Source organism: Pseudoalteromonas sp. A3 (assembly GCF_025942345.1).
In the GTDB taxonomy this organism is placed as follows: Bacteria; Pseudomonadota; Gammaproteobacteria; order Enterobacterales; family Alteromonadaceae; genus Pseudoalteromonas; species Pseudoalteromonas atlantica.
Genome location: NZ_JAPCKL010000003.1, coordinates 173,015 through 288,357 on the forward strand (window position 1 = coordinate 173,015; position 115,343 = coordinate 288,357).

General features: G+C 41.3%; 104 protein-coding genes and 4 tRNA genes (2 of these 108 running past the window's edge). 35 read left to right on the forward strand and 73 right to left on the reverse strand.

Annotation, left to right across the window (positions count from 1 at the left end):
- The 6 genes from gluQRS to OIZ54_RS06890 form a co-directional block, all read left to right on the forward strand.
- A protein-coding gene (gene gluQRS / locus OIZ54_RS06865; RefSeq protein WP_264390034.1) for a tRNA glutamyl-Q(34) synthetase GluQRS crosses the window boundary here: on the forward strand, nt 1-468 show its end. 477 nt of this gene lie to the left of the window's left edge; 468 of the gene's 945 nt are visible here — the last part of the coding sequence; the start codon falls outside the window, past its left edge; the stop codon is at nt 466-468.
- Nucleotides 469-702: 234 nt separating this feature from the next.
- Nucleotides 703-2,034: a polynucleotide adenylyltransferase PcnB gene (pcnB, locus tag OIZ54_RS06870; protein ID WP_004586090.1), complete on the forward strand. Its 1,332-nt coding sequence runs from the start codon at nt 703-705 to the stop codon at nt 2,032-2,034.
- A gap of 4 nt (nt 2,035-2,038) precedes the next feature.
- Nucleotides 2,039-2,524, forward strand: a complete 486-nt coding sequence (gene folK, locus OIZ54_RS06875) for a 2-amino-4-hydroxy-6-hydroxymethyldihydropteridine diphosphokinase (protein ID WP_264390035.1) — start codon at nt 2,039-2,041, stop codon at nt 2,522-2,524.
- A gap of 30 nt (nt 2,525-2,554) precedes the next feature.
- Nucleotides 2,555-3,349, forward strand: coding sequence for a 3-methyl-2-oxobutanoate hydroxymethyltransferase (gene panB / locus OIZ54_RS06880; RefSeq protein ID WP_004586088.1), 795 nt, complete (start codon nt 2,555-2,557; stop codon nt 3,347-3,349).
- Nucleotides 3,349-4,197: a pantoate--beta-alanine ligase gene (gene panC, locus OIZ54_RS06885; RefSeq protein ID WP_264390036.1), complete on the forward strand. Its 849-nt coding sequence runs from the start codon at nt 3,349-3,351 to the stop codon at nt 4,195-4,197. Before panB ends, panC begins: the two co-directional genes overlap by 1 nt.
- Before the next feature lie 30 nt (nt 4,198-4,227).
- Nucleotides 4,228-4,464 carry a hypothetical protein gene (locus OIZ54_RS06890; protein WP_024033192.1) on the forward strand — a complete coding sequence of 79 codons (237 nt, stop codon included), beginning with the start codon at nt 4,228-4,230 and terminating at the stop codon, nt 4,462-4,464.
- Between the two features lie 93 nt (nt 4,465-4,557).
- On the opposite strand, the gene OIZ54_RS06895 is transcribed toward OIZ54_RS06890, so the two are convergent.
- The 13 genes from OIZ54_RS06895 to OIZ54_RS06955 form a co-directional block, all read right to left on the reverse strand.
- Nucleotides 4,558-5,523, reverse strand: coding sequence for a PstS family phosphate ABC transporter substrate-binding protein (locus OIZ54_RS06895; protein ID WP_004586085.1), 966 nt, complete (start codon nt 5,521-5,523; stop codon nt 4,558-4,560).
- Nucleotides 5,524-5,638: 115 nt separating this feature from the next.
- A complete protein-coding gene (phoR, locus tag OIZ54_RS06900) occupies nt 5,639-6,946 on the reverse strand; it encodes a phosphate regulon sensor histidine kinase PhoR (protein WP_004586084.1) in 1,308 nt (435 codons plus the stop codon).
- Between the two features lie 58 nt (nt 6,947-7,004).
- Nucleotides 7,005-7,694 (reverse strand): phosphate regulon transcriptional regulator PhoB, encoded by a 690-nt coding sequence (phoB, locus tag OIZ54_RS06905; RefSeq protein ID WP_004586083.1) that lies wholly within the window; start codon nt 7,692-7,694, stop codon nt 7,005-7,007.
- Nucleotides 7,695-8,329: 635 nt separating this feature from the next.
- The gene (fba, locus tag OIZ54_RS06910; RefSeq protein ID WP_004586082.1) at nt 8,330-9,394 is read right to left on the reverse strand and encodes a class II fructose-bisphosphate aldolase; all 1,065 of its coding nucleotides are present in this window, start codon (nt 9,392-9,394) and stop codon (nt 8,330-8,332) included.
- A gap of 203 nt (nt 9,395-9,597) precedes the next feature.
- Nucleotides 9,598-10,773 carry a phosphoglycerate kinase gene (locus OIZ54_RS06915; protein ID WP_004586081.1) on the reverse strand — a complete coding sequence of 392 codons (1,176 nt, stop codon included), beginning with the start codon at nt 10,771-10,773 and terminating at the stop codon, nt 9,598-9,600.
- A 63-nt stretch (nt 10,774-10,836) separates the two neighbouring features.
- Nucleotides 10,837-11,847 carry an erythrose-4-phosphate dehydrogenase gene (epd, locus tag OIZ54_RS06920; protein WP_004586080.1) on the reverse strand — a complete coding sequence of 337 codons (1,011 nt, stop codon included), beginning with the start codon at nt 11,845-11,847 and terminating at the stop codon, nt 10,837-10,839.
- 178 nt (nt 11,848-12,025) lie between these two features.
- Complete coding sequence (locus tag OIZ54_RS06925; protein ID WP_264390037.1) at nt 12,026-12,688, reverse strand: peroxiredoxin-like family protein; 663 nt, start codon at nt 12,686-12,688, stop codon at nt 12,026-12,028.
- Nucleotides 12,689-12,767: 79 nt separating this feature from the next.
- A complete protein-coding gene (locus OIZ54_RS06930; RefSeq protein WP_055252796.1) occupies nt 12,768-13,496 on the reverse strand; it encodes an SIMPL domain-containing protein in 729 nt (242 codons plus the stop codon).
- An 82-nt stretch (nt 13,497-13,578) separates the two neighbouring features.
- Nucleotides 13,579-14,271, reverse strand: a complete 693-nt coding sequence (locus OIZ54_RS06935) for a hypothetical protein (RefSeq protein ID WP_029773917.1) — start codon at nt 14,269-14,271, stop codon at nt 13,579-13,581.
- A 58-nt stretch (nt 14,272-14,329) separates the two neighbouring features.
- Nucleotides 14,330-14,953 carry a 3'-5' exonuclease gene (locus OIZ54_RS06940; RefSeq protein WP_055252795.1) on the reverse strand — a complete coding sequence of 208 codons (624 nt, stop codon included), beginning with the start codon at nt 14,951-14,953 and terminating at the stop codon, nt 14,330-14,332.
- Nucleotides 14,954-14,968: 15 nt separating this feature from the next.
- On the reverse strand, nt 14,969-16,807 hold the full coding sequence (locus tag OIZ54_RS06945) for a DUF294 nucleotidyltransferase-like domain-containing protein (RefSeq protein WP_055252794.1): 1,839 nt from the start codon (nt 16,805-16,807) through the stop codon (nt 14,969-14,971).
- 113 nt (nt 16,808-16,920) lie between these two features.
- Nucleotides 16,921-18,645 (reverse strand): sodium:solute symporter family protein, encoded by a 1,725-nt coding sequence (locus OIZ54_RS06950; protein WP_004586075.1) that lies wholly within the window; start codon nt 18,643-18,645, stop codon nt 16,921-16,923.
- A 10-nt stretch (nt 18,646-18,655) separates the two neighbouring features.
- Nucleotides 18,656-18,919, reverse strand: coding sequence for a DUF4212 domain-containing protein (locus OIZ54_RS06955; protein ID WP_004586074.1), 264 nt, complete (start codon nt 18,917-18,919; stop codon nt 18,656-18,658).
- A gap of 392 nt (nt 18,920-19,311) precedes the next feature.
- On the opposite strand from OIZ54_RS06955, the gene OIZ54_RS06960 reads away from it, so the two are divergent.
- Complete coding sequence (locus tag OIZ54_RS06960) at nt 19,312-22,752, forward strand: PAS-domain containing protein (protein ID WP_264390038.1); 3,441 nt, start codon at nt 19,312-19,314, stop codon at nt 22,750-22,752.
- Nucleotides 22,753-22,833: 81 nt separating this feature from the next.
- Here OIZ54_RS06960 and OIZ54_RS06965 read toward each other — a convergent pair whose 3' ends face one another.
- From OIZ54_RS06965 to OIZ54_RS06980, 4 genes are all read right to left on the reverse strand, one after another.
- Entirely contained in the window at nt 22,834-25,551 is a 2,718-nt protein-coding gene (locus OIZ54_RS06965) for a DUF2339 domain-containing protein (RefSeq protein WP_264390039.1), read from the reverse strand.
- Nucleotides 25,552-25,727: 176 nt separating this feature from the next.
- On the reverse strand, nt 25,728-27,089 hold the full coding sequence (locus tag OIZ54_RS06970) for a DUF4397 domain-containing protein (RefSeq protein WP_024033201.1): 1,362 nt from the start codon (nt 27,087-27,089) through the stop codon (nt 25,728-25,730).
- A gap of 153 nt (nt 27,090-27,242) precedes the next feature.
- Nucleotides 27,243-28,148 (reverse strand): GGDEF domain-containing protein, encoded by a 906-nt coding sequence (locus OIZ54_RS06975; protein WP_264390040.1) that lies wholly within the window; start codon nt 28,146-28,148, stop codon nt 27,243-27,245.
- Between the two features lie 231 nt (nt 28,149-28,379).
- Nucleotides 28,380-28,964 carry a YqaA family protein gene (locus OIZ54_RS06980; protein WP_264390041.1) on the reverse strand — a complete coding sequence of 195 codons (585 nt, stop codon included), beginning with the start codon at nt 28,962-28,964 and terminating at the stop codon, nt 28,380-28,382.
- Between the two features lie 189 nt (nt 28,965-29,153).
- On the opposite strand from OIZ54_RS06980, the gene OIZ54_RS06985 reads away from it, so the two are divergent.
- On the forward strand, nt 29,154-30,389 hold the full coding sequence (locus OIZ54_RS06985) for a TMEM143 family protein (protein WP_264390042.1): 1,236 nt from the start codon (nt 29,154-29,156) through the stop codon (nt 30,387-30,389).
- A gap of 284 nt (nt 30,390-30,673) precedes the next feature.
- On the opposite strand, the gene csrA is transcribed toward OIZ54_RS06985, so the two are convergent.
- The 6 genes from csrA to OIZ54_RS07015 form a co-directional block, all read right to left on the reverse strand.
- Entirely contained in the window at nt 30,674-30,865 is a 192-nt protein-coding gene (gene csrA, locus OIZ54_RS06990) for a carbon storage regulator CsrA (protein WP_004587515.1), read from the reverse strand.
- Between the two features lie 89 nt (nt 30,866-30,954).
- Nucleotides 30,955-32,172, reverse strand: coding sequence for an aspartate kinase (locus OIZ54_RS06995; RefSeq protein ID WP_054983851.1), 1,218 nt, complete (start codon nt 32,170-32,172; stop codon nt 30,955-30,957).
- Between the two features lie 6 nt (nt 32,173-32,178).
- Nucleotides 32,179-34,779 (reverse strand): alanine--tRNA ligase, encoded by a 2,601-nt coding sequence (gene alaS, locus OIZ54_RS07000; protein ID WP_055254821.1) that lies wholly within the window; start codon nt 34,777-34,779, stop codon nt 32,179-32,181.
- 19 nt (nt 34,780-34,798) lie between these two features.
- The gene (locus tag OIZ54_RS07005; protein ID WP_004587512.1) at nt 34,799-35,251 is read right to left on the reverse strand and encodes a regulatory protein RecX; all 453 of its coding nucleotides are present in this window, start codon (nt 35,249-35,251) and stop codon (nt 34,799-34,801) included.
- Nucleotides 35,251-36,039, reverse strand: a complete 789-nt coding sequence (locus tag OIZ54_RS07010; RefSeq protein ID WP_004587511.1) for a BPSS1780 family membrane protein — start codon at nt 36,037-36,039, stop codon at nt 35,251-35,253. Before OIZ54_RS07010 ends, OIZ54_RS07005 begins: the two co-directional genes overlap by 1 nt.
- 80 nt (nt 36,040-36,119) lie before the next feature.
- Nucleotides 36,120-36,743 carry a GTP cyclohydrolase II gene (locus OIZ54_RS07015; RefSeq protein ID WP_024031598.1) on the reverse strand — a complete coding sequence of 208 codons (624 nt, stop codon included), beginning with the start codon at nt 36,741-36,743 and terminating at the stop codon, nt 36,120-36,122.
- 455 nt (nt 36,744-37,198) lie between these two features.
- Here OIZ54_RS07015 and OIZ54_RS07020 point away from each other — a divergent pair, with 455 nt between their 5' ends.
- Complete coding sequence (locus OIZ54_RS07020; RefSeq protein ID WP_264390043.1) at nt 37,199-38,311, forward strand: energy transducer TonB; 1,113 nt, start codon at nt 37,199-37,201, stop codon at nt 38,309-38,311.
- Nucleotides 38,312-38,353: 42 nt separating this feature from the next.
- On the opposite strand, the gene OIZ54_RS07025 is transcribed toward OIZ54_RS07020, so the two are convergent.
- On the reverse strand, nt 38,354-38,803 hold the full coding sequence (locus tag OIZ54_RS07025) for a low molecular weight protein-tyrosine-phosphatase (RefSeq protein ID WP_264390044.1): 450 nt from the start codon (nt 38,801-38,803) through the stop codon (nt 38,354-38,356).
- A gap of 34 nt (nt 38,804-38,837) precedes the next feature.
- Complete coding sequence (locus OIZ54_RS07030; RefSeq protein WP_054983855.1) at nt 38,838-39,344, reverse strand: DUF3087 domain-containing protein; 507 nt, start codon at nt 39,342-39,344, stop codon at nt 38,838-38,840.
- Nucleotides 39,345-39,489: 145 nt separating this feature from the next.
- On the opposite strand from OIZ54_RS07030, the gene OIZ54_RS07035 reads away from it, so the two are divergent.
- The 4 genes from OIZ54_RS07035 to OIZ54_RS07050 all read left to right on the forward strand — a co-directional run bounded on the left by OIZ54_RS07035 (nt 39,490) and on the right by OIZ54_RS07050 (nt 42,301).
- Nucleotides 39,490-40,125: an energy transducer TonB gene (locus OIZ54_RS07035; protein WP_264390045.1), complete on the forward strand. Its 636-nt coding sequence runs from the start codon at nt 39,490-39,492 to the stop codon at nt 40,123-40,125.
- Between the two features lie 14 nt (nt 40,126-40,139).
- Complete coding sequence (locus tag OIZ54_RS07040; RefSeq protein WP_024031593.1) at nt 40,140-40,712, forward strand: sigma-70 family RNA polymerase sigma factor; 573 nt, start codon at nt 40,140-40,142, stop codon at nt 40,710-40,712.
- Nucleotides 40,699-41,322: a hypothetical protein gene (locus tag OIZ54_RS07045; protein ID WP_264390046.1), complete on the forward strand. Its 624-nt coding sequence runs from the start codon at nt 40,699-40,701 to the stop codon at nt 41,320-41,322. Before OIZ54_RS07040 ends, OIZ54_RS07045 begins: the two co-directional genes overlap by 14 nt.
- A 133-nt stretch (nt 41,323-41,455) precedes the next feature.
- Nucleotides 41,456-42,301, forward strand: coding sequence for a hypothetical protein (locus tag OIZ54_RS07050; protein WP_264390047.1), 846 nt, complete (start codon nt 41,456-41,458; stop codon nt 42,299-42,301).
- 312 nt (nt 42,302-42,613) lie between these two features.
- On the opposite strand, the gene OIZ54_RS07055 is transcribed toward OIZ54_RS07050, so the two are convergent.
- From OIZ54_RS07055 to xerD, 17 genes are all read right to left on the reverse strand, one after another.
- The gene (locus tag OIZ54_RS07055; RefSeq protein WP_004587502.1) at nt 42,614-44,356 is read right to left on the reverse strand and encodes a potassium/proton antiporter; all 1,743 of its coding nucleotides are present in this window, start codon (nt 44,354-44,356) and stop codon (nt 42,614-42,616) included.
- Between the two features lie 210 nt (nt 44,357-44,566).
- A complete protein-coding gene (locus OIZ54_RS07060; RefSeq protein WP_104643284.1) occupies nt 44,567-45,277 on the reverse strand; it encodes a hypothetical protein in 711 nt (236 codons plus the stop codon).
- A gap of 201 nt (nt 45,278-45,478) precedes the next feature.
- A complete protein-coding gene (locus OIZ54_RS07065; protein WP_264390048.1) occupies nt 45,479-46,336 on the reverse strand; it encodes a hypothetical protein in 858 nt (285 codons plus the stop codon).
- Nucleotides 46,337-46,350: 14 nt separating this feature from the next.
- Complete coding sequence (locus tag OIZ54_RS07070) at nt 46,351-47,373, reverse strand: LysM peptidoglycan-binding domain-containing protein (RefSeq protein ID WP_138576925.1); 1,023 nt, start codon at nt 47,371-47,373, stop codon at nt 46,351-46,353.
- Nucleotides 47,374-47,593: 220 nt separating this feature from the next.
- On the reverse strand, nt 47,594-48,970 hold the full coding sequence (locus OIZ54_RS07075) for a Na+/H+ antiporter NhaC family protein (RefSeq protein WP_029773935.1): 1,377 nt from the start codon (nt 48,968-48,970) through the stop codon (nt 47,594-47,596).
- Nucleotides 48,971-49,157: 187 nt separating this feature from the next.
- Nucleotides 49,158-50,822, reverse strand: a complete 1,665-nt coding sequence (gene pbp4b, locus OIZ54_RS07080) for a penicillin binding protein PBP4B (protein ID WP_264390049.1) — start codon at nt 50,820-50,822, stop codon at nt 49,158-49,160.
- 9 nt (nt 50,823-50,831) lie between these two features.
- Nucleotides 50,832-52,010, reverse strand: a complete 1,179-nt coding sequence (locus tag OIZ54_RS07085) for a DUF1343 domain-containing protein (RefSeq protein ID WP_264390050.1) — start codon at nt 52,008-52,010, stop codon at nt 50,832-50,834.
- A 545-nt stretch (nt 52,011-52,555) separates the two neighbouring features.
- Nucleotides 52,556-52,632: transfer RNA gene (locus OIZ54_RS07090), tRNA-Arg, on the reverse strand.
- A gap of 138 nt (nt 52,633-52,770) precedes the next feature.
- Nucleotides 52,771-52,847: transfer RNA gene (locus tag OIZ54_RS07095), tRNA-Arg, on the reverse strand.
- Nucleotides 52,848-52,985: 138 nt separating this feature from the next.
- Nucleotides 52,986-53,062: transfer RNA gene (locus OIZ54_RS07100), tRNA-Arg, on the reverse strand.
- Nucleotides 53,063-53,096: 34 nt separating this feature from the next.
- Nucleotides 53,097-53,189 (reverse strand) — tRNA-Ser (locus OIZ54_RS07105).
- Nucleotides 53,190-53,317: 128 nt separating this feature from the next.
- Complete coding sequence (locus tag OIZ54_RS07110; RefSeq protein WP_024031585.1) at nt 53,318-53,500, reverse strand: hypothetical protein; 183 nt, start codon at nt 53,498-53,500, stop codon at nt 53,318-53,320.
- 396 nt (nt 53,501-53,896) lie between these two features.
- Complete coding sequence (gene lysS / locus OIZ54_RS07115) at nt 53,897-55,432, reverse strand: lysine--tRNA ligase (protein WP_096739134.1); 1,536 nt, start codon at nt 55,430-55,432, stop codon at nt 53,897-53,899.
- Between the two features lie 26 nt (nt 55,433-55,458).
- A protein-coding gene (gene prfB, locus OIZ54_RS07120; RefSeq protein WP_096041210.1) for a peptide chain release factor 2 occupies nt 55,459-56,557 on the reverse strand; the annotation gives its coding sequence in 2 pieces (ribosomal slippage) (nt 55,459-56,481 and nt 56,483-56,557; 1,098 coding nt in all).
- Between the two features lie 144 nt (nt 56,558-56,701).
- A complete protein-coding gene (recJ, locus tag OIZ54_RS07125; protein WP_054983767.1) occupies nt 56,702-58,423 on the reverse strand; it encodes a single-stranded-DNA-specific exonuclease RecJ in 1,722 nt (573 codons plus the stop codon).
- Nucleotides 58,424-58,717: 294 nt separating this feature from the next.
- The gene (gene dsbC, locus OIZ54_RS07130; RefSeq protein WP_264390051.1) at nt 58,718-59,446 is read right to left on the reverse strand and encodes a bifunctional protein-disulfide isomerase/oxidoreductase DsbC; all 729 of its coding nucleotides are present in this window, start codon (nt 59,444-59,446) and stop codon (nt 58,718-58,720) included.
- A gap of 60 nt (nt 59,447-59,506) precedes the next feature.
- Nucleotides 59,507-60,433, reverse strand: a complete 927-nt coding sequence (gene xerD, locus OIZ54_RS07135) for a site-specific tyrosine recombinase XerD (RefSeq protein WP_055254835.1) — start codon at nt 60,431-60,433, stop codon at nt 59,507-59,509.
- Nucleotides 60,434-60,539: 106 nt separating this feature from the next.
- Here xerD and fldB point away from each other — a divergent pair, with 106 nt between their 5' ends.
- Nucleotides 60,540-61,061, forward strand: a complete 522-nt coding sequence (gene fldB, locus OIZ54_RS07140; RefSeq protein ID WP_004588002.1) for a flavodoxin FldB — start codon at nt 60,540-60,542, stop codon at nt 61,059-61,061.
- Between the two features lie 34 nt (nt 61,062-61,095).
- Here the strand turns inward: fldB and OIZ54_RS07145 are convergent, their stop codons facing one another.
- Nucleotides 61,096-62,043, reverse strand: a complete 948-nt coding sequence (locus OIZ54_RS07145) for a DMT family transporter (protein ID WP_264390052.1) — start codon at nt 62,041-62,043, stop codon at nt 61,096-61,098.
- 192 nt (nt 62,044-62,235) lie between these two features.
- Here OIZ54_RS07145 and OIZ54_RS07150 point away from each other — a divergent pair, with 192 nt between their 5' ends.
- On the forward strand, nt 62,236-63,150 hold the full coding sequence (locus OIZ54_RS07150) for a LysR substrate-binding domain-containing protein (RefSeq protein WP_054983746.1): 915 nt from the start codon (nt 62,236-62,238) through the stop codon (nt 63,148-63,150).
- A 2-nt stretch (nt 63,151-63,152) separates the two neighbouring features.
- Here OIZ54_RS07150 and OIZ54_RS07155 read toward each other — a convergent pair whose 3' ends face one another.
- The 3 genes from OIZ54_RS07155 to OIZ54_RS07165 form a co-directional block, all read right to left on the reverse strand.
- Nucleotides 63,153-63,599 carry a DUF2147 domain-containing protein gene (locus OIZ54_RS07155; protein WP_054983747.1) on the reverse strand — a complete coding sequence of 149 codons (447 nt, stop codon included), beginning with the start codon at nt 63,597-63,599 and terminating at the stop codon, nt 63,153-63,155.
- 177 nt (nt 63,600-63,776) lie between these two features.
- Nucleotides 63,777-65,783, reverse strand: a complete 2,007-nt coding sequence (locus tag OIZ54_RS07160) for an alpha-amylase (protein ID WP_264390053.1) — start codon at nt 65,781-65,783, stop codon at nt 63,777-63,779.
- Between the two features lie 155 nt (nt 65,784-65,938).
- Nucleotides 65,939-66,637: a tRNA1(Val) (adenine(37)-N6)-methyltransferase gene (locus tag OIZ54_RS07165; RefSeq protein ID WP_264390054.1), complete on the reverse strand. Its 699-nt coding sequence runs from the start codon at nt 66,635-66,637 to the stop codon at nt 65,939-65,941.
- Between the two features lie 76 nt (nt 66,638-66,713).
- Here OIZ54_RS07165 and srmB point away from each other — a divergent pair, with 76 nt between their 5' ends.
- Entirely contained in the window at nt 66,714-67,943 is a 1,230-nt protein-coding gene (gene srmB / locus OIZ54_RS07170; RefSeq protein ID WP_004587997.1) for an ATP-dependent RNA helicase SrmB, read from the forward strand.
- A gap of 229 nt (nt 67,944-68,172) precedes the next feature.
- Nucleotides 68,173-68,493, forward strand: coding sequence for a BON domain-containing protein (locus OIZ54_RS07175; protein ID WP_054983750.1), 321 nt, complete (start codon nt 68,173-68,175; stop codon nt 68,491-68,493).
- A gap of 754 nt (nt 68,494-69,247) precedes the next feature.
- Here the strand turns inward: OIZ54_RS07175 and OIZ54_RS07180 are convergent.
- Together OIZ54_RS07180 and yaaA are read right to left on the reverse strand one after the other, a co-directional pair.
- A complete protein-coding gene (locus OIZ54_RS07180; RefSeq protein ID WP_029774207.1) occupies nt 69,248-70,204 on the reverse strand; it encodes a mechanosensitive ion channel family protein in 957 nt (318 codons plus the stop codon).
- Between the two features lie 123 nt (nt 70,205-70,327).
- A complete protein-coding gene (yaaA, locus tag OIZ54_RS07185) occupies nt 70,328-71,107 on the reverse strand; it encodes a peroxide stress protein YaaA (RefSeq protein ID WP_264390055.1) in 780 nt (259 codons plus the stop codon).
- A 254-nt stretch (nt 71,108-71,361) separates the two neighbouring features.
- On the opposite strand from yaaA, the gene tal reads away from it, so the two are divergent.
- Nucleotides 71,362-72,312, forward strand: a complete 951-nt coding sequence (tal, locus tag OIZ54_RS07190; protein ID WP_004587993.1) for a transaldolase — start codon at nt 71,362-71,364, stop codon at nt 72,310-72,312.
- Between the two features lie 293 nt (nt 72,313-72,605).
- On the forward strand, nt 72,606-72,794 hold the full coding sequence (locus tag OIZ54_RS07195) for a DUF3545 family protein (protein ID WP_004587992.1): 189 nt from the start codon (nt 72,606-72,608) through the stop codon (nt 72,792-72,794).
- Nucleotides 72,795-72,974: 180 nt separating this feature from the next.
- On the opposite strand, the gene ung is transcribed toward OIZ54_RS07195, so the two are convergent.
- From ung to OIZ54_RS07235, 8 genes are all read right to left on the reverse strand, one after another.
- Nucleotides 72,975-73,637, reverse strand: a complete 663-nt coding sequence (gene ung / locus OIZ54_RS07200; protein WP_264390056.1) for a uracil-DNA glycosylase — start codon at nt 73,635-73,637, stop codon at nt 72,975-72,977.
- Complete coding sequence (locus OIZ54_RS07205; RefSeq protein ID WP_264390057.1) at nt 73,634-74,494, reverse strand: cobalamin-binding protein; 861 nt, start codon at nt 74,492-74,494, stop codon at nt 73,634-73,636. The genes ung and OIZ54_RS07205 overlap by 4 nt, the downstream gene beginning before the upstream one ends.
- Nucleotides 74,494-75,093 (reverse strand): cob(I)yrinic acid a,c-diamide adenosyltransferase, encoded by a 600-nt coding sequence (cobO, locus tag OIZ54_RS07210; RefSeq protein ID WP_004587989.1) that lies wholly within the window; start codon nt 75,091-75,093, stop codon nt 74,494-74,496. Before cobO ends, OIZ54_RS07205 begins: the two co-directional genes overlap by 1 nt.
- Nucleotides 75,077-76,567, reverse strand: a complete 1,491-nt coding sequence (locus OIZ54_RS07215) for a cobyric acid synthase (protein ID WP_264390058.1) — start codon at nt 76,565-76,567, stop codon at nt 75,077-75,079. The genes cobO and OIZ54_RS07215 overlap by 17 nt, the downstream gene beginning before the upstream one ends.
- A gap of 5 nt (nt 76,568-76,572) precedes the next feature.
- Nucleotides 76,573-77,577, reverse strand: a complete 1,005-nt coding sequence (locus tag OIZ54_RS07220) for a FecCD family ABC transporter permease (protein ID WP_264390059.1) — start codon at nt 77,575-77,577, stop codon at nt 76,573-76,575.
- Between the two features lie 4 nt (nt 77,578-77,581).
- Entirely contained in the window at nt 77,582-78,391 is an 810-nt protein-coding gene (locus OIZ54_RS07225) for an ABC transporter ATP-binding protein (RefSeq protein ID WP_024031566.1), read from the reverse strand.
- A 298-nt stretch (nt 78,392-78,689) separates the two neighbouring features.
- On the reverse strand, nt 78,690-79,622 hold the full coding sequence (locus OIZ54_RS07230) for a porin (protein WP_054983757.1): 933 nt from the start codon (nt 79,620-79,622) through the stop codon (nt 78,690-78,692).
- A gap of 198 nt (nt 79,623-79,820) precedes the next feature.
- Nucleotides 79,821-80,690 (reverse strand): LysR family transcriptional regulator, encoded by an 870-nt coding sequence (locus OIZ54_RS07235; protein WP_004587984.1) that lies wholly within the window; start codon nt 80,688-80,690, stop codon nt 79,821-79,823.
- A 90-nt stretch (nt 80,691-80,780) separates the two neighbouring features.
- Here OIZ54_RS07235 and OIZ54_RS07240 point away from each other — a divergent pair, with 90 nt between their 5' ends.
- Entirely contained in the window at nt 80,781-81,155 is a 375-nt protein-coding gene (locus tag OIZ54_RS07240) for a DUF413 domain-containing protein (protein WP_004587983.1), read from the forward strand.
- 87 nt (nt 81,156-81,242) lie between these two features.
- Nucleotides 81,243-82,478: a response regulator gene (locus OIZ54_RS07245; RefSeq protein ID WP_264390060.1), complete on the forward strand. Its 1,236-nt coding sequence runs from the start codon at nt 81,243-81,245 to the stop codon at nt 82,476-82,478.
- A gap of 52 nt (nt 82,479-82,530) precedes the next feature.
- On the opposite strand, the gene rarD is transcribed toward OIZ54_RS07245, so the two are convergent.
- Both rarD and OIZ54_RS07255 read right to left on the reverse strand, forming a co-directional pair.
- Nucleotides 82,531-83,448, reverse strand: a complete 918-nt coding sequence (gene rarD / locus OIZ54_RS07250; RefSeq protein WP_004587981.1) for an EamA family transporter RarD — start codon at nt 83,446-83,448, stop codon at nt 82,531-82,533.
- Nucleotides 83,449-83,578: 130 nt separating this feature from the next.
- Nucleotides 83,579-84,034: a thioesterase family protein gene (locus OIZ54_RS07255; protein ID WP_264390061.1), complete on the reverse strand. Its 456-nt coding sequence runs from the start codon at nt 84,032-84,034 to the stop codon at nt 83,579-83,581.
- A 134-nt stretch (nt 84,035-84,168) separates the two neighbouring features.
- Between OIZ54_RS07255 and recQ the strand changes: the two genes are divergently transcribed.
- From recQ to OIZ54_RS07275, 4 genes are all read left to right on the forward strand, one after another.
- The gene (gene recQ / locus OIZ54_RS07260) at nt 84,169-85,992 is read left to right on the forward strand and encodes a DNA helicase RecQ (protein ID WP_004587979.1); all 1,824 of its coding nucleotides are present in this window, start codon (nt 84,169-84,171) and stop codon (nt 85,990-85,992) included.
- A 7-nt stretch (nt 85,993-85,999) separates the two neighbouring features.
- Entirely contained in the window at nt 86,000-86,284 is a 285-nt protein-coding gene (locus OIZ54_RS07265) for a DUF3630 family protein (RefSeq protein ID WP_264390062.1), read from the forward strand.
- 146 nt (nt 86,285-86,430) lie between these two features.
- Nucleotides 86,431-88,140, forward strand: coding sequence for a POTRA domain-containing protein (locus OIZ54_RS07270; RefSeq protein ID WP_264390063.1), 1,710 nt, complete (start codon nt 86,431-86,433; stop codon nt 88,138-88,140).
- Nucleotides 88,141-88,210: 70 nt separating this feature from the next.
- Nucleotides 88,211-88,783 (forward strand): mechanosensitive ion channel domain-containing protein, encoded by a 573-nt coding sequence (locus tag OIZ54_RS07275; RefSeq protein ID WP_029772372.1) that lies wholly within the window; start codon nt 88,211-88,213, stop codon nt 88,781-88,783.
- Nucleotides 88,784-88,857: 74 nt separating this feature from the next.
- On the opposite strand, the gene OIZ54_RS07280 is transcribed toward OIZ54_RS07275, so the two are convergent.
- Genes OIZ54_RS07280 through OIZ54_RS07290 form a run of 3 tightly spaced genes read right to left on the reverse strand, consistent with a single transcriptional unit; the run spans nt 88,858 to nt 91,247 of the window.
- Nucleotides 88,858-89,916 carry a succinylglutamate desuccinylase/aspartoacylase family protein gene (locus tag OIZ54_RS07280; RefSeq protein WP_264390064.1) on the reverse strand — a complete coding sequence of 353 codons (1,059 nt, stop codon included), beginning with the start codon at nt 89,914-89,916 and terminating at the stop codon, nt 88,858-88,860.
- On the reverse strand, nt 89,903-90,808 hold the full coding sequence (rimK, locus tag OIZ54_RS07285) for a 30S ribosomal protein S6--L-glutamate ligase (protein WP_004587974.1): 906 nt from the start codon (nt 90,806-90,808) through the stop codon (nt 89,903-89,905). The genes OIZ54_RS07280 and rimK overlap by 14 nt, the downstream gene beginning before the upstream one ends.
- Nucleotides 90,809-90,818: 10 nt before the next feature.
- Nucleotides 90,819-91,247 (reverse strand): ATP-dependent zinc protease, encoded by a 429-nt coding sequence (locus OIZ54_RS07290; protein ID WP_264390065.1) that lies wholly within the window; start codon nt 91,245-91,247, stop codon nt 90,819-90,821.
- A 278-nt stretch (nt 91,248-91,525) separates the two neighbouring features.
- On the opposite strand from OIZ54_RS07290, the gene OIZ54_RS07295 reads away from it, so the two are divergent.
- Nucleotides 91,526-92,497 (forward strand): zinc transporter ZntB, encoded by a 972-nt coding sequence (locus OIZ54_RS07295; protein WP_264390066.1) that lies wholly within the window; start codon nt 91,526-91,528, stop codon nt 92,495-92,497.
- A 54-nt stretch (nt 92,498-92,551) separates the two neighbouring features.
- Here OIZ54_RS07295 and OIZ54_RS07300 read toward each other — a convergent pair whose 3' ends face one another.
- The 10 genes from OIZ54_RS07300 to OIZ54_RS07345 form a co-directional block, all read right to left on the reverse strand.
- Nucleotides 92,552-93,727 carry a polysaccharide lyase family 7 protein gene (locus OIZ54_RS07300; protein WP_004587971.1) on the reverse strand — a complete coding sequence of 392 codons (1,176 nt, stop codon included), beginning with the start codon at nt 93,725-93,727 and terminating at the stop codon, nt 92,552-92,554.
- 682 nt (nt 93,728-94,409) lie between these two features.
- Nucleotides 94,410-94,745: a ribonuclease E inhibitor RraB gene (gene rraB, locus OIZ54_RS07305; protein WP_004587970.1), complete on the reverse strand. Its 336-nt coding sequence runs from the start codon at nt 94,743-94,745 to the stop codon at nt 94,410-94,412.
- A complete protein-coding gene (locus OIZ54_RS07310) occupies nt 94,745-95,458 on the reverse strand; it encodes a 1-acylglycerol-3-phosphate O-acyltransferase (protein WP_154945547.1) in 714 nt (237 codons plus the stop codon). The genes rraB and OIZ54_RS07310 overlap by 1 nt, the downstream gene beginning before the upstream one ends.
- A gap of 169 nt (nt 95,459-95,627) precedes the next feature.
- Complete coding sequence (parC, locus tag OIZ54_RS07315) at nt 95,628-97,922, reverse strand: DNA topoisomerase IV subunit A (protein WP_096041195.1); 2,295 nt, start codon at nt 97,920-97,922, stop codon at nt 95,628-95,630.
- A gap of 10 nt (nt 97,923-97,932) precedes the next feature.
- Nucleotides 97,933-99,027, reverse strand: coding sequence for a PQQ-dependent sugar dehydrogenase (locus OIZ54_RS07320; RefSeq protein ID WP_024031553.1), 1,095 nt, complete (start codon nt 99,025-99,027; stop codon nt 97,933-97,935).
- Nucleotides 99,028-99,057: 30 nt separating this feature from the next.
- Entirely contained in the window at nt 99,058-100,947 is a 1,890-nt protein-coding gene (parE, locus tag OIZ54_RS07325) for a DNA topoisomerase IV subunit B (protein ID WP_055254871.1), read from the reverse strand.
- 26 nt (nt 100,948-100,973) lie between these two features.
- Nucleotides 100,974-101,543 carry a YqiA/YcfP family alpha/beta fold hydrolase gene (locus OIZ54_RS07330; RefSeq protein ID WP_264390067.1) on the reverse strand — a complete coding sequence of 190 codons (570 nt, stop codon included), beginning with the start codon at nt 101,541-101,543 and terminating at the stop codon, nt 100,974-100,976.
- On the reverse strand, nt 101,528-102,313 hold the full coding sequence (locus OIZ54_RS07335; RefSeq protein ID WP_248463094.1) for a metallophosphoesterase: 786 nt from the start codon (nt 102,311-102,313) through the stop codon (nt 101,528-101,530). The genes OIZ54_RS07330 and OIZ54_RS07335 overlap by 16 nt, the downstream gene beginning before the upstream one ends.
- Nucleotides 102,300-102,758, reverse strand: coding sequence for a DUF1249 domain-containing protein (locus OIZ54_RS07340; protein ID WP_024031550.1), 459 nt, complete (start codon nt 102,756-102,758; stop codon nt 102,300-102,302). Before OIZ54_RS07340 ends, OIZ54_RS07335 begins: the two co-directional genes overlap by 14 nt.
- Before the next feature lie 26 nt (nt 102,759-102,784).
- The gene (locus OIZ54_RS07345; protein ID WP_248532585.1) at nt 102,785-103,411 is read right to left on the reverse strand and encodes an NUDIX domain-containing protein; all 627 of its coding nucleotides are present in this window, start codon (nt 103,409-103,411) and stop codon (nt 102,785-102,787) included.
- A 150-nt stretch (nt 103,412-103,561) separates the two neighbouring features.
- On the opposite strand from OIZ54_RS07345, the gene tolC reads away from it, so the two are divergent.
- The 3 genes from tolC (at nt 103,562) to OIZ54_RS07360 (ending at nt 106,555) form a co-directional block, all read left to right on the forward strand.
- Complete coding sequence (tolC, locus tag OIZ54_RS07350) at nt 103,562-104,917, forward strand: outer membrane channel protein TolC (RefSeq protein ID WP_029772380.1); 1,356 nt, start codon at nt 103,562-103,564, stop codon at nt 104,915-104,917.
- Between the two features lie 97 nt (nt 104,918-105,014).
- Nucleotides 105,015-105,944, forward strand: coding sequence for an LpxL/LpxP family Kdo(2)-lipid IV(A) lauroyl/palmitoleoyl acyltransferase (lpxL, locus tag OIZ54_RS07355; protein WP_264390068.1), 930 nt, complete (start codon nt 105,015-105,017; stop codon nt 105,942-105,944).
- Nucleotides 105,945-105,982: 38 nt separating this feature from the next.
- Nucleotides 105,983-106,555: a toxin co-regulated pilus biosynthesis Q family protein gene (locus tag OIZ54_RS07360; protein WP_024031547.1), complete on the forward strand. Its 573-nt coding sequence runs from the start codon at nt 105,983-105,985 to the stop codon at nt 106,553-106,555.
- Between the two features lie 327 nt (nt 106,556-106,882).
- Here OIZ54_RS07360 and glnE read toward each other — a convergent pair whose 3' ends face one another.
- Entirely contained in the window at nt 106,883-109,723 is a 2,841-nt protein-coding gene (gene glnE / locus OIZ54_RS07365; protein ID WP_264390069.1) for a bifunctional [glutamate--ammonia ligase]-adenylyl-L-tyrosine phosphorylase/[glutamate--ammonia-ligase] adenylyltransferase, read from the reverse strand.
- 78 nt (nt 109,724-109,801) lie between these two features.
- Between glnE and OIZ54_RS07370 the strand changes: the two genes are divergently transcribed.
- From OIZ54_RS07370 to ruvX, 6 genes are all read left to right on the forward strand, one after another.
- Nucleotides 109,802-110,695, forward strand: coding sequence for a hypothetical protein (locus tag OIZ54_RS07370; protein ID WP_004586847.1), 894 nt, complete (start codon nt 109,802-109,804; stop codon nt 110,693-110,695).
- An 81-nt stretch (nt 110,696-110,776) separates the two neighbouring features.
- Nucleotides 110,777-111,253 carry a hypothetical protein gene (locus tag OIZ54_RS07375; RefSeq protein WP_004586846.1) on the forward strand — a complete coding sequence of 159 codons (477 nt, stop codon included), beginning with the start codon at nt 110,777-110,779 and terminating at the stop codon, nt 111,251-111,253.
- Between the two features lie 72 nt (nt 111,254-111,325).
- Complete coding sequence (rsmE, locus tag OIZ54_RS07380; protein WP_024031543.1) at nt 111,326-112,060, forward strand: 16S rRNA (uracil(1498)-N(3))-methyltransferase; 735 nt, start codon at nt 111,326-111,328, stop codon at nt 112,058-112,060.
- Between the two features lie 75 nt (nt 112,061-112,135).
- Nucleotides 112,136-113,086: a glutathione synthase gene (gene gshB, locus OIZ54_RS07385; protein ID WP_096041191.1), complete on the forward strand. Its 951-nt coding sequence runs from the start codon at nt 112,136-112,138 to the stop codon at nt 113,084-113,086.
- A gap of 124 nt (nt 113,087-113,210) precedes the next feature.
- Complete coding sequence (locus OIZ54_RS07390) at nt 113,211-113,768, forward strand: YqgE/AlgH family protein (RefSeq protein ID WP_004586843.1); 558 nt, start codon at nt 113,211-113,213, stop codon at nt 113,766-113,768.
- A 9-nt stretch (nt 113,769-113,777) separates the two neighbouring features.
- Nucleotides 113,778-114,227 carry a Holliday junction resolvase RuvX gene (gene ruvX, locus OIZ54_RS07395; protein ID WP_004586842.1) on the forward strand — a complete coding sequence of 150 codons (450 nt, stop codon included), beginning with the start codon at nt 113,778-113,780 and terminating at the stop codon, nt 114,225-114,227.
- Nucleotides 114,228-114,360: 133 nt separating this feature from the next.
- Here ruvX and OIZ54_RS07400 read toward each other — a convergent pair whose 3' ends face one another.
- On the reverse strand, nt 114,361-115,343 hold the 3' portion of the coding sequence (locus OIZ54_RS07400; protein WP_029772387.1) for a PilT/PilU family type 4a pilus ATPase. The gene runs 151 nt beyond the window's last position; the window shows 983 of its 1,134 coding nt (coding positions 152-1,134); its start codon lies off the right edge, out of view — the gene reads right to left on this strand; it ends in the stop codon at nt 114,361-114,363.

Genomic DNA, 115,343 nt, shown 5'->3' on the forward strand with positions numbered 1-115,343 from the left:
AATAGTGCATTAGCCCATGAAGATTACATAATAAAGCGCAGCGACGGATTATTTGCCTACCAGCTAGTGGTCGTTATTGATGACATTGAGCAAGGTATTAATCGTGTGGTACGTGGCGCCGATTTAATCGAGCCTACAGCACGGCAAATAAGTTTATTTAAACAGCTTAATGCGCCCATTCCCCAATACGCACATTTACCCCTTGCGGTGGCCGAGCCTGGTTTTAAACTCTCTAAACAAAATTATGCGCCCGCTATTAGCACAGACAACCCAAAGCCCGCGCTTATTGATGCGTTTGAATTTTTAAACTTACCTGTACATAGCCAATTGAATGATTTGTCTGTGGAGCAATTAATGGCGTGGGCTATTAACGAATTTAGCTTAACAGCGGTGCCAAACATACCCGAAATTCAAATTTCGCAAGGTCAGCATCCAAACAGCACTAAATTTACGCATTTAAGCAAATAAAAAACTTAAAAACGGCTTAATTTCAGTCCATCAACTTAATTTTTATACCGCGCTGGTATATGATAGCCGCCTAAATAGAGGCTATTTACAATAAATACAAAGCACCGCACTATAATACCTAATTTATGTGCTTTTTGATTGCGATGACCAGCCAATCATCATTTCTGTAGGAGACAGATTATTATTTCCAAGCTTTTTCAATTTTGCAGGCAAATAATCGGCCCGAATGCCGATGTGCAAAGCACTCAAACAAGTGATGAACCGGTTGTTGTAACACGCGGCGAACATGGTATTTCACGTAAACAATTTAGCCCAAATGCAATCAAAGTACTTTACCGTTTAAAAGACGGTGGTTACGACGCTTACCTTGTAGGTGGTTGTATTCGCGATATATTGTTAGGTCAACAACCAAAAGACTTTGACGTTGTTACCAATGCCACCCCAGAGCAAGTAAAAAAACTATTTAGAAATTGCCGCCTAATTGGCCGTCGTTTTCGCTTAGCACATATTGTTTTTGGTCGCGAAATTATAGAAGTAGCCACCATGCGCGGGCACCACGAAGCGCAAGAAGACAAAAACCAAATTAGCCAATCAAGCGAGCACGGGCAGTTACTGCGCGATAACGTGTTTGGTAGCATTGAAGAAGACGCCGAGCGCCGTGATTTTTCTATCAACGCGTTGTATTACTCTATTAACGATTTTTGTATATACGATTACGCCAATGGCTTAGCGGCCATACAAGCAAAACAAATTGAGTTAATTGGCGACCCAGAAACACGCTACCGCGAAGACCCTGTACGTATGCTACGTGCGGTACGCTTTGCAACCAAGCTTGATATGAGCATAGCACCAAAAAGCGAAAAGCCAATTACTGCGCTTGCCAGCCTACTTGATAACATACCGCCAGCGCGTTTATTTGAAGAAGTTCTAAAGCTGTTTTTAAACGGTAAAGCCGAAGCTAACTATTTAATGCTACGCCAATACGGCTTATTTAAGTCGTTATTTCCGGTGCTTGATAAAATTTTAGATAAAAACCCTGACGGCTTAGAAGCGGCGTTTATTCAGCAAATGTTTCAAAACACCGATAAACGCATTAATGCAGATAAAAAAGTAACGCCTGCGTTTATATTTGCTGCTTTAATGTGGTTTCCGCTGCTTGAGCGCACAACTAAAATTAAACAACAAGAACAGCTATCTTACTTTGATGCCTTTGCTCAAGCCATGAATAAAGTACTGAGCGAAAATGCCCAGCATATAGCAGTACCAAAACGCTTTACCTTAGGCGCACGCGACATTTGGCATATACAGCAACGTTTAGATAAACGTGCCGGCCAACGCGCTTACAGACTTACCCAGCAGCCACGATTTAAAGCCGCTTATGACTTTTTATTGTTACGTGTTGATGCCGGTGAGCACCAACATAGTGAGCTTGCCCAGTGGTGGACACAATACTTGAGCCTAGATATTAATGGCCAAAAAGAAATGGTAAAAAATCTAGGCCACCAAGGTGGGCCAAAACCACGTAAACGTCCGCGCCGCCGCACCACTAAAAAGCCAGCCGAGTAATTGCATGCAGTGTGTATATTTGGGTTTAGGTGCCAACCTAAACTCACCCAAAGAGCAGCTTGATAACGCCGTTTGTGCGCTTAAAAAGCTGCCTCATTGTGAATTTATAAGTGTATCGCATTACTATGCAAGCAAACCAATGGGCCCACAAGATCAACCCGACTATGTAAATGCCGTAGCGTGTATTAAAACCGCGCTTGAACCTGAGCAATTACTTGAGTTAACTCAAGCCATAGAGCTTGAACATGGGCGGGTAAGAAAAGCCGAACGTTGGGGGCCGCGTACGCTCGATATAGATACCTTACTGTTTGGTCAGCAAGTGATTAAGACCCAGCGCTTAACTGTGCCACATTATGGCCTGTGCGAACGTGAGTTTGTAGTTTACCCTTTACTTGAGCTTGCCCCAGAACTGATTTTACCAAGCGGCATTGCATTAAAAACCATTGCGCAAGACTTACCGCTCAACGACTTACAGCAATTACCTCTGTAATTAACCAAGGCTTATGCCTGCGAGGATATTATGTCTAAAATAACCGTTTCTACTTTAAATAAAATGAAAGCAGAAAATAACAAAATCACCGCATTAACCGCTTACGATGCCAGTTTTGCGAAGTTATTTCATGATAACGGTGTGGACGTTATTTTAGTTGGCGATTCTTTGGGCATGGTGCTGCAAGGTGGCGACGATACCCTAGGCGTAACCAATCAAGATATAGCCTATCATACCCGCTGTGTACGCGGTGGCAGCCGTGAGCTTTTTGTAATAGCCGATATGCCCTTTATGAGCTATTCAAACGTTAGCGACACCTGTAAAAATGCAGCAGAGTTAATGCGTGCAGGCGCTAATATGGTAAAACTTGAAGGCGGTGAATGGCTTTACGACAGCATTAAAAGTTTAACGCAGCAAGGGATTCCCGTTTGTGGCCATTTAGGATTAACGCCGCAATCAGTACACGTATTTGGTGGCTTTAAAATTCAAGGCCGCGAAGACGACAAAGCGCAAAAAATGATTGATGATGCAAAAGCCCTAGAAGCCGCAGGTGCTCAATTATTAGTGCTTGAGTGTATCCCAAGTGTTCTCGCTAAACGCATTACCGATGCCGTCACCATTCCTACCATAGGTATTGGCGCAGGTAATGTAACGGATGGCCAAATACTGGTAATGCACGACTTAGTCGGTATTTCGGCAGGATACATTCCTAAATTTTCTAAAAACTTTTTACTGGAAACTGGCAACATGCCAGATGCAGTTAAAAAATATTGTACAGACGTTAAAAGTGGCGCATTTCCAAGCGCCGAACATGAGTTTAAATAATGCAGTCAATTACTGAAATTAAATCATTACGTAGTCAAATTAAAGCTTGGCGCCAAGCAGGTTTAAGCGTGGCTTTAGTGCCAACCATGGGCAACTTACACCGCGGCCACTTTTCATTGGTTGAAAAGGCAAAAACAATGACCGATAAGGTGGTTGTGAGTATTTTTGTCAACCCAATGCAATTTGGTGCCAACGAAGACTTAGATAGCTACCCGCGTACATTAAACGAAGACAAACAAGGCTTAGCCGACTTAAACACTGATATTGTGTTTACCCCAAGCGTAGACACCATTTACCCAAATGGGCTTGGTGAGCAAAGCTTTGTAGATGTACCAGGCGTATCTATGGGGTATTGTGGCGGCACGCGCCCAGGACACTTTAGAGGCGTAGCCACGGTAGTGACTAAGTTATTTAATTTAGTACAACCAGATTATGCATGCTTTGGCGAAAAAGACTTTCAGCAGCTGCAAGTGATTAAAACCATGGTACGCGATTTATCAATTCCGGTTGAAATTGTTGGTGTACCGACCATGCGTGAAGTTTCAGGCCTAGCTATGAGCTCGCGAAATGGCTATTTATCTGCAGAGCAAAAAGCCACGGCTACCGCATTATTTAAAACACTAAACAGCTGCGCTGAGCAGCTCAAAGCAGGTAATACCGATTACAAAGCACTTGAGCAAAGCGCACAGCTTAGTTTAGAGCAAGCCGGCTTAAAGCCAGATTATTTTGAGATAGCTCAACGAGATACATTAAAAGCTGCTACACTTGATGATACACAACTTGTTATTTTAGCTGCCGCCTTTTTAGACAATGTTAGATTAATCGACAACTTACAAGTTGAGATTTAACAAAAGCGCAGTTCAACGTTAAGGATAAGCATGCAAACATTTATTAAAACGAGTGCCCTCGCCCTTTCATTTTCATTGTTAGCAGCTTGCCAAAATCAAGTGAAAAACCCTGAGTTAAACCAATGCGCACAACAAAACTATCAGTGCGAAAATAGTTGCGATCAGCAATCGATTGACAAAGGTTTAAAACAGCAAGTGTGCTCTGCCAAATGTGTAGAGAGCTATAATCAGTGTAAAGCACAAGCGCAAAAGCTGACTGATCTGTAATCGCTTTTTAGTAACTTAGTCTGTTTTACGCTTTAAAATTTTACACACAAAAAAACCGCTCATTGAGCGGTTTTTTTATTGGTTGGGTTTAAATTATAAACCTAACTTTTTAAGCTCTGCTTCTACTAACTTAGCAGATAGTGGTACGTAACCATCTTTTTCAACGATTTTTTGACCGTCTTTAGAAAGTACCATTTTTAAGAACTCAGCTTCAATTGGAGAAAGCGGCTTATTAGGGTGCTTGTTCACGTAAACGTATAAGAAACGAGAAAGTGGGTATTTACCTTTAGCAACATTATCAAGCGTTGCATCTACGTAGTTAGTGCCTTTTTTAGATAAAGGAACCGTACGTACACCCGACGTTTTGTAACCAATGCCTGAGTAACCAATCGCGTTTAATGACGATGAGATTGATTGTACAACAGAGGCTGAACCTGGTTGCTCATTTACGTTGTTACGGAAGTCTCCTTTACACAGTGCTTTCTTTTTAAAGTAACCGTAAGTACCTGATACAGAGTTACGTCCGTATAATTGAATGTCTTTTGCAGCCCAGTCGCCCGTTAGGCCAACATCGCTCCAGCGGTTAACTTGCTCAGACGCACCACATTTACGAGTAGATGAAAAAATAGCATCTACTTGGTCAATACGTAAGCCTTCAATTGGGTTATCTTTGTGTACAAATACCGCTAATGCATCAATCGCTACACGCACTTCTGTAGGCTTGTAACCATAGCGTTTTTCAAACGCTTCGATTTCTTTTGATTTCATTTTACGGCTCATAGGACCCATGTTAGAGGTGCCTTCAGTAAGCGCTGGTGGAGCAGTAGACGAACCTGCCGCTTGAATTTGAATATTTACATTTGGGTAAATACGTTTGTACTCTTCAGCCCAAAAAGTCATCATGTTAGCTAAAGTATCAGAGCCTACAGATGAAAAGTTACCTGAAACGCCGTTAATTTTTTGATATTCAGGAATTGCGTCGTCAAGAGCAACAGCCTGTGCAGATACTAATGTTGTAACAGCCACACCCATTGCGGCAACTAAGTTTTTAAATTTCATGCGGGGTTCTCCGATTTGTTCGTCCCATTTCCTAACTGTCGTCTACTGTAAAGTGAGTAGATGACAGTTACATTACTCTTAAATGACACTTTTATGACTTTGCTTTTTATTGCTTTTAACTTGCTAAGTTAACAAGCTTATCCTTTGAAAAGTCGAAAGAAAAACACGAGCCTTTACCAAGCTCACTGCTTATATTTAATTTACTATCGTGACGTGTAAGCACATGTTTAGTAATTGCTAAGCCTAAACCTGAGCCACCGGTTGTGCGACTCCTTGCTTTATCTACGCGGTAAAAGCGCTCAGTTAAACGATTTATATGCTCTGGTGCAATACCATCGCCATTATCATTTACACTAAAGTGCGCAAGTCCCTCTTTACGCTGCCAGGTAACAACAATTTTTCCGCCCGCTTTAGTGTAATGTATAGCGTTAAACACTAAATTAGAAAACGCACTGCGTAGCTCATCTTCAGAGCCTTTAATATCAAGCTCATTATCTATATCAAAAATAAGCTCATGGCCTTTATCTTGGTTTATAGACTGCGCTTCGGTTTTAATGTAATTGAGCATTTGCGGCACATTAATGGCTTTGTCGTTGTCTTGCCTGCGCGCCCCCTCAATACGCGAAAGAGATAAAAGCTGATTAACTAAGCTGTCCATACGCTTACATTGCTCAAGCATGGTATTTTGCGCTTTATTCCACATTGCAGGCGGTGGCATCATATCGCCATCCATCATCTCAAGGTAGCCAGTAACAACCGTAAGCGGCGTACGCAGCTCATGCGATACATTGGCAACAAAGTCTTTGCGCATTTGCTCTAGCTGCTTTAGGCGTGTTACATCACGTACTACCACCATAAGCTGCGTGTTGGCATACGGCATTACCCTAAATTCAAGCACTTGGTCAACAATATGCCCGTTATCAAGCTCTAATGGCTCTTCAAATTCACCGCGCAGCATGTACTTGGCAAATTTAGGTTCGCGTATTAGGTTATCTAGGCGCTGGCCATGATCGGTCGGCCATTGTAGCCCCAATACTTTAAGTGCAAGTTGGTTACACCACACAATGCTTAAATCACTTTGCAACACCACTACGGCATCGGGTACGGCTTCGGCTCCATCGCGAAAGCGACGAATTAAATCGGCCAGTTCATTGCGTTTTTTACGATTACGATGCTGTAAATGATAAATGCCTTCAAATACTTGTTCCCACGCACCCTCGCCCTCTGGTGGGTTAAAGCTACGTTGATTTAAAAGCCAATCGCTTAAGCGATAAAGTTGATGATAATGCCAGACTAAAAGAGAAGAAGTGCCTAAAAATAAAAGCAAAAAAGGTGCACCAATAAGCACACCAACTAATAACAGGGGTAAAAAATAGATAAACAGACGTTTTACTAACGCCTGTTTATTAATAACTCGATACATACACTCACTTTACCTTTGAGTAGTAATTTATGCGTACTCACACCCTAGCTGCGGTACCTTATAATTTACTAGAAAAACGATAACCTGCACCACGTACTGTTTGTACTAAGCGATCATGCCCCAGCGGTGCAATCGCTTTGCGTAAACGACGTATGTGCACATCAACTGTACGGTCTTCTACGTACACATTAGTTCCCCAAACATGATCAAGCAGTTGCTCACGGCTATAAACACGCTCTGGGTGAGTCATAAAAAAATGTAATAATCTAAATTCGGTTGGGCCCATATCAAGCTCGCTCCCCTCAGAGGTAACGCGGTGCGATATTGGGTCTAAACGCAAGCCATGTACTTCTATGGCTTCTTCTAATGAGGTAGGCGATACACGGCGAATAACCGCTTTAATACGAGCCATTAACTCTTTAGGAGAAAAAGGTTTAGTGACGTAGTCATCTGCCCCTACTTCTAGGCCGCGTACTTTGTCTTCTTCTTCGCCGCGGGCTGTAAGCATAATAATTGGAATTTGGCGTGTGTATTCACTTTGCTTAAATTGCTTAGCAATTTGAATACCGCTACCACCTGGTAACATCCAATCGAGTAAAACCATATCTGGGTATGGTTCAACCATAGCTGCAATTGCAGAATCGTAATCTTCTGCTTCAATTGCTTGAAATCCATTTTGCTCTAAAACAAAAACTAACATCTCTCTGATAGGAGCTTCATCATCTACGACTAGTACTTTACGTGACATTCCAAATTATCTCTTACGCTATCGAATTAGTTTTCATTATTATGACTAAGTATGACATTTTTATGAAAGTGTAACGTGTAAATTAAAATCCTGGTAAAAAAAACACAAAATAGTGACAAAAAACCTCATTAACGTCATATTTTTAAAACTATTTTGCAAATTACGGTTAATCAAAACATATTTACAAAAAGATGACAGTTTTATTTCTGAGTAGATATTCATGGCGGGATCATTGTTTTACTAACACAGTAAAAAAACCAGGTACGAAACTGAGTTTGCACTGGAAGATGTCATTACGTGGTTAAAAATAGATCTGTTTTTTACTAAGCAGCCTATAAAAAGATCAGATTTTTACTAAGCCGATCGGGTTTGGGATCACGGTTATACTTAGTCAAACAACTAAGCATCTGATCTATTGTACAAATAAAAAACGATCTGATTGATTTAGCGCCTAACGTGGCGTAAATTTATGCGCTAGTTGGTAAATAAATGATCCAAATGCGGGGCGGTTAGTAAATCAGTGATCCCATTTTATTAAGTTGGTACAACAGTGATCCCAGTGCTTTGCGGTATAAAAAAACCAGCTGGATTACGCCAGCTGGTTTTTATAACGGTATTTTTTTAATTAAAGATCATTATTTAATTTGTGGGTCTAACTCACCACTTAAATATTTAAGGTGCATGTCATCAAGTGAAATTGGCTTAATTTTACCTGCTTGACCAGCCGTACCAAACGCGTTGTAACGCGCAACACAAATCTCTGTCATTGCTTTAGTTGCTTCTGCTAGGTATTTACGCGGATCGAAGTTAGATGGGTTAAGCGCCATATGACGGCGAATAGCACCGGTAGAGGCCAGGCGTAAATCGGTATCAATATTTACTTTACGTACACCGTATTTGATCCCTTCTACAATTTGCTCAACAGGTACGCCATACGTTTCAGGAATTTCGCCACCGTATTGATTTATGATCTCTAACCATTCTTGTGGTACAGACGACGATCCGTGCATTACTAAGTGCGTGTTCGGGATACGTGCGTGAATTTCTTTAATACGATCAATCGCTAAAATGTCATCTGTGGGTGGGCGCGTAAATTTGTACGCACCGTGCGATGTTCCACAAGCAATTGCCAAGGCATCAACATGGGTTTTATTTACAAAATCAGCGGCTTCTTCTGGGTCGGTAAGCATTTGATCAGTAGTTAGTTTACCTTCTGCGCCTACACCATCTTCTTCGCCCGCTTCACCGGTTTCAAGTGAGCCAAGTACACCTAGCTCGCCCTCTACCGATACGCCACAAGCATGTGCCATAGCCACGGTTTCGCGTGTTACTTCTACATTATATTCGTAGCTTGATGGGGTTTTTCCGTCAGTCATTAATGAGCCATCCATCATAACTGATGAAAAGCCAAGTTGAATTGAGCGTTGGCAAACACCGGGTGAGGTACCGTGATCTTGGTGCATTACTACTGGAATGTGCGGCCATTCTTCAACGGCTGCTAAAATCATGTGGCGGATAAATGGAGCACCAGCATAAGCACGTGCGCCTGCTGATCCTTGAACAATTACTGGGCTGTTTGTTTTATCAGCCGCTTCCATTATTGCGCGCATTTGCTCTTGGTTATTCACGTTAAAGGCTGGAACGCCGTAACCGTGTTCAGCTGCATGATCTAAAAGTTGTCGCATACTGATTAAAGCCATTGGGTATTCTCCAATTTATCGACAGCAGTCTCCTGCCATCTAGTTTGAACGGATATGTTAGTTTGACGCAATCACTGCGCCACAAAATAAAGCAATTTACACTGCTTAGTTTTGTCTTAATTAACTATTAAATAAGGGTGAGAGGTATTTAATAATTAATCGTTGGTGAGGGTTTCCCCTCACCTAATGCGGCTAAAAATTTATTATTTAGCGCGCGACTCTAGCATTTCTACTGCTGGAAGTTTTTTGCCTTCTAAAAACTCTAAGAACGCACCACCACCGGTAGAAATGTAAGATACTTTATCGGCAATGCCGTATTTATCAATTGCCGCTAAAGTGTCACCACCGCCTGCAATCGAAAACGCATTAGAGTTAGCAATTGCCTGAGCAATAGCACGTGTACCATTACCAAACTGATCAAACTCAAATACGCCAACTGGGCCATTCCATACAACAGTACCGGCGTTTGCAATAATTTTTGCAAGCTGGCTGGCTGTATCAGGGCCAATATCAAAAATCATGTCATCGCTTGTTACTTCGCTTACATCTTTAAGCGTAGCGACTGCAGAGTCTGAAAATTCATTACCTACTACAACATCAGTCGGTACCGGAATTTCACCATCGTTTGCTTTAGCTGCTGCACATAAACGATTTGCTTCATCCATTAAATCAGCTTCATAAAGTGATTTACCAACCGGATGACCCGCAGCAGCAATAAAGGTATTAGCAATACCGCCACCTGTTACAAGCTGATCTACAATCGTTGAAAGCGAGTCTAAAACAGTTAATTTAGTTGATACTTTAGAACCACCTACAATGGCCACTAATGGGCGTGCTGGGTTATCTAGTGCTTTACCAAGTGCTTCAAGTTCTGCTGATAATAACGGGCCAGCACAGGCAACATCTGCAAATAAGCCAACGCCATGAGTAGACGCTTGTGCGCGGTGAGCGGTGCCAAATGCATCCATTACATACACATCACACAGTGCAGCAAGTTGTTTTGATAAGGCTTCGTCGTTTTTCTTTTCGCCTTTATTAAATCGTACGTTTTCAAATACAACTACTTCGTTATCGGCAACTTCAACGCCGTTTAAGTAGTCTTTTTCAAGGCGTACATTTTGCTCAAGTGCATCGTTTAGGTAATCGGCTACAGGGGCAAGTGAAAATTCGTCATCGTACTCGCCTTCCGTAGGGCGGCCAAGGTGCGACATAACCATTACTTTAGCGCCTTTTTCAAGAGCTAGCTTAATAGTAGGTAGTGCAGCACGAATACGTGCATCTGAGGTCACTTTACCTGCTTTAACTGGTACATTTAAATCTTCACGAATTAATACGCGCTTGCCGTTTAAATCTAAATCTGCCATTTTTATGACCGACATAACATCTCCTTAGTTAACGATACTTGAACCTGAAAAATAAATTTTAAAATTATTATAAAATGCTTACTTAGCCATCATCGCACGTGCTGTATCTAGCATGCGATTGGCAAAACCCCATTCGTTATCACACCAAACAAGTAACTTTATCAGGCGTTTGTGACTAACACGTGTCTGCGTGCCATCAATAATACAAGAATGTGGGTCGTGATTAAAATCAACCGATACCAATGGCTCTTCGGTGTAACTTAAAATACCTTCTAAGCGGTCTTTTGCTTGGGCTTTAAGTGCCGTATTTACCGCCTTTAAATCTACATCAGCATTTACTGTAACACTTAAATCCATTGCCGTTACGTTAATTGTCGGCACGCGAACCGCAATGGCTTCAAAGCGCCCTTCAAATTTGGGTAAAATGCGGTCTATTCCTCGTGCTAATTTTGTATCAACCGGAATAATAGACTGACTCGCAGCGCGGGTACGACGTAAATCATGATGGTACGCATCAATCACTTGTTGATCGTTCATCGACGCGTGAATAGTGGTAATAGCACCCGATTCAATACCAAACGCATCATCTAGCACTTTAATAACAGGCACCACACAGTTTGTAGTACACGAGCCGTTAGATACAATAGTGTGCTCGCGTTTGAGCTCATCATCGTTAATGCCATACACAATGGTGGCATCTACATCGTTATCAGCTGGGTGCGAAAACAACACCTTTTTAGCACCCGCGGTAATGTGTAATTGTGCATGCTCGCGCGAGTGATAAACACCGGTACATTCAAGCACTACATCTACATCAAGGGTTTGCCAAGGCAATTCTACTGGGTTTTCTTCACAAAATAGTGCAATGGTATCGCCTGCAACGCTAATGGTGTCTTCACCAAGTTTTACAGGAAAAGAAAAACGACCGTGGGACGTGTCGTATTTTAATAAATGAGCAATAGCTTCAGGGTCAGCAAGTTCGTTAATCGCAACAATTTTTATCTCGTCGCTCAAACCTGACTCGTACAACGCGCGGACAATATTTCGACCAATACGACCAAAACCATTAATTGCAAGTTTGATTGCCATGAAATATAAAATCCACTCTCTTTACGTGCAGACAAAGGCATCGATGCCTTTTAGATGGCTGTATTGTAATCGACCTTGAACATTATTATAAGAGGGAGCGATTAGAAACTTTAAATTAACCCAAAAGTAGCTAATTTACTTGGCTACTTTTAGGCATAAAGCGACCTTGCTTGAGTGCTTACTGTAGTGCTTTTAAAGCATTAATTATATCTTGTGGCTCTGAGCGGGTGCGGTAATCAACATCAACATAGCGCCACGTCACTTTACCTTCGCTATCTAAAACAAACGTGGCAGGGATAGGTAAAATACTGCCGTTGCCGTTATTAAGCGACTCTAAATCAAGGCCGCGGTCTTCGCGCATATGATCTAATAAAAATGCAGGTACTTGCCACGCTACGCCATAGCTTGCTGCTACATCTGCATTTTGGTCACTCAGCACAACAAAATCCATATTACGTATGTCGTTTTCGCTCATTGAGCCATCGGGCGCTTGCGGGCTAATAGCCACCAGCTGTGCGCCTAATGCGTGAATTTCAGCTAGGCGTGACTGCAATGCTTTTAGCTGTAAATTACAATAAGGGCACCAACTACCACGATAAAAAGTTATAACCACAGGCCCTTTTGCAAGTAGCTCATCTAATAAAACTTGCTCACCGTGCTGGTTCGGCAGTTCAAAGCGTGGGGCATTTTGATCTAAATTAAGTGCATTTGCCCCTTCTTGAAACGCTTTTGCCTGAGCAATGGTTTCATCAACGCCTTTCATAAAATCAGGGTTACCTTTTCGCCCTGCTGCTACTTTTGCCTCGGTTTGTGCTTTTAACGTGTTGCTTTCATCGCTCATAATACTGCTACCTTCAAATTAATCAAAAACATAAAACTAGCTTACAGTACGAACATGTATTTGAAATGAAATTATTAATTTAATCAGTTATCTCTAAATCAAACACCACGTTTATGGATGATTTAAAGCTTATTGTTGCCTGTAAATCGTTACTAAGTATTTGAGGAAAAGAGTTATTATCATACTGCGCCCTGTGCATCTTGGTTATAGCTGTACTAAAACCACTGTCATAGTTGTTTTTAGTTGAGCGAATAGTGCGTACTTCACCTACTTTTGCATTGAATGAATCAGCAAGTAAATCCGCTTTTATTTTTGCATCTTCAATTGCTAACTGTGTGGCTTGCGCTTGTAATTGCTCAAATTTTGAAGATAAAAACGCAATATTTTGAATCGCATTTACTTCTTGGTTCAATAAAAAATCGGTTAAATCGCTCACACGCTCAATACTGTTTAGCGTTACTTCAAACGTTCTTATCGCTGCGTATTCGCTAAGTGCCTGATGCCCTGTTTCAATATAATCCATTCCTGTTTTTTCAATTTTAACGTTTGAGGCAACTACGTCATCGGCGCTTATTTCAAATTGATTGAGCCCATCTATTAATAACTTCACTTTATTCTCAAGCGCGTTATTGGCGGCATTCGGCTCATTTTTAACACTATTCACCTTAAATAGTATTTTAGCCATGTCAGGCTCAACTAATACCTCAGCAGTGCCTTGCACTGAGATATGACGATTGGCAGGTAAGCTCGAATTAGCACAAGCGATCACAGGGAATAAGGTTAGAAGAATAGTGGTAATGAGTCTCATAATTTGTCCTGAATAAGTGCCATGCTTGGTTATGCGTCCATACTAATAAATAGCAGCCAATCGTGTTTCAGCGAATGTTTAATTACTGTGTGCTTGATGCAGCTTTTGACTTTGGCTTAATCGTTTTTTCTTGGTGTAGATTAGGTATCAAAGCTGAAATATTTTCTTGTGAAATAATAAGTAACTCATCTTGTTTATTATCATAAACAAATAAATTCCGCATTGTTGAGGCTACTATTTGAACATTTTGAAGTTGAGTTACTTTACTCTGAGCAATTGGATAATTTAATGACAAGTGATAATTCATTGTTCTTTCATTTATTATATCTTTACTGTGTGAATGCGCCAACATAGTAGGGTATGTAGATATTATAAGTGCTAAAAATAACATTAATGAGTAACTAGGTTTTAATAAATAGAACGGGTAACCAAAGCCATAATATAGTTTTTTTAACACGGTTGTTTTACTAGGATCTGGCATGTGTCCTGAGCGCCAATTTAAATAAATAGCTGTTAAAACGATGATCGTAGTATAAAGAGTAATAAGTAAAAAATTTGAAATCAGTGCCAGTAAAAAGTCACTTATTTCAATGAAATTGAATATATCAACCGAGAAGTTATTAAGTAAAACGTAAAGATACACAACGCCTGATAAACTACCCAGTAAGTAAAGAATAGTAAGAAACACACCAAAATTATTGTGAATGTACTTTTTAACTGCTTTAAGGTCATTGTTTAACTGGTTGTAATACTTACTGGCGGCTTCAATTACCATAATAAATCCTTTTAAAATTCTTATCTTAACAAAATAATTAGTAAATGCTGTAGCTTTGTTAAATTATTGACCTCAACTGCAACTCCTTCCCACGGTTTATTTGGTAGCACTGGGCTAGTAATAATTCGGCGGTGGCCTGTGCGTCTGTAAGTGCGTTATGACAATGATAGCTTGGTAACTCATAACGTTTGCGACACGCACTTAGGGTTAAATCATCTTGTTTTATTTCTGCACCTTGGCAAATAAGGCGCTTTTTTTCTATGTGGAGGGTGTCGAGTATCAACTTAGGTTGTGCGTTTATATTGGAACCTTTAAGGGCTGCTTTTAAAAACCCCCAATCCAGTATGGCGTTATGAAAAACCAAAATATGGTCACTAAAATCACGGCTTAGCTGCGTTAATATAGTGTGCAGGCTTTGTCCTTTAGCCACTGTGTCGTCAATAATGCCGTGAAAAACAGGGCTTTGCTCTAGGCTTTTTACATCCTTGTTTATTAAATGCTGCGACTCGCTCATTTTTATACATTGGTTGTCTATTTTAACCCAGGCTACTGAGACAATTTCATGCTGGTTTACATCAAGCCCAGTAAGCTCTAAATCAATCACTAAATAGCGTTGCGTTAACGCATTTTGACTTAATAAATTACGCCTTTTTATATACTTACTGAGCCATTTTTTTACCACAGCGCTTACCTCTTATTACAAACTGCCACGGGCAAATTTAAACGCCGCGGCTTGCTGCGCTTGTTTTACTAAATAAAAAGCCTCTTTAAGCTGATGGCGCTCTAATGAACTTAATTTATCGGGGTTTATACAGTTACTTGGCAAACCTTCTTCGTTTATTTGCGTACTAAAACGTAACTGAGTTAAAAATCGCCAGCAATCTTTTAAATTATAAATATCGTCTTTATTTAGCAGTGAATGCTTAAGTAAAGCATCTAAGCGCTCTTGGGTATTGGCGCGTTTTATTCCGGCTTTTAACGCATATAAACGCACTATGTCGTTAATGATCACCACACCGCGTTTTTTTAAATCTATGTACTTATGGTTGTTGTCGCTTTTTTGCGTTTTAAGCTTATTAAATAAACCTATAGGCACTGAGCTGGCTCTTATATCGGTTGCCATAGCAGCATAAAATAACTCATCGCGCGATATCCTGTTTAACTGCTCGCAAAAGCCGCTGTATAGAGCATTGGAGCCTTCTATAAAGCGCAAATCAAAAAATATTTTGCAGTTAAGCATGGCGCTTGGGGTTGGGCTTTTTATCCATTTAAAAAAGCGCTCGCACCACTGGCTTACACTCATTCTGCATTCATCGCTGCTGGCCATAATATTCCCCGGGCAACGCCTAATGCCACATTCTACTAACTGCTCACATACAAACTCCCCCATGTGTTTAAAGTAAGCTTGGTGTTGCTCGCTTAAATCATTTGGGAGTAATAAGCCGTTGTCTTGATCTGAATGTAAGGTTTGCTCTTCGCGTGCTTGCGAGCCAAAACATATAAAGCAAAAACTGGTGGGCGCTGCGCCATTTTCTTCTTGAAATAAATGAATAAGACGCGAGGTAAGTGCATCGGTTAAGCCGCTGAGCAGTTTACCAATTAGCGATATGTCTTCTATGTTGTACGAAAAACTTCGCAGTAACTCAGGGATTTCGCCTGCATAACGTTTTAAATCGGCAATGCTGTGGGCTTTATAAATGCGGCCAATAAGCTGCACAGGGTCACTTTTTTGCTGGCGCAGTAAATCGGTACTAGTAAGCATACCCAAAGGCTTATGGTTTTCATCAAGTACAGGTAAATGATGAATATTGTATTTAAGCATTAAATGCAAAGCAGAAAACACCCGATTGTTTTCAAATATAAATTTAGGCTTTGCACTCATTATGCTGCTAACCGCATCTTGTGGGTCGACTTCATCGGCCAGTACACGGTTACGTAAGTCGCGGTCGGTCACTACGCCAACTAAAATGGCGTGTTCGGTGATCATAATTGACGATACACCGTGTTTTTTCATTTTTTTAGCGGTTTGCCTAATACTGGCATCGGGGGCTAAGGTTATGGCGGTGCGGGTCATCAGCTCAGATATTCTGCGCTCAGACCAGCTATCGTTTTTACTTTTATAATGTGATGAAAGTAAACGATTGGCGTGCGCGCGTACAAAATATTGCTCAAACGGTTTGTATTGATGACGTAAAAAGTCAAAATGCGTTTGCGCAAGCATATACACTATGCCCTCTTTTTGTACCTGTAACCTATTTTGAATCGCCTCTCCGGTTAACAAAGAAGGATAGCCAAAGTAATCCCCCTGCGCTAAACGCTTTACTACATCACCTTTTGCATCCACTAGGTCGTATAAACCAGAGCGAATTAAAAAAAGCTTTGGGGTTTGCGTTTGCAGCCACTGCGCTTGGTTTTCTCGGGTTAAATAAACACTATCAATATGGCTTACAAAATACTCACACGCACTGTCGTGTAGCATGCTAAATGGCGCCTGCATACACACAAACTGGGCAACTTCCTGCTGCTCTACACTCATTGCTGTACTCTTAAAAAGTATACACAAAATCTAATGTACTCATTATTTGAACAAATAAAAAGCCCGACTAAAGTCGGGCTTTTGGTGCTTTATTTTTAAGTAGGCTTAGCGCATTAATGTGCGTGTGCTTCACCTGACCCTTTAGGATTACGAATACCTTCCACCATTTGTTGTATTTCAAGCGGTGTCGATTTTGTTAATTTAAGTACGGTTGCAGCAACCACAAAGTTAATGATCATCCCTACTAAGCCAATTCCTTCGGGTGAAATACCTAAGAACCAATTTTCTGGGCTATTAAGCTCAGGGCTTACAAATTTAAAGAAGATAATATACGCAGCGGTAAAGCCTATACCGGTCACCATGCCAGCAATTGCGCCTTCTTTATTCATTGTTTTAGAGAATATCCCCATAATAATTGCCGGGAAGAAACTCGCCGCCGCTAAACCAAAGGCAAAGGCGACCACCGATGCAACAAACCCAGGCGGGTTAATCCCAAAGTAAGCCGATATAACAATGGCAATCATCGCGGCTAAGCGAGCAGCTAGTAGCTCTTGTTTATCGCTTATGTCGGGTTTAAGGGTGCGTTTAAGTAAATCGTGCGACACTGAGGTTGAAATAACCAGCAATAACCCTGCTGTGGTTGAAAGCGCAGCAGCAATACCACCGGCCGCAACTAATGCGATTACCCATGCTGGTAAATCAGCAATTTCAGGGTTAGCCAGTACCATAATATCGCGGTCTACTTTTACTTCGTTTGCGCTTGTTGGGTCTTCTACCTTGCCGGCGGTGTAAAACATTTTGCCGTCGCCGTTTTTATCATTAAAGGTAATTAAACCCGTACGCTCCCAGTTTTTGATCCACGCTGGTGCTTGAGCGTACTCTGTACCGCTACCATCTTTACCGTTAATGGTGTCAATCATGTTTACGCGTGCAAACGAGGCAACCGCCGGTGCAGTAGTGTAAACAATAGCAATAAATACCAGTGTCCACGCTGCTGAAATACGGGTATCTTTAACGCGTGGTACAGTGAAAAAGCGAACAATTACATGCGGTAAACCTGCAGTACCCACCATTAAAGCGCCGGTAATAGCAAATACGTCAATCATACTTTTAGAGCCTTCGGTGTATTGTGCAAAGCCCAGCTCTGCGCTTAACCCGTCTAGCTTATCAAGTACATACATGCCTGAGCCATCACTCAATGTGGCACCAAAGCCGGTTTGCGGGAAGAAGTGGCCTGTCATCATCATTGAAATAAAGATAGCGGGCACAAGGTAGGCAAACACAAGCACACAGTACTGCGCTACTTGCGTGTAGGTAATGCCTTTCATGCCGCCAAGTACCGCATAAAAGAATACAATCACCATTCCAATGTAAACACCGGTTTCAATTTCTACTTCTAAAAAGCGCGAAAATACCACCCCTACGCCACGCATTTGTCCAGCAATGTAAGTAAAACAAATAAAGATGGCACACAAAATAGCAACAACACGTGCTGTTTGTGAGTAGTAACGGTCGCCTATAAAGTCAGGTACAGTGAATTTGCCAAATTTACGTAAGTAAGGCGCTAAACACATAGCGAGTAATACATAGCCGCCAGTCCACCCCATTAAGTAAACACCGCCATCGTAACCTGCAAACGAAATAATACCCGCCATTGAAATAAACGACGCTGCGCTCATCCAATCGGCTGCGGTTGCCATACCATTGGCAAGCGGAGGTACGCCGCCCCCTGCCACGTAAAACTCATTTGTAGAGCCTGCACGCGCCCAAATTGCAATGCCGATATAAAGCGCAAAACTTAAACCAACAATTATAAATGTGAGTGTTTGAACATCCATTACCTAGCTCCTATTCGTCTACGCCGTATTTTTTATCTAACGTGTTCATTTTGAAAACGTAAACAAAAATCAAAGCTACAAAGGTGTAAATAGCGCCCTGTTGTGAAAACCAGAAGCCAAGTTTAAACCCAAAAAAACGTACTTCATTCAGTACATCTACCAGTAATATGCCAAAGCCAAATGAGACCACAAACCACACTGCTAGTAACTTAAACAGTAGTGAAATGTTTTCTGCCCAATAAGCTTTTGCTTGTTCTTCATCTTTAAAAGCCATTTTTATTTTCCCCTTTAAGCATTGCATAATTGCAATGAGTGGTTTTTTTATAGTCGGTTATTAATTTAGCAACGCGGCGTGAAGAGTGAAGTGAGACCATAGTCGTAACAGCTTATTAACGTTTACGTAAACTGCAAATGCAATTGTATTTAAAAACACAATTACACATAATTTTCAGTAAGTTAGCTTTTAACAAAGCGCGTTAATGGCAAAATTTAAGTGGCTTTGTGTAAAAATGCGACATTAGTCTAATAAATCATCAACAATATAAATAATCATTTAAAATCAACACAATAAAAACAACGTTAATATTTTGCATAAAATTGTGCACGCACACTTAAAGTTATCTCTGGTATTGTGTGTGGGTATAAATAATAAGGTTTAATAACAACATGACTGCTGTACTGATTTTTGTAGCATTAGGCTATATTGGGGTGCTGTTTTGGCTTGCTAATTGGGGCGATAAAACAACACCACTTGCTAAACGGATTAGCCATCATCCTTTTGTGTATTCGTTATCGTTAGGGATTTATTGTACCTCGTGGACGTACTATGGTTCGGTTGGTACAGCCGCCACCAGTAGTTGGAGCTATTTACCCATTTTATTGGGGCCTTCATTGTTGTTCTTTTTTGGCCAAGGCTTTTTACGCAAACTGGTATTAGTAAGTAAAAAACAAAACATTACCACCATTGCCGACTTTATTTCTGCCCGCTATGGTAAACGTCAAACCAGTGCAATACTGGTCACTGTTATTGCCCTACTTGCTACCATTCCCTATATTGCGCTGCAGTTAAAAGCACTCAGTACCAGCTTTTTGCTTTTGCAAAACAGCAATCAAATATCTGGCGAAATGCTTACCCTCACCGCCACGTTAATTATGGCGCTGTTTGCAATATTTTTTGGTACCCGTAAGGTAGATGTTACCGAGTACCGCTCTGGGCTTATGCTAGCAGTCGCCTTTGAGTCTATGATAAAGCTCATTGCGCTTATTGCCGTCGCTGGCTTAGCCTTGTACACCTTATTTAATTTACCCACCCTTAGCGGCGACAAAGTCACAGAGTCGATTTGGCAACACTGGGGCAACTTTAACTTTTTTAGTTTTAACTTTATTGGCCAGTCACTTATGGCTGCCGCGGCCATAATTTGTTTACCACGACAATTTCATGTCACCGTGGTAGATAACCAAGACAAACGCCATTTATTTACTGCTCGCTGGGCTTTTCCGCTGTATTTATTACTCACCGCCGCGATGATAATTCCTATTGCTACTGCCGCAATTCACCCAAGTATTGGTAGCAGTTTTTCACCCGACAGCTTTGTATTAGCGCTACCGCTTATTCACGACCAAGCTTTTTTAAGTACCTTTGTATTTATTGGCGGGCTTTCTGCAGCCACCGCCATGATAGTGGTGGCCACACTTACGCTTAGCACCATGATCTCTAACGATGTAGTGCTGCCGCTTATGCTACGCCGTAAATTTAAGCGCAACTTAATTACCAGCAGTTATAAATCGCAAATTTTATTAGTTAGGCGCTTTACCATAGCCGGCATACTTATATTGGCTTATTTTTATCAGCAATGGTTTGGCCATGGTAGTGCGCTGGCCAGTATGGGGCTGGTGGCATTTTCGTTAGTAACGCAGCTGCTCCCGGCTATTGTGGGCGGGCTTTACTGGCGAAAAGGCCATGCTTATGGTGTATATGCGGGGCTATTAGCGGGTTTTATTTGTTGGGTATTATTTTTAATGATGCCAATTTTAGATGCCGGCAGTGCCCTTGATAGCGAGCTTCAGCAAACCCTTATTACACGCGGCACTCTGATTGCCTTATTTGCTAACATTGGTTGTTATATTAGCTTTTCGTTAGGGGCAGAAGAGCGCTTGATAGATAAAATTCAGGCCGCTGCATTTGTTAACCCTAAGGATCAGGCTATTTTATCGCGCCGCTTAAACAAAAATGTTAAAGCCACGGTTTACGACTTTAAAATACTGCTGCAAACCTTTTTAGGTATTCAGCGCAGCCAACAAGTACTGGCGCACTTTTCACTTTCGCACCAGCTAAGTGACAATAATGCCCACCCCGAGCCCGAATTTATAGCCTACTGCGAGCGTGCGTTAACTGGGGTATTAGGGGCGTCTTCGGCGCAGGCGCTAATACGTACGGTTTCATCGGGTAAACGTATGGCCTTTGAAGAGGTGGTTAACTTTTTTGACGAAACCACACAAGCATTGCAGTTTAACCAAAACTTGCTGTATACCTCGCTCGAAAACTTAAGCCATGGTATTTCGGTGGTCGATAAAGACTTAAAACTGGTGGCATGGAATAAGCGCTACAGCCAAATGTTTGGCTACCCCGACGGCTTTTTAGAAGTGGGGCAACCCATTGAAGATATAATAAGGTACAACGCAGTACGCGGTGAATGTGGCCCAGGCGAAATAGAACGCCAAGTAGAAAAACGCGTTCAGCATTTAAAAAATGGTAGCTCGCATCACTTTATTCGCCACCGCCGTAATGGCCAAGTGTACGAAATGATAGGTAACCCCCTGCCCGATGGCGGCTTTGTAACGAGTTTTTCAGACATTACAAACCATATAAGTACGCAAAATGCGCTTGAAGAAATTAACATGGATCTTGAAAACCGCATTGAAGCGCGAACCCAAGAAGTGCAAACCATTAATAAAGATTTACAAGCACAAATAGATAGCCGAGTAAAAACAGAGCAAGCACTTACTTTAGCCAAGCGCGAAGCAGAGCAAGCCAACGACAGTAAAACGCGATTTTTAGCACTGGCTAGCCACGATATTTTACAGCCTCTTAACGCGGCGCGTTTATACCTTGCAGCCATTGATGAAAAGCAGCTTGATACAACTAACCAAAATAGCTTTAATAAGCTTGGCCACAGTTTAGACTCAACCGTGCATTTAATGTCGGCCTTACTAGAAATTGCCAAGTTAGAGCAAGGCGCAATGACCCCAACCCCTCGGCACTTTTGTATAAACGATATACTTATGCCACTGCAAAGCGAGTACGCTATTTTATCAAGCGATAAAGGCTTAAAACTAACCGTGCGTTCAAACGCACAAATTGTGCATAGCGACATTACCTACTTGCGCCGAATTATACAAAACTTAGTGTCTAATGCGGTTAAATACACTGAAACAGGGCGAGTATTAATAGCGTGCAGAAACCGTAAACATAATTTACGTATAGAAGTATGGGACACCGGCCCAGGTATTAGCCAAATAGAACAAGCTAAAATATTTAACGACTTTTACCGTATAGAAGCCGGTGATAACAAAGGCGTTGGTTTAGGGCTTGGCGTTGTAAAACGTATGGCCGATTTACTTAGCTTAGAGCTTGATGTGCACTCAGAGCCCGGTAAAGGCAGCCGCTTTAGTATTGAAGTCCCCTATGGCGATGCGCAGTTTGTACAACAAAAAGCAACGGCCAGCAGTTTAGTAGAAAACCGCGACGCGATTAACATAGTCGCGGTAGACGATGACCCCGAAAACCTAGCAGCAATGGCCAGTTTACTTAAAAAGTGGCAAGCCAATTACACCTTGTTTGACGATGTAAATAAAGTACTCGCGCACGCTAAACAGCACGCAGCGCCCGATGTGATTTTAATGGATTACCAATTAGGTAATGATTGCGATGGTATTTCGCTTATAAAAACACTGCGTGATATATGGCAAAGCGAAGTGCCCGCCATACTTATAACTGCCGTACGCGACACCGAGCTTAAACAAGAAACCAAAGCGGCTAATATTCATTATTTAAGTAAGCCTATTAAGCCAGGTAAGCTTAAAGCTTTACTTAATCACAGCACGTAATAGCCAATTGGCAGCAAAAAATAAGCCCAGTATTAGCTGGGCTTATTTATGTGCTTAACAAAGCGTTGGAACCCTAAATTATTAGGCTGGTTTGGCTTGGCTTCGCAGTTTTTGAAATAACCAACTAAGCCCCACTAACGACAAGCCTAAGCCAATAAACGACAGCGCTTTTAAAAGTCCCGTTAAATTAGCCATGTCCACTAAGAATACTTTTAAAATAACGGCTGCCAATAATCCTAACCCTATTTTTTGGATTAATAGCTGATTTTTTAAATGCCCTAGCACCACAGTAATAGCCCCTAACACAAGCCAAATAACCGAGTAGCTATAAAGCTCTGCGTTGCTTGCACCTGTTGATAAGTAAATATAAGGGCCTTGCCAGTATTGGCGTATAAAGCCATTAATTGCCAACACACTCAATACACCCGCTACAGTGAGTATAAATGGCGCAGCTTTTGTATACAGCGGTTTAATTAACGTATAAAGCCAAAGCACGAGCCCCGCAGGCACTAACCAAAGCAAAAATAGCCAATTAAATACAAAATATTCGCCAATATAAATAGAGCTTAAAAATGGGTTGGCGTTTAGTAAGATACTCAGTGCAGTAACACCCGCAGCACCTGCCAATGCCATGCCTGCCACTTGGTATAATTTAGCTAAGCTACCGGCAATACGAGCACGGTGTAAATATACACAACCCAGTGCAAGCCAATTACAGGTGAGTAAAGCTTGTTCGTAAAAGCTCAAAGAATCAAACTGCGGATAGTGCCCTACCAGTTGATAGCTGGTTTCGGTGGTAATAAATAACGCCAAGCAATGCAGTGCTGCGCCTTCAAGCCAAACTTTTAACTGCGATGCGTTAAAGCATTTGGCTGCAGTGTAAAATAACACCACACACAAAGGATAAACGACTAAGCTCCAGTGTACACCCAATACACTAAGCGCCTCGTAACTTGGGGTCCACGGTGACAGTGTTAGGCGAAGTAGTAATGCAGCCACCAGCGCTTTAATAGGCCAATGTGGCATAGGCACCCGATAGCGGTTTATTAACACGCTAATAAGTAAAACTTGAATAGCCAGTGCAATGGTTAGACCGCTGTCATTTAATAACATAGTGATAGCAAGCGTGATGTTGGCATTTGCCCCCACCCAATATGTAAAGCGCTGAAAAAGCGTTGCGCCACCTATTGCGCACTTAATTAAAATGGCGCTACTTGTAAGTAGTATCACTGCCCACAATGGATAGGCTGTGGCCAACGCATGGTTTGGGATTATAGCGTATAAGGTGGCAATCATTATAAATACGCTAAACGAGGCAGTAATATGAAAAGCCAATCGTTTAGGTTGCCACTTTATACCAAAATAAAGCCCATATACGCTCAGCGCTAACCCTAAAAATATAGCGCCACCATATTGGTGCCTAAATATAAATAGCGAGTCAGAATAATCAACATAATAGGAAGGCGTGCTTAATAGCCAGAGTACAGCTATTAACATCGCCACCCCTTGCCATAAATCCCAGCGGCTATTTTTAAGCACTAAAAACAGCAGTGTTAATATGCTTAACGCATTTATTATTTGCCACTGTAAGTAGTTAGTACTATCAAAAAGCATAGCCAGTAACAAAGGGACAATACAGGCAAGCATTAAAGGGTTACTAGGGAGTGCGCTTATTAGGCGCTTTAAACTATGTGGGCGAGTTTCAACCACCGCAAGTTTTAACCCCAAGCGTGGCACGGCAATTAAACCAATAATACTTAATAGCCCATACGTGCCCATAAGCCAAATGGTGCTGCTGTTAGCTAAAGTAAAGCCAACAACATACCAGCTCAAATGCCCCGCCCAAAGTAAATACCACAGCCATGCACGCTGTACTTTATGCGCGACCAGCGCAGCAGATAAGCTCACAAACCCAATGTACATATAAAGCGCAAATAAATTATTGCTGCCGGTATTAATCAGCACGGGGACACAATAAGCACCAATAATACCTAGTACGGCCAATACTGGGCCAAGCATTATTGCCATAGCGCTCGCACTGATGGCAATAACCCCAAGTACAACAAATGCTGTTAAAGGGCTGATCATGTTATAGCTGCTATACGCTAATAAGGTCAGTGCAAAGCACGTAATAAAACCCCCACTGGCAAGCGCTGCAGGTATATAGTTATTAAACCCTTCAAATACACTATTTTTGTAATGCATATAAGCTGCGGCTGCAATTAAGCCACCACCAAATAAACCGCCTAGAGTTAATCGCATTGCAGGAGAGAGCAACCCGGCTTCTAAACTGTACTTTGCTAAAAATATACCGCCTAGCGCCAATGCGATTGCGCCTATCCAGGTCATCCAGTTTTGTTCAAAGTCGCTACGCAGTTTTTCAAAAAAAGAAGTTAAAAGTGTGGGTTTGAGATTTTTACTGCCTTGCTTATGCTTACTGGCAGAAGCATTACCGGGAGGCTTTATTGCTGAAGCTGGCGTTTTTACCTGCCCACGAGGCTTACTTGGCTGATTGGATTGATTAGGACTAACTTGATTAAAAGTCGCCTCATTGCTATTTGTTTGAGCCGTGTCTGCATGTTCAGCTGTGGAGCAATCGGTGCTTTTATCGGTGCTTTTATCGGCGTTTTCAGCGTGGCTTTGTGCGTTGTTAGCTAATTCTAAACTAAGTACTTTTGCTTTTAATTGGGCAATTTCTTGCTTTAAATTACTAAGCTGTGCAATTGCGACAATACCGCAAATAGCACCGGCCATTATTGCAAATGCAAATAAACCCACTATTCCTAAAAACTCATCCATGGCACGCTCTTTTTATTTATTATGTTATGAGTGTACCTAAAATTTTTAAAAGTTATAGCAATCTGCTTATATATGGGTTTATTTAATGTAAACAAAATCACGCTACAGCCAGGCAAAAAAAAGCCCCAAACAATAATGCTTAGGGCTTTTACTTTCTAGAACGTGTTACATGTTACTTATTCTACGCTGTCTGTAATTGTGCGCGTTACACTCATTTTAAAGCCTGAACTGGTTGTCTCATCGTGCTCTAAAATTAAGATATAGTTACCTTCTTCGGTAAAATCTATATCGCTTTGTTGAATTAACACTATTTGTTGGCCGTTATCTTCGTATACGGCATACACAGTGTAAGCTTCATCATCTACATCAATTTCTTCTTGATCGTATCTATCTAAGCCATCAATTACATTGGTGGCGTCATCAACAGTTTCACCATTTAAGGTAAAGTACACGTCAACTTCGCTTACTGTTTGCCCTGCGTAGCTTTCAATTAGGTTAACAACCGAAATAGTATGGCTGTAGCTGCTAGGTGTTAGGTTTTCCTCAACACTCATCATGCGTAAACCATTATCGACATCGTTGTAAAAAACGCCTACCGCACTTTGCTCGCGCTCTAGGGTCATTAAAAAGTTATCGGCAAGCTTAGTGCCCTCTTCGTCGTACATTGCAACGCTGTAACTGTTTGGCGAAAGCTCAACGTAATCGGTGTAGGTATCGCTTGCGACCGTATTGGTATCGTTAACTGTGGTGCCACGGGTCGTGCTAAAGCTAACTGGCGAGTAATCGTCAACGGTATTTATAAAGCGCAATTGGCCTAACGCTGATTGGTGCTTTAGTGCTGTAACATAGTTATTGTCAGTCACAATATCGAGCGTGATACCGTTTTCTTCTGTTGCATAGCTTGGGCGGATCATGGCTACGTAGCTTTCTTCATCGTAAAAATAAACCGACTCCGACTCATACACTACATCAGTGCTACCTGCCTCAGTGATATAAATTGTGTAGTAACCCTCATCAAGGGTTTGTAAATCTAGCTCACTTAAATACTGTGTTGATGTAAATAGTTCAGCACTTTCAAATACGCCATCATCGGTTGCTAGGTAAATATCGTAGCTAGTGTCTTCACTGGTGATATTGTAAAAACCTAAGTTAAACTCATCTGTATCACTTGAAATGGGCACACTTAGCTCTGTGAACGTAGGTTCGTCAAAGTTACCGCTCATTACAATTAGTTCGGTTTTGTCACCTTTGATTGATACTTCTTGTTCGCTAATTGTAATGTAGCTGTCGTTTGCATCTAAGTATTCAAAGCTTAAATCGTAAGTGCCGGTGCTGTAATTATGACGCGTGGTTACATCAGCAAAATCAGTGCCTGAGCGCTCAGTTTCGTCTACAAATAAACGCGTATAAGGGCTGTTATAAGAGCCATTATATAATTGTACGTAGCCTGTATCACTTGAGCCGTCGCTGCCGCCACAACCAACTAGAATAGACATTAAACTTAGAGGTAAAGCAGCTTTCAACAGAGAGTTGGTCATTAAAGTTTCCTTATTATTAAAATCACTATTATGACTTCTTTGCTGCATTTTAATTTCATAGTTTACAAAGTATTACCCTCGCTGACAGTTCTTTACGAAAACGTTTAAAAGTGTAATAAATGTGCAAATAATAAGGATATTTGCGTAGAAAGCTTAAGGGGCTATTTTATATTGATCTCGGCCATTATTTTTAGCAACGTATAAAGCCATGTCTGCCCGCTTCATTACCTTGTCGAGGGGCTCGTTAGCGCTTTGCAGCGCCATACCAATACTTACGGTAAGCTGTTTGACCTGTTTAACTTTAATATTGTGTGCAATGTCTATTAGTTGCCCACAAAATTCAGCCGCTTGGCTTATATTACCGGTAGGCAAATAGCCGCCAAACTCCTCACCGCCTAAACGAGCAAATACTGCATTATTAACAAATGCACTATTATACTTAGTAGCTAACTGCTGGAGCACTAAGTCACCCTCATCATGGCCAAACTCATCATTAATAGCCTTAAAATGATCAATATCTATAATTAAAATAACGTAAGGCGTACTAGGGGCAGTTTTAACATGCCGATAAAAATAGCGTCTATTATGTACTTGTGTAAGATCGTCCGTTATCAACTCGTGCGCTAAACGGTTATGTATACTTTGTACAAAACGCATGGTCTTAAATAACCCATAGGCGGTAAAAAGCATTCCCATGGTTCTGCATAAGTCTTCAAAATAAACACTCATCCAATAAGGCTGCACAACCAATTCATCTATTACATCAGCCGTTGTACCCATACTCCATAGCAATAAACCTAAAGTAGAAAACACGTACGCTTGTTTTGAAAGCTCAGAGCATTGCACTATCCAAAATAAAAATACGAGCACGATGAGATTGCAAAAATCGGTAGTAAAACCATACACATTGTTTTGCACGTTTAAAGGGGGGAAAGTATTTAAAGCATAAAGTGAAAAAACAATAATGTAGAGAAGTAACGCTATACTTACCGCCTTATTTATCCAACTCATTTTATAAAAGTTAGACAGCCTAACGGTAAGTTTTACAGTTTCAATCATAGGGTGGCGCTTTTTAATGCGTTATTAACAAACTATAGCACACCAGAAAAAACCGTTATAAAAGGTTACCTTACCCTGTACTTTCTGGGTTATTTCACCACCTTGAATACAAAGAGTTGAGCAAAGCAGACACAAATACAATGCAAAGCTACAAACCCACATTTGCATTAGTGCCTACACAGTTTTAGTCGCGCTGAGCAGCTTACTTACCTATACCAACCAAGCATAAAACTATATTAGAGTGCTAAGGCCCCATAAAGCCAATATTAAAATAGTAATAGCAATCATCGCTTTAGTTTTGTGTTTACTGATTATTTGCTCGGCTTTATTACCTGCGTAATATACAACAACAGCTAAACTAAAATAGCGAATTGAACGAGCAATACCAGAGGCTAATAAAAACAAACCAATAGAGTATTTCGTAGCCCCAGCGGCAAGCATCGCAATTTGAAACGGAATGGGCACAATGCCCAGCGTCATTACAAACCAAAACCCTTGATTTTGCATTTGCTGCTTTACATTTTCAAACTGCTCTTGGCTCGAAAACATTTCAATAACCCAGTCACCTATCGCGTCAAATAAATAATAACCCAGCGCATAACCAAATAAAGCACCAATCACGCACCCAACTGTTGCCATAAGCGCTATTAACCAAAGCTTTTCACGACGTGCTTGCATAAGAGGCACAAGCACTGCTTCAAGCGGAATAGGGACTATTGTAGATTCTAAAAACGACGCTACGGTAATGCCTGTTAGCATATGTTTAGAATCTATAAAGTGCCGTGTTTTTTCTTTTAGTTTTTTTTGAATAGCCATGTAAATCCTTTTTTGCTTGTGATGATAAGCCGTTGCTCAATGGGTTAATTCTTACATATTTACGTTAATACACGCTGAAAACAGTTAAAGATTTAACACCTATATAACTGTTAACAAATTAGCAATATTTATAAGAATATTTTATTATGTGCCCATGCAGTTAAATACCTACCAAAGCAGTTAAAATTTATGCAAAGTGCACGTTTTATTCCCTTTAGAAAACAAGATATTGTTGATATGTGCAGTGCTGAGCTCACAAACAACTTAGAGCAAACATCGTTTAAACAATTTTGCGATTTATTAGCAAGCCTTATCCATTACGATTACCATTCAACACTTGAGTCGCTCAAAAATAACTACGCGCCCTTTGATCCCAATAGCGATACGCGATCTTTAGCGCCAGTATCAGCTGATCAAAAAGCGCAGTGCCAACGCGAATTTGCTAAAGATTTTGCTAAGGTACTTAATGCAGCTAACTTTGAAGTGATCACCCATCAAGACCTGCAAGATGCACTCAACGAAGAGTCACTATTTAAAGTACGCCTTGAGGTAGAGTTTGACGACTTTGAAGAAGTGGTTTTTTACCGCCGTGGCGAATCACAACTCACTGAAACCATAACCAGCTTTTGGGGCTTGCGTAAAAAGCCCCTGCACTTTACCAATTACGACCGCGTTGCAGTGTTTATTCGCTTTAAAGATAAAGCCTACTTTGAGGCTAAAAATAAAACGCCTTTAGGGTTTGAACCAAGCTCTACCATAGTTAAGCTGTTTCAAAATGTACCCAAAGCCGACCTTGAAATGCTATTTCCAAATAGCGAAGTACGTATGCGCCCTATAGATAAAGTGATTATTGGCTCATCGGCTTTAGTAGGCGGTGCTGTGGTATTAATCACTAAGCTTGGCGCATCTATTTTATTGTTATTTGCTTTATTTGCTTTTTGGGGTGGCTTTAGAAGTGAAGCCGTAGAAATGACCCAACAACACTTTATTACCTTTGCTATTGGAATGGGGGTTTTTGGCAGCTTTATTTTTAAAGAGTGGAGTAAATTTAAAAACCGTAAAATTAAATTTATGAAAGCGCTAAGCGATAACCTCTACTTTAAAAATCTAGATAACAACGCCGGTGTTTTTCATACCCTTATAGACGCCGCCGAAGAAGAAGACATAAAAGAAGCCCTGCTTGCCTATACGTTTTTACTAAAATCAGAAAGTGGCTTAAGCGCACAAATGCTTGATGAGCAAATAGAGGCGTGGTTTAAAACAAAGTATAAGTGCGAACTCGACTTTGAAATTAGCGATGCGCTTGAAAAGCTCACTCGGATGCGTTTAGTAACCTGCACTAACGATGTGTATAGTGCAATAAATTTAGATCATGCAAAAACTATTTTGGATGAGCGCTGGGATAATCTTTTTCAATATAATTAAATAGCCTTTAAGGCGGTTAGCTAGATTTAGATTCGGGGATTAGCCAATCTTACTCAAAGTACCTTAACTTTAATTTATGCTTTAGCATATTGTATTTTATGATAGCTTATATATTGCCTGAGATAGGTTAGTTTCGCCTATCACCTTGTAAATTAAATACTTTCTATACAAAATTCATTGAATAGAGCTTGACGTAATAGAGCAAGCTAAGAACAAAAAAAAGCCACTCAGTGAGTGGCTTTTGGTATAGCTAAGTGCATTACTCAGCTAAGTATACGTGTTGATTAAGCATTGCCCGGATTAGGGTTAGACTTTTCAGCTTGTATACGCATGTAAATCTCTTCACGATGCACTGAAACGTCTTTAGGTGCGTTAACACCAATTCGAACTTGATTTCCTTTAACACCTAATACAGTAACAGTTACTTCGTCACCAATCATTAGGGTTTCACCTACTCTACGAGTTAGTATTAGCATTCTCTTGCTCCCATGTTCCAATAAATTATAAGATTCCGCTTGACCATTTTAATGAAAAATTGATTGAAAAGTAAGTAAAAACTCCCAAACTATCCATTTTCTGTTAAAAATTCTGAGTGTAACGCTCTTACTGCTAGTTCTAAATACTTCTCGTCAATTAAAACCGATACCTTGATTTCTGACGTCGATACTAAAACTATGTGTATACCTTCTTGCGCCAATGCATCAAAAAATTGATGCGCTACACCACTGTGAGACTTCATTCCTATGCCAACAGCCGACACTTTTGCAACTGTTGTATCACTAGAAATGCTATCAGCCTGCAGATTTACCTGTTGTTGAGTTAGTAAATCGTGTGCTTGCAAATAGTCATTTGAATGCACAGTAAAAGCATAGTCTATTTTTTCAAAGTTATGATTAACTTGACTAATCATATCTATTTCGATGCCATTTTCTGCAAAAAGTTTCAAAATTTTTGTAAGAGAATGAACACAGTATGGTACGCCATGTACCTTTATCAAGCATTCGTCACGATTAAACGCAATCCCCGACACAACCTTAGTTGGCATATCGCTCTCCTCAAAACTTATTAGCGTTCCTTCATCGGGCTCAAAACTCGAAAGCACCCTTAGCGGCATTTTATGATTACCAGCCGACTCAACAGCACGAATATGCAATACTTTTGCGCCTAAGCTTGCCAGCTCTAGCATTTCGGCAAACGTTACATGACGCATTCGCTGTGCGTTTGGTTCTACACGAGGATCAGTAGTGTATACGCCATCAACGTCGGTATAGATCTGACATTCATCGGCTTTTATTGCCGCGGCTATTTCTACCGCAGAGGTATCGGTGCCGCCGCGTCCAAGGGTTGTAATATTGCCCTCTACATCGCGCCCCTGAAAACCGGCAATAATTGCAATCCGATTATGCTCAAGCTCATGCTTTAAACGCGTCGCAGCAACCTCTTCAATACGGGCTTTACCAAACATGTTATCGGTTTGAATATTAACCTGATCGGCTAGTAGGCTTACAGCCGAATGGCCACGTTTTATAATAGCCATAGCAAGGAGCGAAACAGAAACCTGTTCTCCAGTGCTAATAAGTACGTCTAATTCTCGGCTACTCGGGCGAGTATCTATTTGCTTGGCGAGGTTAATTAAGCGGTTGGTTTCTCCCGACATGGCCGAAAGAACCACAACCACTTGATGACCTTGCTGCTTAGTTTTAACAACAAGGTCGGCGACCGCTTCTATTCGCTCAATAGAGCCAACCGAAGTGCCGCCAAACTTTTGGACAATAAGTGCCACGTAAGCTTAAACTTTCTCGCTTACCCAGGCTGTCACGCTTTCAAGCGCGGCGTTTAGGTTTTCAGGCTGTGAACCACCCGCTTGTGCCATATCAGGACGACCGCCCCCTTTACCGCCTACTTGGCCTGCCATGTGGTTTACAAGCTCACCGGCTTTAACTTTACCGGTTAAATCTTTCGTTACACCGGCAATTAGGCTTACTTTTTCGCCGCTGGCAACACCCAGTGCAATAACACCTGAGCCAATCTTGTTTTTAAGATCGTCAACCATGCCACGAAGCGCTTTAGACTCAGTTCCTTCAACGTTTGCCACTAGTAACTTAACGCCATTAATTTCAACAATCGAATCAAGTAAAGACGCACCCGCTGCACTGGCTAGCTTATCGTTAAGCTGTGCAATTTGCTTTTCAAGGCCTTTAGACTTTTCAAGCAGCGCAGTTACTTTTTCAAGTACCGATGCGCTATCACCTTTTACCAGCGCTGCTACATCGTTTAGCTGTTTTTCTTGCTCGCTTACATACGCCACTGCATCTGCGCCTGTTACTGCTTCAATACGGCGTACGCCTGCAGCAATACCGCTTTCAGATACAATTTTAAATAAGCCAATATCACCCGCGCGCTCTACGTGCGTACCGCCACACAGTTCAATTGAGTAATCGCCAATGGTTACTACGCGTACTTCATCGTCGTACTTTTCGCCAAACAGCGCCATTGCCCCTTTTGCTTTAGCGTCATCAATCGCCATAAGCTCAGTGTTTAGGGCAAAGTTACGACGAATTTCATCGTTAACTACACGCTCAATTTCACGTAGCTCGTCTTTAGTAACCGCTTCAAAGTGCGAGAAGTCAAAACGTAAACGCTCAGGCTCAACCAGTGAGCCTTTTTGGCTTACGTGTTCACCTAATAGTTGGCGCAGTGCTTCGTGTAAAATATGCGTAGCTGTGTGATTTTTCTTAATGCGTTCACGGCGTGCATCATCAATAGTGGCATCTACTTTATCGTTAACCGCAATGCGCCCTTGTACGCTACCGTGGTGCGCAAACGCATTACCCAGTTTAGTAGTGTTAGTCACAGTAAACTCGCCACCTGCAACGGTAATAGTACCGGTATCGCCTGTTTGGCCACCAGATTCAGCATAAAATGGCGTATGGTTAAGTACAACAATGCCTTGTTGGCCGTCTTCTAAAATAGAAACCGACTCACCATTTGCAAACACTTCTACTACTGTAGCGCTGTGATGTGTGCTGTCGTAGCCTTTAAACTCAGTGTGTTTTTCTGACTTTAATTGCTCGTTGTAATCGGCACCAAATTTACCAGCTTGCTGCGCTGTTTTACGCTGTACAGCCATGCACTCTTCAAAGCCAGCATGGTCTATTGTCATTTGGCGTTCACGGGCTACATCGGCCGTTAAATCAGCAGGGAAACCATAGGTGTCGTATAATTTAAATACTAAATCACCAGGAATAACATCGCCTTTAAGCTCGCTTAGGCTTTCTTCTAAAATAGCTAAGCCACGCTCAAGGGTTTTACCAAATTGTTCTTCTTCAATGCGCAGTACTTTTTCGATAATTTCTTGCTGCTTTGCAAGCTCTGGGTAAGCTTGGCCCATTTGTTCAATAAGCGCTGCAACCAGTTTATAGAAAAACGCACCTTGTGCACCAAGCTTGTTACCATGGCGTACTGCACGACGAATAATACGACGCAATACATAACCACGGCCTTCGTTTGACGGCATAACACCATCAGAAATTAAAAACGCACACGAACGAATATGATCCGCAACAACGCGTAGCGACTTATCGTTTAAATCTTGTGCGTTAGTTACACTTGCCGCAGCTGCAATTAAGCCTTGGAACAAGTCGATTTCGTAGTTTGAATGCACGCCTTGTAAAATAGCAGCAATACGCTCAAGGCCCATACCTGTATCAACAGATTGTTTAGGCAGCGGCTCCATAGTACCGTCGCTTTGACGGTTGTACTGCATAAATACAAGGTTCCAAATTTCGATAAAGCGGTCGCCATCTTCTTCAGGCGAGCCCGGAGGACCACCCCAAATGTGCTCACCGTGATCATAAAATATTTCAGAACACGGACCACACGGGCCAGTATCGCCCATTGACCAAAAGTTATCTGAGGTAGCAATACGAATAATACGATCTTCGCTTAGGCCAATATCATTGTGCCAAAAGCCAAATGCATCTTCATCGTCGTGGTAAATAGTAACAAGTAGTTTTTCTTGTGGTAATTTAACAACCTCAGTTAAAAACTCCCACGCAAACTTAATAGCGTCTTGTTTAAAGTAATCGCCAAAACTAAAGTTACCTAGCATTTCAAAAAATGTATGGTGACGCGCTGTGTAACCTACGTTTTCTAAATCGTTATGTTTACCACCAGCACGCACACAACGCTGTGCACTTGTAGCACGCGTGTAAGGGCGAGTTTCGGCGCCTAAAAACACATCCTTAAAAGGAACCATGCCGGCATTGTTAAATAACAACGTGGCATCGTTACCCGGAATAAGTGAAGCCGATTGGACAATTTGGTGCTGTTTGCTGGCAAAAAAGTCTAAAAACTGTTGCCTAAGTTGTGCCGTAGTCATGTGCTGCATGTGAAAATCTCACCTGTATTTACTGTGCTTGCATTGCAAAATCAATTTGTTCGTAGCTAAATCCTCGGTACATTAAGTAGCGCACGCGCTTAGCTTTATCTTTGTACTCGAGGTTGGCCGGTGTAGTTGAATACTTTTTGTTGTACGCTTCCTGCGCAAGCTCAAACCAGTCTATTTCAAGCTCTTCAACCACTCTTTCAAGTAGTGAACGGTCAATCCCTTTGCCTATGGCTTCGCTTTGAATGCGCTTTAAGCCATGGCCTTTAAAAATGTGTTTTCTGACAAACCCTTCGCAATAACGTTGCTCGTTAATAAAATTGTGCTCTTCGCACCAATTAAGCAGGGTTTCTATAAACTCGTCGCTGGCTTCTTTTTGCTGAAGCTTAAAGGTTAACTCACGGCGCGAATACTCTTGGCGCCCAAGTAACCACAGTACATAGTTTTTAAGTTTTTGTTTTAACTTATCATCCATTAAGCGTCAAAGCGCCCGCTTTGTTCACTGCTAAGTGGTTTAACATTGCTATCGTCACTTGGCGGTACAACTGGCATAAAAATAGCCTGATAAGATACAAAGAAACTAATGTAGCAAATTGGCATTAAAATCAACAGCGGTAAGAACGATAAGAACATAGAAAGCGCCATAAATAACACACAAATAATGCCAAAAACACTCAATGCGAACAGGTTATGATAAAAAACCAATAACGAATTTTTAAGCGCCGTTAAAATGCGTTTTTCTTTACTAAAGTAAATAAGCGGTACCGCGTAAGCAAACGCCATTAAATACACCGCCATTGCCACTAAAAATAGCACCACACTGGCGCCCGAAATACTATTTAAGGTTTGCTCAAGCGCAATGTTAGGATCAAGCCCCTCTTGGCTCATAATAGCCACCGCATCGGCAAATAGGCCATTAGCTAATAAGGCCATTAAAATACCCGCCCCCATTTGGTAAAGCGCTAAACGTAGTAGTCCTAAACGGTTACCTTTTGCGCTAAAGGGTTTGAGTATGTCGGCGAGCATAATTTTACCGCCCTGCTGCTTGCTAAGCACCGCTTGGTAAAAACCAGCGGTTAAAAAAGGCGTAGCAAGTGCCGCAACAACTTGCAGCAAAGGTAAAAATAACGACAGTATGCCCACTATGCCTATTAATAAGTGCATAACTACAAAGGTAAATGGCTGGGTTTTAAAAATATGCCAACCGGCTTTAAACCACTTTAGCCCGGCATCGGCTTTAAAAATTCGTAATTCGTTAGACATACTGGCTCTTAAATTAAACAAAACACGCCAAGTATAACTTGGCGTGAGGGGGGATTAACAGACACTACATGATTAAATAGTTAAGGTTTTTTAATTTTTTTAATATCTAACATATGTGCGCCGTGTTTTATTTTGGTTTCTAGGTAAGCTTTGTTACCTGTAAGGCCTGCTTTAATATGCGCATGGGTACCAATAACGGTGTCTACTTCAATGCCGGCATCTTTTAATGCATTAAGCTTTTTAGGGTTATTGGTCATTAATTTAACGTGGCTTAAATTAAGTGCGTTGAGCATTAATACCGCGTCCGAAAAATCACGTAAGTCGTCAGCAAAACCTAAGTGATTATTAGCCTCGTAAGTGTTCATACCTTGAGATTGCAGCACGTAAGCATCAATTTTATTATATAAACCAATACCTCGGCCCTCTTGGCGTAAATACAATAACACCCCGCCTTGCTCGTGCATCATTTCAATACACTCATTTAACTGCTCGCCACAATCGCAGCGCGATGAATGAAACACATCACCGGTTAAACACTCAGAGTGCATGCGAATAAGCGGCACATTTTGATTTACATCAGCATTGTTAAATACAAACGCAACGTGTTCTTGGCCGTCTTTTAAGCCACTAAAAGACACTATTTCTGCGGGAATATCACTATTTTTGCCAACATTAAGCTGGGCTCTTGCTCTTACTTGCGCCACGACAAATCCAAATAATTAAATAACTACGACACCATAAGGTGATAATATCACAAATGTTTAAAGTTAGATCGTAGTACACTAGGTTTATGGCAAATATATGGCGATTACACAGCCTATTTTCAATCTTAATATGCAATAAACTCCCACTACCTAGGGCTATTTCCCCAAAACAATGACAAACTTGTACGCATTTGCTATTTTAATTTTATTACTTTTACCACGCTGCTTATGCATTAAGTTAATACACCGCACCTATAAAAAGCTAAAACGGTGTTACCTAGTTATCTCAGCAGGCACTTTTAGCACAGTTTAATAACGAAAGTTAGTTACAGCTTAGTGCACATGGGTATTAGGTAATTAGTTAGTTTTATAAGCAAGCGCCCACACAAAGAGTAATGAAAACTATTATCACTTGTGGTATTTTGTTTCTAGATTGAACACTAATAGGGATTATTATGAAAGCACAACACCTCGCCTTAGTTATCGGATTAACCTTTACGGCTTTTGCAAGCCAGGCCAATGCAAGCCAAGTAAGCGATGATAAAGCCGCCTTTTCTGATGCATACCAAAGTTATTTAACGGCTGTTAAAAAAGACGAAAACATAGAGCAAGCAGCTAAACATGCCTATATTACAGGCCTTGCGCTTTATGGTGATAAAAGTGATAACACCGCAAGCCTTGCTATTAATTACGCCAAAGCAATTACAGCGCCGCGCTCTATCAACGACAAAAAAAATGTATCAGAGCAACGCTTCGAACTTTACTCGCAAGCCTATACAATACTGGCAAATAACCACGGTAAAAATGCAATAGAAACAATCGACGCCCTAATAGGCAAGGCGGAAAACACCCGCTCGGCCTATCAAGCCGATAACGATTACGACCGTATAATTGAAATAGCTAAAACACAAAACAACCCTAAATTTGTTGCCGACATGCAGTTTGAAGCAGCCTCGCTGCTTGCCAAAAAATTTGCTCATAAAAAATACCATAAAGCTAAAACACTACTTAACCAAGCCGATGACTACTACCGTAATAACCTAGACGACAACACCGTAGAGCGCATTAAAGCCGACTTTTTAATGGCGTCGTTTGCTCAAGGTAACAAAAAATACAATGAAGCCATTGAACGACTAAACCATGTTGTATCGGTATTTGATAACAACTTAAGCTTTGATCACAGCGCTGAGCTTACTGCGCACTCAAAGCTTGTTAACCTTTACGAAAAAACAGGCCAAAGCGAACAAGCCACTAAGCATTGTTTAGCAATTGCTAAAATGGTGCCGTGGAAAAAAACACAAGAGCAAACACCTATATACCGCAAAAACCCTGAGTACCCACAAAACAAAGCGCGCCAAATGCGAGACGGTATTGTCGTTGTTGAATTTGACGTAGATACCGCAGGGTTTGTTAAAAACCCAGAGGTAGTTAGCTCACAAGGGGGGAAAGAGTTTGAAAGGTCGGCACTTACAGCACTTAAAAAGTGGCGTTATGCACCAAAATTTGAAAACGGCCAACCCGTTGTTGCAAGTACTCAAGTACAGCTCGACTTTAAAATAGCCAGATAACACGCAAGGTATTATAGCGTCTTTTTGTTCAGGTAGTTTTATTCAAAGCTTTGCGAGTATTTTATCGCTTGCGGCTTCAATTAAATCGAGCACATTTTCAAAGCCATCATCGCCGCTGTAGTATGGGTCGGGTATGGCGCTTTGGCTTTGCTCGCCGTATTCTAAAAACAATGCCAACTTGTAATGTAAATGAGTGGGGCATTGCGCTTTTAAGTCAGCTAAGTTTTGTGTGTCTGCCGCTAAAATTAAATCAAACTCAGTAAAATCGCTGCTGCGAACTGGGCGCGAAAATATACCTTTAAAGCTATAACCGCGTTTTTCACCCGCAGCCATTGAGCGGCTATCTGGCGTTTTACCTTCGTGGTAGCCAATAGTCCCTGCCGAGTCTACCTTAACCTCAACACCTAATTTTTTAGCGCGCGCTTTTAACACCGCCTCTGCTGTGGGCGAGCGGCAAATATTACCTAAACACACTATCAGTACTTTTTTCATTAAGGCTCCTTTAGCTAATTTAACCACCTAGGCTTTAAAACTGTTTTAATATAGCCTCGTTATAGTCATCGGCATTTAAAGTCAGGTTATACTTGGCCGCCACACTATCAAGCTCGGCTTGTTTTATAGCTAACTCGTCCATAGTAATGGTGTTATCGTCAAGCTGCCATAAAAGCCGTGAGCCCGCATAACTATAATGAATCGCTAACAATGCATCGGCATTACCCTCACGCCCTGCCGCTTTTAGCTTTGGCATTTTGCGGGTTATTTTATTAAGTGCTTGTTTAAGCTCCCACACATATACCACTTCGGTCATAAAACTATGGGTACGGTATTTATTTAACAGCCAGCCAATGGCTAAACTTGTTATAACAACACCGGTTAAATTCCAATGAAAGTGACTCCCGCTTTCATCAGGAAACAACGCAATTAACGTTTGCGATATAGCCAAGCTGCCAACAGCTAAACCCGCCGCACACCCTACAATTACCCTATTTAAATGTTTGCGGTAACGTGCTTTATCTATTTGTATGAGTTGCATAACAGCCTAAAAAATTAATAAGTAAAAATATAGCGAACGCTATTGTAACTAAACCCCGCAATTTTTATAAAATTATTTAACCCCTTTTTGATTTGCCCCCCGTTGTAGCTTTTAAACAACCCAATAAGTTTACTCGGAGCGGCTTATGCACACACTTGAAGTACCCAATAATTCAGCATTTATTAAAACATCAACCGCCGTTATTGGCGGCGCAGTAATGACCTTTGCCGCCTTTGCATTTATGCAATACCTAATTAGTGGCGAGCAGCGCGCGCCTATAAAACTTGGCGACGATATTATTGTAGAGATTTTTCAGGCACCAGAGGATTCACAAGTAAGGCATATACAAAAAATACAGCCACCACCGCCTGTGCCAAAAACGCCACCTAAAGCGCCACCAGTCGATACCTCAAACGACCCTGTAATAGCGATTAACGAATTAACACCTATCACTATTGATGATTTTGGAGATGATATAAATAGCACTATTAACCGCCCAACAGGCGATGCAACACCCATAGTGCGCATAAATCCAAAATACCCAACATCTGCCGCGCGCAATGGCATAGAAGGCTGGGTGCAACTGAGCTTTAGTATTTCGCCCACCGGCGAAGTAATAAACCCAGTGGTAATAAACGCCGAGCCCAAACGCACCTTTGACCGCGAAGCAATAAGAGCCATAAAACGCTGGAAATATCGCCCCAAAGTAATAGAAGGTGTGGCACAATTACAAACAGATCAAACCGTACAGCTCGATTTTAAATTAGATAACTCTATTTAACGGACTAAACGCCTATGCTACTCAGTATTAAGTCATGGTTATTTGAAACGCCAAGCAAGGATTGCATGGCAAGTTACGCAAAAAGTGGCGACAACCGCTACTTAGAACAGCTTATTGCCTTATACAGTAACGATTTATATCACTACCTAGTGACGCAATCTAATACGCATTTAGCATACGACGTAAGCCAACAAACCTGGCTAAAAGTAATCGAAAAACGCCACCTTTACCAAGCGCAAACCACGCCAAAAGCGTGGTTATTTAAACTCGCGCGCAACACATTAGTAGACGAATACCGCAAACAGCAACGCTTTGTAGAGCTTGACGAAAACACCCACCTACCCGCGCAGCAAAATGAGCAAGGTAATAACAATAGTATTAGCAATATAAATTACCAAGCGTTCGATAGCGCACTCAAGCAACTGAGCTTTGTACAACGCGAAGCCATTACCTTACAACAAGAAGGCTTTAGCCTTGCCGACATAGAGCTTATAACGCAAAGCAACCATGAGAGCGTAAAAACAAGGCTGCGCTATGCCAAGCAAAACCTTAAACGTTTATTAGGAGCAAACAATGAACAAGCCTGATGAGCAGTTTGCTCAAAAGCTCACTCAACACTACAAAGAGCGAAAAGCACGCACTACACTCAGCGCTTCCCAACAAAAAGCGTTACTTAATAATGCCAGCCATAAAAAGCCCTCAAGGCTTAGTTTTACGCTACAATTAACCAGCCTTGCCTGCGCACTGGGCGTATTCGCATTTATTGTGTTTGATAGTAACGAGGGCATTAACCACGCACCTAAAACAGTGCTTAACAGCTCATTTAAGACTATAGACATTCACGGCTATTCAATTATTAAAACCCACGAAATAAACCCATCGGGCAGTTACACAAGCGCCATTACCGAGCAAAAACACGCACTCGATACACAACACGCTAATAGCTTGCGCTTACACCAACAACGCCACATAGAATACGGCACGCTCGTAAAGGTTGATAACGACTGGTACATAGCCAGCTGTAATGACGAGGTACTGGTACAAATTAAGCAGTCACTGCTCAGTGATTTAAAGGAAAGGCACGCAGTGGAAAGTAATATAAATACCGGTGATATGCTGGCTATGGCGCATAACGGTAAAGGGCAGATTGTAGCACTTAAACATGCGGGAACTGGAGTTAGGCAGTGTGAGGCTTAGGTGAATATGGTGATAATGTTTAGTATTTCAGATAAAATTCACTTATCACTTTGTAGTGGGTAACAGAAGCTTAGTGATTTAATGTTTATCAAAAATAAGTTTGTACTTCATATAGCCAAAGGACTGGAACGAAATGAGTAGAATAGAAGCTCCGCTTAAAACAATACTCTTATTACTAAAGATTCAAGAAGATAAAGCATTGCATAAGAACACTTCATTTTGGTTCGCAATTCTAGCTCCCCTAATAATTATAATTTGGATTTTTTATTTATTAACAAACGAGCTAATATTGAAAGAAGCTTTTTATATCAATATGAGTTCAGAATCATTAGCTGCTTTCGTAAAACATTATGCATTCCCAATTACTCTTCTAACTTTACCTTTAACTTTCGGTGTCATGGTTAACCGCTTTCATTCATCCAAACAAAAAGCTAAGACAAATAATCTCGTTGAACGAAATAACATCGTTAATAACTTTTTCACTCATTACAAAAATTTCAGTGAGTTTTGTGACAAAATTGAACAAAGGTACAACTCTAATAAACTTACTCTCACACCCGAATTTTTATATAGAGATATATTCCCAACTTCGGGGATTAATAATTTTACAACAACTGCAGATTCAAAATTTATAAGTGTAGTGATCGATAAAATAGACAAAGAGATAACACAATTTATAAACCATTCAAATAAAGTTGGTTACAATAACATCTCAAACACTAGAGTTTTAAAAGAAAGGTATAGATACAACTCTGTAGTTAACGGCTTAAACCATTCCATATTAATAGATACTGACCACCATCTTCATACAGAGCTAACAAAAGCTTATACTATAGCTATATCACTTGTATTCTTTATTGGAACTTCAAATTCTGCTGAAATTTACAATCAATATCACCTCAAGTTTAAACAACTTATGAGTAATAGGTTTTATGAAGAAAAAGATAATATATTTATAGATGATAAAAATGACACTTAAAAATTAACGATTAGGCTAACTCTTCTACCTGGACTTTCAAACTTCAATGTTACGTTTTAAGTAATTTCTCCCACTGTATTTATAATCAACAATAAATGTTACTAAGCACATTACTATTAATGCATTTGGACCTAAAAAATTAGTAACGTTTAAATTCTATCCACCACTTATCTTCACGCCAGCAACCTGTACGCCCACAAAAACACTACATTTAATTAGCTTTAGGTGTTTTCATTGCATTGGTGATACGTTGGGTTTCGTGTCACTCAACCCAACCTACGTCGCTAATATCTTGTAAATCATCGGTAATGGCTACTGCTTTAAAAGTCGTTGTTCTGGATTGTGTAAGTATTTTAAGCCGATGGTCACTATACGTGTATGTACCATTGTTATAACGCGTAGTTGAACATTACCAATAACCACAATTGAGCCTTTACTGATTTCTCCTGAGAGCTTTTGGTTGATCACCTCTTCCAAGCTTATGCCCTCTGGGGCGTCTATTTTCATGTGATATGAGTAAAATATATCGCCTACTAGCGTAACCCCTTTCACTTTAAGTTCGTTGCGCGCTAAGTGACTGTCTTGGTGGTTTGTTTTATCGGTTGCTGTAAAAACTAAATCAACAAAAGGTCTGTTAGCGGGTTTTAAAACAACAAATAAATGATCGTTTGGTTTTAATTTAGTTGAGCCGCGTGGCGGTATGATTGAAGGCCCTCGTGTGATCATGGCTACAACTACACTTTCTGGCAGTGCAGCATGTGACAAACTGCGCCCAGAAACCCGAGAAACCTCACTTAACGTGTACTCTACAATTTCTATATCAATATCGTTTAAGGCGGTAATTTCGAGTGTTGCAGCTGCTAAATCGGGTGGCGGCTCTATTAAACTTAACTTTTTAGCCATCCAAGGCATAGTTGAGCCTTGCAACGTGGCCGAGATTAACACCACGAAAAAAACCACATTAAAAATAAGCTCCGCCCCTGAAAGGCCAAACAACAGTGGGAATATAGCTAAAATAATCGGCACTGAGCCTCTTAGCCCCACCCAAGATACAAATAAAGTTTCGCGATTATTAAAGCCAAATAATTTTAAAATTGGCGCTACCGCTAGTGGGCGAGCAACAAAAATAAGTGCCAGTGCAATCAGTAACCCTTCTAGCCATACATCAACCAACGACGAGGGGTTAATTAAAAGCCCTAACACAACAAACATGGTTATTTGCCCAAGCCACGCTAAACCATCGTGAAACAGAAAAATACCGCGTTTATATACAAATTTACTGTTACCTAAAATAACGCCGGTTATAAATACAGCTAAAAAGCCACTGCCACCAAGCGTTGCAGAAAGGCCAAAAGAAAGCAGCCCAAATGCGGTTACCATTACTAAATACAAACCTGATGCATTTAATTTTATTCGATTAATAAACCACACCGACACCTTACCAATTAAAAACCCACAAACGGCGCCTACGCCCATTTGCTGAGCAAATAACTGCAGTAAACCCAGCCCTATTGGCATGTCGTTCACTAGCATTTCGAGCAAACCAACCGTTAAAAAAATAGCCATTGGGTCGTTCGAGGCGCTTTCTATTTCAAGGGTTGATTTAAGCTTTTTATTTAAGTGAATACCGGCGCTACGTAAAAGTGCAAATACGGCTGCGGCATCTGTAGAGCCCACAATCGCGCCCAGCAAAACGCCTTGTAATACGGGTAAGTCTAAAATATAAGTGGCGACAAGGCCGGTAATTACAGCCGTTAAAAGCACCCCGACCGTTGCTAAAGCCGAAGCAGGTTTCCACACTTGTTTAATTGAACTGGTGGGAGTTTGTAAGCCACCATCAAATAGAATAATAGCCAGTGCTAACGTGCCCAGAGCATGAGCCGCCTCTGCGTTATCAAAAGATATACCTGCAATACCGTCTTCACCTGCAAGCATGCCCACCAGTAAAAATAGCACCAGCACGGGTAAGCCAACGCGCGCAGATAGCTTGCTCGAGATAACCCCTAGTAAAATTAAAATGGCACTAACAAGAATGATATTATCTATTACAAACATAGTGTGGGTTTACAGCCTTGTATAAGTTAAAAAGTAAGAATTTATAGCTATTAAAAAGCTTAAAGCTCATACCATACAATAACCTAAAAAATATAAATACGGGTATTTAACTGCATATTTAAAACAAAAAAGCCTGCGATTAAGCAGGCTTTCTTATATTTAGTAGAGTCCTCTCATAAAATATTTAAAACTGTCTTTTCAGCCTTAACTCTATGAGAATCCGTTTTCAATATCCCGAAAAGTCCATTGTCCATTTGGATCAGCTATATCGATTAACTCACACGCTTTTTTATTCCAAGCCGCTAAACACGTAATGTAGTTAGTTAATTGATGATAGGCTCTATCCGGCGCATCAGGACGTATTCTTGACATAGTGAAACCTGAATAAGTAGCGCCACTGCCTACCCAACTAACAATAGAGGATACGGCTCCACCTCCAGGAACAACAAAACCAACTGTAGTTGTGACCAGTCCTAATATAGTAGCTGTTTTTTCTACTGCGTTACCTGTTTTCATAATATCACTGCTTATTACAGGGTGTAATAAAGCTAACAAATTAACTGCTTGTGGTTGATTAGAAGCAACGGCAACATCATTGGATGTTTTGGAAGTATTAGTTGGTGCGGCTCTCCCACCACGCATTGCAGGTAGTAAGCTATTAAAAGATTTTTGGCTATTATTACTTGTGGAAAAAGTTACTGACTGTGTACTCAAGCCTCCGGCTTTAACTCTTTTTTCATCTCGTGGCGTTACAGTTGATTTATAAGTGCGCTGTAACCTCCTATAAACAGCTGCACTGCATTGAGTCATTTGTATAGCTAATGCTGCTTGCTCTTTGAAGTCTCGACCGATTGCTCGCTCTGATAACTGAGTTAGCTGATTTTTCTTTTTAAGAGCTTGCTGACCAATCATAATATCCATAAAAATGTCCTTATTTATTATTTAATTGGTGAAATCATATCATTTAAAGTTACGTAGAGAAATCCTGACAAGCTACTATTACAATGATTAAGGTACATAAAAAGCTGCTTCAGAGTATTCGATTTATGCTTCTTTAACAGAGGAATATCTTAAGTATGAACCATAACTATATGTAAAACATAGGCCCTTTACTAAGTTTACTTAGTGAATTATTTGAGGCTTAATATTACTAAAATCACTGTGGATTGTAATCTCTACATTATTAGGTTTTATAGCAACATCGCTTAAACCCGTATTATTGAAATACTCTTCGAAGCCCTGCTGATATTCAGGAAGAACCTGCTTATATGCAGTAATAAATAAACTCAGCTTTTTAGCTATAGTTGGATACTTAGCTGCAAGGTCTCGTAGCTTTTCAGGCTCAGAAAAAGCAAATTCGGCGAAAATATTAAAGTCGTTCTCAATATTAGTTTTACCGTAGGTAGATAAAAATCCATTTTCATAATCAGGCCCTATACTTCTATCTTGCGTTAAAGCCTCATAATTCGAGGAAGCAGGACTCCAACTTTCAGGCAACAGACCTTGCCATGCAAGATTAACAAAAGGGGAGCGTAAATAAATTAAAGAACTAAGCTCGTGATGAACTCCCCGTAACGAATTTTCATAATTGAAGTTAGTACCGTTCTTATCTGAGATATTTGATAATATTATAGAATTTCTTGAATATGTTCCCCCCGCTTCAGCCCCCTCCATGAGCATAGGTCCTGAAATATAAATAGCATTAATAAATTTGGAAACAAAGCCTTCAGGATAAACCTCCAGCGCGGTTTCAATACCATCAAGTGACTCTGAAGAATCCTCCAAAGAAGTGCTTTGCATTTCAAGTGTAGGCAGCTTGCCTCCAACTCCTAAAAATTGTTCAGGGAAAAATAAACGAGTATCGCCAGCTCGGATATCTAGTTGGTATGTTTTACCTAAGCGCTTAGCTTGTTCTGATGCACTTTCTAAGTAAGTACATCCACTGAGAAAAAATAAAAAAACAATTGAAAATATTCTCACTAAATAAACCTCTTTTAATGGGCATGTCTAAGTGTTGCGACTGGGACTATAGAAGTGCTAAACCTAACAACTGCGGGTAATACAGCGGGAATAACTACTGCTCTAGCAGAACCCCATAATACAACTCCCCTCGCGGTCATCCCTGCAGCTGCAGCAAAACTAGCGGGATCATCAGCGACTCCTGCACCTAATGTGACGTAATCTTCTACTAAAGTACCAATAACAATTAATGTAGCTCCAGCAAATAGTCCTATAGCTAAAGGCTTATCCCATACACTACTGTCAGGGTTATGTTCTCTAGCACTTTTACCATCTGAGCCAGTAAATGTTACTTCTAAAACAAACGACACTTTTTCAGCTATATAGTTAAATTGATTAATTTTTCCTTTTAATTGAGGGAGCTGCACTTCATATTTTAATTTTGGTATTGGTGAATTTGATGTGACTTCAATTCCCAGTGATGTAGTTGGGCTGTTTGGAGTAGTACTCTTAGAGACAATATTAGTTCCAAGCGTTAACTTTTTAGTTTTTTCGTCGAAAGCTAATTTTGTTTCACTAATTAATGCTCCAAAAGCTTTATTAGCTTGAGATGTTACCGTCGCCTCTAATTTTTTATCGTTAACTACGTAATTAACAGGATATTTATCTACACTAGATAAAACAATATTACCTGTCATTTTAATTTCCACTATAGCATTAGGGAGTACAATTGGAGGTTGTCTTATATCATCTAACTTATAGCTTAATGAAATTGGCGAAGTGATTTTAGGGAGTTGTTTTTGTGAAGACTCATTAACTGTATTAAATGCTCTGGCATTTTGCTTAATTTTAATTTGAGAAATATCTAAAGAAGGTATGAGTATTTTTTGCCCTGGATAAATTAGGTCGGGATTAGTTATAGGCTTATTAGTAATAGCCACAACTTCTTTTCGGTTATTAAACTTCCATAACCTAGGCCACTCCATTGGAGACCCTAAGTGCTTAGAAGATATATCCCATAATGTATCACCTTTTTTTACAATGTATTCCTTTACCATTTTTATTCCTAATATATTTAAATTCCATTATGGGCATAAATATACGAGGACAAACCCACCATGTCAATTTAGCTTAACTCTATTGGATGATATTCATCTATAATATTAATAAACTGATATTCATCTATAATTTCAGTTTAATTAAGCATTGTATAATATTAAAAAGCCTGCAATTAATCAGGCTTTTGAGTGTTTGGAATTGTCGTATTCTAAAATGCGTTTATAACACAATTATGCTTGTTACTAAGTACGCTATAAACGTCAGTGCGCCGCCAAATAACGCATACGGTAGCTGCGTTTTAACGTGGGTGAGTAAATCACACCCCGAGGCGAGTGCCGATACAGCGCTGGTGTCGGATATAGGCGAGCAGTGATCGCCAAATATACCGCCGCCTAAAATAGCGCCTACCACCAGTGAAGGTGGCAAACCGAGCGCTTGAATAAGCGGTACGCCAATAGGAATAAGTATGGCAAATGTGCCCCACGATGTACCCGTAGTAAACGACATAACCGCGCCGGTTAAAAACAGCACTGGTACAATTAAGTAAATAGGTAGGTAATCGCCCACTAGTGATGCGACAAATACGCCCGTGCCTAGCTCTTTTAAGCTTGCGCCCAGTGTAAGTGAAAGCAATACAATGCTCACCAGCGGTAATAACTCGCCCATGCCTTTAAAGCCGGTGTCGACTAATTGATGGTGAGTAAATTGGCGCGAGCTAATCATTAAAACATATGCAACTACAATGGCTAATACCGTTGCGTATAAAACCGATTTAGAGCCGCTGCCTTCTGCAAGTACGCCGTTGCCGGTGTAAAACATAAAGCCTACCATGCTCACAATTAGGGTAAGTAATGGCACGAGCATGTAACGCGCTTTAGAGCCTTTTACTTCTTCTTTTAGGTCAGTTTTTTGCAGCTCTAGCTTTTGCTCGGCTTCTTTCATTGGGCCGTGTACTTTATCAAACGCGATAGTGTAAAACACAATGACTAGCGTGATAATCGCGTAAAAATTATACCCTACGCTGCCCCATAAAATAGAAACTGCCGATTCGCTTAGCTCGTAATTGCCAAGTAAACCCAGTACAAATGCGCCCCAACCGTTAAGTAATATTAAAATACACACCGGTGCACTGGTACTATCAATAATATAAGCAAGACGGGCTCGGCTCATTTTAAACTTGTCGAACAAGCCACGCGATACAATACCTGAGGTTAATACGCTGAGGTTTGACTCTATAAATACTGCGATGCCGGTAAACATGGTTAAAAAGCCAACTTGGCGCTTACTTTTTGCAATGCCTTTGTTCATTAGCATATTAACGGTGGCTGCTACGCCGCCTGATTCGCGTATGTAGGCAAGCAAGGCACCAATCATAATACTGAATATTAAAATGCGAGTGTTACCCGGCGAGCTGGCTACCGATATTATGCGCTCAATGGTATTTAAAAATGTAGCAAATAAGGTATTACCCTCGCCTTGTATAGCGAGTAAAAATTCTGACGAAGCCACGGCCACCAAAAGTGCCATTATTACTTCTTTTCGCCAAAATACGATAGCGATAGCAATGAGCGGCGGTAATATAGAATACCAAGACATAAATTAACCTTTATTAATAGCGAAGTGCGTTCGCTTTATTCACGTTGAAACGCTTATTTTACAGGCCGTTTTAAAAATGTGGCCTGAATTTGTAAACCGCTTAGCTTAATGGATTGGCTTAGTTAAGTCACCTGTAAATAAATCACTTAAGGCACTGCACTTAGGCCGTTTTAGCCTAAACGATAATTTATTGATTTAGTACTGCTTCGTAAATAAGCGATACCACCGAGCCATATTGCGCGGTCTCGTATTGTTTGCCCAAAAACTGGTAATGTTTTTGGCTTCCTTTTATTTTTGTGTGCCGCGCATTGGTCAATAAAATAATGGCTAAATCGTAGGTTGGATCAATAACCGTCACTGTGCCCGTCCAGCCAGTGTGGCCATACGCTTGTGCACTTGCATAAGGGCCAAAATGCCAACGCCTGGCTTGGTTGTTACCTGCAAGCCTAAAGCCTAGGCCATAGGTTTCGTTGTTTAATTGTGGCGTTACAAACTGCGCTAAGGTTGATGCGCTAAATAACTGGGTATTGCCAAAACCACCTTGGTTTAATAGTACTTGGCAAAGCACAGCTAAATCGGGTGCATTACTAAATAAACCGGCATGCCCTGCTACGCCATCAAACGAATAAAATGCTCGCTCGTCGTGCACTTCGCCCTGCAAAACATTGGTACGAATATTATCAAAGGTAATACGGCCATCACGGGTATTGCCGCTAAGCTCGGTTGCTGCAAATTCAGCGCGTTTAAAGCCCTTTTTAAGTGGATTAAATACCGTATTGGTCAATTTAAGTGGGGCGTAAATGTGTTGCTCTAGGTAGTCATCAAGTGGTTGCCCGGTTATACGTTCAACCAGTACGCCTAAAATCATGTAATCAATATCGGAGTAAACGGCTTGTGCGGGGTATTTATTGCTCAGCGGTACTTGCGTAAGTAACAGCTGCTTTGTGGTTTGGCTATTTTGCGAAAAATACACATCGCCAGTTTTAGCACCTTTACGATGAAAATCAAACACAGGCGGGTAACCCGCAGTATGCGTGAGTAAATCTTTAACTGTGCGCAACTCGCGGCCATCACCTTTGTATTCAGATAAGTAACTTTGTACGGGCTTGTTTATATTTAAAAGTCCTTCGCTTACAAGTTTCATAAGGGCAAAATTAGTGGCAAATATTTTGGTGTTAGAGGCTAAATCAAACAGAGTGTGTGTTTGCATTGGCTCTGGGCGTAGTAGCATTAAATCACTTTGCTGGTACTGTTTGGCATCGCCATAGGCACTAAGCTTTATTAGTTCACCACTTTTAATAACAGCCAATACCGCACCAGGAAAACCAGCTTGTATGTCTTTTTCAATAAGGGCATCGACCTGGCTAAAGTCTATATTACTTTGCGCAGCGGTACTTAAGGTTGGGAACTCAAAGCGCAAGGTAAGGCTTGCGTCTTTAGGTTTAATATTTTCAACCTTAAACGTATTTACCCCGTTGTGGGTGCGCCTTGCTAGCGAATACTCATATAAAGTATTGGCGGCTAATTGGTTGGTAATATTAAGCTTTTGGTTATTTATAAAAATATCGGCGCTTATCGCGTTATTATTTTGAATTAATAACTGCCCTCGCCCTTTATACGCTTTAAATGTGCCACGGTTATTTACGTACTCACGGCTACTTGGGCTAGCCTCAGGAAAAGTGACAATAACTTGGGCGTTTGGAAGCGTTACTAATTTGCTTTGCTTAAGTTCACTTGCTGTAAACTCATTTGGCTTATTTGCCGTACTGCACGCTACAAGAGTCGCGCTAACAAGTGCCAATAAAGCCTTTTTAAAACAGCTGCTTAATGTTTTTTTTATTACTAAAGCCATTTGCACCCCTTACTTGTACAGCAAATACGGCGCTCGTTGCTTTTTAAATGCTGCAAGCCCTTGCTGCCAACTTTGTTTTATTTGTCGCTCTGATTGCCCTGCTTCAATAGCTAACCGTAGTTTGTTGGTACCAGCCAATTTATCCATAAAATCAGCGCGTTCAAAAAAGGTAATATTGTTTTTAGATAATTTATTATAAGCCGTAATTAAATAACTTAAATCAAGCCCGCGCGTGTTTGCTGTGCGTAAATCGAGCCCTTTTACAGGAGTATTTTTAAATTTAGGGTTTGCTGCCGCCCCTTTTATCGAGCGCGGTGTAAAACTAAAATCCCCAAGCGCAACGGGAGAGTAGCCAATTACTTGAAACGCAAAGTCGGTGCCTCTGCCAATACTTACAGGGGTTGCTTCAAAAAAGCACAGCGACGGATACAGCGCAATTGATTGATCGTTAGGTAAATTAGGGCTGGGTTTTGCAGGTAAACTGTAGGATGTTAAGCGCGTGTAATGATCAACCGGGATCACCGTAAGCTTTAAATCAGCCGCTTTATTGATCCAACTTTCGCCTTTGATCATTTTTGCAAGCTCGCCTACCGTCATGCCGTGCAGCACGGGGATTGGGTGCATGCCTACAAACGATTTAAATTGGCGCTCAAGTATTGGCCCATCAACGTAGGCAATATTGGGGTTTGGCCTATCAAGCACAATAAATTCTATGCCCTGCTCGGCTGCGGCCTCCATCATGTAATGCATAGAGCTTATATAGGTATAAAAGCGCACGCCCACATCTTGAATATCAAAAATAATAACATCTACTTCGCTCAGAGCCTCAGCGCTTGGTTTTTTGTTTTTGCCATAAATAGAAATAAGCGGGATACCGGTTTTACTATCAACCGCATTTTTAACATGAGCTCCAGCGTCGTGATCGCCTCTAAAGCCATGCTCAGGTGCAAAAATTTTGGTTATGTTTATATTTTTAGTGAGTAAAGCATCAACCAAATGAGTATTTTCAACAAGCGATGTTTGATTTACCACAAGCCCAACACGTTTATTTTGTAGCTGCGGCAAATAATGTTTGTATTGAGCAGCGCCAACAATTGGCGTTGTTTGAGCTGTGTGAGCGTGCGCGCCCACATTAAAAATAGTGATAATAAATAGTAAAACACAGGTGATGAATACAGCTTTAAACATACAGCAAGTTCCTTTTAAGCAAGGTGTTTAAAATACCACAGCTTAAGTTAAAGAGCAGTGAATGGTTTTGAGCTGTACATAAGTAACTAGAAGGTGCGCTTCTAACGTGATCACGCTCTACGTCCACGACAATTAAACTCAGGGTTTAAAGTTTTCCCGTAGATACAAGGCGCTAAGCTTGCTAGCGCGACGAGCATAGCTCGTAAATGGGTTAAATACTAATGTTGGTTTTGAGCTTCTCATTTATTCCTCTTTCACTTCTCTTTGTAATGTTTCTTAAAACAAATTATTCACAAAGAGGTTAAGAGGCGCTGCGCTTTTAGAGAAGTGACTGAATAGAAGATTTGGCACTATGTAAAATTGGATTTTACTAATACCTGATAGCTGAAAGCTTTCTCAAATTTCAGACACAAAAAAACCGACTTAATGTCGGCATATGTATGAAAGTGGTGGGCGCAGGACGTATCTTCTAAGAGTGAACCTCCGACCGCTTGGCTTTAAGCCAACACTTTACTTATTTATACTCTAAGCAGAGTCTATGAAAGTGGTGGGCGCAGGAGGATTCGAACCTCCGACCGCCTGGTTCGTAGCCAGGTACTCTATCCAGCTGAGCTATGCGCCCACTTTCATTTTTTCTTATTTATACTCTAAGTGGAGTTTCTGAAACAATAAATATAAGTATACATCGTAAAATATGCGCTTAACTTATATGTTATTTCAGACACAAAAAAACCGACTTTTGTCGGCTTATATATGAAAGTGGTGGGCGCAGGAGGATTCGAACCTCCGACCGCCTGGTTCGTAGCCAGGTACTCTATCCAGCTGAGCTATGCGCCCACTTTTATATTTGCTTATTTATACTCTAAGTTGAGTTTCTGAAACAATAAATATAAGTATACATCGTAAAATATGCGCTTAACTTATATGTTATTTCAGACACAAAAAAACCGACTTTTGTCGGCTTATATATGAGAGTGGTGGGCGCAGGAGGATTCGAACCTCCGACCGCCTGGTTCGTAGCCAGGTACTCTATCCAGCTGAGCTATGCGCCCAATCTTTACTTTACAAGACTGCCATTAAAAGAAATGGTGGAGAAGGAGGGATTCGAACCCTCGATAGAGCTACAAACTCTATACTCCCTTAGCAGGGGAGCTCCTTCGGCCACTCGGACACCTCTCCGTCTTGTGGGGCGTATAATAAAGATTTCAGAAAATATGTCAAACACTTTTATGCCAAAAATGACTATCTGGTTACAGAACGCACATAAGTCAGCTTTAATTGTATAATTGGTTTGAAAAGTAAACGATTTAAATATTTTTGTCTTGTGGATTAACGCCCATTAAAGGCACTAAATCATCTTTGAGCTGCGCTAAATATTGCTCTTGGTAACCTAATTGCTGAAACTCAGCAATACAGGCTCGGTAATAAGCTTGTCGCTTTTGCTCTGTGGTATCAGTTTCTGGCGATTCTTCAACTCGGTTGTCTTTCATATTATATTCTAAGTCCATTTGAGAATTCATATTTAGAGTGCTATTTTAACCCAGCTCAAAATTCTGGCGTATTTTAGCTAAGTTTTTTACATAAATACAACATAATGTTTAAAAAACAGTCATGAAATTACGTTATAGCACTGTTATTAAGGTCATTTAAAACAAGGCTACATTAAATAACCCAATCTGAATTAACTATTAATAAGTACTAATAACTAGCTTTAAAATTTAGTTTAGTACTAATTAATTAAAAAGCGAACAATCTTATCCTCTCTTTCGTCTGTTTTTATAAAGCAATTTACTCTCCAACTTTTCCTGCATTGGCGCTTATTTTTATACTCACACAAAAACGCCGCTAAAATTTAGCGGCGTTTATCACATATGTTTTGTTAAAGCTTAGTCAGCTTGTGGGCGCATATGCGGGAACAAAATAACATCTTTAATGGTTGGTGAATCAGTAAATAACATTACTAAGCGGTCAATACCAATACCTTCACCGGCAGTAGGCGGTAAGCCGTACTCTAGTGCGCGTATGTAGTCTTCATCGTAATGCATTGCTTCATCATCGCCGGCGTCTTTTTCTTCAACTTGGCGAGTAAAGCGCTCTGCTTGATCTTGTGCATCGTTAAGCTCCGAGAAGCCATTTGCAAGCTCACGTCCGCCAACAAAAAACTCAAAGCGGTCGGTAACAAATGGGTTTTCGTCGTTACGGCGCGCAAGTGGCGATACTTCCCACGGGTAGCCTGTAATAAATGTAGGTTGGATAAGCATATGCTCAGCCGTCTCTTCAAATATTTCACATAAAAACTTACCTGGGCCCCATACACAATTTTCAGGAATTTTAACGTGTACTTGTTTAGCGTACGCTTTTAATTCTTCAAAGTGGTTTTCTGGGTCATTAAATACCGCAGCATCAAACTCAGGGTTATATTTTAAGATAGCATCAGCCATGCTTAGGCGCTCAAACGGTTTGCCAAAGTCGTACTCTACTGAGTCGATAACTTCGCCGTTTTCATCTTTAGTTGTATTAACAACAATTGGGCTACCTAAAACGTTTGTTGCAACTGTACGTAGCATGTCTTCGGTAATATTCATCAGGTCGATGTAATCAGCGTAGGCTTGGTAAAATTCAATCATAGTGAATTCTGGGTTGTGGCGCGTTGATAACCCTTCGTTACGGAAGTTACGGTTAATTTCAAATACGCGGTCAAAACCACCTACTACTAAACGCTTAAGGTAAAGCTCAGGCGCTATACGTAAGTACATGTCTATATCAAGTGCGTTATGGTGAGTCACAAATGGACGCGCAGACGCACCGCCAGGAATAACCTGTAGCATTGGCGTTTCTACTTCCATAAAGTCGCGCTCTGCTAAAAAGCGACGAATGCCTTCAACTACTTGTGAGCGAATGCGGAATGTTTCGCGCGTTGCTTCGTTAGTAATTAAATCAACATAACGTTGACGGTACTTGGTTTCTTGATCTGATAAACCATGAAACTTCTCTGGTAATGGGCGTAGTGACTTAGTAAGTAGTTCGTACTCGGTCATTTCTACGTATAAATCGCCTTTACCTGATTTATTAAGCGCACCTTTAACACCAATAATATCGCCAATATCTAGTTGGCCATATTTTGCTTTTAAGTCTTTTTGCACATCTTTAGATGCGTAAGCTTGTACACGGCCTTTCATGTCTTGAATGGCCATAAAAGGACCACGCTTAGCTAAAATACGGCCAGCAATTGATACAACGTGCTTAAGCTCTACTAATTCTTCTTTACTCTTATCACCAAACTCAGCCTGTAAATCAGCCGTGTAATGTTCACGACGGAACTGATTAGGATGACCGTTGGCTGGGCAATTTTCGCGAATAGCGTCTAATTTGCCGCGACGCTCAGCGATTAACTTATTTTCGTCTTGGATTTGATCAGTCATTTTTTAGCTCTTTTTTAGCTTGGTGGTTATAGGCCAGATTTTAGGCTGGCTTCAATAAATTTGTCTAGGTTGCCGTCAAGTACCGATTGCGTATTACGGTTTTCAACGCCAGTTCGTAAATCTTTAATACGTGCATCATCAAGTACGTAAGAACGAATTTGGCTTCCCCAGCCAATATCCGACTTTGCGTCTTCTTGCGATTGCTTTTCAGCATTTTGCTGCTGAAGTTCAAGCTCAAATAATTTTGCTTTTAACTGCTTCATTGCTTGGGCTTTATTTTTGTGTTGTGAACGCTCGTTTTGACACTGAACAACCGTGTTGGTAGGTACGTGAGTAATACGTACTGCCGATTCGGTGGTATTAACGTGCTGACCACCCGCGCCCGATGCACGGTAAACGTCTATACGTAAGTCAGCCGGATTAATATCAATTTCAATATTGTCATCTACTTCTGGGTAAACAAAGGCAGAGGCAAACGAGGTATGACGACGACCACTTGAATCAAATGGGCTTTTACGGACTAAACGGTGTACACCTGTTTCTGTGCGCAGCCAACCATATGCGTATTCGCCTACAAAGCGCACTGTTGCACCTTTAATACCGGCTACATCGCCATCGGTTGCTTCTACTAGCTCAACTTTAAAGCCTTTAGCTTCGCCCCAGCGTAAATACATGCGTAATAACATGTTACACCAGTCTTGTGCTTCAGTACCGCCAGACCCAGACTGTAAATCAAGGTAAGCATCGTTTGCATCGTGAGAGCCCGAAAACATACGGCGAAACTCTAAACCCTCAAGCTGTTTATTTAAGCCTTCAAGTTCAGTTTGCGCTTCAACAAACGTGTCTTCGTCTTCTGCTTCTACTGCAAGCTCTAATAAACCTTCTACGTCGTCAGCACCCGCTACCAAGTTGTCGATTGTTTCAACAACGGCTTCTAAGGCTGATTTTTCACGACCAAGTGCTTGTGCGCGCTCAGGTTCATTCCATACGGCTGAATCTTCAAGTTCGGCGTTTACTTCTTCTAGGCGCTCTTGTTTGTGAGCGTAGTCAAAGGTACCCCCGAAGCAGTTCAGTACGTTCGCGAATTTCCTTGATTTGATTAATCACAGGATTCACTTCAAACATGTACATTACTCCAAAATGGCTAGATTATTGCGCGCTAAAATTAGCACTAAACGCAATAAATTATCGTCAAATGATAAAAACGCCCGATTTTAACAAAAAACCGCGCGCTTTATTAGCCTTTTATGCATGCATTGTGCATATTTTTTAATGCACTTTTTCAAGCTCGCGAACAATTAATTGCAGGCTAAACTTGCCTCTAAATTCGTTTATGTCGAGCTGATAAGCCACTTTGACATAACGGGCCTCGGTGTCGGGCCATGCTTTTACATCTATTCCAAATGCAATAGCGTCAACTAAGCGTCCAGATTGATGTTTAAGCACCAGCTTTAAGTGCTTTTCGCCTACTATACGCTGCTGAATAACTTCAAAGGTGTGCTCAAATACCGGCTCAGGAAATTGCTGCCCCCATGGGCCTGATTGCTTTAATAGCTGAGCAAAGTCCATTGTAAAGCACTCGTTTGGCAGCTCGCCATCGGTAAACACAATGCAGCGTTTACTTTCTTCGCTTAACTGCGCGCTTACAGCTGCATCAAACGCGTTTTTAAAGTCATTAAAATTTTGCTCATCAATACTTAGCCCTGCCGCCATGGCGTGGCCGCCAAATTTATTAATTAAGTGCGGGTCGGCGGTATTTAGCCCTTCGAGTAAATCGCGCATGTGCAGCCCTTCAATAGAGCGGCACGAGCCTTTTATTTCACCGTTTTCGCCACCGGCAAAAATAACGGTTGGGCGGTGGTATTTTTCTTTTAAGCGACCCGCCAAAATACCAATAACACCTTGGTGCCAATCTTCTTGGTATAAACAAATGGCATCGGGAATGTTATCGTCACTAAACGCGAGCCTATCAAGCACTGCTTGTGCCTCGGCTTGCATGCCCTGCTCTATTTCGCGCCGTGCATGGTTTAAGCTATCTAACTCGCTGGCAATCCGCCTTGCTTGGTTTATATCGGTACTTAATAAGCACGCTATGCCCAAACTCATGTCATCTAGTCGCCCTGCTGCGTTTAAACGCGGGGCCAACGAAAAACCAAAGTCACTGGCGCTTAAACGCGCTGCATTACGATTAGCCACTTCAATAAGCGCAGTAATACCTGGGCGTGTTTTACCGCTGCGAATACGCGCCAACCCTTGGTGTACTAAAGTGCGGTTATTTGCATCAAGCGCAACTACATCGGCCACGGTGCCAAGGGCAACTATATCAAGCAAGTCGGCTAAATTTGGCATAGCATGGCGTTCAAAATAACCTTGCTCTCGTAACGTGCTTCTAAGGGCTATAAGCAAGTAAAAGGCAACGCCGACACCCGCAATTGATTTTGAAGGAAAACGGCAATCATGACGGTTTGGGTTAACAATTGCATCGGCATTAGGGAGCTGCTCCCCTTGCAAGTGGTGATCAGTAACCAGTACTTTAATGCCCACTTTTTTTAGTATGTCTATGCCTGCAATACATGAAATACCGTTATCTACCGTAATGACCAGCTCTGGTTTTATATCAACAATTTGCTCAGCAAGCGCAGGGCTTAAACCATAGCCTAAGCTAAACCTGTCCGGTACAAGGTAGTCTAAGTTATTAAAGCCAAACATTGCCAAGCCTTGCATTAAGGTGGCTGTACTGGTTGCGCCATCGGCATCGAAGTCGCCAACAATTAAAATGCGGCTTTGCGCATTCAGCGCATCAATTAATAGCTCGGTGGCTTTGTCGATGTCTTTAAACAGTTTAAAGTCGATTAGCGTGGCTGCACTATTATTTAGCTCGTGTGCATTTTGCACGTTACGCGTGGCATAAATTTGCTTAATAACAGGGTGCAGATCGCTTGGCAGGTAAGAATCGTCTACATTTTCGCGCGCAATGATCAGTTTTTTCATGCTGGTTTTTAACTTATGGTGTTCATAATAAAAAGACAAAAAAAGGCCATAAAGGCCTTTTTAAACCAATTCGCTTAATTAAGTAATCTATTTTGAGGCTGGATAAACGTGTTGATAGCTAGGCAATAAATTCGCTATTTAGTTGTTCTCGGCAATTGCTCCTGCATTGCTCTACCTTCTGCATCCATGCAGTCGAAAATAAGCATTTTTTAACGCCTGTAGCAGCATGTTTAGCCCCGCAAAATGATTAAGTATTATCGCGGATTGATATTAAACAGGTACTCAGATTTTTAATTAATCTGCTTTGTTCGCCTCAAGCGCTGCACTTAATGCGGCGGCTGGCTGGTAGCCTGGGATCATTGTACCGTCTTCTAAAATAATGGCTGGCGTACCGCTAATACCAAAGCTTTGGCCTAGCTGGTAATGCTCAGCTACTGGTGCGCTACAACCGGCAACAACTTTAGTGTCTTCGCCTGATTTAGCTTTTGTTAGTGCTTCTTGTTGGTCGCGTGCACACCATACATTCATTAAATCGGCGTAGCCCGAACCTTGCAGTCCACCACGCGGAAATGCTAAATAACGAACAGTAATGCCTGCATCAAGCAAGTCGTCTAGTTCGCGGTGTAATTTACGACAATAGCCACAGCTAATATCGGTAAATACCGTAATTTGGTGTTTTTCGTTGGGCGCTTTATAAACAATCATTGAATCTTGGTATTCTTTAATACCTTCAACACGGACACCATTTAACGCTTGCTCGGTTAAGTTGCTGCGGTTGTTTAAATCAATTAGCGTGCCTTGCATTAAAAACTGGCCGTCTGGGCTGGCGTAAAGTACACCTTTATTTGTAATGAGCTCTTTTAAACCGGCAACAGGGCTTGGGTTTATTTGCTTAACTGTTACACCTAACGTGGCAAATTTAGTAACAATAGGATCATTAGCATCTGGCGTTGTGGCTACGCCATTTGCAAATGCACTAATACTTGTGCACAACATTGCACCTGCTAACATTAATTTTTTCATAATTTTCTCTATCTAATAATACGTACTAAATTGACCGCTAAGCTGATATTAAATTTCATATTACGCGCGCGGATGATGCTCTGAGTGTACCGATTTTAATCGCTCATTGGCAACATGGGTATAAATTTGCGTAGTCGATAAGTCGCTGTGCCCTAACATCATCTGCACCACTCTTAAGTCGGCACCATGATTAAGTAAATGTGTTGCAAAGGCATGACGCAACGTATGCGGCGATAAATCTGACTCAATAGACGCCAAAATAGCATAGTGTTTAATACGATGCCAAAAGGTTTGTCGGGTCATACCTACACCGCGTTTTGAGGGAAACACAAAATCGGTGGCGTGTTTTATCATTTGTGCACGCCCCCCTTTTAAAAACTGCTCAAGCCAGTACATGGCCTCTTCGCCTAAAGGTACTAAGCGCTCTTTGTTGCCTTTACCTTTTACAAACACAACCGACTGGCGCAAGTTAATTTGCTCCATACGCAGCCCTACAAGCTCGGTTACACGCAAGCCCGTAGCATAAAGTAGCTCTAGCATGGCTTTATCGCGCAGCCCCATTGGTTCTTCAATATTGGGCGCACTTAATAATGCCTCTACTTCGGCTTCTGAGAGCGTTTTAGGTAGCGATTGACCCGCTTTTGGTTGCGCAATGTTTTCAAGCGGTGAGCTTGCAATACGTTTTTCACGTACAAAATACTGATAAAACCGCTTTAACGCACTTATGCTGCGTGCCGTGCTACGTGGTTTCAACCCTAAATCTACGCGATACGCTAGGTAGCTTTCTATATCTAAGCTGGTTACCGTCATTAAGCTTTCGCCTTTTAAAAACTGACAAAACTTATCTAGGTCACTGCGATACGCGCTAAGGGTGTTTTCGCTTACACCTTGCTCTAAGTACAAGCTATCTAAAAAGGTTTCTAAAAAGTCGCTGTTGCTGTTTAGCTCGGTATTTGGTTCAGGTAAATCGTCAGGTAGCGTTGTCACGTTGTGATCTCATGTTGGTAATACCCACGGTAGAAGGTATCAATTAAAAATACCTTACGGTAAACTGCGCCCTATCATAACAGGCAATTACACAGTGATAAATACGATGCAGATTGGTTTATTTTTTGGCTCTACTACATGCTACACAGAGATGGCAGCAGAAAAAATTCGCGACCTTATTGGCGCCGATGTAGTGACCTTACACAATATTAAAGACGAACCACTTAAAAATGCAGAGCAGTACGACTTTATCATCTTTGGTATTTCAACATGGGATTTTGGAGAAATACAAGAAGACTGGGAGTCTAAGTGGGACGACATTAAAGATGTAAACCTAAATGGTAAAACCATTGCTTTATTTGGCATGGGCGACCAACAAGGTTACGGACAATGGTTTCAAGACGCCCTTGGTATGCTTCACGATGAAATAAATACCCAGTCGTTTACGCAACTTGGTTTTTGGCCAAACGATGAAAACTACGAGTTTGAAGCGTCAAAAGCACTTACCCCCGATGGCAAACACTTTGTTGGCCTAGCGCTTGATGAAGACAGCCAATACGAGCTAAGCGATGAGCGCATAGCCAGTTGGGTTGAACAAATAATGACAGAGTATAGCGAAACGCTATAACGAGTTTGGCCTAAACCATGTTTAGGCCAATACATTACAAATAACTAAGTTTTTTAGCGCACTTTTTTTCACGTATTTTTGCTTGCCTTTGCAATAGCCAATTAGGCGCAAAGGTATTAATAATACATGCCAGTACAATAAGCGCTGAGCCTATTACTTGCGATAAACTTAATGTTGTATCGTAAAAAATTAGCTGAAATAACAACGCAAATAATAAGTTAGAATAAATAAGCGGTGCTAGCTGCGAGTTAGAACTGGCTAATCGGTACGCCTTTCCTCTAAAAAACTGCGTTGCAGCGGTCGAAAACCCAATTAATGCCACCATCAGTAATAAACTGTAATTGCTTATATCGATTGCAAAACCTTGGTAAAAGCGCTCACCTTCGCTGGTAAACATTAATACTGGCACCATAAAAATGGCAGCCAGTGTAAAACTCCAACCGTTAATAACCATCATCGGAAGGTTAATTTTACTGGCTCGAAACAAGGTGATTTGCGAGCAGGCATTAAAAATCCCAGCCCCTAAGCCAATTAATAAGCTCCAGCGCCATTGTATGCCGTCGCTATGAATATTTTGAATAATCACACCCGCAAACATCAGCGCCATTGTAGGTAACAATAACCAATTTAATTTAGTTTTAAAAAGCCCCCGTTCTATTAGCGGTATAAATAACGGCCCAGTGCTAAATAAAATAACCGCTTCCACCAGCGTTAAAGTATTTAGCGCCACTAAAAAGCAGTTTTGGCACAGCACTATAAAAATTGCGCGAATAGCAAAGGTTCGCCATGCTGATTTATTAGGTAGCTGCCATTTAATACCTGCCGCCAAAGCCAGCATAATAATCGCGGGTAAAAACACCCGTAAAAAAACCACTTCGCTGGTGCTAAAGTAATTGGTAAGTAACTTGGCTATAAAGCTATTTAACGCCAAGGTAAATGTAGAGAGCAGCATAAACACACTAGCACGAGAATTTAACGTCACCGCAGTTATCCTTTGAATAAAAAATGAATGTAAAAAGCAAAATTAAAGGCTTAATTTTTTTAATCTATTTATTATTTTTCAAAAAATTGGCATTGGCTTTTATGGCGCTAATTTTACGTGTACTTTATAAATTTAAAAGCGAATAATATTAAACTAACCTGTAAGTAAAACTTAACTGTTAATAAGTAACCTATGATTAAATCAGCGCCGTTAAAATCTCTCTATACGTTTATAGCTGTTGCCGAAACTGGCAGCATGGTGCTCGCGGCTGAGCAGCTAAGTATTAGTCACTCGGCGGTAAGTCAGTCTATTAAAGCTTTAGAGTTACAACTTAATACACCGCTTTTTAATCGCATTGGTCGCCGCGTTGAGCTCAACCCTGTGGGTGAGCGCTATTACAAACGCATAGCCCCAGCCATGGCTGAAATTTTAGCAGCCAGCCAAGAGGCAAGTAACACAGCGAATGAGCCAACTTATTTAACACTCAATATGGTTAACTCACTAGCTCTGCACTGGTGGATCCCTAGGGTGGCTGATTTTCAGCGCATTTCGCCAAATAGTGACATTCGTATTTCTAACTTGGTGGGAGAATTTGATTTAGAGCGCGAAGGGATTGATGCAGCGATTATTCATGGCCAGCCCGATAAGTGGCAAAAATATCACTGTGAAAAACTAGCCGACGATCAGTTAATTTTAGTCTGTAACCCACAGCTTTTAGTTGGCTTAAATAAAGATGAGTTAACCGCGCAAAATTTGCTGCAGCGTTTTAAAGCAATCTACGTTACCAACCCACGTAGGCAAAACGATTGGCAAACGTGGTGCGAGGCTAATAATTTAGCGCAGCCTAAGCAGCATAATAACTTAACCTTTAATATTTCAGTGCAAGCAACGCAAGCCGCGATGCGCCAGCTTGGCGTTTTGGTCACCCACAAACAGTTTGTACGCGACGATATAAAGCACGGCATGCTCACGCAAATTGGCCAAAGCATTGTAAATCCGCATCAGCAGTTTTATTTTGCAACGAGCCACGCCATGCTTAATCACCCACAGGTAAGCGCATTACGAGCGTGGCTAAAGCGCGAATTTTTAAAAACAGCAAACGAGTAGTGCTACTCCACACGTTGCCAATATTGGTTACGGTAAAAAAAGCCTATATAGCCACGTACTTCTAATGTTTTACCGTCGTTTTGTGGCGTTAGTTGCACGGTATAAGTTTTACCATTTGTAGGGTCAAGTATTTCACCATCGCCCCACACGCCATCATCTTCTGGTTTTACATCAGTGATTATGGTCATCCCTAAAATAGGCTGATTTTTTAATGCCCCATCACACTCTTTACAAATACCGGTTTGTTTAGCTGGGTCTAAAATAGCCTCAACTTTACCACTGAGCACCTTATCGTTTTGAGTAATGCGTACGTACGATTTAGCCTCGTTGGTGTCTTCATCTATGGTTTTCCAAAGCCCAACAGGAGTCATGTTTGCAAGCGCACCTTGGCTTATAAATAAAGCCGCAGCGAGTGTTGTTAGTAACGGTAATTTGTTTAACTTTTTCATTGTGTTGCCTAAATTAAAAATGGCGAATAAAACGATAATACCAGCTGATTTATAAACGCACTATGAAATTAAACTGCTATTTAGGTACTTATAAAAGTAAAAAACCAAGTACGCGTTAACCCACTTGGTTTTAAATTGGCTGATAGTTTTTTAACGTACGCGTTTTAAAGTACGTATTTAAAAGTTACGTACCTCTACATTTGAGCTGTTAAATTCAAACATATTAATTTTGCCACACTGTGCCATATGGTTAGTACTTGTATAGGGGGTATTTGCTTGGCTTATATCGCCTTCCCATTCTTGGCCATTTTTTATAAATGCTTTTAATTCAAACCATCCGTTAACAGCTTTACTGCAATCCATATCAACATCCAGCATCCAATAGTGTTCGCCCCATATATTAAGGGGTGTAACACCAAAGCCATCTACTGCTACCGATTTTTGGGCGCCATATTCACTTGGCCAAACATTTGTAGTCCAATCCATGGCAGTACCTTGCGCTTCACTGTTTTGGCCTTGTTCAATTCCATACCAATCTAGGTAGTTATCGTTTGCTTTCCAAGGTGTTGTGGTGTTGTTTTTTAGATTGTTATGGCGAATTGGCATAGCACATTCAACATTTGTTGTTTGGCAGTTTCTAGCAAGGTTTGTATTTGCATAGGTGTGATCTATACCACCGCGTACAAACATGTCTTGTCCGCTTTGTGTTTGAGCATTAATAAAAACAACGGTTCTTTGCCAGTCGCTATTATTAGGCACTGCCTCTTGGGTTAATTTAGCATTTTTATGAATTGCTATTGCATCCCATGGCGCTACATTTAAATTTATGGTGCCGTTGCTATTAACTGTTATTACTTCACCGCTACAGCTAGTAGCATTACCCAAAAGCTCGCCTTTTAACACATTGCAGTACTGTCCAGGCGCCATATCTGTTTGAATTGTTGCATTAAGCGTTGAGTCTTCTTTATTAATTGCCATATGACCGGAGCTACCACGTCCAAATGCAATCTGGTTATGGGTGTTATCCCACCAATTTGTTACTACCCAGTTATCTGCTGTGTTATTTCTAAAATCGACACCACCCGCAATATAAGACCAGCGATGCTCACACTTCCAGTTACTTGCAAAACACTCTAAATTACCATTATTGTGCACCGGTACACTTGGCCCACCCGCATCTGTATCGCCGTGAAAATCATAACTCGACATTACTTTTGGATACCCATACGGGTATGCCAACATAAATACGTTGGCTAGGTCGTATAAACGGCCATCTTCAAAGGTAATTACATTACCCGCACCACCATGGCCGCGCTGATTGTCGTGGTTATCTACAAATACCACAGCTGATGAACTTGGCATAAAGCCCCAGCCTTCACCAAAATTACTTAACCATGCAAGCGAGCCATTTCTAAAGGTATTACCAAGCTGAGTACTGTATTTAAACTCGGTAACTAGCCCTGTACTTAAATACTCTGAGGCTGCAACCGCTTCAGTACCTTGATCTATCACCTCATGAAACACCACTGGCGAGCCATTTATTTTTGCCATTAAACTTTGAATATCACTTGCAGCAACATGCTTAGCAGCATCAAACCTAAAACCTTTAACACCCATAGCTTGAAGGTCATTAATATATGCCGCTAATGTATTTTGCACATAATTTGAAGAAGTGTTTAAATCGGCCAACCCTACTAGCTCACAGTTTTGCACGCGATAACGGTTATTACCGTAATCTTCTGGGTTAATAGAGCAACTTTCGTGAAAATCTTGTGGGCTATAAATAGGGTATTGTTTATTACCAAAAGTGTTACCAGCAGTGCCCGTACCACTGCCGGCTGCCATATGGTTTATTAATGTATCAACATATATATCGACGCCTGCGGCGTTACAGCGATTAACCATATCTATAAATTGCGAACGGTTACCGCCTCGGCTTTGTAGTTGGTAGCTCACAGGTTGATAGCGAGTCCACCATTGGCTACCTGTAATATGCTCGTTAGGCGGAGACACCTGTACCGCAGCATACCCTTTTGGTCCTAAAAACTGCTCACATTCTTGGGCTACATCTTGCCAATTCCATTCAAATAAATGCACAAATGTTGTAGGTGCAGCCGATACTAAACTTGGTAAGGTTAAACCTAAGCTAAAACCTGCAGTGGTGATCATTTTATTCAGTTTCATAGTGTGTGTTTCCAGTGTTGGGCGAGTTAAACAACATACTCGACGTTATTTACAAGTGATTAACACTAGTTTGAGAGTTGCTCAAATAAAAACTGAATACGTATGCATAATGGGTAAACTATCCTTTATTACTAGATAATTACCTGCCTAAAAAATTACATTTTCAAGTAAAACGCTTTACATAACGCAATATAATCATCGCTGTAGCGGTTGTTTTCATCTTTTATGCATAGGGAGGTAAGCTCAAGCAAAGTGTTTACTAAGCTAAAGCGCATTAAACTGCGGCTAAATGCTTTACTTGGTGTGGTTTTTATTTGGCAATGCGCGTTTAAATAAAGCCCGCTTTGTTTTGCCAGTTCAATGAATAAGCCCGCCTCTGTGGTGGGTAAAATTACGTTAAAGCACGAATGCTCATGACTTAAACGCATATAGGCATGTATTAGTTCGTCAAAACTTAAACCATCGGTATGGCGTGCGGTGTTACGGGCATCGCTTAGCCCTTTTAAACTGCGGTTAAAATAAGGGGGGTTAGAAATCACAACATCAAATGGCGCCGCCTGTTTAAACGCTTGTATAGTGGTGTGCTTTACTGTGATATTTGGCCACGGGCTAGAGGCTATATTTTGCTGCGCTTGCTTGTAAGCAGCTTCATCAATTTCAACAGCGGTTATGCTAAGTGCTGGTTGACGCTGTTTGCACATAAGCGCAAGTAAACCGGTGCCTGTGCCTATATCGAGTAATGTATTGGCACCTTTTAAATACGCCCATGCGCCAAGTAAAATGCCATCGGTTGAGACCTTCATAGCACAGCTATCGTGCTCAACCTTAAATTGTTTAAACGTAAACCCTGACATTTTTTCACCTTTTCATTCACCAACTGGCGTATAGCGCGTATAATTGCAGGTAATTGTCCCTTATTTTAGACACTCTATGCAATTTTCTGAATTTGATCTTGATACTAAACTACTCAACGCCATTGATAAAATGGGCTACGAGACACCAACCAGCATTCAACAACAAGCTATTCCTGAAGCGCTGCAAGGTCGCGATATTTTAGCATCAGCACCTACTGGCACAGGTAAAACGGCGGCATTTTTAATTCCGGCTATTCAATACTTAATGGATTTTCCGCGTCGCGACCCAGGTTTTGCACGTGTGTTAATAATGACCCCAACCCGTGAACTGGCTTATCAAATTCATGAGCAATGTGAACTACTTGCTAAAGGCACTCACCTTAAAATTGGTGTAGTAACAGGTGGTATAAACTACGGCACCCACAAAGAAATTTTTGAAAACAATAACGATATTTTAATCGCCACACCAGGGCGTTTAATGGAATATCTTGAAACCGAAAATTTCCATGCTGAAAACGTAGAAATGCTTATTCTTGATGAAGCCGACCGCATGTTAGACATGGGCTTTAGAAAAGAAATGCTGCGCATATGTGACGAAGCTAAAAACCGTCGTCAGTGCTTTTTATTCTCTGCGACGTTAGAAGGCGATAGCGTTGAGTTATTTGCTGAGCGTATTTTAAACGACCCAGCTTTACTTGAAGCCGAATCGTCACGCAAAGAAAAAGCAAAAATTCATCAATGGGTTCACCTTGCTGATGACTACCACCACAAGCTTGAGCTGTTGGTTAATACCCTAAACGGCCCAGATGTAAGTAAAGCCATTGTGTTTGTAAAAACCCGTGAGCGCCTAGAAACGCTAATTGGTGAGCTAACTAACAATGGCGTAAAAGCCGCGTGGCTGCGTGGCGAAATGCCGCAAGATAAGCGCATGAAAGCGATGGAAAATTTCCACAGTGGCAAAACGCGCATATTAATAGCAACCGATGTTGCGGCCCGCGGTATTGATGTTTCTGACATTAGCCACGTAATTAACTTTGATATGCCGCGCACTGCCGATGTCTATGTACACCGTATTGGCCGTACTGGCCGTGCAGGTAAAAAAGGGATTGCTATATCATTAGTTGAAGCGCACGACATTGGCATTTTATACAAGGTTGAGCGATACACAGAGCAAAAGCTTAAGCGCCGTATAATTAAAGGGCTTGAGCCACAGCATAAAGAAGCTAAGCCACCCGCTAAAAAGCGTAAAGACCCTGTAAAAATGAAAGCTAAGAAAAAAGCCAAAGCTAAAATTAAAAAGAAATAGCACACTATAAATAAACAAGCCGGCAGTTGCCGGCTTTTTTGTACCCGTTACAAATGTAACCCAAGCATGTAACTCATTCCCATTAAAATGTAATTATTGCCCACCTGAATTCTCACTTAACAAAATAACCTTATATTTCAACAAATTAAAACTGGCATCGAAATTGTAACTGAGAAAGTAACTCAGCTAAGAATAGCTGCACGATTAACCGTAATGTAAGGATGAAGTTATGAACCGCTTTAAGTTAACTATCGCTTTAGTATCATTTTGTTGTTTATTTTTATTAGCTTGCGCTACAAAAGTAAGTGCAGCAACTAACTTAGCCGTAGTAAGCAGTGTGGCTACTCAACCTAACTTACAACAAACAATCACCAATACGTTACGCACTAACCCAAACTTAGCATTAAACGATATTCGCGTGCAGGTTGAAGACGGTGAAGTTGACCTATACGGTGAAGCGCAAACAGGTTTTCAGCGTGCACTTGCGCAAAAGTTTTTAGAAAATATGGATGGCGTTAAAATTATCCGTAATAAAATTAGTGTTATCTGATACAGCATTACAATATTTGTTTATATAACTTATTCCTCTGCGTGGCTTGTTTCTCCAACACAAGCCGCGCTTTTTTATGCTTAACAGCACACTTTAGTATCTAAACTTCTAGCTTTAGCTCCCCTATTAAAAAATAGAGCAAACACTGAGCCGTCCTTTCCCACTCTTTTAAATTAGTGACTTACTAAAGCTTTGATAAATGAATGCTATAACAAGGCTGTAAAGTTCATATAATCAGCGCATTTTTAATACCGTTGGCAACCTATTACTACTCACTAATTAACCACACCATAAATAACAGATGATATATGACTTAATGCATGCAAATGCCCCATCACTTACACAAGGAAGTAATACATGAAACGATTTATTTAGTACTGTTAATCCCTCTTATTAGCCATGCAGAGGAAGGTAATTTTGGCTTTGCTGCGGATGTGTCTGTATCCGGCTTTTTTTAGCCCAGAAATAAGTGAAATAGATATTATAAAAGTCTTTGCTGATTTGGCAGGATTAAAAGTAGGCGACAAGGTAATAGAGTTAGATAGCTGCGCTATTCCAGATTGCCCTGCTAAAGTTGCAAAAACTTGATGGCAGCGAAAAGCAAATAAGTATTAACTTAAAATAAATTTATTAAAAGTATAGTTAAATTTAACCCGACTTAGCGCTTTGAAATTATCAGCAGCGCACTTTTTATGTAAAAATGCGCTGCTAGTGGGTAACTATTACTGGGCTAGTTTAAACCAGTATTAGTCGCTCATTCGCTTTGGTTTGAACCCGTATTACTCCCGCCTTGTTGTTTAGGTGACTGCTGGTTTATTTTATCGCTTATCATGGCATCGAGCTTTTCACCGCCTTTAATGCCAAAATCTAACGTACGTATTGGGAATGGAATACTTATATCTGCAGCATCAAGCGCTTGTTTAACAGCGACTACGCCTTTATGGCGTACTGTCATAAAGTCTGGCTCGCCTGGGTATTTTATCCAAAACCACACCAGTAAATTAATACTACTGTCGCCAAAACCTTCTGCGTACACAGCGGTTTCATCTTTGCGTATTACAAAGTCAAACTCGTTAATTTTATCTACTATCACTTCTTTGGCTTTTTCAATGTCGTCGCCGTATGAAATACCCACCGGTACCTCTATGCGCCTAACGCCTAACGTGGTGTAGTTTTTTAACACATTTCTAAATAATACCTTGTTAGGTACCAGTATTAACTGCCCGTAAAAGCTCTCTATTAGCGTGTTACGCAGGTTTATAGAATGTACCGAGCCAAATACGTCGTCGGTTTCAATTACATCACCCGCTTTAAATGGCTTGCGTATTCCCATAGCAATACCGGCAATTAAGTTCTCGGTCATGTCTTGAAAAGCAAAGCCAATGGCTAAACCCACAATACCCGCACCCGCTAGTAACGATGTGACTGTGCCTTTTAACCCCATAAAATCTAAAGCGATAAATAGGCCCACACATAACACAATAACCTTAAAAATAGACGCCATTAAATCTGCAATTTGCTTAGAGTCGAGTGAGCGCCTTAATAGGTTTTTCATTAGCTGGCCGGCAAAGCGCGCTATTATTGAAAATACAATGGCTATTACCACTGCCACAATAAAGTTTGGGATGTGGCTTATTACTACATCAAACCACCCTCCGAGTTTTTCTTCGATGAGTTTTTCGGCTTCGGCTACTGAAGGTATGCTGATCATATTTTTACACCTATCTATTTTTTATCTCATTAATAGTAGGTGAAGTTAGCAAGTTTAGCGCCAGCATAAAAAAAGCCATGCAATGCATGGCTTTTTAACTCATTGTTTGCTGAGTATAAACGCTTAGTTTTGCTCGTCGCGCATAAATACTGGCTCAAGCTCTTTTGCTGTTGCTTCAGGGCTAAAGTAATAACCCGCCACAGTAAACTCTTTTAATTGGCTAAGCTGTGTTACCTGGTTTTCTATAATGTAACGGGCCATCATGCCGCGCGCTTTTTTAGCGTAAAAGCTAATTACCTTATATTGACCTTTTTTGCAGTCTTTAAAATGCGGGGTAATAATTTGCGCATTGAGTGCTTTTTTATCTACTGCTTTAAAGTACTCGTTTGAAGCAAGATTAACCAGGTATTGTGCGTCTTGCGCTTTTAATTCCTCGTTTAATTTATTAGCAATAATGCTGCCCCAAAATTCATACAAATTTTTCCCGCGAGGGTTATCAAGCTTAGTGCCCATTTCTAGGCGGTAAGCTTGCATTAAATCAAGCGGCTTTAATAAGCCGTATAAACCCGAAAGTATTCGTAAATGGCTTTGCGCATAATCGAGGTTAGCGGCAGTGAGTGTTGCAGCATCCAAACCACCGTACACATCGCCGTTAAAGGCTAGTACCGCTTGTTTAGCATTACTTTGCGTAAATGGTTGCGACCATTCGCTAAAGCGCGCAGCGTTAAGCCCTGCAAGCTTATCGCTAATTTTCATTAGACTGCCAATTTGCGCTGGAGTTAGTTCACGGCATACTTTCATGAGCTCTTCGCTGTGCTCTAGTAATTCAGGTTGAGTGAACTTATCTGTTGCGGGTGGCGTTTCGTAATCAAGATTTTTTGCTGGTGAAATAACAGTGATCATAGTTAGCTATTGACTTGTAATTTATTTAATGTCAATTTCAACATTAAATGAGACGAAAAGCACGTTTTGTTTATAAAATACCATTGAAAATTAATCGCAATGGCCTAAATCCTACCTTAATAAATCATGCATCGTCGTTTTTCTATTGATAAGGACATAAGACCTATCAAGCATTGTCACACTGTTGCAGTATTGAATACTTATATTAAGGTAGTTTAGATTTTCTTTTAACTTGCTTGGAATGAGGAAGGCAAATGACTAGCGCTCTACAAAGGCTAAAACAACATTCATCTATCGTAGCCGACACTGGCGATATTGAAGCGATCAAAAAGCATCAACCAGAAGATGCGACCACAAACCCGTCGCTTTTATTAAAAGCGAGCGAGATTGAAGCTTACAAGCCTTATTTAGATAAAGCTTGGAGCTATGCAAAAGAAACAGAGCAAGATGCAGCTAAACAGCTTGAACTTGCATGTGACTACTTTGCCGTATTACTTGGTAAAGAAATTAGCGAAATTGTACCTGGTTATATTTCTACTGAAGTAGATGCTCGTTTATCATTCGACACCCAAGCAACTATTGATAAAGCACATACCCTGCTTAGCCTTTATGAAAAAGAAGGTGTAAGCAAAGACAAAATTTTAATTAAAGTTGCGTCTACATGGGAAGGCATTAAAGCGGCCGAACAGCTAGAAAAAGAAGGGACTAAATGTAACCTGACTTTATTATTTAGCGATGCTCAAGCGCGTGCATGTGCTGATGCAAACGTATTTTTAATCTCACCATTTGTTGGCCGTATTTTAGATTGGCACGTAGCAAATGGTATGGAAAAACCAACCGATCCGCTACAAGATCCAGGTGTTCAATCTGTACGTAGCATTTTTGAGTTTTATAAACGCCATGATTACAAAACCGTTGTTATGGGCGCAAGCTTCCGTAACACGGGTGAAATTATTGCGCTTACAGGTTGTGACAAGCTAACAATTAGCCCTAACCTACTAGAAGACTTAGGCAATTTAGAAGGCGCAGAAGAATACTTACTACAAAGTGATATTCCTAAAGAGCCAAAGCCTGCTCCACTTACTGAGTCACAGTTCCGTTGGTTACATAACCAAGATGCAATGGCCACTGAAAAACTAGCTGAAGGTATCCGCTCATTCGCAGATGCACAAGAGCAGTTAGAAGCACGTTTTAAAGCAATGTAATACGCGCTAATTATGTATTAAACGCCGCACCTGCGGCGTTTTTTTATGCCCTTAATATAATCCGCACTGCTTTATACTAACCTGCCACAGCAAGCACAGCTAAATAGCTCACTTTTAATATTTTTTTCTTTATTTTTTCTATCTAAAAATAGCGCGTTCAATAAAGCTAGTTAGTATTAAACTTCATCAATGCATCACATACTTGTAACAAATTCGTCACTTTTTTATTCTATTTTAGCTAGGCCTGTGGTATAGGTATTCTCGAGGTTCACTAAAATCAATAGGAGATAGTCATGGATAGCCTAAACGATATATTAGAGATATTAGAAGGTCCTGATACAACAAGAAAAACCTCTCAAAAGAATAAAAAAAGAAAGTGGCGCGAGATTGAGGCCATAAAAGACAAACAACGGTTACGTAAAGAACTACAGGAGTTAGACTTTTTTACAGACAGCATTGAAATTGATGAGCTAGATTTTTAATTTCAAACTCATTGCGCTCGATTAGGCAATATATTTTGCGGCAGGAAAACCGTATCGATAGTAAAGCTAACGCCAGGTTTTACCCCTTCAAAATAATTGATAATTATTGCGCATGGGCATTAATACTCAATAACTAAGCAAAAGGCTTTCATAATACGAAAGCCTTTTTTAATATATCAATTAAACCTGCCAGTTAATGGGCGTATCGCCTTGGGCTTGTAACAATTCATTTGTTTGTGAAAAGTGCTTACAGCCAAAAAAACCACGATGCGCAGAAAGCGGCGACGGGTGCGGCCCTTTTAAAATATGATGGCGAGCGCTGTTAATATTTTTACCTTTTTTTTGCGCATGAGCGCCCCATAAAATAAACACCACTCCTTTGCAGTGTGCATTTATATGGGCTATCACGTTATCGGTAAATTGCTCCCACCCTAAATGCTTATGCGAGTGCGCTTGGCCTTGCTCAACCGTGAGTACTGTATTGAGTAAAAACACGCCCTGCTCTGCCCAGCTTTGTAAGTAGCCATGTTGTGGTATTTCAAAACCGGGAATATCCGTTGCCAATTCTTTGTACATATTTTTTAACGACGGCGGTAACTTTTTAACCTCTGGCAACACAGAAAAACATAAGCCATGGGCTTGGCCTTCTCCATGGTATGGGTCTTGGCCTAAAATAACTACGCGAATATTGTTAAGGGCTGTCGCTTCAAAGGCGCTAAATACTTGCTCTTTGGGTGGGTACACAGCAACACCTTCGACACGGCGTTTTGCTACATAATCTAATGTTTGCTGCATATAAGGTTGCTGTAATTCATATTCTAAAAAGGCTGGCCAATCGCTCATTGTATACTCTTAATTTGTTTGCGTGATGCATCTATTTTATCACACATATTTGCCAGTCCATCTAGCATGCGCGGTGTAAAACGATGTAATAAATCGGCATTTACACGTATAAATTGGTTATGTTTTACAGCGGGGACTTCTGGCCATTTTTGCCAATTAATTTTAGGTTGTGGCTTATCGGCTTGCTCATCAGGAATAATAATAATCTGTGGTTTTTTAATCACCACGTTTTCAATACTTATTTGCGGGTAGTCGGTTGGGCTGTGTGCAAATACATTGCTTACATGACATGTTTCAATAAGCTGGTTTATCCATGTGTTTTCACTTACCGTCATCATAGGCTCTGGCCATAATTGATAAAAACCAGTTAATATTTTTTTGCTTTGCTGCTGCTTTTTAATTTTTTTGAGCTTAGTAATAAATGCGTTTGCTACTTGCTTGCTTTGCTCAATACGCCCTGTAAATTTTCCAAAAGCAATCAGCTCGTTTGCAACTTCTTCTATTTTTTTGGGATCACTTAAATGTACTTTTATACCAAGGCGTTTAATTTGTTCTAAATCTTCACTTTGATTACCGCTTTTCCAACCAATCACTAAATCGGGTTTTAGCGCTAATAATTTTTCAAGAGAAATACCATAGTAACCACCAATGCGCTCAATACTTTTAGCTTCATTTGGGTAATCAGCGTAATCAACAGTGCCAACAATATTGCTCCCCGCACCTATAGCAAATAGGTTTTCTACTATATGCGGTGCAAGTGCTACAACGCGCAGTTTATCTGGCGTAGCTGTATCACGGGCCACGGCACTGCCCCCTGAACTCAATAACAGCAGTGCAGTAAAAAACGCTTTATACATTAGTAATCAAACCCTTCTAGTGCTTTTATACCCGAGTCGAAGGCGTGTTTAACATTGCGCACTTCGCTTACTGTATCGGCAAGGTCTGTTAACGTGCGGTGCGCTGCGCGACCTGTAATAATAACCGACTGCATGGGAGGGCGATTATTTAGCGCGTTTACTACCTCATCTAAATCAATATAACCGTAAGTCACCATGTAGGTAAGCTCATCAAGTAATACTAAATCAATACTGCTATCTGCAAGCATACGCTTTGACTCTTGCCACGTTGCTTGCGCAGCTGCGGTGTCGGCTTCTTTATTTTGCGTATCCCATGTAAAACCGGTATTCATAACGGCAAATTCAACCCCTGCGCCTTGTAATAAATTACGCTCTCCACACTCCCATGTGCCTTTAATAAACTGACAAACAGCGGCTTTTTTACCATGCCCTACGCAGCGAGCAACCACACCAAAGCCTGAGGTAGATTTACCTTTACCATTCCCCGTAATTACCTGAAATATCCCTTTAACATCTTGCGCAGCAGCCACGCGTGCATCTACCTGCTCTTTTACTTTTTGTTGGCGCTGCTGGTGCTTATCGTTATTTGTATCCGTCATTATTATCTCCTTCATAAATCGATATAATGTGTTGTATGTTCAAATGCGCCTCGCACATAGTGGCCAAGCGCTCTAGTTGTTGCTCGCGGTGCGCTACAATACTCACAGGTTGTATGGCTGCATCGCTTTTTACCCACTTTAAAATTTGCAGTGTGGCAGCGGGTTCATCAAACAAGCCGTGTAAATAAGTACCAGCAATGGCATTGTCGTCACTAATAAAACCATCGTTTTCAAATCCATGAGGGTGCGCGTTAAACGTTAAAAATGGCTTATTAAGTGCTGCGCCTTCACTAATGCCGGCATGAATTTCGTAGCCGCTACACGGTGTTTGCAAATCATTTAACTGCATAGCCGCCGTTACTTTAGTGAGTACTTTTTGCGTGCTAAGTGTGGTTTCAAAATCGCATAGGGCAAGCCCCGTTACTTGCTTTAATGACGACTCGACTCCGTTGGGATCATTTATGGTATACCCCAACATTTGCATACCACCACAGATACCCAATACTTTGCCACCATAGCGTAAGTGGCGCTTTATTTGCGTATCCCAGCCTTCATTTTTTACAAAATTTAAATCGCCCAGCACGTTTTTACTGCCAGGAATAATAATCAGATCAACCGGTGGGATCGCGTGTGTGTGGCGTACATAATTTATATTAATATTTGGGTGCAGCCGCAATGCATCAAAATCGGTATGGTTACTAATATGCGGCAATAAAAGCACGGCTATATTAATGGTGGCAGTCGTCACCGTGTTATCTATTGCTACAGCATCTTCGGCATCAAGTGCTAAATCATGCAAATAAGGCAGCACTCCAAGCACTGGTTTTTTTGTGTAGCGCTCAAGCCAATCTAGCCCACTTTGTAGCAAGCTTATATCGCCTCTAAAGCGGTTTATAACAAAGCCTTTTACGCGCGCTTGCTCGGATTCGCTTAATAACGCAAGTGTGCCCACTAAATGCGCAAACACACCGCCCTTGTCTATATCGGCAATAATAATGACAGGGCAATCTACCGCTTCTGCGTAACCCATATTGGCAATGTCGTTCTCGCGTAGGTTTATTTCTGCGGGGCTGCCTGCGCCCTCAACCAATAATAAATCAAACTGCTTTGCTAGGCGTGTATGCGAGGCAAGCACTGCATCCATCGCAACCTGTTTATAGTTATGATACGCCCCTGCCTCCATATTACTAATGGCTTTTCCATGTATAATGACTTGTGCCCCCGTATCACTATTGGGTTTGAGCAATATGGGATTAAAGTCGTTTTGAGGCTCTACTTTAGCGGCTACGGCTTGCAAAGCTTGCGCACGGCCTATTTCGCCGCCCTCTTTTGTAACCGCGCTATTAAGCGCCATATTTTGCGGTTTAAAAGGCGCGACCTTTATACCTCGCTTTGCAAACACTCTGCAAAGCGCAGCAACTAAGGTGCTTTTTCCGGCATCTGACGTAGTGCCTTGAATCATTAAGGTTTTCATCAGCACTATGCCTTTGTTTTTCTAAAAAAGAGTAAGCTTAAAAAAAATACGCTACCCATGGCTGCTGTAATTACCCCTACAGGGAGCTCTTGGTTTTTAAGTAATGAGCGCGAAAGCACGTCAACCCACACCATAAACGTGCCGCCCACTAAACTGGTAATTAGTAAGCCAGCAGTACTGCCCTGAGATATAAAAAAGCGCACTATGTGCGGCACCATTAAACCTACAAAGCCAATACCGCCACATAGGGCCACCAGCACGGCCGTTATTAACGAGCTCAATACCAACATTAAAATTCTAAAACGGTGCACACGGACCCCAAGCGTTATCGCGCTTTCATCGCCAAGAAGCAGCGCATTTAACTGCCTTTTAAAGCTCAACATAAAGCTAATACACACCACTATAACCACGCATGGCAACCATAACGTGGCCCATTGTGCGCGGGCAAAGCTGCCTAACGTCCAAAACAAAATACCAGCCACTGCTTGCGGGTCACTCCAATACAGCAATAAACTTGTAAATGCGCTAAATAAAAACGACAGTGCCACCCCCGCTAGCAACATAGACTCTACTTGCGACCTTTTTTGCCGCCCAGCAATAAGTATCAATAAGCCCATTGCTAAAAAGCTCCCTAATAAGGCAGCAGCCGATAACATAAAACCTGTACTAATACCCGCAACAGCCATAAGCAGTACGACCCCAAACGATGCGCCTGAGGATATGCCAAATAAATACGGATCAGCGAGCGGGTTACGAGTAACCGTTTGTAAAATAAGCCCTGCAATAGCCAAACCTGCGCCCGCCATAAAGGCAAGTAAGGTACGAGGTAACCTAAGCTCATAAATAATACGCGCGTTAAACGAGCCCTCCCCTGCTGATAAAACCCCTGTGAGCACATCACTTAACGGCGTATCTGCGGCGCCAAAGCTCAGTGCGCTAAAAAGGCTAACCAGTGCAATTAATACGGCTGCTATAAATATTGTCCACTGGTTTATTTTTGTTATATCCATTTAATTAATAGCCATAAAAGTAAGTAATATGAGGAATAGTTTGGCCATTTTCTGTGCGCTGAGGGTGGCTAGTTACGCGCGCACAGACCCCAAAAACATCCGCTAGCATGTCCTCACTAAGTACCTGCGCAGGCGAACCTGTATGTGTTATTTTACCTTTATTAATAACCACCAGCTCATCGCACATAGCGGCTGCTAAATTTAAATCATGAAATGAGGCAAACACAGTAACCCCTAGCGATTTTGCCAGTTCCATCACTTGTATTTGGTATTTAACATCTAAATGGCTGGTTGGCTCATCCATGATGAGTAATTGCGGTTGCTGCACTATAGCGCGGGCAATCAATGCACGTTGCTTTTCGCCCCCCGAAAGCGATTCAAAATTTTGCTTACACTGTTGCTCAAGCCCTACGGTTTTTATTGCCTGTGTAATTTTTTGTTTGTCGCTGTGGGTGGTGGCGCTAAATAATGATTTATGAGGTGTAAGCCCAAGGGCAACCACATCAAATAATGTTAGGTTAAATTGCGCAGGCGTTTCTTGTAGAACTACAGCAACATATTTTGCGTAGTCTTCACTTTTAAGCTGCCAAATATCCTGCTGATTAAAGGTAACGTTACCAGCGGTCGGTTTATTAAAGCGATACAAACAGCGCAGTAAGCTCGACTTACCCGCCCCATTTGGGCCAATTAACCCAATAAACTTACCCTTAGCTATGTGTAAATTAATATTGTTTAAAATGGCGTGATCATCAACTTCCCACGACACATTTTGAACGTTTAATAAGGGTGTATTTGGCGCTAATGTAGTTTGCAAAAGTGAGTCCTTGGAAAGCGTGCACTCACTAATACACAGCTAAAAGACTAGTGCATCAATAAAAATGAGTTTACCCGCTCGTTAAAAAAGTATACCAATCTAGAACTTCTCATGCTGATTGATATGTCTCATTTGTATCTGACTTAAAGCGTGGTGCTAATTACAGTTACGGGAATAGTTGAGGAATTTCACCCCATTCCAAATGAGGGTCTATTATGGGCGGGTAAGTAAATAATTTAAAGTAAAAAAAACCGCGCTCATTAGAGCGCGGTTAATAAAGGGAGTGTTTAAGCAACGCTTAAAACTTGTATTCCATACCTAGGCCAACGTAGTCTTGGTCAACATTGTTGTCCATATCAAAGCTTGAGTAAAAACCAAATACTTTAATGTTTTTATTAAACTTATGATCAACACCTACAGAAACTGCCGTTTTGTCGTCGCTGTCATCAAAGTCCATTGCTTGGTATTGCACTTTAAACGTGTTTTTACCCATGCTGTAGGCTGCGTTTAATAAATAGCCGTCAGCTTCTGCGCTACCGTCTACTTTTTCTTGAGTTTGGTACATAGCGCCTAATTTAAAGCTCTCTACTTTACCTTGAATTGACGCACGCACTACATCGTAGCCATTTACTTCGCTATCGGCTGCAACCGAGGCGTAAACCGCACTCTTTTTAAGTGCAGAGTCACCGTAGGTAACCGCCATTGAATAACCGTTATCTGCATCTACGTCATCTTCGGCAATAAATGTAGCAAGTACTTTAAAGCCTTCGTAGCTTTTAGATGTATAAGTGATTGAATCACCTAAGCGGTTTTCACCTTTAAAGACATTTTTAATATCGCCTTCAAGGTCATTAAATAAATCTAACTTACCTTGCGATTGTTTAAGCGCTGTATCGTTACGACCCACAACAACTTGACCATATGCACCTTTTAAACCTACATACTGGTTACGTGCAGAAATATTGTCGTCGTTATCACCTTTAGAGTCAGCATCAGATACATCAACTTGAAACTCAAACTTATAAACCGCTTCTAATCCATCAGTAATCTTTTCAGACCCTTTTAGTCCAAAGCGAGATGCATTACTTTTAATTTCAGTGAAAGACCCTTCGCCATCATCAGACGATTGCACAGTAACATTCGCTTTACCGTATACATCAACGTCTGCAAACGCGCTAAAAGATAAACCACTTACTAGTGCAACACATAAGCTCGATTTTACAAAATTCATGTTATTTCCTCGATAATCACAAGACTAATTTTTAAAACAGCTGCAGTTTGTCACCGTTAAATGACAGATATATTACAAAGGAAACATTTTTGTCTTTTTATTTTAATAAAAGTGTCTAAATTCTGAAAACAAACCGACATGAATATTTAATAAACAAAATTGTACCTATTCAACCTCATTAAAAATCATAGTCGGTATTTAGTGTTCATCAACAGGCTGATAAGCATTTATTTTAGGTAATAAGTTAATCAGGGTTTCTATTAACTCTTTTTGCTCGTTGTCTCTGTGGTAAGCCACAAAAATATCACGCGAAGTATGTTCTACGTCTTTTACATGAAACAGCTCCCCCTTTTCTAGGTGAGACTCAACAAGTACCTCAGGAATAAACGCGCTACCACCACACTGAAGAATTAAGTCAAGTGCAATACGTCCCGTACTGGTTCTAAAATAAGGCGGCGTTTTACCGGTAAATTGGCGCGCATGCCATAGTGAAAACGTAGTACCCCAATCAACGTATACATATTGGTTATCAAAAAAGTTCTCGTTAGTGGCCGTGTCATAGCCACTAACCGGAATAATTGGCAGCTCGCAAATTCGCTCAACCACAAGCTCGTCTACTTTAGGGGGGTCAAATAAAATGGCTAAATCAAGCGTACGCTCTAATAATAACCGCGTGCTTTCTTGTTGGGCTTTAACCTCTGCGACCAACGACACCCCAGGCATAGCCGACACAATATTAGTAATGCCAAATTGTAAAAACGCATCCCATATATTAGGCGTACCCGCTAAACTTATTTGCTTGTGCATGTTATCGGCAAGTGCCACATCGACTTTGGCACGCTGCATGCCGGTGATGATCATTTTAGCGTGCGGAAGCAATCGCTCTCCTGGCGCCGTTAATTGAATATTGTTACGCTGGCGAATAAACAAGTTTACACCCAACCCCTGCTCTAACTGGCGAATTCGAAAGCTTACTGCCGATTGAGTGATATACAGGTTTTCAGCCGCTTTACCAAAGTGACGCGTGCGCACAACCTCTACAAATGTTTTTAATAAATCTATATCCAATTTTTTATCCTCACGATAAAAATAACTTGTTTAATAAATTGTCAAACTTGCATCATACTCCAGCAATAAACAGGGTATGAGGATACAGTTATGAGCAACGATATTTCACTACTTCGCCAAGCGTTTGTTAGCCAACGTCAATTTTATGATGATCAAAACTTTCCTCGCGGGTTTAGCCGCAGCGGAAACTTCACCTTATTAGAAGCCAGCATATTAGAGCAACACGGCGTTGTACTAAAAGGGCTTTATAATAAAACTTTAGCACCCCAAAATACGCTACAAGAGCAATTTGTTGACGTAGTTTGTGGCAGTAAAGAACCTACAAACCCAATCGAAAAAGCCTGGGTTAAATATTTAAAACTAACAACCTGTAAAACCAAGTTTCATACACTTTTTGGCCGTTCAAAAATGTCAGGGCCGGTACCAATAAGCCAAGACGATTATAGCGAATCAGATAGCGTATAAGCCTCTAAGATATTTGCTTTTTTGCGTTTTAACAGTTACAACTTGTATAAGCAAATACTTTTGCAAAATATCAAACAAGGTTGTTACGTGACGCGAAAAATACTCATAGTTGAAGATACGCCTACTATAGCGCGTGTGCAAAAGCATATCGCGCTTAAAGCAGGTTACGAAGTAGATATAGCCGAGTCTTTAGCGGCAACAAAAGAGCTAATAAAACACAATAGCTACTTTTGCGCTGTTGTTGATTTTATCCTTCCCGATGCTCCTGCCGGTGAGGCGATTCCGTATACTATTAATGCCGACATTCCCACCATAGTAATGACAGGCAACATAGATAAACAAACTCGCGACACGGTAGAAAAATACCCAATAATTGATTACATAATCAAAGAAAACAAACAGGCTTACCAATACCTAGAAAAACAACTAAGCCGTTTACCACGTAACGAGAACGTAAAAGTGTTGGTCGTCGACGACTCAACCTCTACCCGTAGATACATTTGCAGTTTACTAAAGCGCCATAAGTATCAAATACTCGAAGCAAAGGACGGCAAAGATGCGCTAGAGGTACTTGAAAGCCAAAAAGACGTGTCTGTTATTATTACCGATAACGAAATGCCAAACATGAATGGTGATGAGCTATGCGCCGAAATTCGCCGGCTTTACAGTAATGATGAAAAAGCCATTATCGGTATTTCAGGTGCTGACTCGTCAGCATTATCGAGCCTATTTTTAAAAAATGGTGCCAACGACTACCTCCATAAACCCTTTAACAGCGAAGAGTTTTACTGCCGACTAAGTCAAAACGTCGACATGCTTGAGCAAATCGCAACAATTAGACGCCAAGCAAATACTGACTACTTAACGAATCTGCCTAATCGACGCTACTTTTTTGAAGAGTCGAGCAAATCACTCAAGTATTTAAAAAAATCGAATCAAGATGGTGCACTCGCCATGCTTGATATAGACCATTTTAAATCGATTAACGATACATACGGTCACGATTCAGGCGATGAGGTTCTCAAAGGGTTAGCGGTGTGTTTTAAAAAGTACTTTGAAAAGCAGCTAGTCGCTCGCTTAGGCGGTGAAGAATTTGCCGTTTACTTTACTGATGCAACCACAGCGCAAGCGCTAAAACGCCTTGAAGGATTTAGGCAATTTATAGAGCTTAATAGCCAAGAGTTTAGCCAAGAAAAAATTAAATTTACAATTTCTATTGGTTTTGCAAGCGGCCCTATTTACCAAATAGATGAGTTACTTAAACAGGCCGATTTAAAGCTGTATGATGCAAAAGAAACCGGCCGTAATAAAGTAATAAGCTAAACCTTAACGCTGCTTTATAGCAACTTGCTTAAACTATTATTGCGCATAGGTATTAAACTTCGGCGGCCGTTACAGCCGCTTTTTTACGCTTACGCGATTGATGATAAGAGTCCCAAGTAAATATAGCCAGTGCACTCCAAATACAGGCAAACGTAATCACCCGCTCTGCATCAAATACTTCATCGTAAAACACCACAGCAAGCATAAACATTAAACTTGGCCCTATGTACTGAAAAAAGCCCAATGTTGTGTACTGCAAACGCTTGGCCGCTCCGGTAAAGCAAAGCAGCGGCAACGTAGTAATAATACCGGCACTAATTAACAGCGCATTGGTATGCCAATCGTTTAGGGCTAAGTCGGAAGTAGGCGTTGGTGCCATTACCCACCAGTAAATTAATGCAACCGGCAGTAAAATTAGGGCTTCGAGTAAAATGCCTGGCAGCGCTTCAACAGGTAACTTTTTACGCAGTAAGCCATAAATAGCAAAAGACGTGGCAAGCGAAAACGCCACCACCGGAAACGAGCCAAAACTGACCAATTGCAATACTACGCCCGCAAAGGCTAAAAACACTGCAAACCCTTGTAACTTTCGCAGCCGCTCGCCTAAAAATAGCATGCCCAACAGCACATTAAGTAATGGGTTTATGTAATACCCTAAACTGGCATCGAGCATATGGTTATTATTAACCGCCCAAATAAACAGCCCCCAATTAAAGCCCAATATAGAAGAGGTAAGTACTAACATTAAAATAATTTTTGGCTGGGCAACTATGCGCTTAACCTTATCCCAGTATTTAAGCACACTGACCACAAGCACTAAAAAAACCACAGACCAGACAACACGGTGAGTTAAAATTTCAAAGGCAGAAACATGCTGTATTTGTTTGAAATAAATAGGCGCTAAGCCCCACATTAAAAAAGCTAAACAGGCAAAAATACCGCCTTTACGCTGCTCGTTTGCAATCGACATACATACTACTTATTCATACTAAAAGGCCGACAGTTTATACCAATTCGCGCTATTAAGTGATTTATTTTGCGGTAACTAAAGCTCAGCGCAAGGCAAAGCTTTTTATTTTAGCCGTTCGTAATTAGCAGCTTTAACCTACTAAATACGTACCTGTACCAAAGGCGATTTGGATTGCCTTTTCGTTGTGCAGCTCCATTCTACATACACACACTTTATTACCTGAGCGGATCAAAGTAGCACTGGCTGTAAATGTCTCCCCTTTGCCAGGGCGCAAATAATCTGTGCGCAAATCAATAGTGCCTAAGGTAGCCAGCTTTTGCTGTACGCTAGGGATATCGAGGTCGGTTAATTTATCAATAACACTGGCTGCTGCAAGCATGCCGCCCACATTATCGAGCACCGCCGATATAATACCGCCGTGAAGAATTTTTTGCGCAGGGTTGCCTATAAATACATCCTGCCAAGGAAAGGTAATTTTAGCTTGCTCAGGGCTGAGCGACTCTACAGAGATATTTAAAAACTGATTAAATGGCATGCCATTTACAAACAGTGCGCCAACTTGTTCAATTAACATTTCTTTATTCATTATTATTCTCTATGTTTAAATTAACACTGGTACGATGAGTTAAGCATACCTGAAGCAAAACCACGAGGCACTAATTAAATCATTTACCTCTAAGCTAAAGACATCCTATAAAAAAACCACTAAAATAGCCGCCGATGAATACTCTAACCCCTACACCTAGCACATTGGTCCGCAAGCCCGACACGGTTCTTAAACAAGTGTTTGGCTACAGCGAGTTTCGTGATGGCCAAAAAGCGGTGATCGACGCGGCCATTAATGGCCAAGACTCTTTGGTACTACTGCCTACAGGCGGCGGTAAATCAGTGTGTTACCAAGTACCAGCGTTAGTGCTCGAAGGGGTTACTGTGGTAATTTCACCGCTTATCTCGCTCATGCAAGACCAAGTAACGCAACTGCAAGCATTAGGTGTTAAAGCCGCTTACATTAATAATAGCCTGGCTCGCGAAGAGCAACAATTAGTGTACCAACAATTGCACCAAGGGCTAATAAAATTACTGTATGTTGCCCCTGAAAAAGTGCTTCAGCATGAATTTACTGAGCGACTCAGCCACTTAAATATCAGCTTATTTGCAATTGACGAAGCACATTGTGTATCGCATTGGGGGCATGACTTTAGACCTCATTACTTTAGATTAAATGAGCTTAAGCAGCGCTTTCCCCATGTACCTATGATGGCACTGACCGCCACGGCCGATAAAGCGACCCGCTTTGATATAGTTGAGCAATTAAAATTACAACAGCCCTATATACATACCGGCAGCTTCGACAGACCGAATATTCGTTACACCATCGAAGAAAAGTTCAAGCCCATGGCGCAACTACTGCGCTATTTAAAAGAGCAAAAAAATCAAAGTGGTATTATTTACTGCACTAGCCGTAAGCGCGTTGATGACATTGCCGAAAAACTCGCTGATGCAGGTTTAAATGCCGCCGCGTACCATGCCGGCATGAGCAACGAACAGCGCCAATTTGTGCAAACCGGATTTGCCCGCGATGATATTCAAATAGTCGTTGCGACCGTTGCCTTTGGTATGGGCATAAATAAACCAAATGTGCGTTTTGTTCTGCATTACGATATTCCAAAAAGTATTGAAGCCTACTATCAAGAAACTGGCCGCGCTGGGCGTGATGGCTTAGCCGCAGAAGCCATTATGTATTTTGATCCCGCCGATATAGGCCGCGTTAGGCGCTTTTTTGAAGACATAGACGATGAACAACGCCGCCGCGTAGAAGAACAACGCTTTAATGCCATGGCCAGCTTTGCCGAGGCGCAAACATGCCGCCGGCAAATACTATTAAACTACTTTAGCGAGTATAAACGCGAGCAATGTGGCAACTGTGATATTTGCATTAACCCACCAAAAAGCTTTGATGGCACATTAGTAGCGCAACAAGCACTTTCGTGTGTGTATCGAGCTGGGCAGCGTTTTGGCTTAGGCTATATTGTAGAATTATTACGCGGGGCTAATACCAGCCGTATACGCGACAACAACCACCACGAACTCAGCACCTATGGCATAGGCAAAGACAAAAGCAGTGAATTTTGGCTCAGTATATTACGCCAACTTATACACCAAGGCTTGTTAAGCCAAGATATTACCCAAGGTGCCTCGCTGCGCTTAACCGAAGCAGCACGCGCTGTACTTAAAAGTGAATACGCTCTACAGCTTGCCGAGCCGCGCTTACAAGCTAAACACGTATACCAAGATAAACTGGCGCAGTTTAACTACGACAAAAAACTATTTGCCCGCTTACGGGCTCTGCGTAAAGAACTCGCTGATGCCGACGATGTACCGCCGTACGTTGTATTTAACGATAAAACCTTAGCCGAAATGGCGCAATTAATGCCCACCAACGACAGCGAATTTTTAAAGGTGTCGGGCGTTGGCTTTACCAAACTCAATAAATATGGCGGCGAATTTTTAACGGCCATTCGTAATTACCTTGCTAGCAATTAAGTAAACTATGACCCAAATTGAATACAATCACGCCCATAAATGCATTGTTATAAGCCCGGTAGAAGCCCCACACGATGAAGACTTTGAGCTGTGGAGCACGCTGTTTTTACACGCCGATGAAATAACAGTTATTGACTACGCAGGGGGTGCTGACCGTCATCAATTGCGCTTTAGCTATCAACAGCAAACCTTTAATTTAAATTTTGAACACTACAGCGAAAGTATTTGGATTAATGGCGAAGGCCAAGAAGCCGAGCATTTATTAGCAGCCCTTGCTTTTTACTTAAGCTAAAACACTTCGCATATGCACTAATTAACAAAGGTGCGTAACGGTAACAATTAATTAGTTTCAAAATCCATACCTTTTACTTACATTGTAATAACAATGATGTAAGCTGATATTACGACTCATATTTGCAGTAGTATTGAAGAGGTTGAATGGTGAATAGAAAATGGATTGCACACTGTTGTATAAGCTTAGCCCTTGTAAGCTTTAGTGCGCCTAAGGCCTTTGCACAACAACCACCCAATAAAACTAACACCTGCTCCGCTGTGCAAACTCACTCAGACAAAAGCAATAATTTACGCCGTGAGGTTGAAGATAAAACCACACTGATTAATAGTCGCAGCGACGCCCAAATAACCTCAATTACCCTTAAACAACTTAACGTTTTTAATACCGAGTTGGAGGAGGAAAATAACGCGCTTTTTCGTTTTGCCAACCGCGCGCATATTCAAACCGAGCCAGACGTTATTAGTAATATTCTGTTATTTAAACAAGGCGATAATTACAATGCCAGAAAGCTCGCTGAGTCAGAGCGTTTATTACGCCAACAAAACTATTTATATGATGCGCAAATAAGCGCGGTTGAAAACTGCGACGGCAACGTAGATGTAACGGTGGTAACTCGCGATTTATGGACCTTACTACCCGAAATAAGCTTTAGTCGCAGCGGTGGCGAAAATAAATCGAGTATTGGCTTTCGCGAGTCCAATTTACTGGGTTGGGGCAAGCGCTTGTCGTTTTCACGCACTACCGACAGCGATCGTAATGGTTATTTATTTGTTTATGACGATCCTAATATATTATCTAGCCGGTATCGCGGGCGCTTAGAGTATGCCGACAACAGTGACGGAAAACGCCACTTATTAGAGCTAACCTATCCGTTTTACGCCATAGATACACCTTATAGCTATGGTATTAAAAGCTTTTCTGAACAGCGAGAAGAGTCGTTATATCGCCGTGGTGATGAATACAGCGAGTTTGATCAAACAACCGATTTTTTTAGCGCTTTTTTAGGCCACTCTAAAGCATTATCTGATAGCTGGACACAGCGCTTAACGCTTGGCTATGTAAACCAAGAAGACAGCTTTGCAGAAATAGAAACAACCTTTGCTCCCTTGGCCAAAAACAGACAACTAAGTTACCCCTATGTGAGTGGTCATTGGTTTGAAGACAGTTATATAAAAGTGCGTAATTTTGACAGTATTTCGCGCACCGAAGACTTAAATTTAGGGTGGAATATTAAAGCCCTATTAGGCTACTCAGATGAATCACTTAGCAATGATGACAGCAGAGCCGTGTATTCGTTAAAAGCTAAAAAAGCACACTTTACTACCGACAGAACGCTGTGGCGTTTTAGTGCTCAAGTGGATGGTTATTGGAATAAAGAGCAAAAACAACTAGAAAACTTTTTAGCCACCAGCGAAGTGCAGTACTACTTAAATACCAGCGAAAACCAATCCTGGTTTGTTAAAGCCCGTGCCCAGTATGCTAAAAACCTAACCGCCGATAAGCAGCTAACACTTGGCGGCGAAACGGGCCTTCGTGGCTATCCTATGGATTACCAGCATGGCGACCGAACCTTTTTAGTCAGCTTAGAAAAACGCTATTACTGGGAGTACGATTTACTGCAGCTATTTAAAGTAGGTGCAGCGGGCTTTGTTGATGTTGGCCGCGCTTGGTTTAACGATGAAGACAACGGCGAAAACGATCATGTTTTAAAAAATGTTGGGGTGGGTTTGCGTTTAGCACCTAGCAGAGCAAACTCTGGCACCATGATCCACCTTGATATTGCCGCCCCGCTTGATAGCTACGACGATGTTGATTCGGTGCAGTGGCTCGTGAGTGTTAAAAACACCTTTTAAATAGCGAGCAATAAACGAAAGCGTTACACTAGCGCTTTAAATTTTCCTAAAAACAGTACGGGATCACACTTTGGAATTGTTTGCGCTTTTAGAGCTAATGGGTACGCAATATAAATTGATTGTTACCCTTATGGCCATTTTACTTTTTCCTCTTTTATTAAAAGTCACTAAAAAGTTGCTCGAAAAAGCCATAAAAGGAAAAGTAGATGTTCATCGTAAATTTAGAGCTGAGCTGTTATTAAAAATAATACTCGCGTTTGTAGTGCTGTGCTTAGTGCTTATATTTTGGGGTATAGAGCTGCGCGGGCTATTAGTTTTGGGCTCATCATTATTTGCTATGCTCGGGGTCGCTTTATTTGCCGCTTGGTCGCTGCTTAGTAACCTTACCGCTTTTTTACTCATGTTTATTCAAAATGGTTTTCATGTGGGAAATTGGGTGCGTATTGTTGATGGCGCAAACCATATAGAAGGGCGCATTGTCGAATTAGGTTTAATGAACGTGCTACTTGAGCATGTGGATGGGCACCGAGTTGTTTACCCTAATAACCTGTTTGTGACACGCCCGGTTATGGTATTAAATAAAGAACCTAAGCCTACAAAGGCACCGGTAATAAAACGGATTATAGGCCCTAAAAAGACATAGTTTTAAAAGTCATATCCGCAAAAAAGCCGCAGTAAGGCAAACCTCACTGCGGCTTTTTACTAGCTAACATAATGCTAATTATTTAGCTCAGCTGTTTTAAGCTCTTCATCTAAATCATTTATTTCGTCAATAAAATGCTCTAATTGCTGCTCTACTAAGCTGTTATCATTTGCAAAGTAAGCAAGGTGGAATACCGCATCCCCTTCGTTTACTAGTGGCATAGTTTGCTGGCCTATCACAATACCGCCCTTAGGCGCTAAAAGCTCAAGCTCGGCATCACCTAATGGGCTACTTATGTACGCCAGCACTTGGCCTTTTTCTACGTGTTCACCTAGCGATACTTGTGCACGTACAATGCCATCGACCTCAGCGCGTATCCAACTTGTAGACCCTGCAATAATAGGATCGGGCAGCTTTTTAGGACGTTTGCCGCGGATCATTTTTAAATGCCGCATCACATAATCCACACCCTGCACACCTGCTGCAATGGCAATAGGGTCAAAGCGTAAGGCTTCACCGGCTTCGTAAGTAATAACCGGTATACCTAAATTAGCGGCTTCACTACGTAATGAGCCATTACGAAGGGATGCATTTATAACCGCTGGTGTGCCGAATGCTTTGGCCATATCAGCGGTTGCTTCATCATCCAAGTTAGCGCGTATTTGCGGTAAGTTAGTACGGTGAATAGCTCCCGTATGTAAATCAATAATGTGGGTACAATGTACCGCCACCTGATTAAAAAACATATGTGCCATACGCCCCGCTAGCGATCCGCGCTCAGAGCCCGGAAAGCTGCGGTTCATATCACGTCTATCGGGTAAATAACGTGATTTATGAATAAAGCCAAACACATTAACAATTGGCACAGCAATTATGGTTCCGCGCAGTTTGCTTGCATCTATTTTTGAGAGCAGTTGGCGTACAACTTCTACACCATTTAGCTCATCACCATGAATAGCGGCACACACCATCAGCACCGGGCCTTCCATTACACCATTAACCACCTCAATAGGAATATTGAGCGGTGAATGGGTGTAAAGTTTAGCAGCCTCTAAGGCAAGGGTTTTACGCTCGCCCACGCCAACACTTTCACCTAATAAGGAAAAAGGACGATTAATTTTAACCTTTGCCACGGGTTGCGGTTCCTTTAATAGCAGCATTTTTTTCGATGAAATCAATCACCATACCGGCAATATCTTTACCTGTTGCCACTTCAATCCCTTCAAGGCCTGGAGAAGAGTTTACTTCCATTACCAACGGCCCACGAGATGAGCGAAGTAAATCAACGCCCGCTACATTTAAGCCCATTGCTTTTGCTGCAGCAACGGCTGTTTTACGCTCTTCTGGGGTAATGCGTACTAATGTAGCGCTACCACCACGGTGAAGGTTTGAGCGAAACTCGCCTTCTTGCGCTTGGCGCTTCATGGCCGCTATTACTTTATCGCCAAGTACAAAACAACGAATATCGGCTCCGCCGGCTTCTTTAATGTATTCTTGAACCATAATATTGGCTTTTAAACCCATAAACGCTTCAATAACACTTTCAGCCGCTTTGCGTGTTTCAGCAAGTACAACACCGATGCCTTGTGTGCCTTCAAGTAATTTAATAACAACCGGAGCACCGCCTACCATTTCTAGTAAGTCTTTAACGTCATCTGGTTTGCTGGCAAAACCGGTTACCGGCATGCCTACGCCTTTACGTGATAACAGCTGAAGTGAGCGTAATTTATCGCGCGAACGAGAAATAGCCACCGATTCGTTAACAGGATAAACCCCCATCATTTCGAACTGACGTAAAACAGAGCAACCATAAAACGTCACCGATGCACCAATACGCGGAACAATGGCGTCAAAATCTTTTAAATTTTCACCACGGTAGTGAATTTCTGGCTGCTCTGAGTTTATATTCATATAGCAACGAAGCGCATCAATCACCTTTACCTCATGACCGCGTGCCTCTGCCGCTTCAATTAAGCGACGCGTTGAATACAAATTTCTGTTGCGAGATAAAATACCAATTTTCATAGTTAAAACCTTAACTATCTAATAAATGAGATAAAGCCGGATCAACGACTATACGATTTTCCATGGCTGTACGCCCTAATAACATTCTAAACTTCATGGTTGCCCGACTCGTTAAAGTAACTTCTATTGGCCAGCTATGAGGCCCTGCATGCAACCTTGTTTCTATAAAATAGCGTAACTCTTTTTGCCCACTTGAGCTGGTTACCGCCTTAATTTTTTTAACCTTTGCTTTGCAAGTAATGCGTGTTTGCTCATCGTCTTGCAAAGGCTGGGCTATAAATTTTACCCACTTTTCACCGCCCTCTTCGTACTCTTCAATGTTAATTGCATGAATACATGAAGTGCGGGCGCCAGTATCAACTTTTGCTTTTATCTTCTCGATGCCAAGCTCGGGTAAACTTAACCACTCACGCCAACCAACAGTTAACTTTGCTGTCATAAATGTGCCCTTAATAAAAAAGTGACTTATACGCTACGGCGCAAAAAACACCAGCGAAATAAATTTATCTAGTCGATGAGTAAATTAAATTGATCTTTTATAGGAACTAATCACACAATGCGCGCCTAGCTGTTTAGTGCCTTATTTAGCAATTAAAGCCTGCATATAGGTTTTACCTTAACGCTAACTTATTAAAAGTTAAGGTAAGTTTGTAAAGCACTATGCAGATACACTATAGTTAACTGTATTAAAAATACACTATTATATGAGTTTAAAATATGATTAATGGTTTACTGCATGCACTGGTGCTTAATGAAAAAGGCGGCGCGCACGCCATAGAAAACACCCGCGATTTAAATAACTGGCACCCTAGCCAAGGTAAACTGTGGATACATATGGACTACAGCCAAAGCGAGGCTGTAACGTGGCTTAAAAGCCAGGCTCACCTTACCGACTTTGAGCTTGATTCGCTTATTGCTGATGAAACTCGCCCTCGCTTAACACCTAGTACCAATGGCCATATGCTGTTTTTGCGTGGTGTAAATTTAAACCCAGCGCAAAGCCCTGAGGACATGGTGTCAATTCGTTTATTTATTAGCGAATCTGTGGTTATCACAACGCGCAAACGTCGCTTACTTTCGATTCAAGATATATTAGCAGAGCTTAATGCTGGCCACGGCCCATGCTCAATATCAGAGTTGGTCGGCTCTATTACGCAAAAACTGACATCACGCATGCAAAGTGTCATTGATACGCTTGATGAAACCCTGGATGAATTTGAAGAAGAAATAGACGAGCCAAGTAAAAAGTTTGATAACCAAGGTTTATCTCAACTACGCCGTCAAACTATTGCCTTAAAGCGTTACTTAAAACCGCAAAAAGAAGCGTTGAGTTTAATGGTAAATAACCATTACCCCTGGCTTTTAGATGAAGATAAAGCAAAGCTAAACGAAACCACTAACTTACTTATTCGTTATTTAGAAGAGCTAGATAGCGCCATAGAGCGTGCGCAAATTATTCAGCAAACCATTACTAACCAAGTGTCTGAGCAATTAAATCAACGCATGTATGTAATGTCGGTTGTGGCTGCGCTTTTTTTACCACTGGGCTTTTTAACGGGCCTTTTAGGGGTAAATGTAGGTGGCATACCTGGTACCGAAAACCCTTATGCATTTAGTGCATTTGTGATTTTTTTAATTGTGCTTACTGGCGGTATTGGCGTGTACTTTAAAAATAAAAAATGGTTATAAAATAAAGTTTTTTTATTATGGCCACTCAATTGAGTGGCCATAATAAGTCACTAATTAATTAGTTTCGCGCGTATAACTCACATTGGTCATCGTCACTTTTGACTCTGTAATGCCTAAATCCTCAAAACAGTTTTTAAACGAGTTAGAGTTTCCGGCCTCACCACATTTATCTAATGTGTATGGGTCTTGCGATTGCAGGTAGTTACCAAACTTAAAGTATGACTGCGAATCATCCTCTACTGGTATACCGAACGAGTTACCGAATGCCGTAACCTCTACATCGCCGTAGTTATTAACTACCCGCAAGTTAAATGTCTCACCGCTGGTCATTGTACCCAAAGCAAATTTTTCTTCATTACCGCTGGTATTACGTAAACGTACGTACACATCAAAAATTCCGTTGTTCGCTACGCTATCATTAAAGCCCGATTCATCAGTATCCGACACATACACTTTAGATATAGTGCCGGTATCACTAGCATGGTGCTGTGATATAATTGTTTTTCCGCCATCAGACATCTCAACTTTTACCGTAGCTTCGAACACTTCATAGGTTTGAGTCATAGCAACGCGTAAACTTTCTTTAACTTTATACTCATGACGCCAGCCATTACCATTAGGCGTAATATGTTGTGCCTCTAACGGCACAAACACTAAGGTGCTATCGTCAACGAGAGGATTTGGGTTATCCCCTTCTAAATCAAAAATGCTACCACTGGTTATGCTGCTAGGAATTGTTGAACCATTTGAGTTATCGCTGCCGCCATCTGAGCCACCATCATTACTGCCGCTGCCCTCAACCAAGGCAAAATTATCAAACCTTACATCGCTGGTGTTGTTGTAATGTTTAGCAAAAACCTGAAGTGAATTGGTGTTTGCTGAGGTAAATGTTTTTGTTACTTTAGTCCACGAAGAAACATTAAAGGTTTGGTTTTTAAATAAACCATTTAAATCGTTTACACCAATTTGCCCTTTACCCAGCACATAAGCACTTAGGGTGTATTCAGTGTTAGGCTGTATATCTACCACTTGATAAACCCGTGCTGGACTGCCCTGAATTTTTAACGATTTTGAGCCACTGTAAGCATCTGAAGAAATAGCGGCTGGGTCGGTTTCGTTCCAGTTACTAAAGCCACTTTCAAAGCCTGCATTATTAATTGTTGCAGCATGAGATAGCGCTGAACTTGTCGCAATTGCGCTGTAAAAAAACAGTTTTTTATGGTTAATCATTATCTTTATTCCTTTAAACCTGAATATAAAAATAACCTAACTACCTAGTTTTGTGTCAGTCACTAAAACTTAGATCACCCTGTGTAAACAGGTTTCTATTTTTGTGTATGAATAGATTTGGCAAGAAAGCCCAGGTTACAAAAATCAATCTAAAACCCTTAAATTGGCCTTACCAATATTAATGCCATATGGCGAGCTAAAGGCTATATTTTTAGTTACCAATATGTCAACAGAGGATGTAATAGCAAATAAGTATTAGTTTTATTAAATATTACATTTACAACTTGTAAATAGTTATAACTATTCAACAGGTTATATATTAGGGACAGGTTAGCAATAAATAAAAATATTTTTTCAATTTAATGAATAAGTAGTACGTCGAAATAAGCCCTATTACCAATAGGAATATGAACAAGCTTAACTTTTAATGAACAAGTTAAGGAGAATTAAGTTTTTTATATGAAAGATAATAATTGGTTATAACAAAAATAAAATTGGTAACACGAAAAGTATTAAATTTTTGCCGTTAAATAAGGCAAAATAAAGGGGGGTATTAATGCGCCATTACACTAAAAATGAATTAATATCTGAAAATAGGCTGCGGTTTAAAGAGTCATGTTTACTCTGTGCACAAAAAAAGCGAGCATATATAAATGCTCGCCTTTATCAACTAGCTAACGCCTTACTCTTGAAAGTAAGTGCCCCAACCGTCGTATTCAACGTCACACTCAACAGCTAGCGCTGCAAGTTTATCAACGTCTTCCATTATAACTTCAACGTCTAGCTCAGCTTCGACTACAATATCAAAGCTCCAAATTTTGCTGCCATCTTCTAGCTCAAGCTCTGCCGGTTCTTCAACATCGTAGCCTAATTTAAAGGCAGCCAGTGCCGCTTGCTCTAATTTGCTAAAATCTTCGCATACAAAATGATGCTCAACTTCATAAAGTATTTCAGGATCAGAGCCATCTTCAAGTAGTGAACTTACGATGTCTTCACTTATTTCACGCCAGTTTTCCATTATTTATCTCTCGCTTGAGCATCTAATTCAGTTATTTTAGCAGCCATAATACTATGCACTTGGGTGGCCTGTTCACGGGCATTCACTTTTTTATCAAGTGATATAGGCGCTAACATTTCAATGTAAATTGTACCATTATCCCAGCGGTTTAGCTTAATAGTTTTATCAGTTGTGCTCATACATACCGGTACTATGGGTACATCTGCGCTTAAAGCGGTGTGAAATGCGCCGGTTTTAAATGGCAGTAAACCGCGGCCATAGCTTCTTGTGCCTTCGGGAAATACCCAAATAGATAGGCCTTTTTGTTTAATTTTTTCAGCGGCTTTTGAAATTGTACCTGCCGCTTTTGAGCGATTAGCTCTATCAATCAGTATGTTGCCCGACAACCAGTAAAGTTGTCCAAAAAATGGGATCCACTTTAAGCTTTTTTTGCCTAAGCTAACGCAGTTTTCAGGCACCATAGCCGATACAGTAAATAAATCGTAATTGTTTTGATGGTTTGATAGGTAAACCGCAGGGCCAATATTGAGCGCATCTGGGTGGCGCTTAAGGACAAGTTTAACCCCTAACATTTTAGCCATTGAGCCAAACCAGCCGGCTATCACATGCACATTATTAGGGTGAAACGGTCTCACAATCGACAATAACAACCCAAACACGCAGCTGAAAAATATAAACAGCACCATAATTAAAATACGTATAACAGCTAACAAACTTCTCTCCAAAATGTGTGTGCAATGCGCTATAAGCCACGCATATTTCACTATTATAACGTGATTTTATGACGATCACGAGACAATAGCGAACAGCTGTAAGCTGAAAAATACAGGATAAACAAAAACGGCCTGCAAAAGCAGGCCGTTAGAGGTATATATTTCGGGTTTATTCTTCGACTAATGTGTCATCATTTTGCTCATCTGCCGGCGTAAACTCCACCACTGCTTCATCAACACGCTGTAAGCCTCGCGGTAACTTATTACCTCTACGCCCGCGCTCGCCATGATAATGCTCCAAGTCGCTCGGTTTAAGCGTTAGCTTTCGTTTACCAGCATGAAGGGTAACGCTACTGCCTTGTGGTACCACCGCCAGCACTTTGACAAACTCTTCACGTGCTTGCACTTTAGCCCCTGGAATAGAGATAATTTTATTACCTTTACCTTTACCCAGTTTTGGTAAGTCGCGCAGTGGGAACAACAGCATGCGCCCTTCGTTCGAAATGGCCATGCAGTAATCGGTTGCTACATCGTTTACTCTGATTGGTGAGAGTAAAATTCCGCCCTTAGGCACGCTCACCAAGGCTTTACCGTTTTTATTTTTACTTACTAGGTCTTTAAAGTCAGTAATAAAACCATAACCCGCGTCAGAGGCCATAAGTAGCACTTGATTATCTTCACCCATTACCACGTGCTCAAAATTAGCCCCAGTGGTGAGGTTAAAGCGCCCTGTCATTGGCTCGCCCTGGCTACGTGCCGATGGCAAGCTGTGTGCATCGGTTGCAAATGCACGCCCTGCTGAGTCTAAAAATACCGCAGGCTGATTACTCTTACCCTTAGCGGAGGCTTTGTACTCATCGCCAGCACGGTAATTAAGCCCTTCTACGTCAATGTCATGGCCTTTACCAACACGTGCCCAGCCTTTATCAGAAAGCACGACTGTTACCGACTCTGAAGGAATTAAATCTTTTTCACTCAGTGCTTTAGCTTCTACGCGCTCAATAACAGGTGAGCGGCGATCGTCGCCATACATGTCGGCCGCTTCTTGAATTTCTTTTTTAAGAAGCGTTGACATACGACGGTCTGAGCCAAGCGTTTGCTCTAACTTGTCACGTTCTTTGGCCAGCTCATCTTGCTCGCCACGTATTTTAAATTCTTCTAGTTTTGCTAAATGACGAAGTTTTAATTCTAAAATGGCTTCGGCTTGAGTATCGGTTAAATCAAAGCGCTCCATCAACACAGGTTTTGGTTTATCTTCTGTGCGAATAATTTCAATTACTTCATCAATATTTAAAAAGGCAGCAAGTAAACCTTCTAAAATATGCAATCGTGCCAGTACTTTATCTAAACGGTGCTGTAAGCGCCTGCGTACTGTTTCGCGTCTAAACGTTAGCCACTCAGATAAAATACTGCGTAGGTCTTTTACTTGCGGGCGGCCATCAAGGCCTAACATGTTTAAGTTTACACGGTAGTTTTTTTCAAGGTCGGTGGTGGCAAATAAGTGCGCCATTAACGGCTCAGCTTTAATGCGGTTTGAACGCGGTACAATCACAATACGGGTTGGATTTTCGTGATCAGACTCATCTCGTAAATCAGCGACCATTGGCAGCTTTTTAGCATTCATTTGCGCTGCTATTTGCTCAAGCACTTTAGCCCCTGAACACTGATGCGGTAGCGCCGTAATAACAATATCGCCATGCTCTTCAGTATACACCGCGCGCATTTTAATTGAGCCTCGGCCGGTTTTGTATATTTTATGAATATCGGCTTTTGGGGTAATTATTTCAGCGTCGGTTGGATAATCAGGTGCGTGCACAAGCTCAAGTAACTCATCAAGCTCGGTTTTAGGCTTATCAAGTAATAAACAACAGGCACTGGCTACTTCACGCACATTATGTGGTGGAATATCGGTTGCCATACCTACTGCAATACCCGTTACGCCATTTAACAAAATATGCGGTAAGCGCGCCGGTAACACTAATGGCTCGTCCATAGTGCCGTCAAAGTTTGGCGTCCAATCAACGGTGCCTTGCCCTAGCTCTTTAAGTAATACCTCAGAGAACTTTGATAAGCGTGCTTCGGTATAACGCATTGCCGCAAACGATTTAGGGTCATCTGCTGCCCCCCAGTTACCTTGCCCATCGACTAATGGGTAACGGTAAGAAAACGGCTGTGCCATTAATACCATAGCCTCGTAACAGGCACTGTCGCCATGCGGGTGGTATTTACCTAATACATCACCTACCGTACGAGCCGATTTTTTATATTTAGCAGCGGCCGATAAACCCAGCTCACTCATAGCATAAATAATACGACGTTGAACCGGTTTTAAACCATCACCAACATGCGGTAATGCACGGTCCATAATTACGTACATAGAGTAATTTAAGTAGGCGTCTTCAGTAAAACGCCCCATTGTTTGTTGTTCAATTCCTTGCATTAGCAAGGTATCTGTATCACTCATTAAAGCTTACCTAGTTTTTCTTATAGCTTACGCGGTAGATCACGTTTGCGTAATCGTCGCTTATTAGCAGACTGCCGTCATTTAATTGTGCAAATGCAACTGGGCGTCCAAAGGTTGTTTCGTTATGCATAAAGCCGGTAATAAATGGCGTGTATTTAGTAATACGCCCTTGCTCTACATTGGCTACAGCCACTTTATAACCTGATTTTTTAGTACGATTCCACGAGCCATGTTCAGCAACAAATAGCTGCTCTTTGTAAGAGCCCGGGAACTGTTTACCGGTATAAAAATGAATACCAAGGGGCGCAACGTGAGCACCTAGCGCAAGCGCTGGCGGGCTGTAGTCACTAATGTTTTTACCTTTACCAAACTCAGGATCTGCAATGGCACCGGCGTGAACGTAAGGAAAACCAAAGTGCTCGTTTTCTTTACTTACGCGGTTAATTTCATCAGGTGGAATATCATCACCCATCATGTCGCGGCCATTATCACTAAACCATAATGCTTGCGTGCTTGGATGAAAGTCAAACCCCACTGAGTTGCGTACCCCTTGGGCTATTGTTTTAATTTGTTTGGTTTCTACATCAAGTGCAAAAATACGCCCGTAACGCTCATCTTCGGCGCATATATTACACGGAACACCAACCGGAATAATAAGCTCTCCGGTGGGTGCAAAGCGTAAAAACTTCCACCCGTGGTGACGATCCGATGGCAACGCGTTGTAAACCACGTCAAATTTAGGGTCTTTTAACTGCGTGTCTACGTTTTTAAAGCGAATAATACGGTGTACTTCACCTACGTATAAATCGCCATCTTTAATTGCTAATCCCGAGGGCATATTTAACCCCTCAGCAATCACCATTTTTTTATCTGCTACGCCATCACTGTTATGATCGATTAACGCATACACATTTCCTGCTTTGCGCGAACCTGCGTAAACAATGCCTTTTTTTGATACTGCTATTTGGCGTGCATTTTCAACATCATCAGCAAATAAGCTTACCTCAAACCCAGGTGCTACGGTGAGTTTGTCTAGTATGTCTTTTGCCATTGCTGGGGCTGTTGTTAAGCCAAGCAATAATAAACTTCCTAGTATTTTATTCATTTGCCTCTCCAAGTGTTAAACACAAGCTTATTATACCTGTGCTTTATTACCGTGATCTTCTAGCCACTGGCGTCTGTCTGACGAGCGCTTTTTAGCAAGTAGCATATCCATCATTTCTAATGTTTGCTCCTCTTCGTCTAGCGTAAGTTGCACTAAGCGGCGAGTGTTTGGGTCCATTGTCGTTTCGCGCAGCTGCAGCGGGTTCATTTCGCCCAGCCCTTTAAATCGTTGCACGTTTACTTTACCGCGTTTTTTCTCTGCTTCTATACGGGCCAAAATACCTGTTTTTTCATCTTCATCGAGGGCGTAATACACCTCTTTACCAATGTCGATTCTAAACAGTGGTGGCATAGCCACGTATACATGTCCTGTTTTAACCAGTTGCGGAAAATGACGCACAAACAAAGCACACAATAAGGTGGCAATGTGTAGTCCATCCGAGTCAGCATCGGCCAATATACAAATTTTATTATAACGCAGGCCGGTTAAATCAGTTGAGTCTGGGTCAATACCCAGCGCCACCGAAATATCATGCACCTCTTGCGAGGCTAATATTTGCCCTGATTCAACTTCCCACGTATTCAAAATTTTACCGCGCAGTGGCATTATTGCCTGAAACTCACGATCGCGTGCCTGCTTAGCCGAGCCACCTGCTGAGTCACCCTCTACCAAAAATAGTTCTGTACGGTCGTTATCGGCGGCACTACAGTCGGTTAGTTTACCGGGTAACGCAGGGCCTGAGGTAACGCGTTTACGCACTACTTTTTTAGCCGCTCGCAATCGGCGCTGTGCATTTGAAATACACAGTTCAGCAAGCAATTCTGCAGTATCAGTGTGCTCGTTTAACCATAAGCTAAATGAGTCTTTAACCACACCCGATACAAACGCTGCACATGAGCGAGAAGAAAGCTTTTCTTTCGTTTGACCAGCAAATTGTGGGTCTTGCATTTTTACCGATAACACATAGCTACAGCGCTCCCAAATATCATCTGGGGTAAGCTTTACGCCACGCGGTAATAAGTTTCTAAATTCACAAAATTCGCGCATTGCTTCAAGTAAGCCTTGGCGCAAACCATTTACGTGAGTACCACCTTGTGCGGTAGGAATAAGGTTTACATAGCTCTCCGCAATCGACTCGCCGCCTTCAGGTTGCCATACAACAGCCCAATCAGCCCCTTCAATCGAGCTTGAAAACTCGCCTACAAATGGGTCTTTTGGCAGTACTTCAAAGCCTTTAACAGCTTCAATTAAGTAATCCTTTAAGCCTGTTTCGTAAAACCATTCTTGAGTTTCTTTAGTTTGCTTATTAACAAACTTAATGCGCAAGCCTGGGCATAAAACCGCTTTAGCTTTTAATAGGTGGTTTAATTTAGTAATTGAAAAGTTAGCTGAGTCAAAGTAACTCGCATCGGGCCAAAATCGAACGGTTGTACCGGTGTTGCGCTTACCAACAGTGCCAATGACATTTAAGTCTTCAACTTTATCGCCGTTTTCAAAGGCCATTCTAAATTGTTGAGCGTCGCGCCTTACCGTTACTTCAACACGGTGCGATAACGCATTTACAACCGAAATACCTACCCCGTGCAAACCGCCCGAAAACTGATAGTTTTTGTTAGAGAATTTACCACCTGCATGCAGCTTGGTAAAAATCAGCTCCACCCCAGGAATACCTTCCTCAGGGTGAATATCTATAGGCATACCACGGCCATCGTCTATAACTTCAAGAGAGTTATCTTCGTGTAAGATCACATCAATTTTAGTGGCATGGCCCGCCATGGCTTCATCGACACTGTTATCGATAACCTCTTGGCCTAAATGATTTGGACGTACCGTGTCGGTATACATACCAGGGCGGCGTTTTACCGGCTCTAATCCATTGAGAACCTCAATGGCTTCGGCGTTATAATTTTGCTGACTCATAATTTTTATCTTTATATGCGCTTAGGCTAATTTGTTTTAGGTAATTTAAGAAACTCTGCAATACTATCTAAGGTGCGTTCAAAACCAACAAAGCTGTGATCGCCACCAAACTCAACTAACTGTTTGCATTGTGAAAAATAATTTACTGCGTGTTGATAATTTAACACTTCATCTCCCGTTTGCTGCAACAAATAGAGCAATTCGGGGGATGTTAATTTAGGCACATACAATGCTTTTAAAGCATCCATGTGGCTGGTATTTAACTCATAATGATAATCTTGGTACGGATTATAATTGTGGCCAATAAGCGGCGCTAATAAGTTAAACGGTGCTACTGCTGGGTTTATTAATGCTGCTCGCAGGTTATAACGCTGCGACAAATAGGTGGCATAAAATCCACCTAGTGAGCTCCCAAGTAACGCGGTATCTGGCGTTAATAAATGCTCAAGCTGTAAAATAGCTTGTAAGGGCTCGTGATTTAAACGCGGTACGCAATAGTCAACGTCATAGTTTGCCATAAGCTCGCCAAAGCGCACAGCTTTATATGATTTTTCAGAACTATTAAAGCCATGAATATAAATTACGCGTTTAACCATACAACATCCGTTTTAACTGTTAAAGCATTGTCCTGTGTAGTTAAATGCAACATTCGATAAGCGGGGCCGTGGTTTTCTTGCTGCCATTGCGGGCAATTTTTTGTAAATTGCACCGAACTGGCGGGCGTTGCATAAATACTCAGCTCTCTAAAAGTTTGCGTATAGTGATTATGCACATGACCGTGCAGCAACGCCGCTACATTAGCGCTATTAACTAACACGTTTAATAACTGCGGGCCGTTTTCAAGCATGTGTTTATCAAGATAGCCATTAATAGCAAGCGGGTTGTGATGACAAAACACCACATGCTGCGATTGCGAACTTGCTAAACAATCCGCGATTTCATTTAAGTGCTCACTAGACACCCACCCTGCAGGTGTAGGGCCTTTTGAATTTATAAGTAGCAGCTCAAATCCTTGTGCGATTATGCGTTTAGCTGACACTATTTGCCCACCACTGATGCGATTAAGCATGGCAATCTCATCATGATTGCCTGGTACCCAAAATACTGGGCAGGTCAAATCAGCGTTATTAATAAGCTCAGCAAATAATAAATAAGAGTCAAAACTATGATCTTGTGTTAAATCACCACCAAATATAACCGCATCTAATGACTGCGTGGCCATGTGCGCTAATGCGTGTGCAAAATGCGCGGCGGTGTTTACGTTAAAGTACTCTGCGTTAGGGTCGGCAAATAAATGGCTATCGGTTATATGCGCAACACGCAGCGATGAGCGGTTAAAGTGATAATGCTCATCAAACCAAGCCATTGTTTATATCCCAGTTTAGTACTGCTCGGCCATGCTCTACACAGGCTACTAACCAGTCATATAAAAATGCATTAAGTTGATACTTTTCATCTTTTTGGTGCATTTTAGGATTTGGATAACCATAAGATGGCTTTATCCGTTGATGGTAATCGTGGTGAATAATTTCAGCCACTTTTGCATCTTGATAAAGCCTTACTGTTAAATACAAAGGAGAAACGCCTTTAACCATCCCTGTTAGCTGTTTGATAGAAATATCCAGTGTGTACTTAGCACTATCGTCAATGATAATGGCAAATTCACTATGACCTAATTTAACTTTACGCACACTATTAGCACTGCGCTCTTTAGGTAATAGTTTTGAAAGACGTACGTAATTATGCTCGCAAAGCGTCATGTACTTTGGGAGGCTCTGAATATATCGTTGGGTTGCTAAAAGTGCTGTCAAAGTACCGCCGTATTAAAAAGTTAAAATTATGTCCACTTACTGCTTATTTTTTCACGATTTAACGCCAACCACTGTAAACAGATTACCGTTGCCGCGTTATCTATTTCACCGTTATTGAGGCGCGAAAGCGCATCATCAAGGCTTAAAATATGAGTTTTAATGTCTTCACCTTCGCTTTCAAGGCCATATACACCACTTTGTATTTGGCTTAAATCTGCCCGTGCTAGGTATAAATGTAAGCGCTCAGTGGTACCGCCCGGACTTGAAAGGTAAGAGAGCATAAATTCAAGGTCAGTAAGCTCAAGCCCAGCCTCTTCATAGGCTTCTTTTTTTACCACCCCTTCGTAATCGGTACTGCCATCGGTCATACCGGCAATACATTCTAGCAGCCAGGGCGAGTGTTTGCTGTTAATAGCGCCAATACGTATTTGCTCTATTAATAGTACACTTTGCGTAGTTACATCATAAGGTAGAACAGCGATTGCATCGCCCCGCTCTAGTATTTCGCGCTTTATAAGTTGCGATGTACCACCATTAAACAGGCTATGCTCAAACTCATACATATCCACTTTAAAAAAGCCATTATACAGACTTTTAACTGCTTTTAAGCTCACATCTTTATGTGTAAATTGAACCAAGCTTTTATCTGCCATATTATACATCCCGCTTATTTAAACGATTAAAGTTTGTTAATATATTCTGTTACATTTGAACATACAGTTTTACTAATTTCTTTTTTAGTTATTAAGCAAAACACGTTACCATGCTTTTAGTACAAAATTTGTCTAAGGACTGAACCTAACATGAAAAAGAACATCCTTGCAGCGCTCGTTAGTTTGTCGTGCGCATTAGGCACAACCACAGCAAGTGCTGAAGATTTAATGCAAGTTTTTGAAATTGCTACTGCTAACGATCCCACTGTTTTAAAAGCAAAAGCCCAAGCAGATGCGCAATCTTACGAAAGCGATTTAGCAATGAGTGCATTATTGCCGCAAATTGGCGTAAGCATGGGCTATGAAAAAAGCGATTCTACCTCTTTTCAGAGCGTTGGTGACTTAGCTGACCAAGTTAAAATAAACAGCGATACCGACCAATTCACGCGTGGTGTTAGTTTAAGCCAAACCTTATTCGACTTAGGCGCATGGAATACACTTGATATTGCCGAAAAACAAGCGCTGCAAGCCAATGCGCAATACGATAACGCAAAACAAAACTTAATTGTGCGCGTTGCTGAAGGCTATTTTAACGTATTAAGCGCCATTGATAACCTTGAATTTGTGCAAGCCGAAAAGCGTGCCATTGAACGCCAGTTAGAGCAAACAAAACAGCGTTACGCAGTTGGCCTTACAGCAATTACAGATGTTCACGAAGCGCAAGCACAATACGATAACTCAGTAGCACAAGAAATTATTGCCAGTAATGCCGTTGAAACCGCACGCGAGCAACTGCGTGAAATAACCGGTAAATACCACGCAAAACTTGATTTTTTAAACACCGAAACATTTTCAACAGTAAAACCGGTTAAAAAATCGACTGACTTTGTAAAAGTAGCTGAGAACAATAATATCAGCTTACAAGTGGCTAAAGTCACGGTTGATATTGCTAAGGATCAGATCACGCTTGCTAAAGCTGGCCACTACCCAAAGCTAACACTTGATGCCAGCTACGGTGATTCTTTAACTGACCAAAATATAAATGGTTTAAGCTTTAACGACCAACCACGTGCCGACTCAACATCGGTTGCCGTTAATTTAAGTGTTCCTCTGTACACAGGCGGCGCAACCGTAGCTGCAACTAAACAAGCCCGTGCGTTTTATGTTTCAGCCAGCCAAGATTACGAAACAAATTACCGCGCCGTAACGCGTACCGTTATTACCTCATACAACCAGGTTGTATCAGACATCGCGACTTACAAAGCTCTAGAGCAAGCTGTGGTATCAGCGCAAAGTGCGCTTAAAGCAACAGAAGCTGGCTTTGAAGTAGGCACGCGTACTATTGTTGATGTGCTTGTAAGCACGCAAAACTTGTATGATGCAAAACGTAACCTAGCTGATGTACGCTATCGTTACGTGTTATCTACGCTTCGCTTAAAGCAAGCTGCAGGTACACTAACAAGTGCCGATTTACTGGGTATTAACCAAGGCTTAAAAAAAGCCTAATAAGTTAAAAAGTAACGTTTAAAGCCAGCCATTGCTGGCTTTTTGTATTTTATAACACTAAGCGTTAAACTAGCGTTTTTATTTTAGAGAGTATTTTGTGGTCACCTCATCTCCTTTTAAAGCCTCGTTTTTAGGCCCTCGTTATTGGCTAACGTGGATTGGCGTTTTCTTTTTGTATTTGATTTCGTGGTTGCCACAAAAAATTCAGCTTAGCTTAGGTAAGTTTTTAGGGCGCTTAGTACATAAATTTATGAAACGTCGTCGCCATATTGCCGAGGTTAATATAAAGCTGTGTTTTCCTGATATGAGCGAAGCCGAGCAACAACAGCTTGTGCTAAAAAACATGGAAAACACCGGTATTGCCATGGTTGAAACTGGCATGGCTTGGTGGTGGCCGCAGTGGCGCGTTAAAAAAGCGTATGGCTCTATTAAAGGATTAGAGCACTTTGAGCGCGTGCAGGCTCAAGGTAAAGGCGTATTGCTATTGGTGCCGCATATTTTGCATTTAGAAATGGCGAGTCGTGTTATGGGCACCAAATGCCAAGGGCTGGGATTTTACCGCCCACACAACAATGCACTCATGGAATACTTTACAACCAATGGCCGCCTTCGTTCTAACGAGTATTTAATTGGACGAAAAGACGTAAAAGGCTTGTTAAAGTCACTAAAAAATAAAAAGGTGTGTTATTACCTACCCGACCAAGACTACGGCCGTAACCGCTGTGAATTTGTGCCTTTTTACGCAGTGCCAGATACAGCCACAACCACAGGTACATTACTTTTTGCAGCAAGTAAACACTGCGAAACCATGAGCCTAATTAGTCGTCGTGATGAGCACGGTAAATACCATTTAGAAATAGTACCTGAGCTTGAAAATTTCCCAAGCGGCGATGATAAAGCAGATGTAACACGTGTAAATCAGCGCGTTGAGCAATCAATTAATGCAGCGCCTGAGCAATACATGTGGCTGCACCGCCGTTTTAAAACACGCCCTGATAAAAATACCCCTTCTTTTTATAAAAAGTAGTGGTATAAATAAATAATGATAATAAATGAGCATGAGTTATGTGGTTTTGGGTTAAGCATTTAATACTAGCAGTTGCATTAATCTTACTAGCTACCTATGTGTTAGTTGGTACGGGTCCATTGTTTGACATAAAAGAGAGTAAAAACGCAGCTGCCGAGGGGCTTTCTCGCTTTTATTCGTCTATCCGTAACCAAGTTAAATCCGATAGGGAGCGCGATAAGTTTGTATTACAACTTAAAAAGCCCGAGCAAACACTTGATCGTGTCTTAGCAGAGCGCGGCAGAGCCGTTGACCCGATGCCTGCTAGCTGGACAGGAACAAGTGCACCAAGACGCTTTGAAAACGGCTCAACGTTAAAAGACGTACTTAACCAATACGCAAAAAGCGAAGGTATTCAATTATATTGGTATTTGAGTAAAGACTACGTTGTAAAAGATCATTTTAGGGTTGATAGCAGTTTTACCTCAGCGCTTTATCAAGTTGGCCGCGCAATTAATGATGACTTTGAATACGAAGTGTATACCTACCTTTGCCACAAACAGCGCGCAGCGGTGATCACTGAGCTACCTTCTGAATTTGTGCGCAGCAATTGTTTAAAGCTTAATACTTAGCAGCGTAAATAAACCAACCCCATAAACACTAAAAACCCAAGCCTGTGCTTGGGTTTTTAGTGTTTATGTTTCGAGGGCGTGTTGAACTTTGATGGTTGAATTTGCAGCAGCATGTTTGGTTTTTAGGCAAGACAGAGCCTATGAAGTGTGGTTATTCCACATAAATAGGCGATAAACTCTTTGTTGCCTACATGGATGTAGGTAAGGGGCGTGAGCAGGACGCGGAAGCTTTGCCCGGTTTTTACTTATTCTTACAGGGATGTAAGTCATTAGAATAACGCAGGAGCAGTTATCGAGCCCACTAGGTTACAAACCTCGCGCCGCGATTTAATCGTCCCTAGATTGAACAAATTTCAATCCGCAAAGATCAACACGCCCTAGTTCAAATATTGCATTCCAGCATGCCGTTACACTTTCTATATCGGTTTGATACTCCTTACGCGACACTAAGCGACCTTGCTGATTTAGGCTTAAAACGTGGTAACGTGAGCGATAATCAATATACGCCTGGATTAACTGCTGCTTTTGGGTTTTATTGATACAACCAATCGCGGCAGCGTCTGTGAGTATTCTTACATTATCGGAAAACACTGTTAGCTGGCTAAACTGATTTGCGTTTTTGAGCACTAGGTATTGAGTTATAAATTCAATGTCGGTCATGGCACCTACATCTTGTTTTAAATCAAATTGCTCAGAGTTTCCCTTAGCTAAGTGCGTGCGCATTTTTTCGCGCATTTTAAGCACATCCTGTTTGAGTGTATCTACATCCCGTGGGGCACATAATATCTCTTTACGAATTTGTGCAAAGCGCGCTCTTAGCTCATCTTGGCCTAATATAACGCGGGCGCGCACAAGCGCTTGGTGCTCCCAAGTCCATGCTTGGGTTTGCTGATAATGATTAAAGCTCTCTAAGTTAATAGCCAATAAACCAGAGGCGCCTTCAGGGCGCAGGCGTGTATCAAGCTCATACAATATGCCCGAGGCGGTACGGGTATTAAATAAATGCATTAAGCGCTGTGCAAGTTTTAAATAAAACTGTCGTGAGGTAATCGATTTATCGCCATTGGTACTGCTATTACCGTCGTGATTATGCACAAACACAAGGTCTAGGTCGGAGTCGTAGCCTACTTCAAAGCCGCCCGTTTTACCGTACGCAATAACGGCAAAGCCTTTGTGTTCATCATCTGTGTTTGGTGGCATGCCAAAGCGCTTAACCGTGTTATACCACGCTATATTAACGGCTTGGTCTACCACAGCCTCGGCAAGAGCCGTTAAGTGATCGCTTACTTTCATAACATCAATCACACCGGTTGCATCGGCAGCCGCAATACGTAATTGATGTGTTTGCTTAAACTGCCTAAGCGCTTCCATTTGTAGCTCTAGGTCGTCGTGTTCTATACGCAAAAAATATTGTCGTATTTCATCTTTATAAGCGCTCAAAGGCGTAGGTTTGTAAAGCGCAGCAGGGTCTATTAGCTCATCAAGCAAAATAGGATAACGGGAAATATGCTCCCCTATCCATTTACTATGGCAACATAATAAAACAAGCTGCTTTAGCGCACCTTGGTTTTCGTACAGTAATTCAAGGTAAGCAGTACGCGATACAATTTTATTTAAAATTTGGCATACCAAGGTAAATGTCTCACCACTGGCATTAAAGTCACTGAGCTGTTTGAGCAATAAAGGCATTAGCTTGTCGAGAATATCTCGCCCACGATTACCTATATTTACCTTACTCAAACGTTTTTTAAAATCATGAAGTGGCACTTGCCATTGCTCTTTTATATCGTTTAAAAAGCTAACATCACCATGATCCCAAGCACTTATAAACGCACCTTCGCAGGTATCAAGGGGAACGGTTTCCTCCCCTATCACCAATAAAAATTCATCGTGAATTTTAGCCATGACCTGCTCAATGTCGCTCATGGTATGGTTAAAGCTTTCAGACTCGAGTAAGTAATTTAAGCGCTCTTGATTAAGCTCATCATCGGGCAGAGTTTGTGTTTGTTGATCGTCAAACATTTGCAAGTATTGCTCTACTTTACGTAAGTGTAAGTAGTTGCGCTTTAGCTCATTCGCTTCTTGCTCATCCATCGCTTGGTTTAACGTTAACTGCTCTAAGGCGTACAGTAACGATTGGGTTTGTAAGTTAGCTTCTCGCCCACCACGCACCATTTGCAAAGCTTGTACAATAAATTCAACCTCGCGAATGCCACCAGCACCTAGCTTTATATTGTTGGTCAGGCGTTTTCGGCGAACCTCTTGGGCTATCATAAGCTTCATTTTCCTCAGTGATTCAATCACAGAAAAATCAATATATCGACGATAAACAAAGGGCTTTAAAAGCTGTATAAACTCATCCCAATATTTATTGGGTGTGCCAATTAGCCGCCCTTTTAACATGGCGTAACGCTCCCAATCGCGCCCTTGCTCTTGGTAGTAATCTTCTATGGCGTGAAAGCTCATCACTAAAGGCCCACTTTCACCAAATGGGCGCAGGCGCATATCAACCCTAAATACTTGGCCATCACCGGTTACTTGATTAAGTGCATTAATCAGTTTTTGCGCTACTTTGGTGTAAAACACTTGGGCTTCAATACGTTTACGCCCACCTTGGGTCAGTACATTGCGCGGATAAGCAAAAATCAAATCTATATCTGATGAATAATTAAGCTCGTGGCCGCCCAATTTACCCATGCCTAAAACCATTAAAGGCAAAGAGTTACCTTGCTCATCTAAAGGTTCCCCTGCTGTTTTTGCCGTTTGCGCATGTGCCCATCTATTTGCGCTATTAATTAGCATATCAGCTAATAGGCTTATGTATTTTATGCTGTCACTGATTGGGTTATCGCAACACAAATCGAGGTACGCTACTTTTAACCAGTATTTTTCTCGGTACTGTCTTAAAATCTTATTGCACTGGTTTTCATCTACTTGCTGCAAGTCAAGGCCGTCGAATGGCGCGGGGACATCTCGGCTAAATTGCTCATCTGGGTTTATTAACCAGTCTTTTAATTGAGGTTGCGACTCTAAACTGCGAAAAGCAAAGTCGCTCAAAGCACATAATTTTACAACTTCTTCTTGTATAGGTTGCTGCGGATACAGCTGTGCAAAGCGTGTTGAGCCAAGTTTTTGTAATTGAATAGGAAGTTGCATTTTGTTACTCATCAATCCTCTCTTTTATATATGCGCTAACCATACTAGAATAACTAAAACCAAGAAAGGTTATCTCTACTTAGGATCAGCATGTCATATTTATCATTATCTAACACTAGTTTAGTTGCGATTGCCATTAGTTTTGCGGTTATATGCATTACTATTTTTAGTCTTAGAATTGTTGCTCAAATAAAAGCAAAACAGGCACTTAAAGACGAACTAGCGCAGCATGATAATTTTGCAATGGGGATTAGTTTCGCCTCAGAAATTACCGTGGTTATTGCCACTATGGCGTTTTTATTTGATGAAATAAGTATGAGTACGGCACAACATAATCCATTAAAAGTGGTTATTTTAATTGTTCTATTATTTACATTTATAAAAGTCGGACATTTAATTCATAGAAAATGGATATTACACAGATTTAATGAAGAAGCTGCTATATTAAAGCAAAATGTATGCGCTGCATTGGTTGATTCTGGTATGTTATTAGCCAACTGTATTATTGCACTTGGCTTGTATACCTGGACTCATGCACAAGGGTTTAGTAACTTACTTATTGCTTTTGTTAGCTTTTTTACGCTACAAGGGATGTTTGCGCTAGATAGCAAAATCCGTGAATACCGCTTCGCTAAAGCAAACCAAGGTGCGTCACTGCAAAGTAACTTTAACCTTGAAAACACCTCTATTGGCATTAGATACGCAGGAAAATCAATAGGTTTAGCCCTAGCCGTGTATGCAGGATTATCTAGTGCGGCCTTTCAAAATGGAAAAATGGTCGAAAATATATTTACACTGGTAATGCATTGCGGTGTAATGTGGGTGTTATTATATTGTTTAAGTTTTGTAATAAAAGCAATTTCATTACCCAATATTGATGCCGCTTTAGAGGTCGACCATCAGGACAATATAGGCATAGCATGCATTGAGTTTGCTGTTTTTTGTGCTATAGGCTATTTACTTATTAGCATGTTTTCACTTTAACGCCACGCTATTAAATAAGTCGCCAAGCGCCCCGTATTTAGTTAACTGGCATAACACATTTGCATAAAGCAACGGGGCCCTATGTCATTTGAAGTAACTAACTATTTGTTAATTGATATAGATAACGAATTTAGTCGTACATTTGCCGAGTATTATTTTAAGCACGCGGCACCCAATACACCCAGCACCTTAATAGTTGCAGGCAGTAACACCCGTAAGCTGGTAAAAATGATGTTTGACGAACTCATTAAAGACTATTGCTATTGCGACCTAGAAAACGAAATTAGCGTATCTGAACTGGCCACTTACCTGCACGAGCACCACGATATTCAGGGCGTGCTATTTAATAATACCGACTATCTACTTGCCGACGACAAACAACGCTTTATATATAACTCCCTGCATGAAAAACGCTACGTAGTTAGCTTTGACGACAACGGCTATACATTTAATCGTATTACTGACGAAGGCTTTAAAAATCACTTATCGTGCGATACCGATATTGCCGAAACACCTAAAGATTTAATCGCACTTGCCAAGTCACTTAAACAAAAATAAATAATTGCGTACAACGCCCTGCTTACTTACCATAGCGCTATACACCTTTACGCTATAAAATAAGTGACCCCCATGCGAGTACCTCATATTTATCAGGCATCGAGTATTGCCTTAAACACCCCGGTTTCTTTAAACGACGATGCAGCGGGCCATATTGGCCGCGTATTGCGCATGAAAGTAGGCGAACATGTGTCTATTTTTAATGGCGAAGGCGGTGAATACTTCAGTGAAATTATTGAGGTAACTAAAAAATCAGTTGTTGTTATGCCACAACGTTTTGATGAGCATGATGTCGAATCGCCGCTTAAAATTCATTTAGGGCAATGCGTATCGCGTGGCGACAAAATGGACTTTACCATCCAAAAATCTGTTGAGCTTGGCATTAGCGAAATCACCCCTATTTTTAGTCAGCGCTGTGGCGTTAAACTCAGTGGCGACAGGTTAGAAAAAAAACACCAACAATGGCAAAAAATTGCAATTTCAGCCGCCGAACAATCGGGGCGTAACTTTGTGCCAGTTGTTCACACACCGGTTGATTTAAAGCAATGGCTTGAACAACAAACAGACGCCATTAAGCTCACTTTGCACCCTCGTGCCGAGCACAGCATTAAAACAATAACCGTTCCAAGCGCCGGTGTACGCTTTTTAGTAGGCCCTGAAGGCGGCTTTACCGATGAAGAAATGCTGCAAACTAAAGATCAGCACTTTGTTGATATTCGCTTAGGGCCGCGTGTTTTACGAACAGAAACGGCCGCTTTAACGGTCTTAAGTGCATTACAATTACAATTTGGCGATTTAGCTAATTGAAATAGCTCAATGGCACCCTCATATTAAAACTATTAGCACTCTAGTAGTCATTATAATTAGATTAAGGCACAGCGCATGGCGATAAAGTTAGGTATTATTTCTGATCCTATTAGTGGATTTAACATCAAAAAAGACACCGGTTTTGCAATGATGATGCAAGCGCAAAAACGTGGCTACGAAATTTACTACATGGAGATGGATGACTTATCACTTCGCCAAGGTAAATCGTATGCAACCGCAGCAAAAGCGCAGGTATTTAACAACACCGAAAAGTGGTACGAACTTGAAGAAAAAACCACAATCGCGCTTGCCGACCTAGACGTTATTTTAATGCGAAAAGATCCACCGTTCGATACGGAGTACATCTACGCAACTTATATCTTAGAACGTGCAGAGCAAGAAGGTACGTTAATTATTAATAAACCACAAAGCCTGCGCGATGCTAACGAAAAGCTATTTACAGCATGGTTTAGCGAGCATACGCCAGATACGCTAGTAACACGCAGCCAAGCTCAAATACGCGCATTTTTAGCTGAGCATAAAGACATTATTTTAAAACCACTTGATGGCATGGGCGGCGCATCTATTTTTCGTATTAAAGAAGATGATGCAAACATTGGCGTTATTTGCGAAACCTTAACTGAGCATGGTAGTCGCTTTGCCATGGTGCAAAATTACATTCCAGAGATCAAACAAGGCGATAAACGCGTATTGGTTGTTGATGGTGAAGTTATTCCGTATTGTTTAGCGCGTATTCCACAAAATGGTGAAACCCGCGGTAACTTAGCTGCGGGCGGCCGTGGTGAAGCCCGCCCCCTTAGCGAGTCAGACCTTAAAATAGCTCAAGCAGTTGCCCCTACGCTTAAAGAAAAAGGGTTAGTGTTTGTAGGGTTAGATATTATTGGCGACAAGCTCACCGAAATTAACGTAACAGCACCAACCTGCGTACGTGAAATTGAAGCCGCTTACGATATATCTATTACCGGTATTTTGTTTGACGCAATTGAGCGTAAGCTCGCTGAATAAACACCATTTAAAAGTCCATTAATTTAAGTATTTCATACAATTAATGGACTTTTTATACGCTACGTATATATCTATGCCATACTCAAAGTTCAATAAGTATTCATAAACTAAAAGGGTGAAATCTATGCAATCATTAGAAAATCATTTTTTAATCGCTATGCCGTCGATGCAAGACCCTTTTTTTAAACGTGCCGTTACCTATATTTGTGAGCACAATGAAGATGGGGCTATGGGATTGGTGATCAACCAGCCTATTGATGTGACCGTTGGTGAGCTTTTAGATAAAATAGAAATAGACAACGACAAAACCCAACAAGCCGCGCAAGTCTCTGTGTTTGCAGGTGGTCCGGTTAAAACCGACCGAGGTTTTGTACTTCATTCACCTCAGCCAGGCTACTCTGCAAGCCAAAAGCTTAGCAGTGATATAATGATCACCACATCAAAAGACGTACTTGCCAACCTGACCACCGCCCACGCACCTGAGCAATTTATTATTACGCTTGGTTATTCGGGCTGGGAGCAAGGACAACTTGAGAAAGAGCTTTTAGATAACAGTTGGTTGATCATTAAAGCCGATCCGAAGATCATTTTTGATACGCCGGTAGAAAAACGCTGGGAAAAAGCAGTTTCAATGCTAGGCTTTGATGTTAGCCAACTTTGCAGCGAAGCTGGACACGCTTAAAGAACGATAATGACGAAAAAAAACCTTAAGCCGCAAGGCCAGCGCACCGTAATGGGCTTTGACTTTGGCACCAAAAGCATTGGTATTGCCATAGGACAAGAGCTCACAGGCAGTGCGTCTAGCTTAAAAGCGGTAAAAGCCCAAGATGGTATTCCTAATTGGGATCATATTGCGGTTCAAGTTAAAGAGTGGCAACCCGACTTAATGGTCGTCGGGTTACCCCTTAATATGGATGGTACTTCGCAAGAGGTAACCTTTAAGGCTAAAAAGTTTGCTAACCGCTTGCACAATCATTACGGCATACCGGTGCAAACACAAGATGAGCGACTCACAACCGCCGATGCAAAAGCGCGTTTATTTGAGCACGGTGGCTATAAAAATTTAGGGAAAGGAAATGTCGATAATATGTCGGCAGTGATTATTTTAGAGAGTTTTTTTGAAGCCAGTTATGGTGAATAAGTAATACCGCCTCCTTTAATTACGTAATCTATTTTAAAGGTCGAAAAACACCGCAGTGGTATAAAACGTTATAAGTAATTTTATCCATAAAAAAAGCGCCCAGCGGCGCTTTTTTTATGGATAAAATACAGTGTTAATTGCTGTTTTTATCATCTAGTCCATCAATGGTTACACCTTGTAAAAATCCTGCACCTTGTTGCTCATTATTGCGCAGCTTTATCATTAAGCGTAAATCGTTTGGCGAGTCAGCATGATGTAGTGCATCGGCGTAATTAATACGCTGCTGTTTGTATAGCTCAAATAAGGCTTGGTCAAAGGTTTGCATACCCATTTCTTTAGACTTAGACATGGCCTCTTTTATGCCACCAATATCCCCATTTTTAATTAGCTCTGCCACCATGGGTGAGTTTAATAATATTTCAATCGCGGCTACACGCCCTTCCCCATCAGAAGTGGGAATAAGTTGCTGTGCAACAATGGCGCGTAAATTTAGCGCTAAGTCGTACTTAAGCTTGTCGTGTTTTTCTTTAGGCACTAAGTGCATAATACGGTCAATGGCTTGGTTGGCATTATTAGCATGCAATGTAGCCACACATAAGTGACCCGTTTCGGCAAAGCTCAGAGCGTATTCCATGGTTTCTTGCGAGCGTATTTCACCAATTAAAATAACATCGGGAGCTTGGCGTAAAGAGCTTTTAAGTGCCGACTCAAAGCTGTCGGTATCAAGCCCTACTTCGCGCTGAGTAATAATACTTTTACGGTGCTCGTGTACAAACTCAATCGGATCTTCAATGGTGAGTATATGGCCACGCTGATGACGATTTCTGTAGCCAATTAAGGCAGCCAGTGAAGTTGATTTACCCGTGCCAGTACCACCAACAAACAGCACTAGCCCGCGCTTTGACATAATCACATCAGTAAGTGTAGAGGGCAGCCCTAAATCACTTATATCAGGTATTTGCGTTACAATGCGGCGAATAACCATACCCGCTCTATCGCGCTGCCAAAAAGCCGATATACGAAAACGCCCTTCGTCTGTGGCTATCGCAAAGTTACACTCTTTAGTGGTATGAAATTCGTTTTTTTGTTTATCGCTCATCGCTGATTCTACAAGCG

Coding starts and splice junctions, on each gene's coding strand:
- folK (WP_264390035.1), top strand. CDS start 2,039: ATGCAGTGTGTATATTTGGGTTTAGGTGCCAACCTAAACTCACCCAAA.
- panB (WP_004586088.1), top strand. CDS start 2,555: ATGTCTAAAATAACCGTTTCTACTTTAAATAAAATGAAAGCAGAAAAT.
- panC (WP_264390036.1), top strand. CDS start 3,349: ATGCAGTCAATTACTGAAATTAAATCATTACGTAGTCAAATTAAAGCT.
- OIZ54_RS06890 (WP_024033192.1), top strand. CDS start 4,228: ATGCAAACATTTATTAAAACGAGTGCCCTCGCCCTTTCATTTTCATTG.
- OIZ54_RS06895 (WP_004586085.1), bottom strand. CDS start 5,523: ATGAAATTTAAAAACTTAGTTGCCGCAATGGGTGTGGCTGTTACAACA.
- phoR (WP_004586084.1), bottom strand. CDS start 6,946: ATGTATCGAGTTATTAATAAACAGGCGTTAGTAAAACGTCTGTTTATC.
- phoB (WP_004586083.1), bottom strand. CDS start 7,694: ATGTCACGTAAAGTACTAGTCGTAGATGATGAAGCTCCTATCAGAGAG.
- fba (WP_004586082.1), bottom strand. CDS start 9,394: ATGGCTTTAATCAGTATGCGACAACTTTTAGATCATGCAGCTGAACAC.
- OIZ54_RS06915 (WP_004586081.1), bottom strand. CDS start 10,773: ATGTCGGTCATAAAAATGGCAGATTTAGATTTAAACGGCAAGCGCGTA.
- epd (WP_004586080.1), bottom strand. CDS start 11,847: ATGGCAATCAAACTTGCAATTAATGGTTTTGGTCGTATTGGTCGAAAT.
- OIZ54_RS06925 (WP_264390037.1), bottom strand. CDS start 12,688: ATGAGCGATGAAAGCAACACGTTAAAAGCACAAACCGAGGCAAAAGTA.
- OIZ54_RS06930 (WP_055252796.1), bottom strand. CDS start 13,496: ATGAGACTCATTACCACTATTCTTCTAACCTTATTCCCTGTGATCGCT.
- OIZ54_RS06935 (WP_029773917.1), bottom strand. CDS start 14,271: ATGGTAATTGAAGCCGCCAGTAAGTATTACAACCAGTTAAACAATGAC.
- OIZ54_RS06945 (WP_055252794.1), bottom strand. CDS start 16,807: ATGAGTGTAGAGCAGCAGGAAGTTGCCCAGTTTGTGTGTATGCAGGCG.
- OIZ54_RS06950 (WP_004586075.1), bottom strand. CDS start 18,645: ATGGATGTTCAAACACTCACATTTATAATTGTTGGTTTAAGTTTTGCG.
- OIZ54_RS06955 (WP_004586074.1), bottom strand. CDS start 18,919: ATGGCTTTTAAAGATGAAGAACAAGCAAAAGCTTATTGGGCAGAAAAC.
- OIZ54_RS06960 (WP_264390038.1), top strand. CDS start 19,312: ATGACTGCTGTACTGATTTTTGTAGCATTAGGCTATATTGGGGTGCTG.
- OIZ54_RS06965 (WP_264390039.1), bottom strand. CDS start 25,551: ATGGATGAGTTTTTAGGAATAGTGGGTTTATTTGCATTTGCAATAATG.
- OIZ54_RS06970 (WP_024033201.1), bottom strand. CDS start 27,089: ATGACCAACTCTCTGTTGAAAGCTGCTTTACCTCTAAGTTTAATGTCT.
- OIZ54_RS06975 (WP_264390040.1), bottom strand. CDS start 28,148: ATGATTGAAACTGTAAAACTTACCGTTAGGCTGTCTAACTTTTATAAA.
- OIZ54_RS06980 (WP_264390041.1), bottom strand. CDS start 28,964: ATGGCTATTCAAAAAAAACTAAAAGAAAAAACACGGCACTTTATAGAT.
- OIZ54_RS06985 (WP_264390042.1), top strand. CDS start 29,154: ATGCAAAGTGCACGTTTTATTCCCTTTAGAAAACAAGATATTGTTGAT.
- csrA (WP_004587515.1), bottom strand. CDS start 30,865: ATGCTAATACTAACTCGTAGAGTAGGTGAAACCCTAATGATTGGTGAC.
- alaS (WP_055254821.1), bottom strand. CDS start 34,779: ATGCAGCACATGACTACGGCACAACTTAGGCAACAGTTTTTAGACTTT.
- OIZ54_RS07005 (WP_004587512.1), bottom strand. CDS start 35,251: ATGGATGATAAGTTAAAACAAAAACTTAAAAACTATGTACTGTGGTTA.
- OIZ54_RS07010 (WP_004587511.1), bottom strand. CDS start 36,039: ATGTCTAACGAATTACGAATTTTTAAAGCCGATGCCGGGCTAAAGTGG.
- OIZ54_RS07020 (WP_264390043.1), top strand. CDS start 37,199: ATGAAAGCACAACACCTCGCCTTAGTTATCGGATTAACCTTTACGGCT.
- OIZ54_RS07025 (WP_264390044.1), bottom strand. CDS start 38,803: ATGAAAAAAGTACTGATAGTGTGTTTAGGTAATATTTGCCGCTCGCCC.
- OIZ54_RS07030 (WP_054983855.1), bottom strand. CDS start 39,344: ATGCAACTCATACAAATAGATAAAGCACGTTACCGCAAACATTTAAAT.
- OIZ54_RS07035 (WP_264390045.1), top strand. CDS start 39,490: ATGCACACACTTGAAGTACCCAATAATTCAGCATTTATTAAAACATCA.
- OIZ54_RS07040 (WP_024031593.1), top strand. CDS start 40,140: ATGCTACTCAGTATTAAGTCATGGTTATTTGAAACGCCAAGCAAGGAT.
- OIZ54_RS07045 (WP_264390046.1), top strand. CDS start 40,699: ATGAACAAGCCTGATGAGCAGTTTGCTCAAAAGCTCACTCAACACTAC.
- OIZ54_RS07050 (WP_264390047.1), top strand. CDS start 41,456: ATGAGTAGAATAGAAGCTCCGCTTAAAACAATACTCTTATTACTAAAG.
- OIZ54_RS07055 (WP_004587502.1), bottom strand. CDS start 44,356: ATGTTTGTAATAGATAATATCATTCTTGTTAGTGCCATTTTAATTTTA.
- OIZ54_RS07060 (WP_104643284.1), bottom strand. CDS start 45,277: ATGGATATTATGATTGGTCAGCAAGCTCTTAAAAAGAAAAATCAGCTA.
- OIZ54_RS07070 (WP_138576925.1), bottom strand. CDS start 47,373: ATGGTAAAGGAATACATTGTAAAAAAAGGTGATACATTATGGGATATA.
- OIZ54_RS07075 (WP_029773935.1), bottom strand. CDS start 48,970: ATGTCTTGGTATTCTATATTACCGCCGCTCATTGCTATCGCTATCGTA.
- pbp4b (WP_264390049.1), bottom strand. CDS start 50,822: ATGGCTTTAGTAATAAAAAAAACATTAAGCAGCTGTTTTAAAAAGGCT.
- OIZ54_RS07085 (WP_264390050.1), bottom strand. CDS start 52,010: ATGTTTAAAGCTGTATTCATCACCTGTGTTTTACTATTTATTATCACT.
- OIZ54_RS07110 (WP_024031585.1), bottom strand. CDS start 53,500: ATGAAAGACAACCGAGTTGAAGAATCGCCAGAAACTGATACCACAGAG.
- lysS (WP_096739134.1), bottom strand. CDS start 55,432: ATGACTGATCAAATCCAAGACGAAAATAAGTTAATCGCTGAGCGTCGC.
- recJ (WP_054983767.1), bottom strand. CDS start 58,423: ATGAAAAAACTGATCATTGCGCGCGAAAATGTAGACGATTCTTACCTG.
- dsbC (WP_264390051.1), bottom strand. CDS start 59,446: ATGAAAAAATTAATGTTAGCAGGTGCAATGTTGTGCACAAGTATTAGT.
- fldB (WP_004588002.1), top strand. CDS start 60,540: ATGCAGATTGGTTTATTTTTTGGCTCTACTACATGCTACACAGAGATG.
- OIZ54_RS07150 (WP_054983746.1), top strand. CDS start 62,236: ATGATTAAATCAGCGCCGTTAAAATCTCTCTATACGTTTATAGCTGTT.
- OIZ54_RS07155 (WP_054983747.1), bottom strand. CDS start 63,599: ATGAAAAAGTTAAACAAATTACCGTTACTAACAACACTCGCTGCGGCT.
- OIZ54_RS07160 (WP_264390053.1), bottom strand. CDS start 65,783: ATGAAACTGAATAAAATGATCACCACTGCAGGTTTTAGCTTAGGTTTA.
- OIZ54_RS07165 (WP_264390054.1), bottom strand. CDS start 66,637: ATGTCAGGGTTTACGTTTAAACAATTTAAGGTTGAGCACGATAGCTGT.
- srmB (WP_004587997.1), top strand. CDS start 66,714: ATGCAATTTTCTGAATTTGATCTTGATACTAAACTACTCAACGCCATT.
- OIZ54_RS07175 (WP_054983750.1), top strand. CDS start 68,173: ATGAACCGCTTTAAGTTAACTATCGCTTTAGTATCATTTTGTTGTTTA.
- OIZ54_RS07180 (WP_029774207.1), bottom strand. CDS start 70,204: ATGATCAGCATACCTTCAGTAGCCGAAGCCGAAAAACTCATCGAAGAA.
- yaaA (WP_264390055.1), bottom strand. CDS start 71,107: ATGATCACTGTTATTTCACCAGCAAAAAATCTTGATTACGAAACGCCA.
- tal (WP_004587993.1), top strand. CDS start 71,362: ATGACTAGCGCTCTACAAAGGCTAAAACAACATTCATCTATCGTAGCC.
- OIZ54_RS07195 (WP_004587992.1), top strand. CDS start 72,606: ATGGATAGCCTAAACGATATATTAGAGATATTAGAAGGTCCTGATACA.
- ung (WP_264390056.1), bottom strand. CDS start 73,637: ATGAGCGATTGGCCAGCCTTTTTAGAATATGAATTACAGCAACCTTAT.
- OIZ54_RS07205 (WP_264390057.1), bottom strand. CDS start 74,494: ATGTATAAAGCGTTTTTTACTGCACTGCTGTTATTGAGTTCAGGGGGC.
- cobO (WP_004587989.1), bottom strand. CDS start 75,093: ATGACGGATACAAATAACGATAAGCACCAGCAGCGCCAACAAAAAGTA.
- OIZ54_RS07215 (WP_264390058.1), bottom strand. CDS start 76,567: ATGAAAACCTTAATGATTCAAGGCACTACGTCAGATGCCGGAAAAAGC.
- OIZ54_RS07220 (WP_264390059.1), bottom strand. CDS start 77,577: ATGGATATAACAAAAATAAACCAGTGGACAATATTTATAGCAGCCGTA.
- OIZ54_RS07230 (WP_054983757.1), bottom strand. CDS start 79,622: ATGAATTTTGTAAAATCGAGCTTATGTGTTGCACTAGTAAGTGGTTTA.
- OIZ54_RS07240 (WP_004587983.1), top strand. CDS start 80,781: ATGAGCAACGATATTTCACTACTTCGCCAAGCGTTTGTTAGCCAACGT.
- rarD (WP_004587981.1), bottom strand. CDS start 83,448: ATGTCGATTGCAAACGAGCAGCGTAAAGGCGGTATTTTTGCCTGTTTA.
- OIZ54_RS07255 (WP_264390061.1), bottom strand. CDS start 84,034: ATGAATAAAGAAATGTTAATTGAACAAGTTGGCGCACTGTTTGTAAAT.
- recQ (WP_004587979.1), top strand. CDS start 84,169: ATGAATACTCTAACCCCTACACCTAGCACATTGGTCCGCAAGCCCGAC.
- OIZ54_RS07265 (WP_264390062.1), top strand. CDS start 86,000: ATGACCCAAATTGAATACAATCACGCCCATAAATGCATTGTTATAAGC.
- OIZ54_RS07270 (WP_264390063.1), top strand. CDS start 86,431: ATGGTGAATAGAAAATGGATTGCACACTGTTGTATAAGCTTAGCCCTT.
- rimK (WP_004587974.1), bottom strand. CDS start 90,808: ATGAAAATTGGTATTTTATCTCGCAACAGAAATTTGTATTCAACGCGT.
- OIZ54_RS07290 (WP_264390065.1), bottom strand. CDS start 91,247: ATGACAGCAAAGTTAACTGTTGGTTGGCGTGAGTGGTTAAGTTTACCC.
- OIZ54_RS07295 (WP_264390066.1), top strand. CDS start 91,526: ATGATTAATGGTTTACTGCATGCACTGGTGCTTAATGAAAAAGGCGGC.
- OIZ54_RS07300 (WP_004587971.1), bottom strand. CDS start 93,727: ATGATTAACCATAAAAAACTGTTTTTTTACAGCGCAATTGCGACAAGT.
- rraB (WP_004587970.1), bottom strand. CDS start 94,745: ATGGAAAACTGGCGTGAAATAAGTGAAGACATCGTAAGTTCACTACTT.
- parC (WP_096041195.1), bottom strand. CDS start 97,922: ATGAGTGATACAGATACCTTGCTAATGCAAGGAATTGAACAACAAACA.
- OIZ54_RS07320 (WP_024031553.1), bottom strand. CDS start 99,027: ATGAATAAAATACTAGGAAGTTTATTATTGCTTGGCTTAACAACAGCC.
- parE (WP_055254871.1), bottom strand. CDS start 100,947: ATGAGTCAGCAAAATTATAACGCCGAAGCCATTGAGGTTCTCAATGGA.
- OIZ54_RS07330 (WP_264390067.1), bottom strand. CDS start 101,543: ATGGTTAAACGCGTAATTTATATTCATGGCTTTAATAGTTCTGAAAAA.
- OIZ54_RS07335 (WP_248463094.1), bottom strand. CDS start 102,313: ATGGCTTGGTTTGATGAGCATTATCACTTTAACCGCTCATCGCTGCGT.
- OIZ54_RS07345 (WP_248532585.1), bottom strand. CDS start 103,411: ATGGCAGATAAAAGCTTGGTTCAATTTACACATAAAGATGTGAGCTTA.
- tolC (WP_029772380.1), top strand. CDS start 103,562: ATGAAAAAGAACATCCTTGCAGCGCTCGTTAGTTTGTCGTGCGCATTA.
- OIZ54_RS07360 (WP_024031547.1), top strand. CDS start 105,983: ATGTGGTTTTGGGTTAAGCATTTAATACTAGCAGTTGCATTAATCTTA.
- glnE (WP_264390069.1), bottom strand. CDS start 109,723: ATGAGTAACAAAATGCAACTTCCTATTCAATTACAAAAACTTGGCTCA.
- OIZ54_RS07370 (WP_004586847.1), top strand. CDS start 109,802: ATGTCATATTTATCATTATCTAACACTAGTTTAGTTGCGATTGCCATT.
- OIZ54_RS07375 (WP_004586846.1), top strand. CDS start 110,777: ATGTCATTTGAAGTAACTAACTATTTGTTAATTGATATAGATAACGAA.
- rsmE (WP_024031543.1), top strand. CDS start 111,326: ATGCGAGTACCTCATATTTATCAGGCATCGAGTATTGCCTTAAACACC.
- gshB (WP_096041191.1), top strand. CDS start 112,136: ATGGCGATAAAGTTAGGTATTATTTCTGATCCTATTAGTGGATTTAAC.
- OIZ54_RS07390 (WP_004586843.1), top strand. CDS start 113,211: ATGCAATCATTAGAAAATCATTTTTTAATCGCTATGCCGTCGATGCAA.
- ruvX (WP_004586842.1), top strand. CDS start 113,778: ATGACGAAAAAAAACCTTAAGCCGCAAGGCCAGCGCACCGTAATGGGC.